We start from the raw sequence: 113,586 nt of genomic DNA on the forward strand, positions 1-113,586 counted from the left end.
AGTTGCATGTATGTGAATCCTGTCGTTGCGGTCGCGCTCGGCGCGCTGCTGCTCGGTGAGCCGGTCACGGGCGGCACTGTCGTCGCGACCGTGCTGATTCTCGGCAGCGTGGGTTTGTCCTTTATCTTCGACGACCGCCGCCGTACGTCCTGAATCCTCGCGTCCCGTTAGACACATGCACGCGGCCGCTGCGCATCCGAAGATGCGCAGCGGCCGCGTTTTCTTCGTTCCCCGGCGATCAACTGATCAACTGTTACTTCGCCTTTTCCGCGGAGTTCGTGAGGGCGTGGCCGCCTGCGGAAACGTCTTCGCCGGCACCCGCCATCGTGTTGCAGGCGGAAAGTCCTGCCAGCGAAGCGGTAACGAGAAACAGGGCAATCAGGCGTTTCATGAGGAAGTCCTCCACGGTGTCTAGGAATCCCCTCTACAGCACGTGGCGTGCCCGGTCATTTATGCCGCTTGCGGGGGCTGCGAACAGGCGCCGGGTCCGCTGCTTGCGCAAGCACTGACGCAGGCGCGACGTAGCGCAGCACATTCGCCGAAAAGACGACCGCAGGAGGACTACGCCATGCTTCACTACGCCATCGTGTTTTTTATCATCGCGATTATCGCCGCGGTGTTCGGCTTCACCGGCATCGCTGCGGGCGCGGCCGAGATCGCCAAGATCCTGTTCTACATCTTCCTCGTGGTCTTCGTGGTCACGCTGCTGCTTGGCGTGATGCGCGGATGACGCTCGCGACGCAAAACCGACGCCGCTCAACCCCACTCATGCATGCCCTATTCGAAGGAGAGTCAGATGTCGAAGACATACGCTACGTTTGAGTTCGACCTCAAGCGCGTGCGCGATGAAGCGCGCCGCAATCTCGATCAGGGATCGGTCACCCCCGATTACCCTGCGAATCGCGAAACGGTCATCAAGCTGCTCAACGATTCGCTTGCCACGGAACTCGTGTGCGTGCTGCGCTACAAGCGGCACCATTACATGGCGAAGGGCATCGAATCCGAGTCCGTGGCTGCCGAGTTCCTCCAGCACGCGAACGAGGAGCAGCAGCACGCCGACATGCTCGCGGCGCGCATCGTGCAACTGGGCGGCGAGCCCGATTTTTCGCCGGCGACGCTGGTCCAGCGCTCGCACTCGGAATACAAGGAAGGGGCCGACCTGAAGGACATGATCCGGGAGAACCTGATCGCCGAGCGCATTGCAATCGAAAGCTATCGCGCGATCATCAATTATCTCGGCCACGACGACACGACCACGCGGCGCATCTTCGAGCAGATCCTCGCGACGGAGGAGGAGCACGCCGACGATATGACCGACCTGCTCGCGCGCGGCTAGCGCTGCCAGCCGCTCAGGCCGGGCTGGTCAGGCCAACTTGAGCCGTCAGGAAGAAGCCTCTGCGCCCGCGCCCACGCGCGGGCGCGTTGCGTGGTGAATCCAGCCTGCGAGCGCCGTGAACGCGAGGCCGGCCCCGCACACTCCCATCCAGCCGAACGCGTGCCAGGCAGTCACGCCCACGGCGGAGCCGGTGGCGCCGCCAATGAAATAGCAGACCATGAACACGGTATTCACGCGGCTGCGCGCCTCGGGGCGCAGCGCATAGATACGCGACTGATTCGAGATTTGCGCCGCCTGCACGCCGACGTCGAGCACGATCACGCCGATCACGAGGCCGATCAGGCTCTTTCCCGAGAACGCGAAGATCACGAACGCGAGCGCCATCAGCACGATCGACATGGTGATGACCGCGCGCGGCCCGCGCTTGTCCGCGGAGCGGCCTGCCATCGGCGCGGCGAGCGCGCCCGCGGCGCCGACGATGCCGAACAGGCCGGCCGCCTGCGGCCCGAGATGGAAGGGCTCACCCGCGAGCAGCAGCGTGAGCACGGGCCAGAAGAGGCTGAACGCGGCGAACAGACATGCGCCCGTCGCCGACGCCTCGCGCAGGCCGGGCAGTTCCAGCACGAGATGCCACATGGAGCCGAGCAGCTTGCCGTAGCCGAGCGACGAGGTGGGCTGGCTCTTTGGCAGCTTCTTCACGATCACGACCGCAAGCACGAGCAGTGCGACGATCGACGCCCCGAACACCGCGCGCCAGCCGAAGTACTGTCCGACGAAACCGGCCGCCGTGCGCGCGAGCAGGATGCCGAGCAGGAGCCCGCTCATCACGGTGCCGACCGCGTGGCCGCGCGCCTCGGGCGGCGCGAGTTCGGCGGAGAACGGCACGGCCTGCTGCGCGATGGTGGCGAGGATGCCGATCGCGAGGCTCGCGCCGACCAGCACGGCGAGCGACGGCGCGGTCGCCGCGACGAGCAGGGCGACGCACAGGCCGGCCGTTTGCAGCAGGATGATGCGGCGGCGGTCGTAGCGGTCGCCGAGCGGCGCGAGCAGCAGCATGCCGGCCGCGTAGCCGAGCTGGGTACCCGCCGGCACGGCGCCGATCCACGCGGCGCCCGCCGGAAAGCTCTGGCGGAAGTCGTCGAGCAGCGGCTGGTTGAAATAGATGTTCGCGACCGTGACGCCCGCGATGGTCGCGAGCAGGAGCAGCAGGCCGCGCAGCGACTGGCTTTCGCCAGCGGTTGCGGAATCGGGTGTGGACATGTGCGAATGCGGGCGGCGCCCGGTGATACGGAAGGCAGGCTTCGAGCGTGCCGATCATACCGGAGCGCGCGCAAACGCGCTGGCGGCGCGGGAGAGCGCCGCCGGTCGCGCATTCAGCCGCGCATTCAGCCGCGCATTCAGCCGCGCCTTTAGCCGATTAGCTCGCCCGAGGGCTCGTGAAACGGATATGGGCCGTCGAATGTCTCGACATAACCGTGGTGCGTCACGATCCCGCCGTGTGGCTCGTAACGATGCAGCGCAAAGGCGGCCGGTTCGAGCGTGAAGGTGGAAGGCGCATCGGGCGCGAGGTCGAGCGTGACCTGATGCGCGGGCGCGGGCACGGCCGAGGCGATCGTGCCGCCGAAGCGCACGAACATGGGCCGGTGCACGTGACCGCACAGCACGCGCTCGACATTCGGGTGCTGCGCCACGAGCGCTTCGAGCGCGCGCGCGGCGCCGCGCTCGAGCCCGATCGCATCCATATGGCCGATGCCGCAGTCGAACGGCGGGTGATGCAGCGCGACGACCACGGGGTTGCCGCGCGCCGCGTCGAGTTGCTGCGCGAGCCACGCGAGGCGCGCTTCGCAGAGCGTGCCCGCGCTTTGCCCCGGCTGCATGGAGTCGAGCGCGATCACGCGCAGCGCACCGAGGTCTGCGGCGTACTGGATGAACTCGCCGCCCTCGCGCAGTTCGGGCCGCTCGGCAAACACTTCGCGCAGCGGCTCGCGCGCGTCGTGGTTGCCGATCAGGAGCCAGTACGGAATCTCGAGCGTCGCGAGCAGCGTCTTGAGGTGCCGGTATTCCTCGACGGACCCCTGATCGACGAGATCGCCCGTCATGAGCACGGCGTCGGGGCGCGGCGTGAGCGCTTTCAGCCGCGCGATGGTGCGTGCGAGGCTCGCGGCCGTATCGACGCGGCGATAGGCGAGCGCGCCCGGCGGCTTGATGTGCAGATCGCTGATCTGGGCGAGCAGCATGGTTGTCCTCGTTTTGTAAGAATTACGCGAGCGCGATGAGCGCTTCAGGGGCGATCGAGATGCCGACTGGCGTGCCGCGCGCCAGCTCGATGCGGCCCGCCACGTCGACGAGCAGGGCATCGGGCGCGGCGCCGCCGATCGTGAGACGCGTGCGCTCGCCGAGAAACGTCGCCAGTTCGATCACGCCGCGCAATTGTGCGCCGGCGGGGTCGGCGAGCGTGGCGTCTTCGGGGCGAAAGTAGAGTTCGGCGGCACCGCCCGTGTGGGGCGCGCTCGCGGGCACTGCGCCCCCGCTGGTGCGCAGCATGCCGCCGTGCCATTCTCCGGCGATGCGGTTGAGCGTGCCGACGAATTGCGCGACCGCGCGGCTCGCCGGCTGGAAGTAGACCTCACGCGGCGTGCCGATCTGCTCGATGCGGCCCGCGCTCATCACGACGATGCGGTCGCCCAGTTCCATCGCCTCGGCCTGATCGTGCGTGACGTAGACCGTCGTCACGCCCAGTTCGCGCAAGAGCGTGTTCATCTCGCCGCGCAGCGTGTCGCGCAGACGCGCATCGAGCGCCGTGAGCGGCTCGTCCAGCAGCAACACACGCGGGCGCGGCGCGAGCGCGCGTGCGAGCGCCACGCGCTGGCGCTGGCCGCCCGAAAGCTGGTTGACGGGCCTGGCCGCGTGCGCTTCGAGACGCATCATCGCGAGCAGTTCGTCCACGCGCGTGCGCGCGTCGGAGGCGGGAACGCGCTGGATCTTCAGGCCATAACCGATGTTGCCGCGCACGTCGAGATTCGGAAAAAGCGCGTAGTTCTGGAACACCATGCCGACCCGGCGCCGCTCGATGGGCAGCGCGGTCACATTCTCGTCGCCGAAGACCACGTGACCGCCCGCATCGGGCGTTTCCAGACCCGCGATCATGCGCAGCGTGGTGGTCTTGCCGCAGCCGGAAGGGCCGAGCAGCACGAGCGTTTCGCCCGCTCCGATAGCGAGGTCGAGCGGTTCGAGCACGCGCGTACCGCGAAACGTCTTCGCGCAGCGCGTGAGGGTAATCGGGACCGGTTCGAGTTTCATTCGGAATCCTTGCTGTTCGTTTGCCGGCCGGCGAGTCCTGACAGGCGCCGCTTGCCGGACGGTTTTTCTGAGGCGCCCGGTCCATCCACGCCGAGCCACTGCATCGCGACGAGCAGCGGCATCGTCATGAGGAAAAACAGGATCGTGTAGGCGCTTCCCACTTCGATGCGCAGCGACGCGTAGGTGTCCGCGAGGCCCACTGGCAGCGTTTTGGTATCGGGCGTGTGCAGCATCCACGTGAGGTTGAATTCGCCGATCGAGAGCGTGAGCACCGCGAGCGCGCCCGCCACGATGCCGGGCCGCGCGTTGGGTAGCACGATGGTCGTGAAGCGCTGCCAGAAGCTCGCGCCGAGGCTCGCGGCGCCTTCTTCGAGCGTGCGCAGGTCCGCCTGTGCGCAAACGGCCGCCACGGGCCGCACCATGAACGGCAGCGTGAATACCACGTGGCCGACCACGATGAACGCCGCGCTCATGCGAAACGTGCTGAAGCCGCCGTACACCACGAGCAGCGCGAGCGCCGAAGCGAGGCCGGGCAGGGCGACGGGCAGCACGAGAAACTCTTCGATCACACGCGAGGCACGCGTGCGGCTGCGCGCGAGCGCATAGCCCGCGGGCACGCCGGTCACGAGCGTGACGACGAGCGTGGCGGCCGCGACTTCGAGCGAGAGGAAGACGCTCGCGTGATACTGCGTCCAGACCTGATCGAGCCAGCGCAGCGTGAGGCCGCTCGCCACGCCGCGAAAGTAGTTGACGGTAAGCCCGGCGAGGATGGACATCACCACGGGCACGACGAGAAACGCACAGGTGGCGAGTGTGACGAGCCATTGCGCGCACGCAATCCACGTGCGCGTTGAGGGCAGCGCGAAGCGCCGCCGCGCGGCGGGCGGCCGCTCGGGCGCATCGTGCATCTCCTGCGCAGCCGTTGCGGCGTTGATTGCCGAATTCATTCTGGAGTCCTCCAAAACCAGGGCCTGCTCATGCAGTGGCCGCGACGGCCGCGCCCGTCACGCTGCGCGCGAGCGTGAGCACCGCCCACGTGACGAGACCGAGCACGATCGAGAGACCCGCCGCCGTCGCCATGTTGGCGTTGAGCGTGAACTCGGTATAGATCGTCATCGGCAGGACGTCGATATCGGTGGCGAGCGTGAACGCCGTGCCGAACGCGCCCATCGCGGTCGCGAAGCAGATCGCGCCTGCGGCGACGAGGCCGGGCGCGAGCGCGGGCAGGATGACGTCGCAGAGTACGCGCCACGACGACGCGCCAAGCGATCGTGCGGCCTCTTCGAGCGAGCCGTCGAGCTGGCCGGCGCAGGCCATCACGGTCACGATCACGCGCGGGATCGAGAAGTACAGGTAGCCCGCGAAGAGTCCCGCCATCGAGTACGCGAACACCCAGCGCTCGCCGGCGAGCCGCATGGAAAGCGCGCCGATGAGGCCCTGGCGGCCCGCGAGCATGATGACCATGAAGCCGACCACGACGCCCGGAAACGCCAGCGGAAAGGTGAGCAGCGCGACGAGCGTGCGGCGCCCGGCGAACGCACGCCGCGCGAGCAGCAGACCGCAGATCGTCGAGATCGCGAGCGTAGCCGCGGTCACGGCGGCCGAGAGCGCGATGGTCGCGCCCAGACTGCGCATGTAGCGGCCATTCGTTAGGAGTGCGCGATAAGTGTCGATGAGGTGGCCGTCGGCGCTCACCTGGACGAGCGCGATCATCGGCAGCAGCCAGAATGCGAGGAACACCGCGAGCGCGGGCGCGATGAGCGCCACGCGCCAGCGCAGCGGGAAAGTGAGGTCATGCATGGAAGTGATCGACAGGGATATCAGTGCATGATCTGCAGATAGCGCTCGCCGAAGGCTTGCTGCTGTGCAGCCATCTTCGCGAAGTCCACCGGTTTTGCGCGTGCGTAGTCGCTCGCGGGCAGGAACTTCGCAGCCGCTTGCGGGGAGAGCGCGCTCGCGCGCACCGGTCGCAGGTACGCATTGGCCCAGAGCTTCTGGCCTTCGTCGGAGAGCACGAAATCCAGCACCTTCTTGCCGTTCGCTTCGTGCGGCCCGTTTTTTACGAGGCTCATCACATAGGGCACCGAAATCGTGCCTTCCCTGGGAATCACGAACTCGACGTTCGCGTGGTCCTTGTATTTGGCGCGGTAGGCGTCGAAGTCGTAGTCGAGCAGGATGGGAATTTCGCCCGACAGCACGCGCGCGTAGGCGGTCTGCTTCGGCACGATCGGCTGGTTGGCCCTGAGCTTGCCGAACCATTCGAATGCGGGCTGGAAGTTGTCGAGCGTGCCGCCCAGCGCGAGATTCACAGCCACCGCGCCCGCATAGCCCACGAAGGCGCTCGACGGATCGAGGTAGCCGACCATGCCCTTGTACTCGGGCTTGAGGAGATCGGCCCACGAACGCGGCACCGGCTTGCCTTCGAGCGCGTCCTTGTTGACAAAGAAGCCGAGCGTGCCCGAGTGAATGGCGAACCAGTAGCCTTGCGGGTCTTTCAGGTCGGCGGGAATGTCGTTCCAGCGCGCGGGCTTGTACGGCGTGATCACGCCCTTGTCCTTCGCCTGGAATGCCGAAGAAACGCCGAGATAGACAACATCGGCAACGGGACTCTTCTGCTCGGCCATCAGTTGTGCGATCGATTGGCCGGAGTTCTTGTTGTCGAACGGCACCCGAATGCCGGTTTCTTTCTGGATCGCCTGGATCTGGCTTTCCCAATCGGCCCACTCGGGCGGACAGTTGTAGCAGATCGCGGTTTGATCGGCGTGTGCCGCGAGCGGCGCGGCGAGACCGGCAACGAGTGCAGCGGCGGCGAACGGCAGGGCGCGGGACCAAGGCGCCAGGCACCGCGCGGGCGCGGCGAGCGCGCGCAGGGCGGCGCGTACGGACACAAGCGAAAGCGGGCCGGCAAAGGCGAGTCGGCGGATCACGGCGGGTCTCCAGGTAGGTTGCGAGAGCGTTCTGGTGGATGAAGGCCGCATGCGTGCACGGCCCCGATTGTCTGGCTTGTTCGTTCGATTCGTAAGCGATGCTAACTACATAGGAAAGCTGTTCACGAAAGCGCGCGACCGAATGCGCTTGCGCGCGCGCCGAGCGGCGCGTGGGCGATCGCCGTGATGGTGCCGCCTGCGCGCACCGTATGCGGCAGCGTATTGGCGAGCGGTCCCGCATAGTGGCCGCCGATGCGCGCCATCAGGCACTGCCACGCTTCGCGGCCGATGTCGCCATTCGGCGTGCCGATGCTCGCGAGCGGGGGCGCGAGCAGTTCGCCCATCGCGAGGCCGTCGAAACCGAGAATCGACATGTCCTGCGGCACGCGCATGCGCGCGCGGCGCAGCCCGCGCATCACGACCATGGCGAGCAGGTCGTTGCTGCAGAACAGCGCCGTGGGGCGCGCGGGCCCGCTCGTCAGATGCGCGAGTACCGAGGGCGCGAGGTCTTGCGCGTTGAAATCGATTTCAAGGGCCGGCGCCGGCGTCAGGCCCGCCTGCTGCATCGCGAGGGCATAGCCGGCATGGCGTTGGCGCGCACGATCGGAAGCGGCGAGCGTGCCGGCCAGCATGAGGATGCGGCGATGGCCGTGCGCGATGAGCATGCGCGCGCCGTCACAGGCGGCCTGGTGATTGTCCACCGACACCGAAGGACGGCGCTTCGTGTCGTTGTGCATCAGCACATAGAGCGGGCCGTTCGCGTCGAGTTCGTCGAGCAGGGGGTGCGTATCGGCGTCGGCGACGGTCAGGATCAGGCCCTCGACACGTTGTGCGCGCAACGTTTCGATCGCGTGACGTTCGCGATCGGCGTCGTATTGCGTGGTCATCAGCATGAGGCGCAAGCCCTGCGCGGCCGCGAGTTCGTCGATGCCTTGCAGGCACTCCGCGAACACCGGATTGGCGAGCGTGGGCAGCACCACGCCGATGAGACGCGTGCGCTCGCCGCGCAACTGGCGGCCGAGCGGGCTCGGGCGGAACTTCAGCGCGTCGATCGCCTCGCGCACCCGCGCGAGCGTGACGGGATTGACGGTGTGAGGCGCATTGATCGCGCGCGACACCGTGGCGATCGAGAATCCGGCGTGTGCGGCGACATCCTTGATGGTTGGCGTCATGCGAGCGGCCCCGGCGTCGTTGTAAACGTTTTCGATGGGGCCGATTATGAAAAACGCGTATGACCGTGAGATGACGGATGCGGGCCGAAGTTGCGCCTTGGGACGCGCGCCGCGCAATGGTAGAATCGCGTCCGCCCTGCCGGGGTGATGAAATTGGTAAACATAGCGGACTTAAGAAACGATTGAGTGCCCGACCGGAAACGGCCGGTGCAGAACCCCTCAAATTCGGCGAACCCCCTGGGCCTTGAAGCGCGTTGCGCGCGAGGCGCCGAGGCAACGCCGAGCCAAGCCGGCTGCCGCCACGCGGCGGCCAGGAAGGTGTAGAGACTAGACGGGGGGCGCCTAAGGCATGGTGCGGCGTGAGATACGCGGCGCTCGGCGACGGCGAAGGCATAGTCCAGCGCACGAACGCGCGTCCCTGCGAGGGCGTGCGGCGTCGAAAGACGTGGTGTGACGAAAATCCGCCGCCTAACGGCTTGCCGGTTCGAGTCCGGTCCCCGGCACCAGATGTTGTTCCAGTGAATCCCGCTGGAATCCGGAAACCCGCGAATGCTTAAGGCTTCGCGGGTTTTTTAATTCCCCACACGTTACCTCCGTGCGGACGCACGAACGGGATTAGTGGCGGCGAGGAGAAAAACGAAAAAGGCGGGGAGAAAGCTCAAGGCAGCCGCGCAAAAATAGCGGCGCGAGAATGATCGGTGAAGCACTGCGCCGCAACGAGGCGCTTGTGCACTCAACGACTCCCGATCTTCCCGGTTACCGGATTGATCAGCCTTGCGAATCCGAACAATGCCGCGATGCCGAACGGGCAGGCGATGAAGAATGCGGTCAACATGACTCCGCCTAAACGTAACAAAATGTATCGTCAGTTTAGCGCGGCGATGCGATTTGGGTATCAGGGTGAACGACAACAAACTATTGCGCCATCGCGAGCAATCTGAACTGAAACGCCCGTCTGGCGCGGCTCAACCGGAAGACGGTGCGCAGCGCATTAGATGCAGTCGAAGATTACCTCTACTGTTTGCGACGTCATGCCGCGTACGCCCTCTGAGTGGACTTCGACGGTGTGTAACCGCTTCTTCCGCTTTTCGCAGTAGTCCTCGGCTTCGCTGAGCCCGGCTGCGCGCACGTGGTTCCACGAAACCAGATCCCAGCGCGCGCGGCTCGTGACGGTGAGATGGCCATCCTGTCTCGAATTAACGGCAGTTACCGACGTGCACGCCGTCAGCACGCTGGCTCCAAACAACAGGACGTAACCTTTCATAGATTCTCCGTGGTCCGCGAGCATTCTCGCCGCCAGCCCGGGCATTGGCAACCGGAAGCGGTGCGCTCCGTCGCGCTAGGGTTGCTTGACGCAGTGGAACGCGGCCGTGCCGTAAGGCACTGTCACGAGGGTTTTCCCGCGCAGTTGGGGCTCCGAATCGATGAGTGCGCGCAGTTCGGCCTCGATACGGGCCTGCTCCCCGGAAGGTAAGGCCGCAATAAAGCTCGTGGATTTCACGCGCGCGATGATGACGTCCTCGGGCGAGCCGGTGTGGCCTTGCATGAAACGTTGTTCGTGCAGCGGCCCGAATCCTGCAAACGGGAAGGCGTTGCGCCATTGGCCCGTGTAATAACGGGGCGTGTCGCCTTCGGCGCGGTTGACAATGGCGTCGAGCCGCGCGACCCACTCGACGCTCGCGTCGCGCAGATTCCAGATCAGGCCGAGACGGCCGCCGGGTTTGAGCACACGCAGAATTTCGGCGAGTGAGGCCGCATTGGCGAACCAGTGGAACGCCTGCGCGCAGACGACTGCCTCGACGCTCGCATCGTCGAGCGGGAGCGCCTCCGCCGTGCCTGCGCGGGTATCGACTTCGGGTAGCGCGGCGGCGAGCTTCGCCCGCATGGCGGCCACGGGTTCGACGGCGATCACGTGCGCGCCGGTCTCCAGCAGGCGGCGCGTGAATTTACCTGTGCCGGCGCCCAGGTCGACGACTGTCGCACCGGCGGCAAGGCCGAGCGTCTCGCGCAGCCAGGCGTTCACTTCGGGCGGGTAATCGGGACGGCCGCGGACATAGAGGTCCGCTGCGGCGGGCGTGTAGCCCTGTTCAGCCGAGTGATGGACGGCGTTAGGCGGGTTGGTCATGAGCGCGCTCCGGCGTTGGGTCCGCGAGCGAGCATAGCACCGCGCCCCGCGCCGGCCAAAGGCGCGCGCGTCGCGCAACGCGCCCGGATGGGCGCGGTGCGCCGGGGTCAGTCGTGGGCGATCTGGTCGCCGACTTGACCCTGGCCTGAAACGAGGCACGAAGAGAGGAAGTTTTCGCTCTGACTGTTCGCGCCGCGTTCGCCGAATCCGTGCAGGAGTGCTTCGGCCTTCACGAGTGCGGAACCCTGGGCGCAGGTCAGCGAGCCAGCCTCGTGAGCCTGCACACGTGTCATGGCCCGGTTCGCGAGGAGGAGTGCGAGGACGATGACAACACCAACATTGAATGCTTGTCTCATGATTTCGTCTCCTTGTGCATTCAGACTATCTCAGCCGTTCGGCGTCCGAATCCAGGAGTTTCCCGGCGATGCACTGCAGCACATGTGCCCCGCAAAAATGCGCTTTCATGCGGGTTGCGTAATGCTTCGGCATCCTTCGCTTGCCCCTTGCGCGCCGTTGCGCCTTTGGCGGCGCGGCGCCGGAAAAACGCGCCGGTGTGCAGGCTGAAGCGCTGCGCCGCAACAATGGCGCGACGCGTCAGATTCGACGTCTGCTAACAAATGTAGCGCCCCCGCGCCGCGAGCGCCGCGTGGCACATCGACACGGTGTGTTTTTGCACAACGGACACGTGCCAGCCCCCATGCGGCACCTTTTTCGCGGACGCCGGCTTCTCCTTGAAATACGCCGGAGCTTCCTGCAAGATCGACGCCCGCTCTCTTTTTTCCGTGCGAGGTAAATCCATGCAGTTGATCGGCATGATGGACTCCCCCTATGTGCGTCGCGTCGCGATTTCGCTTCATGTGCTGGGGCTGGCGTTCGAGCATCGCAGCGTTTCGGTATTCCGGCAGTACGACGAATTTGCCCGGATCAATCCCGTCGTGAAGGCGCCCACCTTCGTTGACGACGACGGCACGCAACTAATCGATTCGACGCTGATCCTCGACTATCTCGACCGCAAGGTGCCCGCCGCGCAGCGGCTCATGCCGGAGGAGACGCAGGAGCGCACCTTCGCGCTGCGCGTGAACGGCTTCGCGCTCGCGGCCATGGAAAAGACGGTGCAGCAGGTCTACGAACGCGAATTGCGCCCGGCCGAGCGCCAGCATGAGCCGTGGTTCGAACGCGTGAACACCCAGATGCACGCGGCGTGGGCCGTGCTCGACCAGCTCGTTGCGGGCCGCGACGGCTGGCTGTGCGCGGGCCGCATCACGCAAGCCGACATTACCGCTGCCGTTGCGTGGCGTTTCAACCAGTACATCTTGCCCGGTTCCGCCGACTCCGCGCGATATCCCGCGATCGCCGCGCTTTCCGCACGCGCCGAAACGCTGCCGGCATTCGTCGCCACGCCGCTCGACTGAATCGCGCTTCGGCGAGCCTGGTGGCGCGGCTAAGTGCGACGCCGCGCCCAAGGCTGCCGCGTGCGTTTCGATTGTTTGCGATTTTCGACAAGTGACTTCGCGGACTGCCCATTTATCCGCACTCGCTGCATTCCTAGAATGACAACATCGAATGACCCTGCGTCAGGAGGACGCGGGGCATGCAGCGGGAGCGGTCATGAAAACCTTTATCGAACGGCAGTTGTATCAGCCAGCGTTGGTTCTGCCGATGGTGGACCTGATGCAACTGATGGTGTCGCTCGACTTCAACATGGGGCAAGTCGGGCTGATGGTGGCGACGCGCGGCGCGCGCGCCGCATTCCAGCGCTCGCGTGAACTCTGGAACGCGGGCCACGGCGAATGTGCGCCCGGCGATTGTGTACATTGATTGTGTGCATTGGTTGCGCGCGCACCGAATTTTCCCCATTCAGGCACAGGGTCTCTAACCCCCCATTCACCGAACGCCTGACGCAAGCGCATTGAGCGTTCGCCAATCCCCCTGACGCGCAGCGGCTTCGCCCGTTTGCTGTTGTGACGTCACCCTGTGAGCCGCCTCGACGTGCGAGGCGGCTCTTTTTTTCGCCGTCGATGCGTACCCGATTCGGAGAAACACGCTGCGGGCAGCGGCGGTTCGTCGCGCGTAAGATGGCGCGATGCGCCGCTTTTCGCGAATCGCGGCTCAACTCCCGTGAACGGCAAAGGAGGGCGGCATGGCACAACGTTTCGATGCGATTGTGATCGGCACGGGGCAGAGCGGGCCGCCTCTCGCGGTGCGCCTCGGAGAGAGCGGCCGCAAGACGGCGGTGATCGAGCGCGCGTTGTTCGGCGGGACCTGCGTGAATGTGGGCTGCACGCCGACGAAAGCGTATGTCGCCTGCGCGCGAGCCGCCCACGTCGTGCGCCATGCTGCGGACTTCGGCGTGCATATAGCCGGCAAGGACGCGCAACCCGGCGACGTACACGTCGATCTCGCGTTCGTGAAGGCGCGCAAGGAGCGCATCATCGAGGCGTCGCGCGATGGCGTCGAGAACTGGCTGCGCGAGGCGCCGAACGTGGCCGTGTTCAAGGGCCACGCGCGATTTACGGGTGCGCATGCGGTGCGCGTCGCGGCGCACGAAGGTACGCAGATCGATCTGGAAGCGCCCGAGATTTTCATCAACACGGGCACGCGCGCGCACATTCCTTCCATTCCCGGTCTCGAAACGATCCGCTACGAAACCAATTCGACGCTGCTCGCGCTGGAGCAACTGCCCGAGCATCTGGCGATCTGCGGCGGCAGCTACGTGGCGCTCGAGTTCGCGCAGATGTTCCGCCGCTTCGGCAGCCGCGTGACGGTGCTCGTGCGCGGGCAACGCATACTCGCGCGCGAGGACGACGATTTTTCGCGCGCGGTGCAAGACGTGCTCGCGCGCGAAGGCGTGGCCTTTCGCTTCGGCGTAGCGCCGCGCAGCGTCGCGCCGCTTACAGGCAACGGAGGCCAGGCAGGCGTGCGCATCGCGCTCGACGATGGTCCGCTCGATGCTTCGCATCTGCTCTTCGCCACGGGGCGCCTCCCGAACACCGACGATCTGGGGATCGACGCCGCGGGCATCGAGCGCGACGCCCACGGTCTCATCGCTGTCGACGGTCAATTGCGCACGCAAGTTCAGGGCATCTGGGCGCTGGGCGACATCAATGGCCGCGGGGCGTTCACGCACACTTCGTACGACGACTTCCAGATTGTCGCGGCGAATCTGCTCGACGGCCAATCGCGCAGCGCCGACACGCGCATTCCCGCCTACGCGGTGTACGTCGATCCGCCGCTCGCGCGCGTTGGTATGAGCGAGCGCGAAGTGCGCGAGCGCGGCAAACCCGCGCTCATCGCCACCATGCCCATGTCGCGCGTGGGCCGCGCGCGCGAACGCGGCGAGACGGATGGCTTCATGAAGGCGCTCGTGGACCCGCAGACGCAGCGTATTCTCGGCGCGGCGATCTTCGGCATCGAGGGCGACGAGGCGATCCACACGTTCATCGACACGATGACGGCCGATGCGCCCTACACGACGCTGCAATACGCGATGCACGTCCACCCGACCGTGAGCGAGCTGGTGCCAACCTTGCTCGACGGCCTCAAACCGCTTGAATGAGCGCTATTTCATGAACGAATCGAACACCGCCGCATTCGGCAATCTCTTCGGCAATCTCTTCGCGGGCATCGATCACAAGGCTGATGAAGAGCGCATCGACACGCTCGTTTCGCGCGACGGCGTGCTGATCGAGCGCATCGTCTCCACGGGCCAGACGAGCCCGCCGGGCTTCTGGTACGACGACGCGCGCGAAGAGTGGGTAGCGCTTCTGGCCGGCGCGGCGACGCTGGAGTTCGAGGATACGGCGCAGCCGCCGCGCCGCCTGCTGCCCGGCGACTACGTGCATATTCCGGCGCACTGCCGTCATCGCGTGTCGTGGACCGATCCGACCGTGCCGAGCGTGTGGCTGGCGATTTACATCGGCGCGGCGCAAGAGGCGGCCGACGGGCAGGCGTGAGCGCGGCGATAATCGGCGCTATTCAACCGAAACGAAACGTCATGTCCGCGAAATATCCCCTGCGAGTCGCTTTGGTGTCCGACACGCACAATCTGCTGCGTCCCGAACTGCTGGCCTTCGTTGAGGGCGCGGACGCCGTCGTGCATGCGGGCGACATCTGCGAGCAACGCGTGCTCGACACGCTCGCGGCCATCGCGCCGCTCACCGCGGTACGCGGCAACAACGACCACGGCGCGTGGGCACAGGCGTTGCCCGTGCAGACTACCGTCGTACTGGGCGGCGTGAGTCTGGCGGTGGTCCACGAACTGCGTGACCTCGAAGGCGATCTCGCCGCCTTGGGCATTGGCGTGGTCGTGAGCGGACATTCGCACAAGCCTGCGCTGGAAACGCGCGACGGCGTCCTGTACGTGAACCCCGGCAGTGCGGGGCCGCGCCGCTTCAAGCTGCCCATTTCGGCGGCCGTGCTGACGATCGGGAAGGACGGAACGGTGCACGTCGAACACGTCAATCTCATCGAATAGAGCGAAGCGGGCGCGCAAGAAAAAAGGCCAGCGCGAAGCTGGCCTTTGTGCATTTCAGCGGCGCGGTATTACGCGCGCACCTATTACGCTCACACCTGTTACGCGCGCACCGCGTTGGCGACGGCGTACTCTTCGTCGAGTTCGCGCGCGAGACGCACGCCGCGCAGCACCGCATGCGCTTCCGCCTTGGTGCTCACGCTCGGCGCCGAGCCCGGCAGCGGGCGGCGCGCCGTTTCATGCAGCGCCAGCACCGAGACGATGCCGACCACGGCCGCGCCCATCAGGTAGTACGCGGGCATCATGAGGTTCTGCGTGTGCTCGACGAGCCATGCCGCCACGAGCGGCGTCGTGCCGCCGAACAGCGACACCGACACGTTGAAGCCGATGGCGAGCGCGCCGTAGCGGATCGCGGTCGGGAACAGCGCCGGCAGCGCGGACGGCATCACACCCGTGAAGCACGAGAGCAGCGCGCCGAGAATCAGGAGACCGAAGAACACCGGCACGAGCGCGCCCGTCTGGATCAGCGTGAGCGACGGGATCGACAGCAGGATCAGGCCCACGCAGCCCGCGAGCATCACCGGCTTGCGGCCGACGGCGTCGGAAAGACGGCCGAACGCGAGCGTCATCGGCATCATGAGCACCATCACGATCAGCACGAGAAAGAGGCCGTGCGTCTCGTTGAAGTGCAGCGTCGCCGAAAGGTAGCTCGGCAGATACGAGAGCGCCATGTAGTCCGTCACGTTAAAGATCAGCACGAGGCCCACGCACAGCAGGAAGGGGCGCAGATGCTGCGTGAGCAGCGAGTTCAGCGTGAGCTTCGGGCGCGCGTGCTCTTCGGCTTCGCGCAGTTCGGCTTCGCGCTTGAACGCGGGCGTTTCTTCGAGCTTCATGCGGATATACAAACCCACGAGGCCGAGCGGACCCGCGATCATGAACGGCACGCGCCAGCCCCAGTCGAGCAGTTGCTGGTGCGAGAGCACGGCGGTCAGCACGGCCACCGTGCCCGCGCCGAACACGTAGCCGATCAGCGTGCCGAATTCGAGGAAGCTGCCCATGAAGCCGCGGCGCTTGTCGGTGGCGAATTCGGCGATGAAGGTCGCGGCGCCCCCGTATTCGCCGCCGGTCGAGAAGCCCTGGACGAGGCGCGCCACGAGCAGCAGCGCGGGCGCGGCAATGCCAATCGACTTGTACGACGGAATCAGGCCGATGGCGAAGGTGCCGCAGGCCATCATGATCATCGTCATCGCGAGCACGCGCTGGCGGCCGATCTTGTCGCCGAGCGGCCCGAACACCATGCCGCCGATCGGGCGCACGAGGAACGCGGCCGCGAACGTGCCGAACGTGGCGATGAGCTGCGCCGAGGGGCTGCTCGAGGGGAAGAACACCTGGCCGAGCGTGACGGCGATGTAGCTGTACACGCCGAAGTCGAACCATTCCATGGCGTTGCCGAGCGCCATGGCGGCGACGGCGCGTTTGAGGAGGCTTTTGTCGACGATCGTGATGTCGTCGAGCGTAAGGTCGGTTTGGGCCGACGAGCCGGAGGTGGAAGCGGTCAAGGTCTGCATCTCCAATGACTGCGACGAACCCATAAGGGCCCGCCACGGTTGCCGGAGAGTGCCGTTTCGCGATAGCGGCGACATTTCGCGCCCGGCGCGTCACATGAGGGGACGCGGGCGGGCCGGTGGCGCATCGCGGAAGGCGAGCGGCGCACGAAAGCATTGCTGAAGTGTCGCGAAACGACACTCGGACGAATTGTGTTTAACGTTGCGCCTGCGTGGCCGTGGAAGGGGGGCAGGACGCATGAGGACGCTGGACCGGCACGAAGTGCATCAGTGAAGCGCCGCTGAAACGAAAAAGAAGCCCGCGTGGCGGAGCGTTCCTTTTGTCATATGCGCATTCGGGTTGACGGCATTTTTGGGTGCCGCTTTGACTAACTACCCGTATGCAATTGATGGCTAATGCCTGTTGAACGAGGCCACATGATAGCACGATAACGGAAGATCGTGCAAACCCAGGCATCTACGGGGAAGCGGGGAGCGGGCCGCAGGCCCCATCTGGCGGGGGATTGCGCCGATTCGACGGAACCGTTTCTGAAGCCTTGAGAGCGCATGAAGCGCATAAAAAAACCGCGCCGGAGGCGCGGTTTTTGCAGGGGCGTTGGCTACGTTTGTGCGTGCCCGGCTATGCCTTAGCCTTCGGTCGGCGGCACGAAACCCGAAGCCTGGTCGGCGCCCTCGCCAAAGAAGTACTTTTCCGTCTGCTTCATCAGGTACTGACGCGCGCGCGGATCGGCCATGTTCAGGCGGTTTTCGTTGATCAGCATGGTCTGCTGCTTGAGCCAGCCCTGCCACGCTTCCTTCGAAACGCTCTCATAGATGCGCTTGCCGAGTTCGCCCGGCAGCGGCGGAAAGTCGAGTCCCTCGGCTTCCTTGCCGAGCTTCGCGCATTGGATCGTACGGGCCATGCTGTGCTTCTCCTGTAGTCGTATGTGGGGTGGGCCGCGCCGCTCAGAGCTGTTTCATCAGCACGAGCGATTTGCGCTGCCAGTTGTAGAGGCGGCGGCGGTCTTCGGGCAGGTCGTCCACCGTTGCCTTGACGAAGCCGCGCTTGAGGAACCAGTGTTCGGTGCGCGTGGTGAGCACGAAAATGCGCGTGAGCCCGCGCGCCCGCGCGCGCTGTTCGATACGGCGCAAGAGGCGTTCGCCGTCGCCCGAACCCTGCGCCTCGGGCGAGACCGTGAGGCATGCCATCTCGCCGATACGCTCCTGCGAATACGCGTAAAGCGCCGCGCAGCCGAAGAGCACGCCATCGTGCTCGATCACCGAGAAGTGGTCGATGTCGCGCTCGATCTGGTGACGGCCGCGCCGCACGAGCGTGCCGTCGCTTTCGAGCGGCTCGATCAGCGTGAGAATGCCGCCGACGTCGTCGGGCGTGGCCTCGCGCAGGCTTTCCAGGTTCTCGTACGAGATCATGGTGCCCACGCCGTCGTGCAGGAACAGTTCGAGCAGCAAGCCGCCGTCGAGCGCGTAGGGGATGATGTGCGCGCGGCCCACGCCGCCGCGGCAGGCGCGAATGGAGTGCTTCAGATAGAAACCCTCGTCGCCGAGCACGGTGCCGCCTTCCTGCAGCTTGTACGCGTCGTCGAGCGACATTTCGCGGATCAGCTCGCCTTCCTCGTCGATCAGGCCACGCGTTTCCGTGAGGAAAACGATCTTGTCAGCGCGCAGCGCGATGGCCGCCGCCGAGGCGACGTCTTCCATCGACAGGTTGAACGCCTCGCCCGTGGGCGAAAAACCGAGCGGCGAGAGCAGCACGAGCTTGCGGCTCGCGAGCGAATGGCGGATCGAATCGGCGTCGACCTTGCGCACGACACCCGTGTGCTGGAAGTCCACGCCGTCGAGAATGCCGACCGGGCGCGCCGTCACGAAGTTGCCCGACACGACGCTGATGTGCGCGTGCGCCATGGGCGTGTTCGGCAGACCCTGGCTGATCGCGGCCTCGATGTCGAGACGCACTTCACCGGCCGCTTCCTTCGCCGATTCGAGCGCGCGGGCATTCGTGATGCGCATGCCGTGAGAGAACTCGGACTCGACGCCGTGCAGGCTCATCTGCTCTTCGACCTGCGGGCGCGAACCATGCACGAGCACGATCTGGATGCCCATGGCCTGCAGGAGGGCGATGTCGGCGACGAGCGCGTTGAGCAGGTTCTGGTGCACGACCTCGCCGCCGAAACCGACGACGAAAGTCTTGCCCTGGAACGCGTGGATGTAGGGCGCGACCGATCGCATCCAGTCCACGAATTGCGCGTGCTGCGCAACGAGCTGCGAGTCGGAATCCGCGGCGGCGGCGGAGGCCGGCGCGCTGGCGGTGGCGGGGACGAGGTCGGTTTGGGAATTCATGCCCGGGATTATAATGCGCCCCCATGTCGAATGTACCCAAAAGACCTGCCTCGGCGCAGGGCAGCAACACCCCGGCCGGGACGGAAACGGCGCCGGACGGCGCGAAAGCGAAAAGCGCGTCGCAGAAGTATGGCGACGGGCAAAAGAGCGCGTCGTCGGACAAGCTTGCCGCGCTCATGGGCGGCGGCGCGCTGGGCGCCGCGCGCGTGCAGGACAAGCGGGCGGCGCAGGCGCAGCAGGTAGCCAGGCCGGAAGACGTGCCTCGCGATACACGCAAGCCTGAGCCACCTCGCGAGGCGGGAAAATCTTCCCAGCCGGCGGGCGGCGAAACAAATCGCGTGCCGCAAAGCCAGCAACGCGCGCAGCAAGGCGAGGCGCGTGCCCCGCGCAAGCCGGACGCACCGCGCGACGCGCGAGCGCCGCAGTCAAAGGCTGCGCAGCACGCGCCATCCGGAGACGCGGCGCGCGAGCGCACGCAACGCGCGCCGCGCGATGCGTTGGGCAGCGCACCGCAGAAGCCGCCGCGCAATCCTTCGCCGCAGCAAAAGCCTGCGCAGCAGAACCCACAACGCGCGCCGCGATCCGAAGCAGTGCGCGAACGCGACCAGTCTGCGCAACGCGCCGCCCGCCCCGGCAACGAACGCAGCGAAGCCGCCGAAGCCGCCGAAGCGGCCGCGCGCAAGCCGCGCGGCGACCGTCCGCCGCGCGCCGCGCGCGCCAACGTCGAGCCGAACAAAATCCCGCCCATCGCGTTCTCCGAAGCGCTGCCCGTTTCGGGCCGCCGCGAGGAAATCGCGCGCGCGATTGCGCGGAATCAGGTCGTGATCGTGAGCGGCGAAACGGGCTCGGGCAAGACCACGCAGTTGCCGAAAATCGCGCTCGCTCTGGGCCGCGGCCTCGGCGCGGGCGGCACGGGGTTGATCGGCCATACGCAGCCGCGCCGGATCGCGGCTTCGGCCACGGCGCGCCGCATTGCCGACGAACTCAACACGCCGTTCGGCGAGGTGGTCGGCTACAAGGTGCGCTTCACCGACAATCTCTCGCCAGGCGCTTCGGTCAAGCTCATGACCGACGGCATCTTGCTCGCGGAGACGCAAACCGATCCGCTGCTCAAGGCCTACGACACGATCATCATCGACGAGGCGCACGAGCGCAGCCTGAACATCGACTTCCTGCTCGGCTATCTGAAGGAGATCCTGCCGCGCCGGCCCGACCTCAAGCTGATCGTGACCTCCGCGACCATCGACGCCGATCGCTTCGCGCGCCACTTCGGCAGCGACGAAAAGCCCGCGCCCGTGATCGAGGTGAGCGGGCGGCTGTATCCCGTCGAGGTGCGCTACCGGCCGGTGCAGGAGGACAGCCCGGCGGTCAGGAACGCGCAGGGCGCCGCGCCTCGCGAAAGCAAAAAGTCGCAACGCGATACAGATCGCGACCTGATGGAAGCGATCGTCGATGCCGTGGACGAACTTTGCCGCGAAGGCTCCGGCGACGTGCTCGTGTTCCTGCCCGGCGAGCGCGAGATTCGCGACGCCGCCGAAGCGCTGCGCAAGCACCATCCGCCGCACACGGAAATTCTGCCGCTGTTCGCGCGGCTTTCCGCGCAGGAGCAGGAGCGCGTATTCAAGCCGTCGAACGCGCGCCGCATCGTGCTCGCAACCAACGTGGCGGAAACGTCGCTCACGGTGCCGGGCATACGCTATGTGGTCGATACGGGCCTCGCGCGCGTGAAGCGCTATTCGTATCGCAACAAGGTCGAGCAGTTGCAGATCGAGTCGATTGCGCAGGCCGCCGCGAACCAGCGCGCGGGCCGATGCGGGCGTGTTGCCGACGGCATCTGCATTCGTCTTTACGAAGAGTCGGATTTCATCGCGCGGCCGCGTTTTTCCGATCCGGAAATCCTGCGTTCGTCGCTCGCCGCCGTGATTCTGCGCATGAAGTCGCTGCATCTCACGGCAATCGAGACGTTCCCGTTCATCGAGCCGCCGCCGGGCCGCGCGATCGCCGACGGCTATCAGTTGCTGGGCGAACTCGGCGCCGTGGACGACGACAACGCGCTCACGCCGCTTGGCCGCGAACTCGCGCGTTTGCCGCTCGATCCGCGCGTGGGCCGCATGATTCTCGGCGCGCGCGACGAGCAGGCGTTGCGCGAAATGCTGATCATCGCGAGCGCGCTTTCGGTGCAGGACCCGCGCGAGCGGCCCATCGAGGCGCAGGAGCAGGCCGACCAGGCGCATCGCCGGTTTGCCGACGAGCGCTCCGAGTTTCTCCAGTGGCTCAAGATCTGGGCATGGTTCGAGGAAGCCGTCGCGCACAAAAAGTCCAACCGGCAATTGCTCGATTCGTGCCGTGCGAATTTCCTCTCGCATTTGCGTCTGCGTGAATGGCGCGACGTGCACTCGCAACTGCTGACGGTGGTGCGCGAACACGGCTGGCGCATCAATGAAGCCGACGCGACCTACGAGCAGATTCATCACGCGCTGCTCACGGGTTTGCTCGGCAACATCGGTCTCAAAGCCGACGACGAGCCCCATTATCTCGGCGCGCGCGGCATCAAGTTCCACTTGTGGCCCGGTTCGGCGCTCGTGAAGAAAGCGGGCCGTTGGGTCGTGGCGGCGGAACTCGTCGAAACGAGCCGCCTCTACGCGCGCTGCATCGCGAAGATCGAGCCCGAATGGCTGGAGAAAGTGGGCGCGCATTTGCTGAAGAAGTCGCTTTCCGAGCCGCATTGGGAAAAGCGCGCGGCGCAGGTGAGCGCGTTCGAGCGCGGCGTGCTTTATGGCTTGCCCGTGTATCAGCGCAGGCGCGTGGCGTTCGGCAGGCAGGACCCCGCGCGTGCGCGCGAACTCTTTATTCGCGGTGCGCTCGTCGAAGGCGAGTTCGACACGAAGCTCGCGTTCTTCGCGCACAACCGCAAGTTGCTCGCCGACATCGAGCAACTGGAACACAAGTCGCGCCGCCAGGACGTGCTGGTGGACGACGAACTGATCTACGGCTTCTACGATCAGGCGATTCCCGAAGGCATTTACTCGGGCGCGTCGTTTGAGCGCTGGTATCGCGACGAGGTGAAAAAGAGCGGTCAGCCCGAGGACAAGCTGCGTCTCCTGTATCTCTCCCGCGACGACCTCATGCGCCACGAAGCGGCGGGCGTGACGACCGACTTGTTTCCGAAGCGCATGACGATGTCGGGCGTGGCGATGGCGCTCACCTATCACTTCGAGCCGGGCTCGCCGCGCGACGGCGTGACGCTCGCGGTGCCGCTCTACGCCCTCAACCAGGTCGATGCGCGCCGCTGCGAATGGCTCGTGCCGGGCATGCTCAAGGAAAAGGCGCAACTGCTGCTGAAGTCGCTGCCGCAGAAGCTGCGCCGTCATTGCGTGCCGCTGCCCGAGTACGCGGCCGGTTTCGCGGAGCGCACGGGGGGCGAGCGCTTCGGCGCGGGTGGCTTGCTGGAGGCGTTGATCGCCGACGTGCGTGAGCAGAAGCAGGTTCAGCTAAAGACTGCCGATTTCAAGCTCGAGACGCTGCCCGCGCACCTTTTCATGAACTTCAAGGTGATCGACGAGCACGGTCGCCAGCTTGCGATGGGCCGCAATCTCGCGCAGTTGCGCGCCGAACTCGGTGCGCAGGCGCAGCAGCAATTCCAGAAGCTTGCCAGCGCGACAGCGCTCGCCGCGCTGGAAACGCACGCGCAGGGCGGCGATGCCGGCCAGAACGCTCAAGCCGGGCCCGGCGCAGGCGCGAACGCGCCGCAAAAGAGCCTTGCGCCACACACGCCCGCCGCGGGCGACGCCACGCCTGCTACGGCGCTCTACGAAAACCTCACGACGTGGAATTTCGGCAAGCTGCCCGAGTTGCTGGAAATCCGCCGTGGTGGGCAGACGCTGTTCGGCTATCCCGCGCTCGTCGATCGCGGCACGCATTGCGACGTCGAAGTGTTCGATTCGCCGGAGGAGGCTGCGCGCATCCATCGCGCGGGTTTGCGCCGACTGTTCGCGCTGCAGTTGCGCGAGCCGATCCGCTATCTGGAGAAGAATCTGCCGGGCCTGCGCGAGATGGCGATGCAGTTCATGGCGCGCGCCACGCAGGAGGAACTGCGCGACCAGCTTGTCGAACTCGCGCTCGACCGCGCCTGCCTGCAAGACCCGCTGCCCGACGACGACGCGAGTTTCCACGCGCGCAAGGACGAAGGGCGCGGGCGGCTCTCGCTGCTCGCGCAGGAAATCGCGCGGCTCGTGGGGCAGATCCTCGCCGAATATGCGTCGCTTGCGAAGAAGCTCGTGCAGGCCAGGGCGTTCGGCGCGCCCGCTGCGGACATGCAGGCGCAGGTCGATGCGCTCATCAGCAAGCGCTTCATTCTGGAGACGCCCTATGCGCAGCTCGTGCATTTCCCGCGCTATTTGAAGGGCGTGGCGCTGCGTATCGACAAGCTGCGCGCCGACCCCGCGCGCGACGCGCGTCAGGCCGCCGAATTCCAGCCGCTCGCGCAGCAGTACCAGCGCGCGCTTTCGCAGCGTGGCGGCGTGTTCGATCCGCGCCTTTCGGAATTCCGCTGGCTGCTCGAGGAGCTACGCATCTCGCTCTTCGCGCAGGAGTTGCGCACGCCGATGCCGGTTTCGGTCAAGCGTCTCTACAAGGTCTGGGAGTCGATGCAGCGATAGGCCGCATCTGTCACCGCATCTTCGGCATTACGGGACATAACACTTGTTCGAAAGGGACGCTAAATTGCGTCCCTTTCACATTTCAAGGGCCCTACGTCAACCTTGCACGCAAGCAGACGTTCTACAATCACGAATCTGCCCGGGAACGATTCTTCATGCCGAACAACAACACATTTCGCCGCGTCGCCAGCCAGGCCGCCGCTGTCGCGCTCGCCTGCGCCGCGCTCGTTTCAACTGCCGCTCACGCGAACAACATCATCGTCCTCAATTCGGGGGAAGCCACGCTGAGCCTCATCGACGACAAAACGCACGAAGTCGTCGGCACGGTGCCCACGGGCAAGGAACCGCATCACCTCTTTCCCACGCCGGACAACACCTCGCTCATCGTCGCGAATTCGGTGTCGAACAACCTGTTGTTCGTCGATCCGAAAACCGGCAAGCCGCAGCGCTGGGTCGAAAACGTCGAAGACCCGTATCAGCTCGGCTTTTCGCCCGACCGAAAATGGTTCGTGACGACGGGCCTGCGCCTCGACCGCCTCGACATCTACAACTACGCGGGCGGCAGCAACATCACGCTGGCGAAGCGCCTGCCGCTCTCGGCCATGCCGAGCCACCTGGCATTCACCAACGACAGCCGCACGGTGTTCGTGTCGCTGCAGGTGTCGGGCGAAATCGCAGCGGTCGATCTGCCGACGCAGAAGGTGCTCTGGAAGATGAAGGTCGGTGCCGCACCGGCCGGCCTGTGGCTCACGCCCGGCGACAAATACCTGCTCGTCGGCATGACGGGCGCCGACTATGTGGCGGTCGTGGACTGGCGCAACCAGAAGGTCGTCAAGACGATCCAGGTGGGCAAGGCCGCGCACAACTTCCGCTCGCTCGCGGACGGGCGCCACGTGCTGGTGTCGAGCCGCGTGGCGAACGTCATCAGCATCATCGACGAGGAAACGCTCGAAAAGACCGGCGAGATCAGCGGTCTGATGCCCGGCCCCGACGACATGGAACTGACCGCGGACAAGCGCTACCTCTGGGTGACGTTCCGCTTCGCGAAGCACATCGGCCTCATCGACATGCAGACGAAAAAGCTCATCAAGACCATCGCCGTGGGCCGCTCGCCGCACGGCATCTACTTCTACGATCGCGCGCCCGTCACGGCGCCGAACGGGGCGTAAGAGACCATAGGATCATGGGACCGGAGGGCGCGTGGACATGGTGGCGTCGGTGCTGGCAGTGATTGCGCATGCGGGGCAGGCCGTCGTTTCGGGTGCGGACGACCTCGTGTCGTGGCTCCAGACGCTCCTCTACGTCAATGCGATCCAGCCCATGCTTTTTCACGCCGGCATGATGGACGTGGACGAGGACACCTACGACGCGCTCTACTGGGTGATCGTGGGTGTGCTCGAAGTGGGCCTGATGTACGCGCTGCTGCGCCCGCTCGAAGCGCTCGTGCCGGCGGAAAAATGGCGCGACCGCAAGGGCGTGGGCGTGGATGCGCTCTACACGTGGGTCACGCGCCTCGGCATTCTGAACCTGCTGTTCTTCTTCACGATGCAGCCGTTCTTCGACCGCGCGCAGAGCGCGCTGCGGCTCATGGGCGTGAAGACCGTGGACCTCGACAATCTCTGGCCGGGCGTGACCACGCAGCCGCTTGTGGCGTTCGCGATCTACCTCGTGGTGCTCGACTTCTTCAGCTACTGGTATCACCGGCTTTCGCATCGCTACGGCATCTGGTGGGAACTGCACGCCGTGCATCACAGCCAGCGCAAGATGTCGCTCTGGTGTGACGACCGCAACCATCTGCTCGACGTGATCGGCCAGTCGTGCATGTTCGCCGCCGTGGCGCTCGTGATCGGCGTGCCGCCCGCGCAGTTCGTGGTGCTCGTGGCGCTCACGAACTTCGTGCAGAGCGTGCAGCACGCCAATATTCGCGTGCATTTCGGCTGGCTCGGCGAGCGGCTCGTGGTGAGCCCGAGTTTTCACCGCCGCCATCACGCCATTGGCTACGGCCACGAAGGCACGCACTACGGCTGCAACTTCGGCGTGCTGTTCCCCTGGTGGGACATGATGTTCGGTAGCGCATCGTTCAATCGCGAAATCGAGCCCACGGGCATTCGCGACCAGCTCGAAGGCGCGCGCTATGGCGAGGGCTTCTGGGCGCAGCAGGGTTATGCGCTCGGCCGCATCGCGCGGCGCCTGCGTTCGCGCTCCCGGCCGGCCACCGTCGCGAAGGCCGAGGCGCGCGACGACGCCACCGTGACCTGAGCGCCGGCGCGGCGCCATATCCCCGTCATCTCACCCGTCTTACCCGCCGTGCGCGCGGTGGTTTATGCTGTCGGCTTGGTCGCCCCGATTTCGTCGACACCGTGCTCTCCACTCATCCCTTTCACCGTATTCCGCTCGCATGAATGATCTGTTGCGCTCGTTCGGACGCGCGCTCGCGAGCGTGTTCCATCCCGCCATGCTGCTCCTCACGTTCGTGCCATTTCTCGCGGCTGCGGCGGTGTGGGGCGCGGTGCTTTACGTGTTCTGGCAGCCGCTGCTCGACCTCATGCGCGGCGCGCTCGCGAACTGGTCGTCCACGGCCTCGCTCTATCATCTTTTCGACGCGCTCGGCTTCGGCTGGCTGCGCGCCACGATCGCGCCGTTTCTGGTCGTCATCCTGACGATTCCGCTCATCGTGATCACGGTCCTGTTGCTGATCGTCGCGATCTCGATGCCGCGCGTGATCAGCCATCTTTCGAAGCGCCAATATTCGATGCTCGAAATGCGGCGCGGCGGCAGTTGGTACGGCAGCCTGTTCTATTCGCTCGTGACGACCCTCGTGTGCCTCGTCGTGATGATTCTGACGCTGCCGCTCTGGCTCATTCCGCCGTTCTTCGCGCTCATTCCCCCGCTGCTCTGGGGTTGGCTCACGTATCGGGTCATGACCTACGACGCGCTCGCGCTGCATGCGAGCGTCGAGGAACGCCGCGCGCTCGTGCGCAGCCACCGCCTGCCGTTGCTCGTGATCGGCGTGGTGAGCGGGCTGCTCGGCTCGTTGCCCACGGCGATCTGGGCCGTCTCTGCGTGGCTGCTGCTGTTTTTCCCGGTGCTGGCGGCGGTAACTATCTGGATCTACGCGTTCATTCTGGTGTTCACGGCGCTCTGGTTCGGACACTACTGCCTGCGCGCGCTGCAGCGCATGCGCGCGCACGAAGTGCAGCGGGCCGCCGGCGACATGACGATCGCGCACTAACCCAGCACAATCCAGCGAGGCGACACATGGCATTTGGCGTCATCATCATCGGCGACGAGATTCTCTCGGGGCGCCGCTCCGACAAGCATCTGCCGAAGGTCATCGAACTGCTCGGCGCGCGCGGGCTTTCGCTCGAGTGGGCGCAGTACGTGGGCGACGATCCCGGGCGCATCACCGAGACGCTGCGACGCTCGTTTGCTTCGGGCGACATCGTGTTTTCGACGGGCGGCATCGGGGCGACGCCGGACGACCATACGCGCCAGTGCGCGGCGGCGGCGCTGGGCGTGCCGCTCGCGTTGCATCCGGACGCCGAGGCGGCGATCCGCGAGCGCATTCGCGACATGCATACGGGCGCCGATCCCGTGAACTTCCAGTCGCCCGAGAATCTGCATCGCTTCCAGATGGGCACGTTCCCGCAAGGCTGCGAGATCATCCCGAACGGCTACAACAAGATTCCGGGCTTTTCGATTCGCGAGCACTACTTCGTGCCGGGCTTTCCCGTCATGGCCTGGCCGATGATCGAGTGGGTGCTCGACACCAGGTACGCGCACCTGCATCACCAGACGCCGCATGCCGAGAAGTCGCTGCTCGTGTTCGAGCTGCCGGAGTCGACGCTCACGCCACTCATGGAGCGCATCGAGCGCGATTTTCCGGGCGTGCGCGTGTTCAGCCTGCCGAGCGTGGGCGATACGGAGCGCGGCGGTATCTACGCGCGCCGGCATATCGATCTGGGTGTGAAAGGCGAGCCCGAGGCCGTGGCGGCCGCCTTCGTGAAGCTGCGCGAGGGCGTGCACGAACTCGGCGGCGATGTAGTCGAGCCGGCTGCGGCCGGGTAAGGGGCGTCCTCCGATCGCTAGCGTCGCGGCGGCCCGCGCGGGCTTTTGAGTCAACGAAGGAAGATGCGCCGTCTACGGCAGGCGGCGCATCATCTGTGTGTCACACGGCGGGCTCAGAGTGGCCCGTCGGGTCGGCGCGGGGTCAGGAGGCTTAGGCGCCGATCCACGGCAGGCCGCGGAAGCACCAGCCGGTGACGGTCTTGCGGTGCCCCTGGCCGTCCTTGTCGCCTTCGAAGCCTTCGAGCAGGTCGTAGGCTTTCGTAAAGCCGGCCTTGGCGGCCTCGATGGCGGCGAGCTTGGAGCGCGCGGCGCTGCGGCACAGGAATAGCACGGGCGCGTCGGCTTCCACGGCGCTCTTGAGCTGGGTCAGGAACTCGGCGTTGGGCACGCCGCCCGGATAGCGGGTCCATTCGACGTGCGAATACTGGCCGTCGCCCACCACGGGACGGCCGACCCAGTCGAGTTCGGCGCGCGTGCGCACGTCGACGAGGCGCGCGCGCGGGTCGAGCTGCAGAAGCTCGAATGCCTCTGCGGGCGACACCGCGCCCGCGTAGGGCAACTGGTTCTCGACGCGGCGCTTCTCGGCCTGGGCGTACAACTGTTCGAGCGTACTCATGACAACGGATCTCCTGTTTCGCGTTGGGCCAAAAAACCATTCTAGCGCGTGGGGACGGAGCCGGTGGCCCGCTCGGGACAAGGCAGAATCACCGGACGTGTCTTGACCGTCATGCATTGAATTGGTGCGTAGAAAGTGTTTTGCACCATAATGGAGAAAGTTTCGCGCGCCAAATTCGGGATTGCACGAACTTGGTGCCGATGAGCCGCGAGGGTCGCGGCTCCGCCAAGGCGCAGCGCACGATTTTCGAGTGCAAGTGCGCGTCGCCAAAGGGTTTTGCGCCACGTTGGCGCATGCATGGCACGGATGCTGCTTTATACGTCGCGATCGATTCGCAGCCGGCCAGCCGGGGTCAGCGGGACAGACCTGGAAGGAGGCGGCCGGCGGGGATCAACAAGATTGGGACGGCGGCAGCGTTCGCCGAAATCGTTAATCAGGAGAATAGGTTATGAGTAAATCCGTGGCCGACGTCATGCAGCTCGTCAAGGACGAAGACGTCAAGTTTGTCGACTTCCGCTTCACGGACACGCGCGGCAAGGAGCAACACGTCTCGGTTCCGCTGTCGGCTTTCGAAGAAGACAAGTTCGAGTCGGGTCATGCGTTCGACGGTTCGTCGATCGCCGGCTGGAAGGGCATCGAAGCTTCGGACATGCTGCTCGTGCCGGATCCGAACACGGCGTTCATCGACCCGTTCTACGAAGAATCGACGCTCGTGCTGACCTGCGACGTGGTCGAGCCGGCCGACGGCAAGGGCTACGAGCGCGACCCGCGCTCGCTCGCCAAGCGCGCGGAAGCCTATCTGAAGAGCACGGGCCTCGGCGACACCGCCTTCTTCGGTCCGGAGCCGGAATTCTTCATTTTCGATTCGGTCCAGTGGAACACGGACCAGTCGGGCTGCTTCGTGAAGATCGGTTCGGATGAAGCACCGTGGTCGTCGGGCCGCGAAATCGAAGGCGGCAATACGGGTCACCGTCCGGGCACGAAGGGCGGCTACTTCCCGGTTGCGCCGGTCGACACGTTCCAGGACATCCGCTCGGAAATGTGTCTGCTGCTCGAACAGATCGGCATTCCGGTCGAAGTGCACCACCACGAAGTGGCGGGCCAGGGCCAGAACGAAATCGGCACGAAGTTCTCGACGCTGGTGCAGCGCGCGGACTGGACGCAGCAACTGAAGTACATCGTCCACAACGTGGCGCACACGTACGGCAAGACGGCGACGTTCATGCCGAAGCCGGTCGTCGGCGACAACGGTTCGGGCATGCACGTTCACCAGTCGATCTGGAAGGACGGCCAGAACCTGTTCGCGGGTAACGGCTACGCAGGTCTCTCGGAATTCGCGTTGTTCTACATCGGCGGCATCATCAAGCACGCTCGCGCGCTGAACGCCATCACGAACCCGGGCACGAACTCGTACAAGCGTCTCGTTCCGCACTTCGAAGCACCGGTCAAGCTCGCTTACTCGGCACGCAACCGCTCGGCGTCGATCCGTATTCCGCACGTGTCGAACCCGAAGGGCCGCCGTATCGAAACGCGTTTCCCGGATCCGCTCGCCAATCCGTACCTGTGCTTCTCGGCACTGATGATGGCGGGTCTGGACGGCGTGCAGAACAAGATCCACCCGGGCGAAGCCGCCGACAAGAACCTGTACGACCTGCCGCCGGAAGAGGATGCAAAGATCCCGACCGTGTGCGCCGGCCTCGACCAGGCGCTCGAAGCGCTCGACCAGGATCGCGAGTTCCTGACGCGCGGCGGTGTGTTCACCGACGGCATGATCGACGCGTACCTCGCGCTGAAGGAAAGCGAACTGCAACGCGTGCGTATGACCACGCACCCGGTCGAGTTCGAACTGTACTACTCGCTGTAACCGGCGATGGCGCTTCGCTGGATTGACCGCAGCGAAGCGCCGGTACTGACGATTCGCAGGATGTCTGGCGAAGATCTCGAAGGGACGGCGGTGCCGTCCCTTTTTCGTTGCGCCGCTTTGTCGATTAACGACCAGGACTGCTGCTGGCGCGCCGCATGGCGGCCGGCCTGAAACATGGTGCTCAAGAATCTGATCAAGGCAAGAAAGGGCCACGCCGAACCGCTCTCCGACGACGCGCCGCTCGTCGAGTCGGGCCTCTTGCCCGGCTTCGAGGCGCTGCCCACTGTCGTGCTCGTGCTCGACAAGCGCACGCTGCGCGTCGCTTTCGCGAATCCTTCGGCGGAGGCGATGCTCGATCTTTCGCGCCGTCAACTCGCGCAGATGGCGTGGTCCGATCTTTTCTCGAACGCGGCCGAGTTGCTGTCGACGATCGCATCGATCGCCGAGCATCGCTTTCATGCGACGCGGCTCGACGCTTCGCTGGAACGCCCCGGCCGCGAGCCGCTGAACGTGCACGTGGTCGTGGGCTTTCTCGAAAGCGCACCCGACTACGTCCTGCTCGAACTCTTCGAGAACGAGCGGCACCTGCGCAGCGACCGCGAGGAGCGCATTCACGACCTCACGGCCGTGAACAAGCATCTGATCCGCAATCTCGCGCACGAGATCAAGAACCCGCTCGGCGGCATTCGCGGCGCCGCGCAACTGCTCGAATTCGAACTCGGCGCGCTGGAGCGCGACGAACTGCGCGAATACACGCAGGTGATCATCAAGGAGTCGGACCGGCTGCAGACGCTCGTGGACCGGCTGCTGGAGCCGCACCGACATCCGCATATTGTCGGCGACGTGAATATTCACGAGGTGTGCGAGCGCGTGCGCGCCGTGATTCTCGCGGAATTCCCGCGCGGCCTCACGATCGAGCGCGACTACGACGTGAGCGTGCCCGACCTGCGCGGCGACAAGGAGCAACTGATCCAGGCACTCCTGAATATCGTGCGCAACGCGGCGCAGGCGCTGCGCGAACGCATTTCGCAGGGCGATGCGCGCATCGAATTACGCACGCGCGTTGCGCGCAAGGTCACGATTTCCAAACGTTTGTGCAAGCTGGCATTGGACTTGCATATCACCGACAACGGACCCGGCATTCCCGAGGATATTCGCGACCGCATCTTTTATCCGCTCGTCTCCGGGCGCGAGGATGGCAGCGGTCTCGGCCTCACGCTCGCGCAGACGTTCGTCCAGCAGCACGACGGACTCATCGAAGTGGACAGCCGGCGGGGTCACACCGAGTTTCAGATTCTGTTGCCGCTAGATAACTGAAGCTGTTTATAGATTCACCGATACCGCACGCCACCAGGACTTCTGACCGATCTTATGAAGCCGATCTGGATAGTAGACGACGACCAATCGATACGCTGGGTGCTCGAAAAGGCCCTTGCCCGCGAAAACTTCGCGACCCGCAGCTTTGCGAACGTGCGCGAGGCCGCGAGCGCGCTCGATCACGACAGCCCTCAGGTGCTCGTCTCCGACATCCGCATGCCGGGCGGCTCGGGGCTCGAGCTGCTGCAGACCGTGCGCGAGCGCGTGCCGGGCTTGCCCGTCATCATCATGACGGCGTTCTCGGACCTCGACAGCGCCGTCGCCGCCTTTCAGGGCGGGGCATTCGAGTATCTCGCCAAGCCCTTCGACGTCGACAAGGCCGTCGAACTGATTCGCCGCGCCGTGGACGAAAGCATGCGCGGCGAGCAGCAGTGGGACGAGCGTCCCGCCGAAGCGCCCGAGATGCTCGGCCAGGCGCCGGCCATGCAGGACATGTTCCGCGCCATCGGGCGGCTGTCGCATTCGGCGGCGACCGTGCTCATCACGGGCGAGTCCGGCACCGGAAAGGAGCTTGTCGCGCGCGCCTTGCACCGGCATAGCCCACGCGCGAACGGTCCGTTCATCGCACTGAACACCGCGGCCATTCCGAAGGATCTTCTGGAATCCGAACTGTTCGGCCACGAGCGCGGCGCGTTCACGGGCGCGCAGGCGATGCGCCAGGGGCGTTTCGAACAGGCCGAGAACGGCACGCTGTTCCTCGACGAAATCGGCGACATGCCATTCGATCTGCAAACGCGTCTCTTGCGCGTGCTGTCGGATGGGCAGTTCTACCGCGTGGGCGGACACAATCCGCTGCGTGCGAACGTGCGCGTGATCGCGGCGACGCACCAGAACCTCGAAACGCGCGTGCGCCAGGGGCTCTTTCGCGAGGACCTGTATCACCGGCTCAACGTGATTCGTCTGCGTCTGCCGGCGCTGCGCGAGCGCAGCGAGGACATTCCGTTGCTCACGCGTCACTTCCTCCAGAAAAGCGCGCGCGAACTAGGCGTGGAGCCCAAGCGCGTTTCGGACGAGGCGCTTGCCTGGATGTCCGCGCTGCCGTTTCCTGGTAACGTGCGCCAGCTCGAGAATCTCGCGAACTGGCTCACGGTGATGGCGCCCGCGCAGACCATCGAGATCAAGGATCTGCCGCCTGATCTCGTGCCCGCGCATGGCTCGTCGGGCGCGGCGGTGCATCTCGCCGATGTTTCGGTTGGGGCCGAAGCGGGCGCCGTGACGCATGGCGCGGGCGGCGTGTCGCATGGCGGCGGGGGCGTGGCGGGCGCGGTCTTGCCCGGGGCGCCCGGCGGTGTCGCGGGCGGCGTGGTGTTCGGGACACCGGCGTTCGGCGCGGCCAACGGCGTCGCCACTGCCGCCGTCTCGCCGCTGAGCGTGTGGGAGAGCGGTCTGCGCACGGAAGTCGCGCGTTTGCTGCGCGAGAACAGCGCCGACGTCATGGACGAACTCTCGCGGCGCTTCGAAGCCGCCGTGATCCGCGAGGCGCTCGACTTCACGCGCGGGCGCAAGGTCGAAGCCGCCGAGCGTCTTGGCATCGGCCGCAACACCATCACGCGCAAGATCCAGGAACTCAATCTGGAATGAGCGTTTGAGGGCGAAGCGCATCGGGTCGCCGGCCCGATGTGCGGTGCGCCTGCGCGCGCACAGGGCATAATCGACGCTGTTTTCCTGTCGACGACCGATCATGCCCGTGACTTCTCCCTGGCCCGCCGAGGCCGACCCGTTCCTTTCGCTCGAATCGCTCGACGATCCCGCCGTGATGGCGTGGGTCGAGTCGCAGAACGCGCGCACGCGCGCCGCGTGGCAAGGCGGCGCGCGTTTCGAGGCGCTCGAAAAGCGCCTCGCGCAGGCTTACTTGCCGCGCGAGCGGCCCGTGATCCCGAGCCGCTGGCAGGAGTGGGCCTACGATCTCTGGGAGGACGAGGACAATCCCAAGGGCTTGTGGCGCCGCGCGCTGTGGGCCGACTGGCGCGCTCACAAGCCGCAGTGGCAAACGCTTGTCGACTTCGACGCGCTCGGCGCGAAAGAGGGCATGCCCTGGGTGTGCGCGGGCATCGACATTCTCTATCCGGACGGCGACCGCGCGCTGATCCAGCTTTCCGATGGTGGCTCCGATGCGGTGATCGTGCGCGAGTTCGACATCGAGAAGCGCGAATTCCTCGCCGATGGTTTCGCCATTGCGAAGGAAGGCAAGCACATCATTTCGTGGATCGACCGCGATACCGTGTATCTCGGGTGGGACGCGGGCGGCAGGAGCGGCAAGAAGATGCTCACGCGCTCGGGTTATCCGCGCGAGGTGCGCCGCTGGACGCGCGGCACGGCGCTCGCCGACGCGCCCGTGGTGTTCAGCGGCGAGTTCGACGACATCAGCGTGGAGGGCGATTACGACCCGGTCGAGAAGCGCCACGACGTGGTGCGCAGCGTCGACTTCTTCGATTCATATACTTATCGTCTGGATGCGCACGGCGACTGGCAGGTGTACGACGTGCCGACGCATGTGTCGGTCGGGGCCTGGCATGGCTGGCTGCTGCTCGAGCCGCGCCTCGACTGGACCATTGCGGGCGTGACGTATGAGGGCGGCGCGTTGCTCGCCATCCGCGAAGAGGCTTTTCTAGCGGGCGATCGCGCGTTCACGGCGCTGTTCACGCCCACGCCGGTCACGTCGGCGTGCGACTGGACCAATACGCTGAACGTCTTGATCGTCTCCTGGCTCGACGATGTCGAGAGCCGCACGATGCTCTGGCTGCCGCAGCAGGAAGAGGGCGCATGGCGCTGGGAATCGCGCGTGTTTCCCACGCGTGCGAGTTCGCAGGTGGATGTCTCGCCGATCGAAGACACGCTCAACGACGAGGTATTCGTCGACGTGGACGATTACCTGCAGCCGCCCGAATACTGGCTCGCCGATCTCGCGCAAACCGATCTCCAGCAGTGGGAATTGCTCGACCGCTGGCCCACGCAGTTCGATTCCGGGCCGCTCACGGTGATCCGTGCTCATGCGCGCTCGGCCGACGGCACGAGCGTACCGTTTACCGTCATCGGCCCGAAGGCCGTGCTCGAAGGCGAATCGCGCAAGGCGTCGCCGTGCCTGCTCACGGGCTACGGCGGTTTTGCCATCGCGCTCACGCCGCAATATCTCGTGGGCTCGGGCATCGGCTGGCTGGAGCAGGGCGGCGTGGTGGCGATCGCGCACATTCGCGGCGGCGGCGAGTATGGCACGGCCTGGCACGTCGAGGCGCAGCGCGAGCATCGTCAGCGCTCGTTCGACGACTTCATCGCCGTGGCCGAACAACTGATCGCAGATGGCTATACGAGCGCGAGGCAACTGGGCATCAAGGGCGGCAGCAACGGCGGACTGCTCGTGGGCGCGTGCATGGTGCAGCGTCCCGAACTGTTCGGTGCGGTGGTGTGCGAAGTGCCGTTACTCGACATGCAGCGTTATCCGCTGTTGCATGCGGGCGCGTCGTGGATCGACGAGTACGGCGATCCTGAGGATACCGAAGAATCGCGCGCGCTTGCCGCTTATTCGCCTTACCATCGTGTGAAGCCGGGCGTTGCGTATCCGCCGTCGCTGTTCACGACTTCGACGAGCGACGACCGCGTGCACCCCTCGCACGCGCGCAAGATGGTCGCGCGCATGGAGAAGCAGGGGCACGCGAACGTCTGGTATCTGGAGAACACCGAAGGCGGACATGGCCCGGGCAGCGATTCGCTCGAACGCGCCGAGTACGACGCGCTCGTCTATCGCTTTTTGTGGACCACGCTCGCGGGGAACTGGTAAGGCGCGCGTTCAGCCCACGATATCGAGCGTGGCGATCACCGGCGTGTGATCGGACGGCTGCTCCCACTTGCGCGGCACCTTGTCCACTTCGCATGCGGTGAGGTGCCCGGCAAGCGCGGGCGAGAGCAGGATGTGATCGATGCGCAGGCCCGCGTTGCGGCGGAAAGCGAACATGCGGTAATCCCACCACGTGAAGAGTTTGTCGGGTTGCTCGAACTGGCGGAACGCATCGACGAAACCCAGTTCGATCAGTCGGCGAAACTGCGCGCGTTCTTCGGGCGAGACGAGATTCTGGCCTTCCCAGGCCTTCGGATCGTGCACGTCGCGGTCTTCGGGCGCGATGTTGTAATCGCCGAGCAGCGCGAGCCTGGGGTAGCGCTGCATCTCCTGCGCGAGCCAGTCGTGCATGGCGTCGAGCCATTGCAGCTTGTACGCGAACTTTTCGGTGCCGGGCGCCTGGCCGTTCGGGAAGTACGCGCTTACCACGCGCACGTCGCCTATGGTCGCGGCGATCACGCGCTGCTGCGGATCTTCGAAACCGGGAATGTTGCGCACGATCGTGGCTTCATCGACGAAGAGTCCTTCGCGCACGAGAATGCCCACGCCGTTATAGGTCTTCTGGCCCGCGAACCAACTGCGATAGCCGTGCGCCGCGAGATCGGCGCGGGGGAATTTGTCGTCGGTGAGCTTCAGTTCCTGGAGACAGAGCACGTCGGTCTTGCTCTCGTTGAGCCAGTCGATGACGTGCTGCAAACGGACCTTGAGGGAATTGACGTTCCAGGTAGCGATTTTCATGTGAGGCTCGATAGGATGACGGTGTGCTTTCCGGGCACTTCGGCGCCATTATCGCCTGCTTCGCGAAACGGGCGGCAGTGGCCTTGCCTCGAAGTCGCTAGTGGACGCCCGGTTTCAGGTATCGTGGACCTCGCCGCGCGTGAGCCAGGCCGCGCGAATTCACATAAAGGAGACATGATGGGCGACGTCAAGGTGCAATTCCTGTTCGACTTCGGCAGTCCTAACGCATACCTGTGCCATCGGGTGATCGGCGGCATCGAAGCGCGCCAGCAAGTGCGTTTCGAGTACGTGCCGATCCTGCTTGGCGGACTGTTCAAGCTGAGCGGCAATCGCTCGCCCGGCGAGGCGTTCGCGGGTATCGAGAACAAGCAGAAGTTCATGATGCTGGAGATGCGGCGCTTCATCGAGCGGCATGGGCTCACGGCGTATCGGCGCAATCCGCATTTTCCGGTGAGTACGCTGCAGATCATGCGCGGCGCGATTGCGGCGCAGCGCAATGGCACGTTCGAGCGCTACGTCGACCGCATGTTCGCGCACATGTGGGAAGAGGGCCTCAAGATGGACGATGCCGCCGTGATCCGCGCGGCGCTGGAGGCGGACGGTCTCGACGCCGCGGCATTCGAAACGGCGATCCAGGACGCCGATGTGAAAGCCGCGCTGCTGGCGAACACGCAGTCGGCGTTCGAGCGCGGCGCGTTCGGCTCGCCCACGTTTTTCGTCGGCGAGGAAATGTACTTCGGCAAGGACCAGTTGCGCGATGTCGAAGAGGAAATCGCGCGGGTGAAGTCGCGCGCGTAGGGCGCGCTTCATAACGAGGCGAGGCGGGCGCGACGTCGTCGCTCCTGCCTCGCGCTACGCATCAAAGCGCGGCCTGCTCCTCGGCTTGCGGTGCGGCGACCACGGCCAGACGCACGCGCGCCGCCTCGTATTCGCGCTTCAAACGCGCAATGAGTTCGGCGGCCGGCAGAACGCTTTTCACCGCGCCGATGCCTTGGCCCGAGCCCCAGATGTCCTTCCACGGCTTCACGCGCGTCGAGCCGAAATTCATCGCCGACGGGTCCGATTGCGGCAGCGCTTCCGGGTCGAGGCCGCTCGCGACGATGCTCTGGCGCAGATAGTTTCCGTGCACGCCCGTGAAAAGATTCGAGTAGACGATGTCGCCCGCGCCGCCTTCGACGATCATCTGCTTGTACGCGTCGACGGCATTCGCTTCGTGCGTGGCGATGAACGCCGAGCCGATATACGCGAGATCGGCGCCTGCCGCCTGCGCGGCGAGAATCGCATTGCCGTTGCCGATCGCGCCCGAAAGCAGCAGCGGGCCGTCGAACCATTCGCGAATCTCGTGGATGAGCGCGAACGGCGAGAGCGTGCCCGCATGGCCGCCCGCACCGGCGGCGACGGCGATCAGCCCGTCGGCGCCTTTTTCGATGGCCTTCTTCGCGAACGTGTTGTTGATGACGTCGTGCAGCACGATGCCGCCCCATGCGTGGATCGCATGGTTGACCTCTTCGCGCGCGCCGAGCGACGTGATGACGATCGGCACCTTGTATTGCGCGCACACGCCGAGGTCGTGCTCGAGGCGGTCGTTCGACTTGTGCACGATCTGGTTCACGGCGAAGGGCGCAGCCGGCGCGTCGGGATGCTTCGCGTTGTATTCGGCGAGCTCGGTGGTAATGCGGTCCAGCCACTCGCCAAGCACGTGCTCGGGCCGCGCATTGAGCGCCGGGAACGAGCCGACGACGCCTGCCTTACACTGGGCAATCACGAGATCGGGATTCGAAATGATGAAGAGGGGCGAGCCGACGACCGGGATCGACAGGCCGCGGCGCAGCACGGCGGGCAGGGACATCCATATCTCCTTGACTGGAGCGGCGGCCAGGAGCGGCGGCCGCTGCGTGTTTTGTTGCGTGATTCGTTGCGCCGGCGTGAGCGCCGGCTGGCAGGCCTAAACATAGCAAAGCCATCCAAACTATGCAACCAGTTGCATAGGGGGATAATTCGGTCCGCAACGCTTCCGGGGGCGGGCGGGGCGTGGTTTAGAATCGCCGCATGTCGACGCCGCACGCCATCCTCATCGCCTTGCTGGAAAAGCCTTCGTCGGGCTACGACCTCGCGCGCCGCTTCGACCGCGCCATCGGCTACTTCTGGCACGCCACGCATCAGCAGATCTATCGCGAACTGGGCCGCATGGTCGAGGCAGGGTGGGTGTCGGTCATCGAGGACGAGACGGCGGCCGTGTCGCGCAAGAAGGTGTATTGCGTGTTGCCGGTGGGACGCGAGGAGGTGTCGCGCTGGGTGCGCGAAACGGCGCTCGACCTCGACTCGCGGAACGTGTTCCTGCTCAAACTGCGCGCCGATGCCGTGATCGGGCCGCTCGGCCTCGCGCAGGAGCTTGCGCGGCTCATCGAAGAAAATCGCGCGCGGCTCGCGACGTATCGCGAGATCGAACAGCGCGATTTTGGAGCGGCTTCGCTCACGCGCGGGCAGCAGTTGCAGTATGCGATTCTCCAGGCGGGCATCCGCACGCAGGAGATGTGGCTTGCCTGGGCGCAGGAGCTGCAGCCGCTCGTGGAATCCTCGCTGACGTAGGGAGATTCGACGGGATGTTTCAATCGCGTGAAAAAGATGTTTGACGGAATGGTCCTGGTCCCTTATAATTCTTTTCTCTGACGGACGCGGGGTGGAGCAGTCTGGCAGCTCGTCGGGCTCATAACCCGAAGGTCGTAGGTTCAAATCCTACCCCCGCAACCAGTAGCAGATAGCAGCAAGGCATTCGTGCCAAACATAAACCCGCTCCGAGCGGGTTTTTTGTTGTCCGTCGATCCGGGACGCCCCCCACGCTGGGCTCATCTCCCATCTTCCACGCTCAATCGAGCACTTCGAATTCGCTCGCCGTTGGCGGCGAATCGTCGTATCTCCCGGTCTTTTCCCATCCACAGCGTTTTCAGACGCGTCCGATGTTTCGCCAGGTGAGCGCGCGCAACCATTCCGAAAAGTGAAGAGCTAACAAGAATGGAAAAACCGGCTTCCCCTCCTTCCGACGCTTTAGCGTCCGTCGTGAAATCACTGCAATCTGAAGGCATTTCGTCGGCACAACGTCTGGCCGCCGCATTCGATCAGGCGGGCCACACGGCGTTCCTTGAAGCGGACCTCCTGTCTGGCGTGGGTATCACCGTGGTTGCAACAGGCGAAGCCAGTCGGGAAGCCGGCTGCGGCAACGCGGGCGAAAGGCTCATCCGCCGCGCGATATTTTCCTTTGCGAATGGGCGTCACGGCGCCTCGTTCGATCTCTTCGCACGGGCGATACAAGCCGTCGCACCCGAGGTAGCACTGGGCTGGGCGCAGTGGCTGGCAACGGAGCTTCAGAGCCGCGCGGCCGCAATAGCGCTGCTCAACGCGCTTGCGACAGGCCTACCGAACGACGCGAGGACGCAATGGCAAATCGCGTGCATCGTGGCCGAATGGCCCGACGAGTTTTCGCGCAAGCTGCGCCAGACGACATTGTCGCGTGCATGGCAGGTCAATCCGGCGGTTGACCCGGCGTTGCCCGTTCAGTTCGTGCTCGACAGGCGGTTCGCCGGCGATTGGGACACGGTGGAGAAAGTATGCGCTGCGCAACTTGCCATCGATCCCGGGCATACCGAATTTGCGTGGCAATTGGCCTGCGCACAATGGCGACGCTACGATCCGGTCGCGGCGGAGAAGACCATGCGTCGGGTCGATGCTGTGCTGCCGCGAAATTCTGCCGTCCTGACCGCAATCGCGCAGTTTGTCGCGGAGCAGGCGCGCTACGGGGCCGCGCAACGCTTGTACCAACGCGCGCTGGAACTCGATCCCTCGTCGGTAACGCCGGCTGTGGACCTCGCCGAACTGGAGTTGCGCGAGGGTGACTGGCGGCGCGGGTGGGCCCGCTACGAAGCGCGGCTTCGGCGAACGGATCGCGCCGACAGAAGCGTTGTGGTCGTAATGGCGCGCGTTGCTCCGCTCTGGACCGGCCAACCGTTGGCAGGCCGCACGTTGCTTATCTATAGCGAACAAGGCAACGGCGACGATATCCAGATGATGCGGTTTATTCCGGCGCTCGCGGCGCGCGTGAGCAAGGAAGGCGGTCAACTGGTTCTGGTGTGCAGGCGCGGACTGTACCCCTTATTTGCGCGCCACTATCAGCCGTGCATCGAGCTTGAGTCTGGCGCGTTTGCGCAGTACGGCGGCCCCGACTACTGCCTGCCCATCATGAGCGTGCCCTTTGTTCTTCGGCTCACGCCAGACCAGGTGCGCGGCGCTCCCTACCTGAAGGCAGACGCGGCGGGCATCGCGGCGTGGCGTTCTCATGTGAGAGAGCGAACGCCACGACCCGAAGCGCGGCAAATCGGTCTCGTGTGGCGCGGAAGTCCGACTCACCGACGCGACGCGCAGCGCTCCATACCGCTTGAACAGCTTGCCCCTCTGTTCGCCGTTCCCGGCATCGTCTTCCATCCGTTGACGCCGGGAGGCGTCGCGCTCCCCGAGAACGTCCCGCACTGCGATTTGACGGGTGATTACCGGCGCGGTTTCGAGGACGTCGCCTCTCATGTCAGCGCTCTCGATGCCGTCGTTACGATAGACAGTGCGCCGCTGCATCTGGGCGGCGCGCTTGGCGCGCCGGTGTACGCCATGCTCGATCATGTTTCCCATTGGGCGTGGGGGACTGCCGAGACACAACGGTGGTACGAGAGCGTTACGTTGTTCCGGCAGCCTCGGCCGGGCGACTGGGAACCGGTAGTCAAGCGCGTCGCGGCGGTGCTGGCGCGTTTAAACGCGCCGGCCGTGCCGCTCTGACTGCCGGCCCGGCGAGCGCATTACCGGAGTTCGCCGATCGCCCAATCCACCGCGGCCTGCGCATGCAGCGCGGTGGTATCGAACACGGGCAATGCCGAGTCCTTCTGGCCGATCAGCAGCGTAATTTCCGTGCAACCGAGAATCACCGCCTGCGCGCCGCGCGCAGCGAGGTCGTCGATCACGCGCTGATACACGCGACGCGACTGCGCGTCCACATTGCCGTGACACAGTTCGTCGTAGATGATGCGATGGACGTCCGCGCGATCGCGCTCGTTCGGCACGATCGCTTCGATCCCATGCGCCTCGCGCAAGCGCCCCACGTAGAAGTCCTGTTCCATCGTGTAGCGCGTGCCCAGCAGTCCCGCCCGCGTGTAGCCCGCGGCGCGCAACGCCTGGCCGGTCGGGTCCGCGATATGGAGAAAGGGGATCGCGATCGTCGCCTCGATCGCCGCGCACACGCGATGCATCGTGTTCGTGGCGAGCAGCACGATGTCGGCGCCCCCGCGTTCGAGCTGTTGCGCGGCCTCGGCCATCTGCGCGCCTAGCGCGTCCCAGTCGCCGGCGCGCTGGAGCGCTTCGACCTGCGCGAAGTCTACGGTCGCCATCAGGCTGCGCGCGTTGTGATGACCGCCCAGGCGCGCCTTTGCGTGGCGGTTCAGCAGCCGGTAGTACTCGGCCGACGATTCCCAGCTCATCCCTCCAATCACGCCGATCGTTTTCATCGATTCGTTCCTCATGCTCGTGGACTATTGGCCACACGAGTATAGGCCCGCGCCGCTAGCCGTCCAGAGACGGTGTGGCCGATCCCGAGCGGTACGGCAGGCAGATAAAGGCCACGGACGCCAGGCGCATGGAGAAGACGCGGGCCACGCCGCTGGCGGCGTCATTCTGACGCCGATAGAATCGACGCGAGTCGAAACGAAAGCGCCACGCCACCAGGCCAGAACAAGGAGCCGCAGATGGACCTGATCATTCGCCGCGCGGTGCTCGCGCAAGCGCATCCCGCCGGGTATCCCACGGTGGATATCGGCATCGAGGCGGGGCGCATTGCCGCCGTGGAGCCGCAACTCGCCACGCAGGCACGCGAGGAGATCGATGCCGCGGGCTCGCTCGTGAGCGCGCCGTTCGTCGATGCGCATTTCCACATGGACGCCACGCTCTCGTATGGCCTGCCGCGCGTGAACGCGTCGGGCACGCTGCTGGAAGGCATTGCGCTGTGGGGCGAACTCAAGCCGCATCTCACGCAGGAGGCGCTCGTCGAGCGCGCGCTTCAGTACTGCGACTGGGCCGTCGCGCGCGGACTGCTCGCGATCCGCTCGCACGTCGATGTGTGCGACGCGCGGCTGCTCGCGGTCGAAGCGCTGCTCGAAGTGAAGCGCCGCGTCGCGCCGTATCTCGATCTTCAGCTCGTGGCGTTTCCGCAGGACGGCGTATTGCGCAGCCCCGGCGCGTTCGACAATCTCAAGCGCGCGATCGGCATGGGCGTGGACGTGGTGGGCGGCATTCCCCATTTCGAGCGCACGATGGCGGAAGGCGCCGAATCGGTGCGCCTGCTCTGCGAGTTCGCCGCCGAAAAGGGCCTGCGCGTGGACATGCATTGCGACGAATCCGACGACCCGCTTTCGCGCCACATCGAAACCCTCGCGGCGCAAACGCATCGGCTAGGCATGCACGGGCGCGTGGCTGGCTCGCATCTCACGTCGATGCATTCGATGGACAACTACTACGTGAGCAAGCTGATTCCGCTCATGCGCGAGTCGGGCGTCGCGGCGATTGCGAATCCGCTCATCAACATCACGCTGCAAGGGCGCGCCGATACCTACCCGAAGCGCCGCGGCATGACGCGGGTGCCCGAGTTGATGGCTGCGGGCGTGACCGTCGCGTTCGGCCACGATTGCGTGATGGACCCGTGGTACAGCTTCGGCTCCGGCGATATGCTCGAAGTGGCGCATATGGGCCTGCACGTCGCGCAGATGACGGGCACCGACGCCTCGCGCGCCTGCTTCGACGCGGTGACCGTGAATGCCGCCGCGATCCTCGGACTCGAAGGTTATGGCCTCGCGCCCGGTTGCGCGGCGAACCTCGTGGTGCTCGACGCGCGTGACCCCATCGAGGCGATCCGCCTGCGCGCGGCGCGCCTCGCGGTCGTGAGCCGGGGCAGGGTGGTGAGCCGGCAACCTGCGCAGCGCGCGGCGCTCTCGCTCGATGGGCGTCCGGAAAGCGTCGATTTCAAGCTGCATCGATAAAACGCCGGGCAATAAAAAACCGCGCATGGGTTGCACACCCATGCGCGGCTTTGGTTCGGACCGCTTACGAACGGATCACGCTTGTTGCTGTGCCGGCGGCTGTTCCATGCCGTTGTGGCGCAGCAGCGCATCGATGTTCGGCTCGCGGCCGCGGAAGGCCTTGAACGACTCCATCGCCGGGCGGCTGCCGCCCACTTCCAGAATTTCCTTGCGGTAGCGCGTGCCGGTCGCTTCGTCGAGCACGCTCGACTTCGCGGCTTGCGCGGCTTCCTCGAAGGCGGCGTAGGCGTCGGCGGAAAGCACTTCGGCCCACTTGTAGCTGTAGTAGCCGGCCGCGTAGCCGCCCGCGAAGATGTGGCTGAACGTGTTCGGCCAACGCGAGAACGGGGCCTGCGGAATGACGTGGTAGCGTTCGTTGATCTCGCGCGCCAGGTCGTTCGCACTCTTGCCCTTCGAAGCGTCGAAATCGACGTGCAGCGCCATGTCGAACATCGAGAACACGATCTGGCGCAGCGTGCCCAGACCGCTCTGGAAGTTCTTCGCGGCGAGCATCTTGTCGAAGAGTTCACGCGGCAGCGGCTTGGCGGTCTCGACGTGCGAACTCATTTCGCGTACGACGTCCCATTCCCAGCAGAAGTTTTCCATGAACTGCGAGGGCAGCTCAACGGCGTCCCACTCCACGCCGTTGATGCCCGACACGCCTAGCTCGTCTACACGCGTGAGCATGTGGTGCAGGCCGTGGCCGAACTCGTGGAAGAGCGTGATGACTTCGTCGTGCGTGAAGCATGCCGGGCGCCCGCCGACGGGTGCCGAGAAGTTGCACGTGAGATACGCGACAGGCGTTTGCACGCCGTTGCCTTCGAGCTTGCGGCGCGAGCGCGCGTCATCCATCCATGCGCCGCCGCGCTTGCCCTCGCGTGCGTACAGGTCGAGATAGAACTGCGCGACGAGCGTGCCATCCGCGTTTTCCACGCGGAAGAAGCGCACGTCGGGATTCCACACCGGTGCGCTGTCGGGGCGGATGCGCACGCCGAACAGCGTTTCCGTGACCTTGAAGAGACCCTGCAGCACGAAGTCTTCCGGGAAGTACTGCTTCACCTCGTTCTCCGAGAACGAGTAGCGCTTCTGGCGCAGGCGCTCGGCGGCGAACGCCATGTCCCAGGGCTCGATCTGCGCGAGGCCCAGTTCGCTTGCGGCGAATTCGCGCAGTTCTTCCCAATCCTTTTCGGCGTGCGGGCGGGCGCGCGTGGCGAGGTCTTCGAGGAAGCTCATCACCTGCGCCGGCGTTTCGGCCATCTTCGGCGTGAGCGAGACTTCGGCGAAGTTGTTGTAGCCGAGCATCTTCGCTTCTTCGGCGCGCAGTTTCAGTTGCTCCTCGACGATCGCCGTATTGTCCCATTCGGCCTTGCCGCTACCGTAGACGGGGCCAAGTTCGGACGCGCGCGTGACGTAGGCGCGATACATCGTCTCGCGCATCGCGCGGTTTTCCGAATACTGCAGCACCGGGAAATACGAGGGGAAGTGCAGCGTGAACTTCCAGCCTTCCTTGCTCTCACGCTCGGCGGCTTCGCGCGCGGCGGCGACGACGTCCTCGGGCAGGCCAGTGAGTTCCGCTTCGCTCGTGGCGTAAAACGCGTAACCGTTGGTCGCGTCGAGCACGTGGTCGGAGAACGCCTTGGCGAGCGCGGCCTGGCGCTCCTGCAGCTCGGCGAAGCGCGGCTTCTGGTCTTCGGGCAGTTCCGCGCCCGAGAGGCGGAAGTCGCGCAGCGAGTTGTCGAGAATCTTCTTGCGCTCGCCCGAAAGCAGCTCGAACGAGTTGTGATTCGTGATGGCCTTGTACTTCTTGAACAGTTCGAGATTCTGGCCAACGCTCGACCAGAACTCGGTCACGCGCGGCAGGTTCTCGCCGTGGGCGGCGCGCAGTTCGGGTGTGTCGGCGACCGCGTTGAGGTGACCGACCACGCCCCAGGCGCGCGAAAGCGGCTCGCTCGCGCGCTCGACCGGTTCGACCACGTCGCTCCATTGGGAGGGCGTCATGGGTTGCGCGGCGCGTTCCACAGCGGCCTTCGCGTTCGCGAGCAGGACGTCGAGCGCGGGCGTCACGTGTTCGGGGCGGATTTCGCCAAAGCGCGGCAGTCCGGTGAAGTCGAGGAGCGGATTGTCGGAGGGGGTAGTGGCCATGATGCTTCCTGTTCCTGTCTGTCGCGGGTTAGGGGACCGGGGTGCGGCATGCGCGCGCCCGATAGCCAGAGTATTGGGGCGCAAGGCGCGCTTTCCAACCGGGTTATCCGAGCAAATTAACAGATGTGGCGCGGTGGCGGCAAAATCCCGGCCCGCGTTGCCCGCGCCGCAAAAAGAAAGCGGCCCGGATGGGCCGCTTCGGGGAACGTCATGCGGGTAGCGCGTGCTCGCGCCGGGCTTATGCCGCGGCGGCACGCTCCGCCGCTTCGATCGTGTTCACGAGCAGCATGGTGATGGTCATCGGGCCGACGCCGCCAGGCACCGGCGTAATGAAGCCGGCGACCTCCTTCAGGCCCGCGAAATCGACGTCGCCGCAGAGCTTGCCGTTGTCGTCGCGGTTCATGCCCACGTCGATGACGGTCGCGCCGGGCTTGATCATGTCGGCGGTCAGCACGTTGCGCTTGCCCACCGCGGCGACCACGATATCGGCGTCGCGCGTGTGCTTCGCGAGGTCGCGCGTCTTGCTGTGGCAGATCGTGACCGTCGCGCCTTTTTCGAGCAGCAGGAGCGCCATCGGCTTGCCGACGATGTTCGAACGGCCGATCACCACGGCGTTCGCGCCTTCGAGCGGGATCTGGTACTCCTCGAACATCTTCATCACGCCGTAGGGCGTGCAGGGGCGAAAGAGCGGCTGGCCCGTCATTAGCGCGCCCGCGTTGGCGACGTGAAAGCCGTCCACGTCCTTCTCGGGCGCGATCGCCTCGATCACCTTGTGGCTGTCGATGTGCTTCGGCAGCGGCAGTTGCACGAGGATGCCGTTGATCTTCGGGTCGCGGTTCAGCTCGTCGATGCGCTTGAGCAGATCGGCTTCGGAAAGCGATGCGGGATAGCGGTCGTACGACGAGTGGAGGCCGTTGTCTTCGCAAGCCTTGATCTTGTTGCGCACGTAGACTTCGCTCGCCGGATTGTCGCCGACCAGCACGACGGCGAGTCCCGGCTGATGGCCGCGGGCGGTGAGGGCGGCGGCGCGGGTGGCGACTTCGGCGCGCAGTTTCCTGGAGAGGGCGTTGCCGTCGATGAGGGTGGCAGTCATGGTCGGTCGGGCTCGAGAGTGGGCAATGCGGGCTAGTGTATGGCGCGAGCGTCGACGCGCGTGGAGCGCGGACGGGCGGCAAAGGCGGGCGCCATTCGAAGGCCGATATTATACCCGCGCGGCGGGCGCGTTCAGGCCTGAACGGTCGATCAGAGAGGGGGAGGGTTCGCGGCCGGGTGTCGCGAGAGGCCACGATAGGTCACGGGCTGTATTCGTGCGCCGTGGCGCGCGCGAATGCAGCCCGGGAATGCGCGTTTACTGCTGCGCTTGTTGCGGCTTGTTGGAGAGCGCGAGACGCAGCAGGTCGGCGACCGTGTTCACGTTGAGCTTCTCCATGATGTTGGCGCGGTGCGCCTCCACCGTCTTGATGCTGATGCCGAGGTCGTCGGCGATCTGCTTGTTCAGGCGCCCCGCGATGATGCGCTCGAGCACCTGGTGCTCGCGCGCGGTGAGCTTGCCGAGGCGTTCGGCGGCGGCGCGCTGCTGCTGGACGTTGCTGCTTTCGTTGCGCGCCTTGTCGAGCATACGCTCCACGAGCTTGCGCAGTTCCGCTTCGTCGAAAGGCTTTTCGATGAAGTCCATCGCGCCCTTCTTCATGGTCGAGACGGCCATGGGCACGTCGCCGTGGCCCGTCACGAAGATGATCGGCAGCGAGGCGTTATCGGCGATCAGGCGCTCCTGCAGCTCGAGGCCGCTCATGCCCGACATACGCACGTCGAGAATCAGGCAAGCGATCTGGCCGGCCTGTTGCGCGGGCTGGTATCCCTCGAGGAACTCCTCCGCGCTATTGAAGCACTGAACGCGGTAGCCGTTCGCTTCGAGGAGCCAACGCAGGGAATCTCGTACGGCCTCGTCGTCATCGACAACAAAGACAGTTTCCTGGGTGGTGACTGGGCTGTTCATGGCTCTCCCGTAACGGTTTGTGGAGTCGGTTCGTCGGTGTTCCGCGAGGGGGTGTCCGATTCGCCGATAGGCAGACTGCAATGGAACGTTGCGCCGCTGATGTGGCCGTCGGGTTCGACGTTATTGACCACCCAGAGACGCCCGCGGTGCGATTCGATGATGGAGCGGCAGATGTTCAGGCCCATGCCCATGCCGTCCGACTTGGTGCTGTAGAAAGGCTCGAAGAGGCGCTCGGCCGTGGCTTCGTCCACGCCCGGGCCCTGATCGACCACGCTGATGCACACGTTGCCGCCTTCGCGCTTCACGATCACGCGGATCACCGGGTCGGTCGCCGCATCGGGCAAAGTCGGGCGCGCTTCGGCCATGGCTTCCGCGGCGTTCTTCAGCAGATTGACGAGCACCTGTTCGATCAGCACCGGATCGACGTAGATCACGGGCATGCGCGAGCGCATGTCGGTCACGATGCGGATGCGCCGCTTGCGCGCCTCGATCTCGGCGAGGCCAACGGCGTCGGCGACGATATCGGCCACGCGCGTGGCCTGGCGCTTGGGCTCGCTGCGCTTCACGAATTCGCGGATGCGCTTGATGATCATGCCCGCGCGCACGGCTTGCTGGGCTGTTTTCTCGAGCACGGGCAGCAGGTTGTCGGGCGCGGCGCGGCCCGACTTAACGAGCGCGACGGTGCCCGAGGCATAGTTGTTGATGGCGGCGAGCGGCTGGTTCAGTTCGTGCGCGAGCGACGAGGCCATTTCGCCCATCGTCATCAGGCGGCTCGTGAACTGAAGCTTTTCGTCCTGCTGGCGGGCCAGTTCCTGCGCCTGCTTGCGCGTGGTGATGTCGGTCGCGATCTGCATTTGCGCGAGATGGCCGTCCACCCACTGAATGTACTGGCGGCGCACCTCGAACCACTTCTGGATGCTCTCGACGTAGACTTCCTGCGCGTCCGCCGTGCTCTCGGTGAGCGCGGTGGCGGGCAGGCCCGCGAAAGCGTCGACCATGTCGATCGAGTCCGAGGAGGCGCTGGCCGAATCGAAGCCGCCGCCGCCCGCGAGTTCCAGGTGGCCGTCCGGGCGGATGCCGAACAGGTGCCGGTAGTAGCGGTTCGCAAACAACAGTTCGGCTTCGTCGGCGGCGAGCACCGAAACGGCGGCGTCGAGGCTTTCCAGCACCGTGGTGAAGCGCTCGTGCGCGGCGGCGAGTTCTTCGCGCGCGCGCTTGGGCTCGGTGATGTCCGTCATCGACGACATCCAGCCGGTCTGGCGGCCCGAACTGTCGATGAGCGGCGAGACGTAGAGCCGCGCGTGGAACTGCGAGCCATCCTTGCGGCGCACGCGCAATTCGAAGCCCGACGAGGGCGCCTTGCCGCGCAGCGTCATGTCGAGCTGGCGCTGCATTTCGGGGTAGGCGTCGCGCGGCCAGTAGGGGAACGGCGCGTTCTTGCCCACCAGATCGCTTTCATCCCACCCGGTCATGCGGCAGAACGCCGGGTTCACGTGCGTGATGCGCCCATGCATGTCGAGCACGCGCATGCCGATCAGCACCGAATTTTCCATCGCGCGCCGGAAGAAGGCTTCGGCATACAACGCCTGCTGCGCCTCGAAGCGCTGGCGCGTGTGTTTCCAGAGGCTCCAGAGGCTCCACAGCACGAAGCACGACAAACCGGCGACCAGCCACACGAGCGTGTTGTTCGTGAAGTTGGTCATCTGCGGATACGAGTACACGCGCACGGAAACGCCCTGGCCCGGCGGATCGAGCGGCAGGTCGTAGTACACGTCGCGCGGCAGGCGCGGACGCGTCGAGGTCGTGGCGAGTTCGCGGTTGTTCGCGTCGAGAATCGAGATCTTGTACTTGGCAGACAACTCGGGCGGGATGTCGTGCTTCAGGATGCCTTCGACCGAGAACACGGCCGCGATCGAACCAAGGAACTCCCGATCGCGGTATACCGGCGTTTGAAGCGTGATGTAACCGTTACCGACGTCGTCGTAAATAAGCGGCGAATACACCTGGCGGCGTGTGGCGCGCGCCTCGGCGAAGGCGGCCTTCACGGCCTCGTCCATTTGCGCGTCGTTGGGCTTGGCGAGCCGCTGGCCGAATACCGGCATCGCCGTGTTGGGCCAGCGCGGTTCCTCCTGGCTCGTGTACCAGTTGAGATAGAGGATCTCGGGATGGCCCTGCATGATGTCCGTGGTGGACGTCTGGAAGTACTGCGGATCGCCGTGGCCCGCGGCGAGGTCGCGAGCGAGCGCCTGCAACTGCTCCTGCGCGCCTGTCATGGAAAGCCGGATCTGCTGCTGGGCCCACGCCACGTTGCGGTAGAGCGTGTCTTCCTGCTGCTGTTGCTCGCGGCGGTTCAGGCTCCACAAGATCAGGCTCATGACGATCAGGAACACGAGGATCGACAGGAGCGGCGTCAGCAAATAGGAATTCGACCACCAGGGTCCGTGGTGCCAGCGGGATGGCGACGACTCGCCGGGCGTTCCGGGCGGCCGCGCCGAGCGTGCGAAAAGCCGTTCGGTCAACATGGCAAGGATTGTAGCTCAGCGTAAGACACGGAAATGCCGCGAAAAAAGCTGTAAATCGCCGATAAACGTGCGCAAACTGGCCGTTATGAGCCCAGGGGCGCGAACGATTAAGCGTGCGCTGCAGCAATTTTTCGCATTATAAAATCGCATCTCGCAATTCGAAAATTTTGTTGCGCGAAGGTCAGGGGGGTTATTACAATCGCCCCGAAGCTGCTGCGGTTGGCCCGGTCACGTCGCAAGCGTCGCCGCCCGCATGGTCCGATCAACAGCGTTCCCCTACATCCAGGAGACGAGCATGTCCGCTGTACCCGACGAAGTCCTCAAGTACGTTGCCGCCGACAAGGACGAGGATCCCCAGGAAACCGCCGAATGGCTCGAAGCGCTGGACGGCGTCATTTCGACTATCGGTCCTGATCGCGCCCACTACCTGATCGAAAAGCAGATCGAATTCGCCCGCGTACACGGCGAGCATCTGCCGTTCTCGGCGAACACGCCGTACATCAACACGATCCCCGTCGCCAATCAGGCCAGGAACCCGGGCGACCAGGACATCGAGCACCGCATCCGCTCGTACACGCGCTGGAACGCCATGGCCATGGTGCTGCGCGCGGGCAAGCACACGAACGTGGGCGGCCATATCGCCTCGTTCGCATCGGCGGCCACGCTTTACGACGTCGGCTACAACCACTTCTGGCACGCACCCTCCGCCGAGCATGGCGGCGACCTCGTGTTCGTGCAGGGCCACTCGTCGCCGGGCGTCTACGCGCGCGCGTTCCTGCTCGGCCGCCTGACCGAAAAGCAGCTCGACAACTTCCGCCAGGAAGTGGGCGGCGAGGGCATCTCGTCGTATCCGCACCCGTGGCTGATGCCGGACTTCTGGCAATTCCCGACCGTCTCGATGGGCCTCGGCCCGATCATGGCGATCTATCAGGCGCGCTTCATGAAGTACCTGCAGGCGCGCGGCATCGCCAAGACCGACGGCCGCAAGGTCTGGGCCTTCCTCGGCGACGGCGAAACGGACGAGCCGGAATCGCTCGGCGCGATCGGCATGGCCGGCCGCGAGCGTCTGGACAACCTCGTGTTCGTCATCAACTGCAACCTGCAGCGTCTCGACGGCCCGGTGCGCGGCAACGGCAAGATCATCCAGGAACTCGAAAGCGAATTCCGCGGCGCCGGCTGGAACGTCATCAAGGTCATCTGGGGCAGCCGCTGGGACGCGCTGTTCGCGCGCGACAAATCGGGCGCGCTCATGCGCCGCATGATGGAAGTGGTCGACGGCGAGTACCAGACGTACAAGTCGGAGTCGGGCGCGTTCGTGCGCGAGCACTTCTTCAACACGCCCGAACTGAAGGCGCTCGTCGCCGACTGGTCCGATGACGACATCTGGAACCTGAACCGCGGCGGCCATGACCCGCACAAGATCTACGCGGCGTTCCAGGAGGCATCGAACTCGAAGGGCCAGCCGACCGTCATTCTCGCGAAGACGATCAAGGGCTATGGCATGGGCGAAGCCGGCCAGGCCATGAACATCACCCACCAGCAGAAGAAGATGCAGGTGGATCAGCTCAAGAAGTTCCGCGACCAGTTCCGCCTGCCGATCACGGACGAGCAGATCGTGGACGTGCCGTACCTCACGTTCGAGGAAGGCTCGAAGGAACTCGAATACATGCGCCAGAAGCGCATGGACCTGGGCGGCTACCTGCCCGCGCGCCGCCAGAAGGCGGAGTCGCTGCCGGTGCCGGCGCTCGACGTGTTCGAGCCGCTGCTCAAGGGCACGGGCGAAGGCCGCGAGATTTCGACGACGATGGCGTTCGTGCGTATCCTCAACATCCTGTTGAAGGACAAGGCGCTCGGCAAGCGCGTCGTGCCGATCGTGCCGGACGAGTCGCGTACGTTCGGCATGGAAGGTCTGTTCCGCCAGATCGGTATCTGGAATCAGCAAGGCCAGAAGTACGTGCCGGAAGATTCGGATCAACTGATGTTCTACAAGGAATCGGAAACCGGTCAGATCCTCCAGGAAGGCATCAACGAAGCCGGCGGCATGTCGGACTGGATCGCGGCCGCGACGTCGTACTCGACGCACGGCGAAATCACGATTCCGTTCTACATCTTCTATTCGATGTTCGGCATGCAGCGCATCGGCGACCTCGTGTGGGCCGCGGGTGACATGCGTTCGCGCGGCTTCCTGCTGGGCGGCACGGCGGGCCGTACGACCCTTAACGGCGAAGGCCTGCAGCACGAAGACGGCCACTCGCTGCTGTGGGCGGCTTCGGTGCCGAACTGCGTGAGCTACGACCCGACGTTCGGTTACGAACTCGCCGTCATCATGCAGGACGGTCTGCGCCGCATGGTGCAGGACCAGGAAGACGTGTTCTATTACATCACGGTGATGAACGAGAACTACGAGCATCCGGCGATTCCGCAGGGTGACGAAGTCGCGAAGGACATCATCAAGGGTATGTACGCGTTCCGTAAGGGCGACGCCAAGGCCAAGGGCCCGCGCGTTCAGCTCATGGGCGCGGGCACGATCTTCAATGAAGTGATCGCCGCCGCCGACCTGCTCAAGAACGACTGGGGCGTCGAAGCCGACCTCTGGAGCGTGCCGAGCTTCACGGAACTCGCGCGCGAAGGTCACGAAGTCGAGCGCTACAACCTGCTGCATCCGACCGAGCCGCGCCGCGAATCGCACGTCGAAAAGCTGCTCAAGGGCACGGAAGGCCCGATCATCGCGTCGACCGACTACGTTCGCGCGCTGGTCGACCAGATTCGTGGCCTCGTGCCGCGCAAGTTCGTGGTGCTGGGCACCGACGGTTTCGGCCGCTCGGACACGCGTGAAAAGCTGCGTCACTTCTTCGAAGTCGATCGTTACTGGACGACGGTTGCCGCGCTCAACGCGCTCGCGGACGAAGGCAAGATCGAGCGCAAGGTGGTTGGCGAGGCAATCGCCAAGTACAACCTTGATCCGTCCAAACCCAACCCGATGACCGTCTAACCCATCACCCCCTGTGCATGGCATGCGCGCCTCCCCGAAGCGGGGAGGCGCGTCGTATGCGGCCCCGGAGACAAAACAATGAGTCAAGCGATCGAAGTCAAGGTGCCGGACATCGGCGATTACAAGGACATTCCTGTGATCGAGGTGCTGGTGAAGGCGGGCGATACCGTCGAAAAAGAACAGTCCCTCATCACGCTGGAATCCGATAAGGCGACGATGGACGTGCCGAGCCCCGCTTCGGGCACGGTCAAGGAAGTGAAGGTCAAGGTCGGCGACAACGTGTCGGAAGGCGTGCTCGTTCTCGTGCTGGAAGGCGAAGGCGCGGCTGCGCCCGCTGCCGCGCCGGCCGCGAAGGAAGAGAAGCCCGCCGCGCAGCCCGAAAAGGCCGCCGCGCCCGCGCAAGCCGCCGCGCCGGCTCCCGCGCAGCAGCAGGCCGCGGGCGGCGGCGTGCAGAGCGTGAAGGTTCCCGATATCGGCGACTACAAGGGCGTGCCCGTCATCGAGATCGGCGTGAAGGTCGGCGACCGCGTCGAGAAGGAGCAGTCGCTCGTCACGCTCGAATCGGACAAGGCCACGATGGACGTGCCGAGTCCGGTCGCGGGCGTCGTCAAGGAAATCAAGGTCAAGGTCGGCGACGAAGTGTCGGAAGGCACCGAGATCGTCGTAGTGGAAGCGGAAGGCGCCGCGGCTCCTGCCGCCGCACCCGCGCAGAAAGCGCCGGTCGAGCAGCCGTCCGACTCGCCGCAGGCCGCACCGGTCAAACCCGCGCCGGCCGCGCCGTCGGCACTTGCGCAGGCGCCGATCATTCCGGCAGGCGAAGGCGGCACGCGCCGTCCGAGTCATGCCTCGCCGTCCGTGCGCAAGTTCGCGCGCGAACTCGGCGTGGACGTTGCCCGCGTGTCGGGCACGGGTCCGAAGGGCCGCATCACGCAGGACGACGTCACTGCGTTCGTGAAGGGCGTGATGACGGGCCAGCTCGCGGCGCCGGCTGGCGCTGCCGCCGCACCTGCCGGTGGCGGCGCGGGCCTGAATCTGCTGCCGTGGCCGAAGGTCGATTTCACGAAGTTCGGTCCGATCGACACGCAACCGCTCTCGCGCATCAAGAAGATCTCGGGCGCGAACCTGCACCGCAACTGGGTCATGATCCCGCACGTCACGAACAACGACGAAGCGGACATCACCGACCTCGAAGCGCTGCGCGTGCAACTGAACAAGGAAAACGAGAAGGCAGGCGTGAAGTTCACGATGCTCGCGTTCGTCATCAAGGCTTGCGTCGCCGCGCTGAAGAAATTCCCGGCTTTCAATGCCAGCCTCGACGGCGACAACCTCGTCTACAAGCAGTACTACCACATCGGTTTCGCCGCAGACACGCCGAACGGCCTCGTCGTGCCGGTGATCCGCGACGCGGACAAGAAGGGTCTCGTCGACATAGCGAAGGAAATGGCCGAGCTGTCGAAGCTCGCCCGCGAAGGCAAGCTCAAGCCGGACCAGATGCAGGGCGGCTGCTTCTCGATCTCGTCGCTCGGCGGCATCGGCGGCACGCACTTCACGCCGATCATCAACGCACCGGAAGTGGCGATCCTCGGCCTTTCGAAGAGCGCGATGAAGCCGGTGTGGGACGGCAAGCAGTTCGTGCCGCGCCTCACGCTGCCGCTGTCGCTCTCGTACGATCACCGCGTGATCGACGGTGCGGCTGCCGCGCGCTTCAACGCGTACCTCGCTTCGATCCTCGGCGATTTCCGCCGCGTGATTCTGTAAAACCGATCTGACCGGCTCTCGCCGCCGCGCCGCACGTTCATCGCGTGTGCGTGGCGGCCGGCGCGGCCGGCCATCCTTTAGGGGTAGGGGACACCATGAGTCTCGTCGAAGTGAAAGTGCCGGATATCGGCGACTTCAAGGACATCGACGTCATCGAAGTCAACATCAAGGCGGGCGACGTCATCGAGAAAGAGCAAACCTTGCTCTCGCTCGAATCGGACAAGGCCACGATGGAAGTGCCCAGCGACGTCGCGGGTACCGTCAAGGAAGTGAAGATCAAGGCCGGCGACAAGGCGTCGCAAGGCACGGTGATCGCGCTGGTCGAAGCGTCCGAAGGCGCGGCCGCGCCCGCCCAGGCACCGAAGCAAGCCGAGGCGCCCAAGGCCGATGCGCCGAAAGCCGCCGAAGCACCGAAGCCAGCCGAAGCACCGAAGGCAGCCACGCCCGCGCCGCAAGCGGGCAGCTTCAGCGGCAACGCCGACGTCGAATGCGACATGCTCGTGCTCGGCGCGGGTCCCGGCGGTTATTCGGCGGCGTTCCGCTCCGCCGACCTGGGCATGAAGACCGTGCTCGTCGAGCGTTATTCGACGCTCGGCGGCGTGTGCCTGAACGTGGGCTGCATTCCGTCGAAGGCGCTGCTGCACACGGCGCTCGTGATCGACGAAGCCGAAGCGCTCGGCTCGCACGGCATCACGTTCGGCAAGCCGCAGATCGATCTCGACAAACTGCGCGACTTCAAGTCGGGCGTGGTCAAGAAGCTCACGGGCGGTCTCGCCGGCATGGCGAAGGCGCGCAAGGTCGAAGTCGTGACGGGCGTGGGCGCGTTCCTCGATCCGAATCATATGGAAGTGACGGGCGAGAGCGGCAAGAAGATCGTCAAGTTCAAGCAGGCGATCATCGCTGCGGGCTCGCAGGCCGTGAAGCTGCCGTTCATGCCGGAAGATCCGCGCGTGGTCGATTCGACCGGCGCGCTGGAGCTGCGTCAGATTCCGCAGAAGATGCTCGTGATCGGCGGCGGCATCATCGGTCTGGAAATGGCCACTGTCTACGCAACGCTCGGCGCGCAGATCGACGTGGTCGAAATGCTCGACGGTCTGATGGCCGGCGCCGACCGCGATCTCGTGAAGGTCTGGGAGAAGTTCAACGCGAAGCGCTTCGCGAACGTCATGCTCAAGACCAAAACGACGAAGGCCGAGGCGAAGGACGACGGCATCTACGTGTCGTTCGAAGGCGAAAAGGCGCCGGCCGAGCCGCAGCGCTACGACCTCGTGCTGGTCGCCGTGGGCCGCTCGCCCAACGGCAAGAAGATCGGCGCGGACAAGGCCGGTGTGGCGGTGACGGATCGCGGCTTCATCGAAGTCGATAAGCAGATGCGCACCAACGTGCCGCACATCTTCGCGATCGGCGACGTGGTGGGCCAGCCCATGCTCGCACACAAGGCCGTGCACGAGGGCCATGTGGCGGCGGAAGCGGCGCACGGCGAGAAGGCGTACTTCGACGCGTTGCAGATTCCGTCGGTGGCTTACACCGATCCGGAAGTGGCGTGGGCCGGCAAGACCGAAGACCAGTGCAAGGCTGAAGGCATCAAGTACGGCAAGGCCGTGTTCCCGTGGGCCGCTTCGGGCCGCGCGATCGCCAATGGCCGCGACGAGGGCTTCACGAAGCTGATCTTCGACGAAGAAACGCATCGCGTGATCGGCGGCGGCATCGTCGGCCTGAATGCGGGCGACCTCATCAGCGAAGTCTGCCTCGCCGTGGAAATGGGCGCGGATGCGACCGACATCGGCAAGACGATTCACCCGCACCCGACGCTGGGCGAATCGATCGGCATGGCCGCCGAGCTGTACGAAGGCGTCTGTACCGACCTGCCGCCGCAGAAGAAGAAGTAAGCTCGTGCCGCGCCGCTCGTTGCGGCGCGCATGAAGAAACGGCGCACTCCGCGAGGGGTGCGCCGTTTGCATTTGGGGTGACGCTCGGTGCTGCGGGTGTTGCGAGAGGCGCCGGAGCGTAAAAAAGATTCCCGGTCGGTGACCGGGCAAGGCATGCCGGGCGGCATGCCGGAGCGTTCAGGACCGGCGCCCGGTGCGCTGCTGCATCGGCGCGCACCGGTTCAGCCTAAAACGTTCAGACCGTCTTCTTGACCGAAGCGGCAGCCGAGCGCGATGCCTGGGTGGCGGCCTTGCTCGCGGCAGCGGTGGCGGCGTTGAAGTTGCTTTCCGCCATTTCCACGGCCTGCTTCGTCGCCTTGTGGACCGTTTCGTAGGTCGTGTTCGCGGCGTTGATCGCCGACTTGATCACGGCGACTGCGGTTTCCGAGCCAGCCGGGGCGTTCTTCGCGACGTTGTCGACGAGCGATTGAACCTTGCGATTCTGCTCTTCGTAATGCGCTTCGGCGACCTTGGCAAACTCAGCCTGGGTGGCCGAGGCGATTTCGTACACGTGACGGCCATACGACAGCACTTTTTCGGTCAGCGGCTGGGCATAGCTCGATTGCAGGGCCAGGAATTCCTGCGCGTCCTTCACCGACAGTACGCGCTGGGCGTGTTCCTGCGATTCCGCCAGATTCGAGCGGACGGCCTGAAGGTTCAACTCGACGAGCTTTTCCACGCCTTCGAATGCCTTGCCGGTAAGGCCGAACAGGGTTTCGAGGTTGGCTTTCTGGGCAGCGGCGAATTGCTCAGGGGTCAGCAGACTCATGTTTACGCTCCTGGATGTCGGCGGCCTTCGTGGGTCGCCTGAAGTAAATGGCACGGCGAGGGTGCTCTGTCGCTCGCTTTGTGCGTCGCAACATTGACTCGATTTTAGGATGATGAACAAGAAAGTCAAGATTTTTTGGTGCGTCGCACAATGTCGATAATTTATTATTAAACAGACACTTATGCTTCGCGCATGGGCGCAGGTGCGACAACCGCGCCGATGCCCCGGCGCGCGGGGGTTCGCGCCGTCGGTGGGGCGCTGCGCGCAGGCTGGCGCGAGCACGGAAATGCGCCTTCTGGCAAGATGCGGCATGGATTGCATGAATGCGCCTATAGGACTTTACCTAGGTGCGTACACCGAATTCCTACATGGAACGTTAAGGATCCATTGCAGTCGAACGCGGGTCGCGCGGCACGGCGGCACGGGTGGTCAGACAATCTCAGCCGTATTTCCTCAGTTCAAGTTTCGTACGCCGAACGCCGTTAACGCAGCAAGCGCACTGTGCGTGCGCCGCAAACGTTGTCAGCGAAGCGGCGTCGTGCGAGAGGAGCGGCTTGGCAATTGTCTGACTTCATCGAATGCGGGAAGTGCATTGGCTTGCTCAATCGACGGTCATACTTCGGTTTAATGAGCGCCGATAAGTGCTTCAATTTGCGAAATTTTCGTGGTTTTACTACACTTGGCGAACGATCCCGCCGCTCCATCAAGAACACCAATGAAATCCGACAAGCTCCTGTCGTTCTCACTGATGCCGTCGTCGGTTCTCAGCACCGCGTTGTCGGTCGCTGTTTCCGTTGCGATCAGTGCGACGCTCGTGGCGCCTGAGGGCGCTTTTGCTGCGTCGCAAGACGCCGCACCGGCCAAAACGGTCAAGGCGAAAAGAGTCGCCAAAAAGGTTGCGAAGGCCGAGCCGGAAACGGCAAAGGCCAAAAAGGCGGGCGCAACCCGCACCGTCGCCGCGAAGGACGACGATGCGCGTCCTGCGGCGAGAAAGCGCCGCGTCACTTATACGATGAACGGCCGCCATCATTCGGCGGTGCGCCGCGTCGCGTTCGAACCGCGCCAGCCGACGGTCGGTCAGGCGTTCGGTCTGCACGAGACGCCCGACTCGTTGATGCTGCGCTCGGGCGTGGGCTACGTGGTCGACCAGAACACGCTCGAACCGCTCTTCGACAAGAACTCGCACGCCGTCGTGCCGATCGCCTCGATCTCGAAGCTCATGACCGCGATGGTCGTGCTCGACTCGAAGGAATCGCTCTCGGAGCCGATCGAAGTCACGGACGAAGATCGCGATTACGAGAAGAACACGGGCTCGCGTCTTTCGGTGGGCTCGGTGCTTTCGCGCGAAGACATGCTGCACATCGCGTTGATGGCCTCGGAAAACCGCGCGGCGGCGGCGCTCTCGCGCTATTACCCGGGCGGGCGCCCGGCGTTCATCGCGGCGATGAACGCGAAGGCTAAGCAGCTCGGCATGACCGATACGCACTTCGAGAATTCCACGGGGCTCACGAGCCACAACGTCTCGACCGCGCGCGACCTCGTGAAGATGGTGAACGCGGCTTACCAGTACCCGATGATTCGCCAGTTCTCGACCGACCGCAGCTACGACGTGTTCACGGGCAAGCGCAATCTCGCCTACAACAGCACGAATGCGCTGGTGCGCAATGCGTCGTGGGACATCGGCCTGCAGAAAACAGGCTTCATCAACGAAGCGGGCGAGTGCCTCGTCATGCAGACGACGATCCACAATCGTCCGGTGATCATGGTTCTGCTCGATTCGAGCGGCAAGTACTCGCGCTTCGCGGATGCGACGCGCGTGCGCACGTGGCTCGACAATGGCGGCGCCGATCAGCAGCCGCGTATTACTAGCGCCGACGCGGGCGGCCCAGGCACCTGATGCCGCCTTTACGGATCGACCCTGCAAACGCCCCGCAACTGCGGGGCGTTTTGTTTTCTGATGCGTGCCGGCCGCCCTATGACGATCGGCTGACTGTCTCGTCGTTTGGTTCATTGGCAACATGGTTCAGTGAACGGTGGCCTGGCGCCCAATCCCGCTTGACTGCAGCGCGCGGCGACGCCGGACCTTGATAGTTGTCAATTGACAACCGATCTAACGATGCATACACTGAGCTTGTCGATGAGACGATCGCACCCGAAGAAAGAGATCGAAGCCGTACTTGCTTATGCCGAGAAACAGGGTTGGTTAGTTCAACCAGGTAAAGGCCACGGGCATGCATGGGGACGAATGTACTGCCCATACAACGACGCTGCCTGTCGCTGCGGGGAATTCTGCATCACGAGCATCTGGGGCACGCCGCGTAATGCGGGCAATCATGCCTATGTGCTCAAACGGGTCGTCGACAATTGCACGACACATCGTATCAACGCGGCATCCGCATGTGCGGCGGCCGAAGCGCCGGAGTAGCACATGAATTATCTGTTCACGCTCAAGTACCAACTGGCGGTGGAAGACAACGATCACGAGGAACTCGTGGAGCGCCTGGCCGCGGCAGGCTGCGACGATGCGACTATCGGTGTGGGAGTGCCTGGCCGAATCGCGCTGACGTTCACGCGCGAGGGTGCCAATGCATGTTCGGCAATCTACACGGCGCTGCAGGACGTGAAGCGGGCGGTGCCTGCCGCGCGCCTCGTGGAAGCCGCGCCAGATTTCGTCGGCCTGACCGACGCCGCCGATCTGACCGGCATGTCGCGCCAGAACATGCGCAAGCTGATGCTGGGGCACGCCGCGGAATTCCCTCAGCCCGTGCACGAGGGCAATCCGTCGCTATGGCATCTTGGCGACATCCTGGCGTGGCTTAAGGAACGCGACGGTTACAGCATCGACCTCGCGCTGCTGGAAACGGCGCGAATGGCAAAGCAGGTGAATCTGGCAAAAGAAGCGCGCCATCTCGACACGAAGCTGAATCGGCAGCTCGATGAACTGGTAGCCTGATGCAGGCGAAGAAGCAAAAAAAAGCGGAGGGGCATGCCTCCGCGTTTCTTGATTCCGCTTCGCCCGGATTTCAGGCGGGCTGCACGTTGCCTTCAGCGGGCTCTGGATGATAGCCGAGCGATTCCGAAATCGTGAGCGCCGTCTTGCTCAATTGGCCAAGCCACGAATCCTGCAAGCGGTCCGCCGGTGCGGAAAGCGAAAGGCCCGCCACGAGTTTGCCGGTGTCGTCGTAGATACCGGCGGCGATGCAGCGTACGCCCAGTTCAAGCTCTTCGTTGTCACGTGCGCAGAATTGCTGGCGGACATGGGCGAGTTCGCGCTCGAGGCGTCCGAGGTCGGTGATGCTGTTGCGCGTGTGACCCGAAAGACCCGTGCGTGTGGCGTAGGCGCGCACGCGGTTCGCTTCGTCGGCGGCGAGAAAGAGCTTGCCCACCGAAGTTAGGTGCAACGGGGCACGGCCGCCAATGGCGCGCACCACCTGCATGCCCGAGCGCTCCGAATAGGCGCGTTCGATGTAGACGATCTCGTCGCCCTGGCGCACGGAGAGGTTCACGGTCTGGCCCGTGAGGCGGTGCAGTTCGCGCATGGGCGTGAGCGCCGCGTCGCGTACGGAAAGCCGCGCTTTGACGAGGTTGCCGAGTTCGAGCAGCCGCATGCCAAGCCGGTAGGTGCCAGGATCGGAGCGGTCGACGAGACGGCAACTGACCATATCGTTCAGGATGCGGTGCGCAGTCGAAGGGTGCAGTTCGGTGCGGTGCGCAAGTTCCTTCAGGCTGACAGGGTCGCTGTGCGCGGCCAGCGCGTCCAGCAGGCGCATCATGCGCTCGATCACCTGAATCGAGGTCTTCGGATCTGGATGGGTGTCGCTCATGAGTTCAGATTCGTTTGACACGTGAGGCGGAAAGGGCATTGTATCTCGTATTGTGAAAAAAGTAAGCGGTAGGGCGGCCCTCCGCGCTGCACCGCGGCATCGCGCGCGCCTCGCACGGGGATGCAGACCTGCGTTGGTAGCGGCCGCGAAACAGCGGATAATCGGGGACGGTTTTAACGAGGAGTTCCCATGCGAGTCGGTCTGTTCGTCACCTGCCTTATCGACACGATGCGTCCGGAAATTGGCTTTTCCACGCTCAAGTTGCTCGAAGAGGCGGGCTATGAAGTTGTAGTGCCGCCCGCGCAAACCTGCTGCGGCCAGCCGGCCTACAACTCGGGCGAGCGAGCGCTCGCGCGCGATCTCGCGGAAAAGACGCTGCGCGAATTCGAGCAGTTCGACTATGTCGTCGTCCCTTCGGGTTCTTGCGGCGGCATGATCCGCGTGCACTATGGCGATCTGTTTCGCGACGATCCGGAATTGATGGCGCGTTACGGCAAGTTGCGCGAGCGCGTCTACGAACTCACGGATTTCCTCGTGAATGTCGCAAAGGTCATGCTGCCGCAAGGGGAATTCAGCGGGCCGGTTACTTATCACGACTCGTGCTCCGGGCTGCGCGAACTTGGCGTCAAGGCGCAGCCGCGCACGCTGCTCGCCCAGCGCGGCGTTGAAGTGTGTGAGATGAAGGACTGCGAGCATTGCTGCGGCTTCGGGGGCACCTTTGCTGTGAAGTACGGCGACATCTCGACGGCCATTGCGGACGAGAAGTGCGTCAATGTGCAGGCGAGCGGTACTGGCACGGTGGTGTTAGGCGACCTCGGCTGCATGTTGAATATCGAAGGTCGCCTGCGCCGCACCGGCGACACCACCACGCGCGTGCTGCACATTGCGCAGGTGCTGGCCGGCGACGTGTGACGCGCCGCCGGTTGCTGTCGCATCTCTTGCGCGGAACGTACGAATACCCCCACAGACCTCGCCGAACACCGCACAACCTCGCCCTCACGCCATGCAAGTCCAATCGATGCAGTTCAAGGCGCGCGCCGGTCAGAAGCTGGCCGACCAGCGTCTGCAGCACAATCTCAAGAAACTTTCGACCAAGTTCGTCTCGGCGCGCGCCGAGGCGATTACGGCGATCGATTTCCCTGCCACGCGCGCGGCGCTCAAGGCGCGCCGCAACCGTGCGCTCGAGAATCTCGACGTCTGGCTGGAGCAGTTCGAAACAGAGGCTTCGCGGCGCGGGGTGACCGTGCTCTATGCGCAAACGGCGCAAGATGCGGCGAAGCTGGTCGCGGACATCGCGCGGCGCCACGACGTGCGCAAGGTCATCAAGACCAAGTCGATGGTGTCGGAGGAAATGCGCCTCAATACGGTGCTTGCGGAAATGGGCGTGCAGTCCATCGAGACCGATCTTGGCGAGTACATCCTGCAAATCAACGACAACGAGCCGCCCAGTCACATCATTGCGCCCGTCGTCCATAAGGACAAGGACGAGATCGCCGATCTTTTCGCGAAGACGCACGACAAGCCGCGCCTGACGGAAATCCCCGATATGACGCGGGAGGCGCGCGAAGTCCTGCGGCCGCACTTTCTCTCCGCCGATATGGGCGTGACGGGCGGTAACTTCCTGATCGCGGAAACGGGCTCGGTCGTGCTGGTGACCAACGAGGGCAACGAGGGCATGTGCACCGTCATGCCGCGCGTCCATGTGGCGGTAACGGGCATCGAGAAGGTGCTGCCTACGCTCGAAGATCTCGCGACCGCCATGCGTTTGTTGCCGCGTTCGGCAACGGGGCAGGCCACGTCGAACTACTTTTCCGTTCTCACCGGCCCGCGCGGGCCCGAGGAGCTGGACGGCCCGGAGCACATGTACGTCGTGCTGGTGGACGGCGGCCGCACTGGCCTGATTGGCGGCGAGTTTCAGGAGATGCTGCGCTGCATTCGTTGCGGCGCGTGTATGAACCACTGTCCGGTGTATCAGAAGGTGGGCGGCCATGCTTACGGGTGGGTCTATCCCGGCCCTATGGGCTCGGTGCTCACGCCGAGCTACGTCGGCATCGAAAAATCGCTCGATCTTCCGCAGGCCGCGACGCTCTGCGGGGAATGCAACAGTGTCTGCCCGGTGGGCATTCCGTTGTCGGACTTGCTGCGCAAACTGCGCGAGAAGCAGACCGAGCGGCATCTGCGGCCGTGGCGTGAGCGCGCGGCGTTGGCCGCGTGGGGCTGGCTCGCGCTGCACCCAACGGCCTACGCGCTGCTCACCAAACTGGGCGTGCGGATACTCGAGCGCATGGGCGGCCGGGCCAGGCTCATTCGCAAGCTGCCATTCGCGCGGGGCTGGACCAATGGGCGCGACATGCCCGCGCCGGTCGGCCGCACCTTCCGCGAGTTGTACGCGGCGCGGCACACGCATCTCGACACGACAAAGCGCTCCCAACAGGCCTGATGCGCGCCCGGCGGTCAAGCTCAGGTCGCCGACTATTTAAGCTGGCGCAACAGTGTGTTCGTCCGGACCGGGTTTTTCCTGATTGCGACTCTCTATATCATCTCGACTGGCGATAGTGCGTCCGCAGCTATCGCTTCACAGTCGATAGAGAGTCGCATCATGAGAAAGAAAATAACGGTGTACTGGCCGCTGGCGCTGATCGTGCCGCTCGCGGTAATTGCATGGATCCATGCATGGAAAACTGCCGAGCAGCAAATGCCGCTCGCCGCCGATCAGGTCACAGCAGAACTCGCCCGCGCGGTGTCTTACGGGCTCGTGGGCAGCGAAGGCAAGACGCCGGTGAAGGCGATGAGTGGTCTCGCGCCGCTGCCGCGATCGAACGCGATCTGATGATTGCCCCCGCGCGCCAACGCGCGGCGCAGCGCGCGCTTCGTGCGCTTTGTATAATTTGAGATTCGCCGCCGCGCGCTAAACGTTGACCGTTGCACCCGTTCCCACGAATGAAAAAGGTTTCCGTCTGCTTCGTTTGTCTTGGCAACATCTGCCGCTCGCCCACGGCCGAGGCCGTGATGTCGCGCCTCGTGGACGAAGCGGGGTTGGCGGGACGCATCGAGATCGATTCGGCGGGAACCGGCGACTGGCACATCGGCCAGGCGCCCGACGAGCGCGCCCAGCGGGCCGGTGTCCAGCGCGGCTATGATCTTGCGCCGTTGCGCGCCCGGCAGATCGCGGCGGAGGATTTCCGCCGTTTCGACGTAATCGTGGCGATGGACGATGCCAACGTCACCGCGCTCCGGGATGTGTGCCCGGCGAGCGAGCGCGACAAGATTCGCCTGCTGATGGAATTCGCCCCTCAGGCTGACGGGCGGATTGTAGTTGACCCCTATTTCGGCGGCGATGCGGGCTTCGAAACGGTGCTCGATCAATGCGAGGCCGGTTGCGCGGGTCTGCTCGCGGCTTTGCGGCCGCAGCTCGTGGATTGCCGGATGCAGAAATCGGCTCATTTTTGCGATTCGCTGCGCACGTAATAACCCAAATCGCGACGGTGATACTTGACTAAACTAGTCATGTATTTATACTTGACGAAAATTGTCGAGAATTGCGGTTCCCCCTACATCATGAGACTCACCACCAAAGGTCGTTTCGCCGTCACGGCGATGATTGACCTGGCGCTGCGCCAGGAGCAAGGCCCGGTGACGCTTGCGGGTATCAGCCAGCGCCAGCACATCTCGCTGTCGTACCTCGAACAACTGTTCGGCAAGCTGCGCCGTCATGAAATCGTCGAATCGGTCCGCGGGCCGGGCGGCGGGTACAACCTTGCGCGCCGCGCCGAGGACGTCACGGTCGCGGACATCATCATTGCCGTGGACGAGCCGCTCGACGCCACCCAGTGCGGCGGCAAGGGCGCCTGCGAGGGCACCAAGCAGCACGACGGCCACTGCATGACGCACGAACTCTGGTCGACGCTGAACCAGAAAATGGTCGAGTACCTCGATTCGGTATCGCTGAAGGATCTGGTGGACAAGCAGCGCGCCCGCGAAGGCGCAGCGCCCGCCGTTCTGCGCGATCGCCGCGCGCAGGCGCCGGCGGTGGAGCCGGTCAGGACTGTGCCGCTGGGTCCGAACTCGATCTTCAACATGGCGGGTTCGTAGGGCTTTCGAGCGCCGCCAGACCGCCGCAGTCGGCAAAACAGACAATACAGCGCAGCACACAAGATTCCCCGGAGCGATAGATGAATAACGACATTCCCCACCTGCCCATTTACATGGACTACAGCGCGACGACGCCCGTCGACCCGCGCGTGGTGGACAAGATGATTCCGTATCTGCGCGAGCAGTTCGGCAATCCCGCGTCGCGCAGCCACGCCTACGGCTGGGACGCGGAGCGCGCCGTCGAGGAAGCGCGCGAGAACGTCGCGGCGCTCGTCAACGCGGATCCGCGTGAAATCATCTGGACCTCCGGCGCGACCGAATCGGACAACCTCGCGATCAAGGGCGCGGCGCACTTCTACAAGAGCCGTGGCAAGCACATCATCACGGTGAAGACCGAGCACAAGGCCGTGCTCGACACCTGCCGCGAGCTTGAGCGCGAAGGCTACGAAGTCACGTATCTGGACGTCAAGGACGATGGTTTGATCGACCTCGAAGCGTTCAAGGCCGCGCTGCGTCCCGACACGATCCTCGTTTCCGTCATGCACGTGAACAACGAGATCGGCGTGATCCAGGACATCGAGACGATCGGCGAAATCTGCCGCGAAAAGGGCATCATTTTTCACGTCGACGCCGCGCAATCGACGGGCAAGGCGCCCATCGACCTGCAAAAGCTCAAGGTCGACCTGATGTCGTTCTCGGCGCACAAGACTTACGGCCCGAAGGGCATCGGCGCGCTGTACGTGCGTCGCAAGCCGCGCGTGCGCATCGAAGCACAGATGCACGGCGGCGGTCACGAGCGTGGCATGCGCTCGGGCACGCTGGCCACGCACCAGATCGTCGGCATGGGCGAGGCGTTCCGCATCGCGCGTGAAGAAATGGCGACGGAAAACGAGCGCGTGCGCATGCTGCGCGACCGTCTGCTCAAGGGCCTCTCGGAAATCGAAGAGACCTACGTGAACGGCGACATGGAAAAGCGCGTCCCGCACAACCTGAACATCAGCTTCAACTTCGTCGAAGGTGAGTCGCTGATCATGGCGGTGAAGGATGTGGCGGTGTCGTCGGGTTCGGCGTGTACGTCGGCATCGCTCGAGCCGTCGTATGTGCTGCGCGCGCTCGGCCGCAACGACGAACTGGCGCACAGCTCGATCCGCTTCACGGTGGGCCGTTTCACGACGGAGCAGGACGTCGACTACGTGATCAACCTGCTGAAGACGAAGATCGCCAAGCTGCGCGAACTCTCGCCGCTGTGGGAAATGCACCAGGACGGCATCGATCTGTCGACCATTCAGTGGGCCGCGCACTAAGGTGCGCAGGGCAGTTCCCGGCGCGCAGTTGTCAACGAATAACGAACCGGCCGCAGCGCAATACAAATGCAGCGCGGCCAACGAATTGAAGGAGTGTGATCATGGCATATAGCGACAAGGTTCTGGACCACTACGAAAACCCGCGCAACGTTGGCTCGTTCTCGAAGGACGACGACGCGGTGGGCACCGGCATGGTCGGCGCGCCGGCGTGCGGCGACGTGATGAAGCTGCAGATCCGCGTGGGCGCGGACGGCGTGATCGAAGACGCGAAGTTCAAGACGTACGGCTGCGGCTCGGCCATCGCTTCGAGTTCGCTCGTGACCGAATGGGTGAAGGGCAAGACGCTCGACCAGGCGCTCGACATCAAGAACACGCAGATCGCCGAAGAGCTGGCGCTGCCGCCGGTGAAGATCCACTGCTCGATTCTCGCGGAAGACGCGATCAAGGCAGCGGTTGCGGACTATCGCCAGCGTCACACGAGCGAAGCGAAGGCCGACGCGGCGTAATCAAGCGCAGCGCAGACGCAGGACGGCGCCGGACCAGTTGGTGCGGCGCTCCGGGACTAACGATTTTGGATGCAGCAGGGTTGCGTCGCGACGCAAGGGAAGGGCAAGCCCCACCCGGCGGCGCGAGGCGCGGCGAAGATGCTATGGCAATTACGTTGACTGAAAAAGCGGCACAGCACGTGCAAAAGTACCTGACCCGTCGCGGCAAGGGCGTGGGTCTGCGTCTTGGCGTGCGCACGACGGGCTGCTCGGGCCTCGCGTACAAGCTCGAGTACGTCGACGAACTCGCGCCCGAGGACAACGTCTTCGAGAGTCACGGCGTGAAGGTCATCGTCGACCCGAAGAGCCTCGCGTATATCGACGGCACGCAACTCGATTTCGTGCGCGAAGGCCTGAACGAAGGCTTCCGGTTCAACAACCCGAACGTGAAGGACGAGTGCGGCTGCGGCGAGTCCTTCCGCGTTTGAGCCCGCGTCGAGCGGTGAAAAGGCGGCCTGTGCCGCCTTTTTGATTTTGATGGCCGCCGGCATCTCTTAGAGCCCTTCATAGCCCCACAAGAACGTTCCCGCCGATGAGCACGCCTTCCACGCCCGCCCGCTCGCTTTCCGATAGCCACTTCGTGCTGTTCGGCCTGCCCGAGCAGTTCGCAATCGACGCGAACGCGCTCGACCATGCCTACCGCACGGTGCAGGCGCAGGTGCATCCCGACCGCTTCGCCGCGGCCGGAGAGGCGCAAAAGCGCGTCGCAATGCAATGGGCCACGCGCACGAACGAGGCGTACCAGACGCTGCGCGATCCGCTCAAGCGCGCGAAGTATCTGCTGCATCTGCGCGGCATCGACGTTGGCGCGGAGAACAACACCGCGATGGAGCCCGCGTTCCTCATGCAGCAGATGGAGTGGCGCGAGGCGATCGAAGACGCGGTCGGCGCGAAGAACGTCGAGGCGCTCGATGCACTCGCGGGCGAACTGCGCGACGACGAACGCGTGCGCTTCACGAAGCTCGCGGCGCTGCTCGACAGCGGCTCGAACCAGGCAGCGGCAGAAGCGGTGCGCCAGCTCATGTTCATCGAGCGCGTGGCGGACGAGATCGACTCGCAGATCGAGCGGCTCGAAGGCTGATACGGATATCGGGCGCTCGCGCCCACCAGGTTAAAAAGCAGATCACACAGATGGCCTTACTGCAAATCTCCGAACCCGGCATGGCGCCGGCGCCGCATCAGCGGCGACTCGCCGTCGGCATCGACCTCGGCACGACGAACTCGCTGGTCGCCGCGGTGCGCAGCGGCGTGCCCGACGTGTTGCCCGACGAAGACGGCCACGCGCTGCTGCCTTCGGTCGTGCGCTATCTGGCGAACGGCGGCCGCCGCATCGGCCGCACGGCGAAGGCGCAAGCCGCCACCGATCCGCGCAATACGATCGTCTCGGTCAAGCGCTTCATGGGCCGCGGCAAGTCCGACGTCGAAGGCGCCGCCAACGCGCCCTATGACTTCGTCGACGCGCCGGGCATGGTGCAGATCCGGACCGTGGACGGCGTGAAGAGCCCCGTCGAAGTCTCGGCGGAAATCCTTGCGACGCTGCGCCAGCGCGCCGAAGACACGCTCGGCGACGAACTCGTCGGCGCGGTCATCACGGTGCCGGCGTATTTCGACGAAGCGCAGCGCCAGGCGACGAAGGACGCCGCACGTCTCGCGGGGCTGAACGTGCTGCGTCTGCTCAACGAGCCGACCGCGGCCGCGATCGCGTACGGACTCGATAACGGCGCCGAAGGCCTCTACGCGGTCTACGACCTCGGCGGCGGCACGTTCGACCTGTCGATTCTCAAGCTCACGAAGGGCGTATTCGAAGTGCTGGCGGCCGGCGGCGACTCGGCGCTCGGCGGCGACGATTTCGACCATGCGCTCTTTGCGTATGCGCTGGAACAATCCGGGATCGAGCGCGCGACGCTCGCCCCTGAAGACGTGCGCCTGTTGCTCGACCGCGTGCGCGATGCGAAGGAAGCGCTCTCGTTCGCGCCCGAGGCGCGCATCGAGGCGACGCTGTCGACCGGCAGGGCAATCGCGCTGACGATCGACGAGCCGCGCTTCGAAGCGCTCACGCAAGCGCTCGTGCAGCGCACGCTCACGCCGACGCGCAAGGCGCTGCGCGACGCGAAGGTGGCGGCGAAAGACGTGAAAGGCGTGGTGCTGGTGGGCGGCGCGACGCGCATGCCCGTGATCCGCCGCGCCGTGGAGCAGTACTTCGGCCAGGCGCCGCTCACGAATCTGGACCCGGATCAGGTCGTCGCGCTCGGCGCGGCGATCCAGGCCGACCTGCTCGCGGGCAACCGCGGCGGCGAGGACGACTGGCTGCTGCTCGACGTCATTCCGCTCTCGCTCGGTGTGGAAACGATGGGCGGACTCGTCGAGAAGATCATCCCGCGCAACTCGACCATTCCGGTCGCGCGCGCGCAGGACTTCACGACCTTCAAGGACGGCCAGACGGCCATGGCGATCCATGTGGTGCAGGGCGAGCGCGAACTCGTCGCCGACTGCCGCTCGCTTGCGCGCTTCGAGCTGCGCGGCATTCCGCCGATGGCGGCGGGCGCGGCGCGCATTCGCGTGACTTATCAGGTGGATGCGGACGGCCTCTTGTCCGTGTTCGCGCGCGAGCAGCTTTCGGGCGTGGAAGCGTCGGTGGTGGTGAAGCCGTCCTACGGTCTCGCCGACGACGACGTGGCCCGAATGCTCGAAGACAGCTTCAAGACCGCCGAAGTCGACATGCGCGCCCGCGCGCTGCGCGAGGCGCAGGTCGAGGCGCAGCGCATCATCGAGGCGACGAACGCCGCTTTGGGCGCCGATGGCGAGTTGCTCGACGAAGCCGAGCGCGCCCAGGTCGATGCGTTGATCGCCGCGCTCGCGCAAGTCGCGCAGGGCGAGGACGCCGGCGCGATCGAGGCGGCCACGAAGTCGCTTTCCGAAGGCACCGACGAGTTTGCGGCGCGGCGGATGGACAAGGGCATCAAGCGCGCGCTGGCGGGCAAGAAGCTCGACGAGATCGGCTGAAACCGCGGCTGGATTCGCGGCTGAAGCCTCAACAGCTTAAAGGCGAACGCGTCATTAGCAAACGGCGCGGGCGTGCGTGCTTTCCCGATGTGGCAGAGCGCGCACCGACAGTAGAATGGGCACATGCCGCCGTCGGAGGCGGGGCATGCGCCCGATATGAAAGTTATTGGATACGGAAATCACAATGCCTCAAATCGTGGTGCTGCCCCATGTCGAACTGTGTCCTGAGGGCGCGGTCATCGACGCCAAGCCGGGCGAGAGCGTGTGCGACGCGCTGCTCGAACACGGCATCGAAATCGAGCACGCATGCGAGAAGTCGTGCGCCTGCACGACCTGTCACGTGATTGTGCGCGAAGGTTTCGATGCGCTCGTGCCGTCCGAGGAAGACGAAGACGATCTTCTCGACAAGGCGTGGGGACTTGAGCCGACGTCGCGGCTGTCGTGCCAGGCCATAGTGCCGGAGAACGACGACCTGGTGGTCGAGATTCCGCGTTACTCGATCAACCACGCGAAAGAAAACCACTGAGCCACTGAACACGAGGAGGAGCGCACAGCCATGAAATGGACCGATACGCAGGACATCGCGGTGGCCTTGACGGACACCCATCCAGAAGTGGATCCGCAGTACGTGCGCTTCACCGATCTGCACCGCTGGATCACGCAGCTCGACGGTTTCGACGACGACCCGGAGCGCTCGAACGAGAAAATTCTCGAAGCGATCCAGGCCGCGTGGATCGAAGACGCGGGCTACTGATTCCGGCTACGCCCGGCAAACGGGCGAGAAAAAAGGCGATTTGCCCATACGGCAAATCGCCTTTTTGTTGCGCGGCGAGGTTCGGTGAATCAGCCCGCGACCAGCGCGCCGTTTTCCACACGCACGCGTTCACCCTGCTGGAACGGCGGCGCTTGGTGATACGTGAAGTAGCGCATCTTCCCGTTCTCCATCCGTACGCGTACGGAATAGCTCGTCGAGCTGCGCAGATGCTTTTCGACCGAGTTGCCGGCGACGCCACCACCCAGCGCGCCCAGCAGCGTCATGGCCGTGCGGCCGTTACCGGAACCGAACTGGTTGCCCACCACGCCGCCCGCCACCGCGCCGCCGACCGCGCCGATACCGGTGCCATGGCCCTCATGCTTGACCTCCGAAATCGCGACGACCGTGCCGCACGTCGAACACGCGGGCTGGGCGGGCGGCGCTTCCTGTGCGTACTGCTGCTGCGGCGGTGCGGCCGCCGGGGCGACGGGTGCCGGCGCTTGCTGTTGGGCCTGCGGCGCAACCGGCTGCGGCTGCGCCGGCGCGCTCTGCGCATATTGCGAGGCCTGGGCGGGCTTCGTCGAATCGACGACCGGCGGCTGGGAAGCCGTCGTGGCCGTCTGGCCCATCTGGCCCGTCTGAACCTGGGCGCTCTGTTCTGCGGTGCTGGAAGCCCGCGGGAAAACGCCGGTGATAGCCGCAGTGGCCGCAAGGCTCGCGATGATCACGGCAGCCGCGGCGGCGGCGATAAGCGGGTGAAGGCGGCGTTTCGGTGTGGTCGGATCGGTTGTGTTCATGACAGGCTCCGTCTTTGGCAGAGTTGGCTCTCTGTGTTTCTCTCGTGGAACCCAGTGTGAGCCAATCCCATTCACTGCGCGTTTCAATTTGTAACCCTGCGCGTTGGGAGCGCCGCGCCGAAAAGGGCGCAATCGTCGCGAAGCATTGCACAGGGCGGTTTTCCACGCGAAGGCAATTCGCGTACCTGGTGGGGGTCGCCGCACCCCGGAGCAGGTTTTACCGATGGTTACAACCACGAGCGGGCCGCCGCCAAAAGAAAACGGGGCGCACGCGGTACGAACCGCATGCGCCCCGTCATGGCAGGCCAATGCCCTTGCTTAGTCTTCGCGGCGCAGGTGCGGGAAGAGGATCACGTCGCGGATGCTGGCGCTGTCAGTGAGCAGCATGATCAGGCGGTCGATGCCGATGCCGCAGCCGCCCGTCGGGGGCATGCCGTACTCGAGTGCGCGGATGTAGTCGGCGTCGTAGAACATCGCTTCTTCGTCGCCCGCGTCCTTCTGCTCGACCTGCTTCTTGAAGCGGGCGGCCTGGTCTTCCGGATCGTTCAGCTCCGAGAAGCCGTTGGCGATCTCGCGGCCCGTGATGAACAGCTCGAAGCGCTCGGTGATGCCCGGCAGCGTGTCCGAGGCGCGCGCGAGCGGCGAGACTTCGACCGGGTAGTCGATGATGTAGGTCGGCTCCCAAAGCTGGGACTCGGCGGTCTCTTCGAACAGCGCCAGTTGCAGCGAGCCCACGCCAGCATTGAGGAACTGCGGCTGGTTCGCGTCCACGCCGAACTTCTTCAGTTCCGCGCGCAGGAAGGCGGCGTCGGCGAGCTGTTCGTTCGTGTACTGCGGCGCGTATTTCTGGATCGCCTGCACGATCGTCAAGCGATGGAACGGCTTCGACAGATCGAGTTCGCGGCCCTGATACGTGAGCACGGCGGTGCCGCTCGCGTCGATGGCGGCCTGGCGGATCAGTTGCTCGGTGAAGTCCATGAGCCAGGCGTAGTCGGTGTACGCGGCGTAGAACTCCATCATCGTGAATTCCGGATTGTGACGCGGCGAAACGCCTTCGTTACGGAAATTCCGGTTGATTTCGAATACGCGCTCGAAGCCGCCGACGATCAGGCGCTTGAGATACAGCTCGGGCGCGATGCGCATGAACATCTGCATGTCGAGCGCGTTGTGGTGCGTGACGAACGGCTTCGCGGCCGCGCCGCCCGGGATCGGGTGGAGCATCGGCGTTTCGACTTCCATGAAGCCCGCGTCGGCCATGAAGCGGCGCACCGACGAAATGGCCTTCGTGCGCGCCTGGAACGTCTGACGCGCTTCCGGCGTGACGATCAGGTCGACATAGCGCTGGCGATAGCGCATTTCCTGATCCGAAAGGCCATGGAACTTGTCCGGCAGCGGGCGCAGCGCCTTCGAGAGCAGACGCAGTTCGGTGACGCGCACCGAAAGCTCGCCCTTGTTGGTGCGAAACAGCACGCCTTTCGCCGCGACGATGTCGCCCAGATCCCACTTCTTGAACGCGTCGTAGGTCGTCTCGCCCACGTCGGCGGGCGTGATGAAGAACTGGATCTGGCCCGAGCCGTCGCGCACCGTGGCGAAGCTCGCCTTGCCCATCACGCGCTTGAGCATCATGCGGCCGGCAATCGCGACTTCGAGCGGCGCGGCTTCGAGCGCGTCCTTGTCGGTGTCGGCGTAGTCGCGCTGGAGGTCGGCCGCGTGATGAGTGGGGCGGAAGTCGTTCGGATAGGCGACGCCTGCTTCGCGCAGCGCGCGCAGTTTCTCGCGGCGCTCGGCGATGATCTGGTTGTCGTCGAGTTCGGGCGCGGCGCTGGGCGCGTTCTGCTGGGTCGGTTCGGTCATGATGGCTCGGAGTTCTTTGATTCGCAGGTGTTTCGGCGAGTTTTCGGGGCCGCGGCCCCGGCGTGATCCTTCGCGGGACACGGCGCGCATCGCGCGCAAATAAGCGGACTTCGGTTCCTGCTGCGCGTCGCTCGCCTCGCGGTCGTTGCGGGCGGCGCAGCAGGAGAGGGCGGCATGCGGTGTTCTGCAGCGCCCGCGGCGTGCGGGAAGCTTACACGCCCTGTTTCAGGCTCGCGCTGATGAAGGCGTCGAGATCGCCGTCGAGCACGGCCTTGGTGTTGCTGATTTCGACGTTGGTGCGCAGATCCTTGATGCGGCTGTTGTCGAGCACGTAGGAGCGAATCTGGTGGCCCCAGCCCACGTCCGACTTGCCCGCCTCGAGCTTGTCCTGTTCCGACTGGCGTTTGCGCATTTCGGCTTCGTACAGGCGCGACTTCAGCATGGCCATGGCTTCGGCGCGGTTGCGGTGCTGCGAGCGGTCGTTCTGGCACTGCACGACGATGCCCGACGGCACGTGCGTGATACGCACGGCGGAGTCGGTCTTGTTGATGTGCTGACCGCCCGCGCCCGAAGCGCGGTACGTGTCGATGCGCAGATCGGCCGGATTGACTTCGATCTCGAACGAGTCGTCGATTTCCGGATACACGAATACCGACGAGAACGACGTGTGACGGCCGCCGGAAGAATCGAACGGCGACTTGCGCACGAGGCGGTGAATGCCGGTTTCGGTGCGCAAAAAGCCGTAGGCGTATTCGCCTTCGACCTTGATCGTCGCGCTCTTGATGCCGGCCACGTCGCCTTCGGACTCTTCGAGCACTTCGGTCTTGAAGCCCTTGCGCTCGCAGTAGCGCACGTATTGGCGCAGCAGCATGGAAGCCCAGTCGCAGGCCTCGGTGCCGCCGGCGCCGGCCTGGATGTCGATGAACGCGTTGTTGGGGTCGGCCGGATTCGCGAACATGCGGCGGAACTCGACGTCGGCCACGCGCGCTTCGATTGCCTGAGCGTCGGTTTCGATGGCGACGAGCGTGTCCTCATCGCCTTCCTCGCGGGCCATCTCGAAGAGATCCTGCGTGTCGCGCGTGTCGTTCTCGATGCCGTCGAGCACGTGCACGACGCCTTCGAGCAGCTTCTTTTCCTTGCCGAGACCCTGGGCGTGTTTGGAGTCGTTCCAGACGTTGGGGTCTTCGAGTTCGCTGTTGACTTCGACGAGCCGTCGGGCTTTTACGTCGTAGTCAAAGATACCCCCGTAGCTCGCCCGCGCGCGTGCGCAGGTCCGCCAAAAGGGCTTCGATCGCGTTGAGACGTTCCGCTTCCATTTGTATCGTGATCCGGCGTGTAAAACATTGAATTATAGCTGATTGGACCCGGATCAAGGGCGGCACGGGCTGATCGGGCGGCCCGCGCCCGCGAGTTCGAATCGCGCTTAAAGCGCCGCGTGCTCCACGACTAGCTGCACGCGCGAGACGCCGTTCCAGGTGTCGCGCACGAGCCGGTAAGCGACGGTCGTGTGCTGCGGCAGCGATTCGGTATGGTTGAACCAGATCGCGTTGAAGCGCTGGCGACCGCGCAGCAGTTGCAGCTTGAGGTGCTTGTCTTTGACGAGCGCCTGCGAAGCCACCTCGAATTCGCCCGAGAACACGGGCGCCGGGAAGCCCTGGCCCCATACAGCGGCGTCGAGCATTGCCACGAAATCGGGCGTGAAATACGCGTCTTCGAGATCGCCATCGGTTTCGACGATCCGCGCGAGCGCGTCTTCCGTGAGCCACTCGCGGCCCACGCGTTCGAACGCGGCGGCGAAGCGCGGCACGTCGGCGGCGGCGATCGTCATGCCCGCGGCCATCGCGTGGCCGCCGAACTTGTGGATGAGGCCCGGCTCGCGCTTGCTGATGAGATCGATGGCGTCGCGCAGATGGAAACCGGGGATCGAACGGCCCGAGCCCTTCACGAGTTCGCCGCCATCGTCGGCAGGCGCGAAGGTGAAGGAAGGGCGATGGAAGCGCTCCTTGAGCCGCCCCGCGACGATGCCGATCACGCCCTGGTGCCAGCCTTCGTTGAACAGCGTGAGCGTGGCTTTGCCATGCGGATCGACATCGGCCAGATCGGCAAGCGCCTGTTGCTGCATGCCGGCCTCGATCTCGCGTCGCTCGCGGTTCATCGAGTCGAGCTGCTGGGCCAGTTCCCACGCGCGGCCCACGTCGTCGGTGGTCAGGCATTCGATGCCGAGCGACATGTCCGAGAGGCGGCCTGCCGCATTCAGGCGCGGCCCAAGCGCGAAGCCGAAGTCGAAGCCCGATGCGCTTTTCGCGTCGCGGCCCGCTGCGCGAAAGAGCGCCGCGATGCCCGGCTGCATGCGGCCGTTGCGCACGCGTTGCAAACCCTGCGCGACGAGCACGCGGTTGTTGCAGTCGAGCTTCACGACGTCGGCGACGGTGCCGAGCGCGACGAGATCGAGCAGGCCGTCGAGACGCGGCTCGGGCTTGCCGTCGCTGAACGCGCCGCGCTTGCGCAATTCCGCGCGCAGCGCGAGCAGCGTGTAGAACATCACACCCACGCCCGCGATGCATTTGCTCGGAAACTCGCAGCCGGGCTGGTTCGGATTGACGATGGCGCGCGCGTTGGGGAGCGTGTCGCCGGGCAGATGGTGGTCGGTCACGAGCACTTCGATGCCTAGCTCGTTCGCGGCTTCGACGCCTTCCACGCTGGCGATGCCGTTATCCACCGTGATCAGCACGTCGGGCGGCCCGCCCTTGCGTTGCGCGGCGAGCGCCACGATTTCGGGCGTGAGGCCGTAGCCATACTCGAAACGGTTCGGCACGAGATAGTCGATCTGCGCGCCGAACATGCGCAGGCCGCGCACGGCTACGGCGCAGGCGGTCGCGCCGTCGCAGTCGTAATCGGCGACCACGAGCATGCGGCAGTCGGCTTCGAGCGCGTCGGCGAGCAATTCGGCGGCCTCGTCGAGGCCCTTCATGCCCGCGGGCGGAATGAGGCGCGCGAGGCCGGTTTCGATCTCGTCGGGCTGGCAAACGCCGCGCGAGGCGTAGAGGCGCGCGAGCACCGGATGCAGGCCGTGGCGCACGAGCGCTTCGGTGTCGGCGGGCGAGCAGGCGCGGGTGACGATTCGGGTCATGCGTGAGCGCGGAAAAGAGAGGTCATTCGGAAATCATTCGATAAAGAGCGACGCGAACAGGCGGCGCCGCCAGAACTTGCGCAAATCGCCGCGCGTGATGGAGAGCGTGACCGAGCCGGTGTCGCCGCACAGCGTGAGGTCGAGCGCGGCGAGCGCGCCCGTTTGCAGCGCCGCGAGCGCGGGTGCGAACCAGTCGCGCTCCAGTTGCGCGAACGCGGCGTTCCAGCGGCCCCAATCCTGCTGGATAAAGGCGGCCGAGAAAGGATCGAGTTCGACGAGCGTTGTACCGGCTGCCGAACCATTGTTGAGCGACGCGAAGGTTGCAGGCGCCGCGCCGACTTCGACCTTCGCGGCGAGCGCGAGGCCGCGCGTGGCGGCCGCATCGGAGTGCACGCGCGCATACGGGCTCGTGACGGGGCGCAGCGCGCCTTGCGCGTGGAACCAGATCGAATTGACCGCGGGCAGGCCGCGCGCCTCGCGCGCCTCGTTCACGGGATGCTCGAACCACGCCATCTGCACTTCGTTCTGCACCTTCATCCAGGCGCGCGAGCGCTGACCCGAGTGCGCCTCGTGCGGCAGCCAGATTTCGATGTTGCGGCCGCTCGCGCGCAAGGGCGAGGCCCCCGCGAGCGTCCCAAACGCTTGCGAGGAGAGATACCAGCGCTGCGGTGTGGGAGCCTCGACGCGCAAGCCCAGTTCTTCTATCAGCGGACGGGCGACGGCGTAGAGCGTGGCGGCGTCGGCGTCGGCGAGTTCCAGCGAGGCGGGGTCGATCAGCACCAGATGGTCGTGAGCGATGCGCACATGCACGGGCTGCACGCACGCCCACGTGGCGTCGCCGGGCGCGCCGCCGTCGGCGAGCAGCATGTAGGGCGCAAGCGGCGCTTCGTCGTCGGCGGCCGGCGCGGGTTTTGCGGCGTTCGTGTTCGCACTCGCAGCGCCGAGCGCGCCGAACTGGCGCGCCACCCAGCGCTCGTGCGGCAGCGTGCGCTGAAAGTCCTCGCCGATCACCTGCTCGCCGAGCGTCGCGCGCGCAACCAGTTTCGCAAGCGCCGGATATTCGAGGCCCGCGAGCGCGGTGGAGGCGGCCGCCGCTGAGGGCAGGGCAAAAGGAACGAGGAGATGGAGGCGGTCGGCGGGCATGATGGTGCGCATTGTACTTCGGCGCCTGGCGCGCCGGGCGGCCTTCGGGCGTGTCGCTTCGGCCTCGCAATGGGCCCGCGACGCTCGCTGTGCGGCACTTGTGGACGAAATGCGGCTCGAAGGAGAGGGCAGGCGGGCGCCTCGCGCGGCGCGGTTCCCATACGCGAAAGTCCGTGGAGGCTCGCCAGTGTGGCAAACTTCGCGGTTGATCGCCGCCCGAACCGGCACGATATTCTCCGGATGTCCGGCGCAGCGGCCTCAGGGTCAACTGAGGGTCAACTGAGGGTCAACTCAGGTTAATACGGCGCCGGAGCGCAACGAAGACGCAAAAAGGACTCGCTTGAAACTTCCCTACGAATGGCAGATAGGCTGGCGCTACACCCGCGCCGGCAAACGCACGACCGGCAACGGGTTCATCTCGTTCATCGCGCTCATTTCGATGTCGGGCATCGCGCTCGGCGTCGCGGCGCTGATCGTCGTGCTCTCGGTGATGAACGGCTTCCAGCGCGACGTGCGCGACCGCATGCTTTCCGTGCTTGCGCACATCGAGATCTTTTCGCCCACGGGCACGATGCCCGACTGGCAGCTCACGGCGAAGGAAGCGAAGACCAATCCCGAGGTCATCGGCGCGGCGCCCTACGTGGACGCCCAGGCGCTCCTGACTCGCGGCGACAGCGTCAACGGCGTCGCGCTGCGCGGCATCGAGCCTTCCGAAGAGCCGCAGGTTTCCGACATCGGCAAGGAGATGAAGGCGGGCAGCCTGAACGACCTCACTCCCGGCAGCTTCGGCATCGTGCTCGGCGCGGACCTCGCCGTGAACCTGGGCGTGACGGTGGGCGACAAGGTCACGCTCGTCGCGCCCGAGGGTTCGGTCACGCCGGCCGGCATGCTGCCGCGGCTGAAACAGTTCACGGTGATGGGCGTGTTCGAGTCGGGCCACTACGAGTACGACAGCACACTCGCGCTCACCAACATCCGCGACGCCGAAGTGCTTTATCGCCTCGGCGCGCCGAGCGGCGTGCGCTTGCGCCTGAAGGACATGCAGCGCGCGCCGGCGGTGGCGCGCCAGCTCGTGCATACGCTTTCGGGCGACCTCTATATCCGCGACTGGACGCAGCAGAACAAGACCTGGTTCTCGGCCGTGCAGATCGAAAAGCGCATGATGTTCATCATCCTCACGCTCATCATCGCGGTCGCGGCGTTCAATCTCGTTTCGTCTCTCGTCATGACCGTCACCAACAAGCAGGCCGATATCGCGATCCTGCGCACGCTCGGCGCGCAGCCGGGCTCCATCATGAAGATCTTCGTCGTGCAGGGCGTGACGATCGGCTTCGTGGGTACCGGCATCGGCATTGCGCTAGGCTGCCTGATCGCGTGGAGCATTCCCTGGAGCGTGCCGGCGATCGAGCATCTGCTCGGCATCCAGTTCCTGCCGCCTTCGGTGTACTTCATCAGCGAGCTGCCTTCGGAACTTGTGCCCTCCGACGTGATGCGCATCGGCGCGATTGCGTTCGTGCTCTCCGCGCTCGCCACGCTCTACCCGAGCTGGCGCGCGGCCAAGGTTCGTCCCGCGGAGGCGCTGCGCTATGAATGACCGTCAATCGCTCGTCGCCGCGGCTGGCGACTACCCGTACGTGCTCGAAGCGCACGGCGTCTCGAAGGTGTTCGGTCAGGGCTCGCTTGCCGTGCAGGTGCTGCACGACACCGATCTGAAAGTGAAGCGTGGCGAGAAGCTCGCCGTGGTGGGCGCATCGGGCTCGGGCAAGAGCACGCTGCTGCACGTGCTCGGCGGCCTCGACGAGCCGGGCGCCGGCAAGGTCTCGGTGCTCGGCAAGCCGTTCACCGAGCTTTCCGAGCGCGAGCGCAACGAACTGCGCAATCGCGCGCTAGGTTTCGTGTACCAGTTTCACCATCTGCTGCCGGAGTTTTCTGCCCTCGACAACGTGGCGATGCCGCTGCGCATTCGCCGCGTGACGCAAGAAGACGCGCGCGCCGAGGCGATGCAGATTCTGGAGCGCGTGGGCCTCTCGCATCGCGCGCGCAACCGGCCGGGCGAGCTTTCGGGCGGCGAGCGTCAGCGCGTGGCGATTGCGCGCGCGCTCGTGACGAAGCCCGCATGCGTGCTCGCCGACGAACCCACGGGCAACCTGGACGGCGCGACGGCGGACACCGTCTTCAACCTGATGCTCGAACTCTCCGACCAGTTCGATACGAGCTTCGTGATCGTCACGCACGACCCCGATCTCGCGGCGCGCTGCGACCGCATCGTGCGCCTGCGCGACGGCATGCTGCACGAGGAACCGGTCGTGCCGGTCTGAGCTTCCCGCGAGCACACGCCATGTGGATCGACACGCACTGTCACCTCGACGCCGCCGAGTTCGATGCTGACCGCGATGCGGTCGCGACGGCGGCGCGCGCGGCGGGCGTGTCGCGCATCGTGATCCCGGCGGTGGCGCGCGAGAACTTCGCAGTGGTGCGCGCGCTTGCGCACCGAACCGAGGGCGCGGTCTACGCACTCGGCATCCATCCGCTCTTTACGCCACGCTCGCGCGACGAAGACCTCGAAGCGTTGCGCGGCGAGATCGAGGCGAGTCTCGACGATCCACGCTTCGTCGGCATCGGCGAGATCGGGCTCGATTACTTCGTGCCGGGCCTCGACGAGGCGCGTCAGCAGCACTTCTACGATGCCCAGTTGCGCCTTGCGCGCGAGTTCGATTTGCCGGCGATCTGCCATGTGCGCAAGTCGCAGGATCAGGTGCTCAAGGGGCTGCGCCGCAACGGTGTGAAACGCGGCATCGCGCATGCGTTCAACGGCAGCTTTCAGCAGGCGCGTGCGTTCATCGATCAGGGGATGCATCTGGGCTTTGGCGGCAACGTGACGTTCGAGCGCGCGCTGCAAATCCGCAGGCTCGCGGAGCAGTTGCCGCTCGAGGCCATCGTCATGGAAACCGATGCGCCCGATATCTCGCCGGCCTGGCTTTATCGCGAACGCAACACGCCCGGCCAGGTGCCGCGCATCGGCGCCGTGCTCGCGGGCTTGCGTGGCTTGAGTCCCGAGGAAGTCGCCCTTGGCACGACGGCTAACGCGGCGGCTGCGCTGCCGCGGCTCGCGCTTTCGTCTGCATAATCGTTAGCAGGGTGGCGTGCACGCCGTGCATTCTGCGCGGCGCGATCGACGCGGTTCGCGCCTTCGGCCCCCTCGTTGCGAGGAGGCAGGATGTGGGCGACAGGATGCGGTTTCGCGCTGGGCGTGATTGCCTTGCAGCGGCAGGCTGCATTACCGGGATGGGGCGGGTGGGCCGGGCTCGTACTCGCGACCTTGCTTGCGGCCGGGTGGGCGGCGTGGGCGCTCAACGCAGATGAATCTGCCCGTTTTTCCGGGCGGCGCTGGCGCACCGCGAGCGGTTGGGCGGCGCTGTGGCTCGCGGCCGGATGCGCGGGCTTCGGCTACGCGGCCTGGCGCGCCGAACTGCGGCTCGCACAGACGCTTCCTGCTGCCTGGCAGGCGCGCGATCTGAACATCGCCGGCTATATCTCCAGCTTGCCTTCTTACGGCGCAAACGGCGCGAGCTTCCTCTTTCGTGTTGAATCGTGGGAGACGCACAAGGCCGCCGCGCCGCTGCCGCGATTGATCCAGTTGTCCTGGGTGGCGCGCGAAATGCCGCTGCCGCCGCTCGTGCCTGGCGCGCGTTGGCGCCTGGCCGTCCGGCTAAAGCGCCCGCATGGCAATGGCAACTTCGGTCTGCGCGACACGGAGGCTGCGCTGCTTGCGCGCGGCGTGCGAGCAACGGGCTACGTGAGCGATCCGGCGCATGCCGTGCGTCTGGGCGTTGATGCTTCCGGCGTCGGTGTGCGCATCGAGCGGGCGCGCGCCGCGCTGCGTGCGCGCATCGACGCGGTGCTCGGCGATGCGCCGCATCGCGGCATTGTCATCGCGCTCGCGACCGGCGCGCAGGATGCGGTGAGCGATGCCGACTGGCGTCTCATGCGCAATACGGGCACGAGCCATCTGGTGGCGATTTCCGGGCTGCATCTCGCGTTCGTCGCGGGGCTAGCGGGGTGGGTCGCGGGGGCGCTGTGGCGGCGCGCCCGCTGGCGCGGAGTCGAGGCGCCGCTTATCGTGCCCGCGCAGAAGATTGCCGTGGCGGGCGCGTTGCTCGCGGCGGCCATCTATGCCGCGCTCGCGGGCTTCAATGTGCCCGTGCAACGCGCGCTCTGGATGCTGGCGGTCGTCGCGCTCGCGCTATTCACCGGGCGCGAGATCGCACGCTCGCACGTGCTGGCATGGGCGCTCGGGCTCGTGCTGTTGCGCGATCCGTGGGCCGTGACGGCCGCCGGCTTCTGGCTCTCGTTTTGCGCAGTCGGCGCGATTCTGTTCGCGGCGAGCGGCGTGCCGCGCCTGCGCCGGGAAGCGCCACAAGAGGCTTGCGCGGCTGACGCCGATCCGATGCGCGACCGAACTGAGCCTGTACCGACGCAAACGGTGCGCGACGGCTGGTTTCAACGTCTCGCGTCGACGACTCTGCCGCTCGGCGGCTGGCGCGCGCGCATTGCCGCGCGCCTGGGCGATAGCGCTCGCGTGCAATGGGCCGTGACGGTTGCGCTCGCGCCGCTCACGGCCTACTGGTTCGCGCAAATACCGCTGATCGGACCGTTCGCCAACGCGTTTGCGATTCCGTGGGTGAGCATGCTCGTCACGCCGCTGGTCATCGGGAGTGCAGCGCTGCCCGCGCCCATCGACGCGCTTGCGCTGCGCGCGGCGCACACCTGCCTCGACTGGCTTTGCGTGGCGCTGGGCGCCCTTCAAGGCTTGCCGTGGGCGGTTTTGCGACTGCCGCAACCCGGCGCGTGGCCGCTTGCCTGCGCGGCGGTGGGCGTCGCGTGGTGTCTCGCGCCGCGCGGCTGGCCGCTGCGCTGGCTCGCGCCGTTCACGTGGCTGCCGTTACTCGTGCCCGCGCCCTCGGGGCCGCCGCCGGGCGCGTTCCGGCTTACGGCGCTCGACATCGGGCAGGGCACGTCGGTGCTCGTCGAAACGACCGGGCACCGTCTGCTTTTCGACGCCGGCCCGGGCCCCGAATCGACGCAGGCGGGCGAACGCATCGTCGTGCCGTATCTGCAGGCGCACGGCATCGGGCGCCTCGACGCCGTGATGATCAGCCACGACGATTCCGATCATTCGGGCGGCGCTCAAGCCGTGCTCGATGCCGTTGACGTAGGGACATTCGTGGCCGGCATTCTGCCCGCGCATCCGCTGTGGGCGAGCGCGCGGGCAACGGGCGCGCAGACCGTGCAGTGCGCCGCCGGACAGCGCTGGCGGTGGGACGGCGTCGACTTCGAGGTGCTATGGCCCGACCCCGGGCCGCTCGCCGGCAAACCCAACGCGCATTGCTGCGTCCTTCGGGTGACGACTTCGGCAAGCGCGGCAAGCGGTGCGCGAGCGGGTCCGGTTTCCGCGCTGATCGCCGCCGACATCGAAGCGGGCGTCGAGCGTACGCTGATCGCGCGCGATCCCGGGCGGCTGCGCGCGCAGGTGCTGGTCGTGCCGCACCACGGCAGCCGGACCTCGTCGACTGAACCGTTCCTCGATTCTGTCTGGCCGCTCGTCGCATTATTTCAGGTAGGCTATCTCAACCGCTTTCATCACCCGAATCCGGGCGTCTACGCGCGCTATGCGGCCCGTCATATCGTGCTCGCGCGCAGCGACGCAGACGGCGCCGTTCGCGTCGAGGCGCGACCCGGCGCGCTCGCCGTCGAGCGCTTTCGCGATACGCAGCGGCGCTACTGGATGGACGCGCCCACGCCGGACTGAAAGCGCGGGGCAGATAGAAACGCGAACGAAAACGATCAACAAAATAGAGAGACAAGCCGCCTTTGAAAAACGTCATCCATTTCTCGCACGCAAACGGCTTTCCCGCTTCGACGTATCGCACGTTCTTCGCCGAACTGGGCGACAACTACGAACTGCGCTACATCGAGCGCATCGGCCATGACGCCCGCTTTCCGGTTACGCGCGACTGGCCGCACCTCGTCGAACAACTGCTCGACGACATTGGCCGCACCTACGAGGAGCCCGTATGGCTCGTCGGCCATTCGCTCGGCGGCTATCTCTCGCTGATGGCGGCGCTGAAGAAGCCGCAGTGGGTCAAGGGCGTCGTGATGCTCGATTCGCCGGTGATCGCGGGCTGGCGCAGCAGCATGCTGCGGATCTCGCAGTGGACGGGCCTCGACGAGCGCATCTCGCCTGCCGCCGCCACGCGCACGCGCCGCACGAACTGGGCGAGCCGCGACGAAGCCTGGCGGCATTTCCATTCGAAAACCGCATTCGCGCGCTGGGACGAGCGCGTGCTGTCCGACTATGTCGACTTCGGCATTCCTCAGACCTCGGTCGACGGCGCACGCACGCTCGCCTTCGACCGTCACACCGAATACATGATCTACCGCACGTTGCCGCATACGCTCGGCGCGCGACTCGTGCATGGCTCACCCGTGCCCGTGAGTTTTCTGGCGGGCACGCAGTCGCGCGAAGTGCGCCAGGTCGGACTCGCGGCGACACGACGCATCGCGGGTGAGCGTTTCGAGTGGATCGAAGGCAGTCATCTGTACCCGATGGAGCGTCCGATCGAGACCGCGCGCGCGGTGCAGCGCATGCTCTACGCCATGGAAAACGGAGCCTGAGCGGCGGCTTTCCGGCGCGGTTGCCTGCAGGGCCGCGCAGAGCGCGGGGCAACGCGTTGCGCGTCGTTTCGGCTCGCTCAAAATTCAGGGTTAGCCCTTGGTTTCAGGTATAATCCGTTTTTCCCGCGAGCATCCAGCGATGACCAAATATGTTTTCGTCACCGGCGGCGTAGTTTCCTCCCTTGGCAAGGGTATTGCCGCCGCCTCCCTCGCCGCGATCCTCGAATCGCGCGGTCTCAAAGTCACCCTCCTCAAGCTCGATCCCTACATCAACGTCGACCCCGGCACGATGAGCCCGTTTCAGCACGGCGAAGTGTTCGTGACGGAAGACGGAGCGGAAACCGACCTCGACCTCGGCCACTATGAGCGCTTCATCTCCACGAAGATGCGCAAGGCCAACAACTTCACCACGGGCCAGATTTACGAATCGGTGATCCGCAAGGAACGCCGCGGCGACTATCTGGGCAAGACCGTGCAGGTCATTCCGCACATCACGAACGAAATCCAGGCATTCATCGAACGCGGCGCCGCATCGGCCACGTGCGGCGAGCCGGACGTGGCGATCGTCGAAGTGGGCGGCACGGTGGGCGACATCGAGTCGCTGCCGTTCCTCGAAGCCGCGCGTCAGATGAGCCTGCGCCTTGGCCGCAACAGCGCGTGCTTCGTGCACCTCACGCTCGTGCCGTTCATCGCCACGGCGGGTGAACTCAAGACCAAACCCACGCAGCACAGCGTGCAGAAGCTGCGCGAAATCGGCATCTATCCGAACGTGCTGCTGTGCCGCGCCGACCGTCGCATTCCCGACGACGAGCGCGCCAAGATTTCGATGTTCTCGAACGTGCCCGAAGACGCCGTGATCTCGGTGTGGGACGCCGACAGCATCTACAAGATTCCGCAGATGCTGCACGACCAGGGTCTCGACTCGATCGTCTGCGACGAACTCAAGCTCTCCGCCAGGCCCGCCGATCTGTCGATGTGGGCGGAAATGGTCGAAAAGCTCGAGAATCCGCAGCACGAAGTCACGATCGGCATGGTCGGCAAGTACGTCGATCTGACCGAGTCGTACAAGTCGCTCATCGAAGCGCTGCGCCATGCGTCGATCAAGACCTCGACGAAGGTGAACATCGAGTACATCGACTCCGAGCAGATCGACGAAGAGGGTGTCGAGAGCCTCAAGCATCTCGACGCGATTCTCGTGCCGGGCGGTTTCGGCCGTCGCGGCACCGAAGGCAAGATCAAGGCCATCCAGTACGCTCGCGAAGCGAAGGTGCCGTACCTCGGCATCTGCCTCGGCATGCAGCTCGCCGTGATCGAATTCGCACGCGACGTGGTGGGTCTGAAGCACGCGAACAGCACCGAATTCGATCCGGACACGCCCGACCGCGTCGTCGCGCTCATCACCGAATGGGCCGACCGCGAAGGCAAGGTCGAAAAGCGCACGGAAGACTCGGACCTCGGCGGCACGATGCGGCTCGGTTCGCAGCGTTGCCCGATCAAGCCCGGCACGCTCGCGTCGGAAATCTACGGCAAGGACGTGAACGAGCGTCACCGTCACCGTTATGAAGTCAATAACGGCTACGTGCCCAAGCTCGAAGCCGGCGGCCTTATCATCAGCGCCCGTACGCCGACCGAAGATCTGCCGGAAATGATGGAACTGCCGCGCGACATGCACCCGTGGTTCGTCGGCGTCCAGTTCCACCCGGAATTCACGTCCACGCCGCGTGACGGCCATCCGCTTTTCAAGGCTTTCGTCGAAGCGGCAGTCGTGCACCACGAGGCGCACGCCGAGGAGAAAGCATGAACCTGTGCGGTTTCGAGGTCGGTCTCGACAAGCCGTTCTTCCTGATCGCGGGCACCTGTGTCGTCGAATCTGAACAGATGACGATCGACACGGCGGGCCGCCTGAAGGAAATCACGTCGAAGCTCGGCATTCCGTTCATCTACAAGTCGTCCTACGACAAGGCCAATCGTTCGAGCGGCAAGTCGTTTCGCGGCCTCGGGATGGACGAAGGCCTGCGCATCCTTTCCGAAGTGAAGCGCCAGCTCGGTCTGCCCGTGCTGACCGACGTGCACTCGGAAGAAGAAATCGGGCCCGTGGCTTCGGTCGTGGACGTGCTGCAAACGCCCGCGTTCCTGTGCCGCCAGACCGACTTCATCCACGCGTGCGCGCGCTCGGGCAAGCCGGTCAACATCAAGAAAGGCCAGTTCCTCGCGCCGCACGACATGAAGAACGTGATCGACAAGGCACGCGAAGCCGCGCGTGAGGCGGGTCTGTCCGAAGACCGCTTTTTCGCCTGCGAGCGCGGTGTTTCGTTCGGTTACAACAACCTCGTCTCGGACATGCGCTCGCTCGCTATCATGCGCGAGACGGGCGCGCCGGTCGTGATGGACGTGACCCACTCGGTGCAGTTGCCGGGCGGTCAGGGCACGAGTTCGGGCGGCCAGCGCGAATTCGTGCCGGTGCTCGCGCGCGCGGCCGTGGCCACGGGCGTGGCGGGTCTCTTCATGGAGACGCACCCGAATCCCGCCGAGGCGAAGTCCGACGGCCCCAACGCCGTGCCGCTGAACCGCATGGCGGATCTGCTCGAAACGCTCGTGACGCTCGACCAGGCGGTCAAGCGCACGCCGTTCCTCGAGAACGACTTCAGTTAAGCAGGAAAGTAGGTAGTACGGCGCGCCGCTTCGATTGCATGAGCGGCGCGATGGAGGAGCAGCGCGGCGCAGGACCGCGCGGATAGCAGTGTCATGTAACGACATCATGCTGTGCGCAACGGAGCCAACGCACCGCGTTCGAAGTACAAGGCAGCGTGGCAGCGTATCGGTCACTGGAACGTGACCGTCGCGCTGCGGCAAGTTGAACCCGGCGAGCACGCAGCCTGTCCCATGTGACGGTGTGCCCCGAGCGAGCATAGAAACTGTGCCTCGCGGGCCGATGCAGCAGACGGCGCAGCTCGCGCAAGAATTACTGTCATTTCCTGAGGAAACCATGAGTGCAATCGTAGATATCATCGGTCGCGAGATCCTGGATTCGCGCGGCAATCCCACCGTCGAATGCGACGTGCTGCTCGAATCGGGCACGATGGGCCGCGCGGCGGTGCCGTCGGGCGCGTCGACCGGTTCGCGCGAAGCGATCGAACTGCGCGACGGCGAAGCCGGCCGCTACAACGGCAAGGGTGTGCTCAAGGCCGTCGAGCACATCAACACCGAAATCTCCGAGGCGATCATGGGCCTCGACGCGTCGGAACAAGCCTTCCTCGACAAGACCCTGCTCGAACTCGACGGCACCGACAACAAGTCGCGCCTTGGCGCGAACGCGATGCTGGCCGTTTCGATGGCCGTCGCGAAGGCCGCCGCTGAAGAAGCCGGCCTGCCGCTGTACCGCTACTTCGGCGGCTCGGGCGCGATGCAACTGCCGGTGCCGATGATGAACATCGTCAACGGCGGCGCGCACGCGAACAACAGCCTCGACATTCAAGAATTCATGATCGTGCCGGTGAGCCAGCCGACCTTCCGCGAAGCGCTGCGTTGCGGCGCGGAAGTGTTCCACGCGCTCAAGAAGATTCTCTCGGATCGCGGCATGAGCACGGCAGTCGGCGACGAAGGCGGTTTTGCGCCGAACTTCGGCAGCAACGACGAGTGCCTTTCGACCATTCTGCAAGCCATCGAAAAGGCTGGCTACCGCGCCGGTGAAGACGTGCTGCTCGCGCTCGACTGCGCAGCGAGCGAGTTCTACCACGACGGCAAGTACCAGCTCGCGGGCGAAGGCCTGCAACTGTCGTCGACGGAGTTCGCGGACTATCTGGCGAACCTCGCCGACAAGTTCCCGATCGTGTCGATCGAAGACGGCATGCACGAAAGCGACTGGGCAGGCTGGAAGACGCTGACCGACAAGCTCGGCAAGAAGGTCCAGCTCGTCGGCGACGACCTGTTCGTCACCAACACGCGCATCCTGAAGGAAGGCATCGAGAAGGGTATCGCCAACTCGATCCTCATCAAGATCAACCAGATCGGCACGCTGACGGAAACCTTCGCGGCGATCGAAATGGCCAAGCGCGCGGGCTACACGGCCGTGATCTCGCACCGCTCGGGCGAAACCGAAGACTCGACGATCGCCGATATTGCCGTGGGTTTGAACGCGGGTCAGATCAAGACCGGCTCGCTCTCGCGCAGCGACCGTATTTCGAAGTACAACCAGTTGCTGCGCATCGAGGAAGATCTCGGTGATATCGCCAGCTATCCGGGCAAGTCGGCGTTCTATAACCTGCGTTAAGCGGAACCAGCGCCGGCAGCGGCCTTGCTGTCACCTTTCGTCCTCTCTCCGCCGCCCTGCGTATAGCGCAGGGCGGCGTGTATTTATCCGGCACCTTTCATGCGGCTTGTCACTGCAGTTCTGATCATCCTGCTCGTGTTGATCCAGTATCCGCTCTGGTGGGGCCATGGTGGCTGGCTGCGCGTGCATGAGCTGCAGCAGCAGCTCGCGCAGCAGCAGAAGCAGAACGACGACGAGAAACTGCGCAACGAACGCATTGCGGGCGAAGTGCAGGATCTGCAGAACGGCACGGCGGCCGTCGAGGAGCGTGCGCGCTACGAGATGGGCATGGTGAAGGACAGCGAGGTGTTCGTGCAGTTCGTCTCGCCGAACCAGACGCCGCCGGCCACGCCGAGCGGTTCGTCGAATACCTCCACGCGCGGCCAGATGTCGGCGGCGCCGGTGAGGGTGGTGCCGAACCCCGTTTCGCGCGTGCCCGAGAAGAAGCACGGGCACGGGAAGGAAGCGAAGAAGGCGGGTTAAGCGCGCCGCTCGAGTAAAGCAGTGCGCGGCCAAACAAAAGGCGCGACATCGAGCCGCGCCTTTTTTCGTTGTGCGCGTTTGCGCCGGTAAGCCGCGCGATTACCAGCCCCAACCGGGATACCCGTAGCCGATACCCGTACCCCACCCGCGCCCCCAGCCGCCGCTGTAATAGCTGCCGTAGACGGTAACGGGCGGCGCATAGGCGCGCGACCAGGCTTGTGCGGCCGCTTCGGCGGCCATGGCGTTGTCTTGCTCGGCGAGCACCTGATGGTCGATCGCGTCGTAGCGCGCCTGTTCGTCGGGCGTGAGCACCGGCGCGGCGGCGGGAAGGCCCGACTGCGTCGCGGGCAGCCGGCTGTAGATCGGCGACGGCCCCGGCGGGTCCAGCGTGCAGCCGCTTGTCATCCCGATAGCCGCGCCGAGCGCCGCGAGTACGAGTAGCCCGCTCGCGCGCGGCATGCGGTCGCGCAACCGAAGTCCGAAGCGTTTGTTCTTGATCATGCTTCTCTCCATCTGTCGGACGCCTAACTAATTTTGAGATGGCGGCAGGTCCGCATTTCGATCCGGTTCCCGCGCCTGACTATTCGCCGTTGTAGAAAGCGGCGCAACACGCGTCGCGCCGCATAGACGTTATCGCCTCAGTTTGCCTTAATGGCGTCGCTCAGCGGCGGGGCTCACGCTTTCTGAGAGCCCCGTCACGGCAAAAAGTTGCGCGACGTCCACCGGGTCGAACTCGTAGCGTTGATTGCAGTAGTCGCAATGAATTTCGACATGCCCGCGTTCCTCGATCACGCCGTCGACTTCCTCGCGGCCCAGCATCTTGAGCATCGCGCCCACTTTCTCGCGCGAGCACGAGCACTGGAAGCGGGGCGCCAGCGGTTCGAAGTGACGCACGTTCTCTTGCCAGAAAAGGCGGCGGAACAAGGTTTCGCCGTCCTCCTTGAGCATTTCGTCGTGCGTGAGCGTGCCGCCGAGCGTGCAGACGCGCTCCCACGTATCGAGGTCGTGCTCGCCCTGATGCGGCACGATGCCGCCGTCGCCCGGCAGCTTCTGCAGCAGCATGCCGACCGCGCGGTCGTCGTTCGCGGCGAGCCAAAGGCGCGAGTCGAGCTGTTCCGAGTGATGCATGTAATGTTCGAGCACGGCCGCGATCGACTTGAGCGGACCGTCTTCGCCGTTCAGCGGCACGATGCCCTGGTAGGGCTGCTGACCCGGCTGCTTTTTGGCGGGATCGAGCGTGATCACGCAGCGGCCCTGGCCGTCCGGATTCACGAGGTCGGCGAACGTAAGTTCTTCGCCAAGCGGCAGGGCGTTTTCGCCCGTGAAGTCTTCGCCCAGGCGCGCGGTGGCGCGCATCGTCAGATCCGAGCCGCACTGCACGACCAGCATCTTCACAGGGCCGTCGCCGAAGATCTGCATGATCAGCGTGCCGTCGAACTTGAGATTCGCCGAGAGCAACGCGCACGCCGCCATCATCTCGCCGAGCACGGTGCGCACCGGCGTCGGGTACTGGCGGCGCTTGAGCACTTCCTGCCACGTGTTGCCCAGCGAGACGATCTCGCCGCGCACCGGGGCGGCGCTGAACATGAATTTTTGCAACTGGTCGTTCACAATCTTTTCCTTCGTTTGAATCGGGGCGGCGCGGCCCGTGCTTGCGACTCCCACCCGTGGCTCTCAGCCGATGCGGACGAGCTGCGCCTTGAAATATTCGCGGCGCTGCGCGTAGACATCCGCGTTGCGCTTGAGGCCCGCGATATCGGCCTCCGTGAGTTCGCGCACGACTTTGGCGGGCGCGCCGAGAATGAGCGAGTTATCGGGGAACACCTTGCCTTCCGTGACCACCGCACCCGCGCCAACCAGACAGTTGCGGCCGATCACCGCGCCATTCAAGACCACGGCCTGAATGCCGATCAGCGCGCCTTCCTTCACGGTGCAGCCGTGCAGCATGGCCTGGTGGCCGACCGTCACATTCGCTTCGAGCGTGAGCGGGTAGCCCGGGTCCGTGTGGAGCACCGCGCCTTCCTGAACGTTGCTGCGCGCGCCGACGGTGATCGGCTCGTTGTCGCCGCGCAGCGTCGCGCCGAACCAGACGCTCGAATCTTCGGCCAGTTCGACCTTGCCGATGACGGTCGCGTTGTCCGCGACGAACACGCTTTCGTGAATGGTCGGTGCGGCTTCGCCAAGCTTGTAGATGGCCACGGTGGGGGGTCTCCTGATATTGGGGGATGCTGCCGGTCTGCTGGCGCCGCGCAATGGGTGTGAGCGACACGAGGCAGGTGAATCGCGTATTGTAAACGGTTGCGTGCACGGTTCGCTCGGGGCAGGTTTGGGCGGCTTCGCGCAAAGGCTTTGGGTTCCCCGCTTTTCAGTCCCTGTTTCTTCTGCCGATGAATTCCGTTTTCTCCGCCTCCTCCTGGCGCGTCGCCGCGCTCGATGCGCTGCGCGAGTGCGACCCGTTCGCGAAGGCCGACGCGGTGCGCGCGCTGCACGCGCAAAGTCAGGCTCAGGCCGCGGAGCCCCGCTGGGAGCCGCAACTCGCCATTCCCGCGCCGTCGGGCTTGCCGGGCCGCCCCGCCGAGCCGCCGCTCGTCGAGCCGCGCGAACTGCAGCGCCGCAGCATGAGCACGCCGCAGGGCCGCGTGGTGTTGCTGCACGCGCTGGCCCACATCGAATTCAATGCGATCAATCTTGCGCTCGACGCGGTGTGGCGCTTCCCTGCCATGCCCGACGCTTTCTACGCCGACTGGCTCAAGGTCGCGGCAGAGGAGGCGTATCACTTCTCGCTGCTGCGCGCGCGGCTCGCCGATTATGGTCACGCGTACGGCGACTTTCCCGCGCACAACGGCCTGTGGGAAATGTGCGAGCGCACGAGTGCCGACGTGCTCGCGCGCATGGCGCTCGTGCCGCGCGTGCTGGAGGCGCGCGGCCTCGACGCCTCGCCGCCCATTCGCGCGCGCCTGAAGCAGGCCGGCGACGACGAATCGGCCGCGATCCTCGACATCATCCTGCGCGACGAAGTGGGGCACGTGCGCATCGGCAACCATTGGTTCCGCTACCTGTGCGAATCGCGCGGTCTCGACCCGCACGCGGCGTGGCTCGCGCTCGCGCAGCAGTACCACGCGCCGCGCATGCGCGGGCCGTTCAACTTCGAAGCGCGCCGCTCCGCGGGCTTCGACGAAGCCGAACTGGACGCACTCGCGGCCCAGGATGCCGCGGAACAGGCCGCTACGAGAAAGTCAACCTAGCGTCAATTCGACGAATGATCTTTCGCAATCGCCGGGCGCCTATATAATCGAACGATCATTCTTTTTTGCGGCAGCGCAAATGAACCAATCCCGTTCCGAATACGTCGACGTCAATGGAATCCGGCTGCATGTGCGCCGCTGGGGCGCGGAGGGCGCGCGTGTGCTCTTCATGTTGCATGGCTGGATGGACGTGGCAGCGTCGTTTCAGTTCGTCGTCGATGCGCTCGATGCGCGCGGCGGCCCAGGTGCCGATTGGCAGGTAATCGCGCCCGACCTGCGCGGCTTCGGCCTCTCCGACTGGCCAGTCGCGCAGGGGCAGGGCAGCAACTACTGGTTCCCCGACTATCTCGCCGATCTCGACGCCCTGCTCGCGCACTACGCGCCCGAGGGCCAGGTGGATCTCGTCGGGCACAGCCTCGGCGCGAACATCGTGTGCCTCTATGCGGGCGTGCGGCCCGAGCGCGTGCGGCGCGTGGTCGACCTCGAAGGCTTCGGGCTGCCGGCACCGGCGCCCCGACAGGCGCCGGGTCGCATGCGCGAATGGCTCGACGAAATCCGCACGCCGCCGCAACTGCGCACGTACGCGTCGCTCGACGAGGTGGCCGCGCGGCTCGTGAAGACGAATCCGCGTCTGATTGCGCCGCGCGCCCGCTTTCTCGCGCAACACTGGTCGAAGCCGGACGGCGAGGGCGGCTACGTGCTGCTCGGCGATCCGGCGCACAAGATGCGCGGCCCGCTGCTTTACCAACTGGACGAGGTGATGGCGATCTGGTCGCAGGTGAGCGCGCCGGTGCTGCACGTCGAAGCGGCCGGCTCCGAAACGCTCGCGCGGCTCGCGGGCGCCGTGCCCATCGACGAATTCAAGAAGCGCTTCGAGGCGTTCCCGGACTGGCGCGAACGGATCGTCGAAGGGGCGGGGCACATGGTGCATCACGACCAGCCCGAAGAGGTCGCGCGCCTGATCGAGGCGTTTTGCGCCTGAGCGCCGCGCGGCGCACATTGAGCGCTTGTTGGCGGGGCGCGCACGCTTCGGGTGCCCCCGACGACTTCACTGCGTTGCAGTAAAATGAGCGTTCATCTTTCCCGTGCCTCCAATGAACGCCGATCTTCACTGTCACTCCACGGTTTCCGATGGCCAACTGGCCCCCGCTGCGGTCGCGCAGTTGGCGAAAGCGGGTGGCGTGAACCTGTGGGCGCTCACCGATCATGACGTGCTCGGCGGCCAGCGCGAGGCGCGCGAGGCGGCCGAAGCGCTGGGCATGCGCTATTTGAGCGGCGTGGAGATTTCGGTGACCTGGGCCTCGCGCACGGTGCATATCGTTGGCTTGCACGTGGATACGGAGTGCGCCGCGCTCGTCGAGGGGCTCGCGCGCACGCGCGACGGCCGCGCGGCCCGCGCCGAGGCGATCGGCGAGCGGCTTGGCGAACTTGGCATTCCCGATGCGTACGAAGGCGCGCTCCAGTATGTCTCGAATCCCGATCTGATCTCGCGTACCCACTTCGCGCGCTTTCTCGTGGAAAGCGGCCGCGCCCAGAACACCCAGGACGCGTTTTCGCGCTGGCTCGGCGACGGCAAGCCCGGTTATGTCGCGCACCGCTGGGCGAAGCTCGCCGACGCCATCTCGTGGATCAAGGCCGCCGGCGGCGAGGCGATCATCGCGCATCCGGGCCGCTACGCTTACACCCAGCTCGAATTCGACACGCTCTTCGGCGAATTCATCGATATGGGCGGCAAGGCCATCGAAGTCGTCACGGGCAGCCATACTCCCGACCAGTACGCCGAATACGCGGCCGTCGCGCGACGCTTTGGTTTCGAGGCGTCGCGCGGTTCGGACTTCCATGCGCCGGGCCCGGACGTAATCGAGCCTGGCACGCTGCCGCCGTTGCCTTCCGATCTCAAGCCTGTCTGGGAGCGATGGCTGTAGGCTGCGCCCGGCGCGCGACCCGCTGACTCCGCCCCCTTGCTGCACGGCGTTTCGCGCCGGTCGACCGTTCTCGCACCATCCCGCTGTTTTTCATTGACGCTGTTTTTCATTGACTCGTCGGCTGATTACTGCCATGTCCCAGTTCTTCCGGCTTCATCCAGAAAATCCGCAGCCACGCCTCGTCAAACAGGCGGTGGAGATCATCCGCGACGGCGGTGTGATCGCCTTGCCGACCGATTCGAGCTATGCGCTCGCCGCGCGCATCGACGACAAGCACGCGGCCGAGCGCCTGCGCCGCATTCGCGGGCTCGACGAAAAGGCGCTGCTTTCGTTGATGGTGCGCGACCTGTCCGAACTCGCGAACTTCGCCATGGTGGACAACCGCCAGTACCGGCTCATCAAGTCGGTGACGCCGGGGCCGTACGTATTCGTGCTGGTCGCGACGAAGGAAGTGCCGCGGCGGCTCTCGCATCCGTCGCGCAAGACGATCGGCCTGCGCGTGCCCGGGCATCCGATTCCGCTTGCGATTCTCGAAGAACTGGGCGAGCCGCTGCTCGCCTCCACGCTGATCCTGCCGCCCGACACCGAGCCGCTCAACGACCCGGAAGAGATTCGCGAACGCCTCGAAAAACAGCTCGATCTCGTGATCGACGGCGGCGCGTGTCCGTGCGAACCGTCCACCGTGATCGATCTTACGGGCGAAGAGCCGGTGCTCGTGCGGCCGGGGCGGGGCGCGCTGGCGCCGTTCGGCATCGCAGAAGAAGAAGCGTGAAGGACCCTGCGCGGCATGAACGAGGCCTGAGCGCATCGACGCATTGATACAATAGCCCGCCATGGAAGCCAATCTGATTCAGACGATCGTCGTCTACGCGTTGCCCGTGATCTTCGCGATCACGCTGCACGAAGCCGCGCACGGCTACGTCGCGCGCATGCTCGGCGACAACACCGCGTACGTGCTCGGCCGCGTCTCGTTCAACCCGATGCGCCACATCGACCCGATCGGCACGATCGCGATGCCGCTCGTGCTGTATTTCCTGACGAACGGCGCCTTCGTGTTCGGTTACGCGAAGCCCGTGCCGATCGCCTTCAGCAATCTGCGCAATCCGCGCTGGGGCACGCTGTGGGTCGCGGCGGCCGGCCCGCTGTGCAACTTCGTGCAGGCCATCGTATGGGGCGTGTTCGGCGTGGGTCTCGCGGTGTTCGGCGTGGATGAACCGTTTTTCACGCGCATGGCCGCCGCCGGCGTGGGTGTGAATCTCGTGCTCGGCGTGCTGAACCTCTTTCCGCTGCCGCCGCTCGACGGCGGCCGCGTGCTCGGGGCGCTTTTGCCCACGCGCGCGAGCATTGCGCTCGCCCGTATCGAGCCCTATGGTTTCATCATCGTGATGGGGTTGCTCGTGAGTGGCATCTTCACGCGATTCTGGCTGCGCCCGCTTGTAAGTCTAGGTTACGACGCGGTCACCGCCATCCTTACCCCACTTGTATCGCTCCTTTCATAACATCATGTTCCCAGACCGTATCTTCTCCGGCATGCGGCCCACCGGGTCGCTGCACCTCGGCCACTATCACGGCGTGCTGAAAAACTGGGTGCGCCTGCAGTCCGAGTATCCGTGCTTCTTCTGCGTGGTCGACTGGCATGCGCTCACCACGCACTACGAAACGCCGGATGTCATCGAGAAGAACGTGTGGGACGTGCTGATCGACTGGCTCGCCTCGGGCATCGATCCGAACCAGGCCACGCTGTTCATCCAGAGCCGCGTGCCCGAGCACGCCGAACTCGCGCTGCTGCTCGGCATGAGCACGCCGCTGTCCTGGCTCGAACGCGTGCCGACCTACAAGGAGCAGATCGAGAAGCTGCGCGACAAGGACCTCGGCACGTACGGCTTCCTCGGCTACCCGGTCCTGATGGCCGCCGACATTCTGCTGTACCGCGCCTCGCTCGTGCCGGTCGGCGAAGACCAGGTGCCGCACGTGGAAATGGCGCGCGAAATGGCGCGGCGCTTTAACTACATGTACGGCCGCGAGCCGGGCTTCGAAGAGAAGGCCAACGAAGCGGCGAAGAAGCTGGGCGGCAAGCGCTCGAAGCTCTATCACGAGCTGCGCAGCGCCTATCAGCAGGAGGGCAACGAAGAGGCGCTCGAACAGGCCCGCGCGATGCTCTCGGAGTCGCAAAGCCTGTCGATGAGCGATCGCGAGCGTCTGTTCGGCTACCTCGAAGGCTCCCGCAAGATCATCCTGCCGGAGCCGCAGGTGCTGCTCACCGAAGCCTCGCGCATGCCGGGCCTCGACGGCCAGAAGATGTCCAAGTCGTACGGCAACACCATTGGCCTGCGCGAAGACGCCGAGTCGATCACGAAGAAGGTCCGCACCATGCCGACTGATCCCGCACGCGTGCGCCGCACCGATCCGGGCGACCCGGACAAGTGCCCGGTGTGGCAGCTCCACCAGGTCTATACCGACGAGCAGACGCACGACTGGGTCCAGAAGGGCTGCCGTTCGGCGGGCATCGGTTGCCTGGAATGCAAGCAGCCGGTGATCGAAGGCATTCTGCGCGAGCAGCAGCCGATGCTCGAGCGCGCGCAGAAGTACATGGACGACCCGTCGCTGTTGCGTGCAATCGTCGCGGACGGTTGCGACAAGGCGCGCAAGTTCGCCAACGAAACCATGCGCGACGTGCGCGAGGCCATGGGCCTCTCGTACAACTGACCCGGCCGATGACGTCGACGTCTGCCGCCGGTTCGCTGGCCCACGGGCTTTCCGAACCTTCGCGCTGGGTGCGCCGCTGGGCGCACCTCATCGCGGCCGGCGGCACCGTGCTCGACGTGGCCTGCGGCGCGGGACGGCACGCGCGATGGCTCGCGGCGCGAGGTCATCCGGTCGCGGCGCTCGATCGCGACGCGGCGGCGCTTGCCACACTGAAGGATGTGGCGGGCGTCGCAACCGTGGAGTGCGACCTCGAAGGCGCGCCCTGGCCGCTCGCGGCGCACGCCTGCTTTGCGGCCGTGGTCGTCGCGAACTACCTGCATCGACCACTCATGCCCCGTCTCATCGAGGCGCTCGCGCCGGGCGGCGTCCTGATCTACGAGACGTTCGCGCAGGGCAACGAGACTGTCGGAAAGCCATCGAATCCGGCTTTCCTGCTCGCGCCGGGCGAATTGCTGGCGGTCTGTACGCCCGCGCTGCGGGTTATCGCCTATCAGGACGGATTTCTTTCGCAGCCGCGTGAGGCGTATATTCAGCGCATCTGCGCCGTACGGGAAAAAACGCCCTCAGCGTCCTCCGAAAGAGCCGGTAATCTACCGGAGAACCAGGTCCTACCCGTAGCGCGTTACGATCTGACCGGCTAATCCGCTACAATCGCGGTTTAACCGACTCATTTTTCTGGCGTTTCATGGCTAACGGCACTCAGGACGGCATTACGCTGCAAGGCAGCATTCCCGCGATCGTCACCCCCATGCACGAGGACGGCAGTCTCGATCTGCCGGCGTTCCGCAAACTGATCGACTGGCACGTGCAAGAGGGGACGGATGCTCTCGTGGTCGTCGGAACGAGCGGGGAGTCCGCCACGCTTGACGTCGAGGAACACATCCTGATGATCCAGACGGCGGTCGAGCATGCCGCCGGCCGCATGCCGATCATCGCCGGTGCGGGCGGCAATTCCACCGCCGAAGCCGTCGAACTCACGAAGCACGCAAAGGAAGTGGGCGCGCACGCGTCGCTTCAGGTCGTACCCTATTACAACAAGCCGACCCAGGAAGGCATGTACCGTCACTTCGCGAAGATCGCGGAGGATGTGGATCTGCCGGTCATCCTCTACAACGTCCCGGGCCGTACGGTCGCGGACATGGCGAACGAGACCATCCTGCGTCTGGCCGAAGTGCCGGGCATCATCGCGGTGAAGGAAGCGACGGGCAATATCGACCGCGCCGCGCACCTCATCAAGCATGCGCCGGACGGCTTCAGGATTTTCAGCGGCGACGATCCCACGGCGATCGCGCTGATGCTGCTCGGCGGCCACGGCAACATTTCGGTGACCGCGAACGTCGCGCCTCGCCAGATGAGCGACCTGTGCAAGGCCGCGCTGGCCGGCGACGCAAAGGCGGCGCGCGCGATCCACATGAAGCTGTTGTCGCTTCACAAGAACCTGTTCATCGAATCGAATCCGATTCCGGTGAAGTGGGCGCTGCAGGAACTCGGCCGCATCGAAGGCGGCATCCGACTGCCGCTCACGCCGCTCGACGCGCGCTACCACGACGTGGTGCGCACCGCGCTGCGCGAAGCCGGCCTGGCTGGCTGATTCGATCAGCCAGCCGCCGATTTTTCAACCGACGCCGCCACGGCCCAACCGCCCAATCACTGAAAGACCTCGGACCGAACCCGGACCCAACGTCTCGCAGAGCAAGGCTTAGCGTTCCCGTATCACGAAGGCCCACATGAAACGTTCCGCTTTTTCCCTCCACGCAACCCGCATGGCGGTGCTGGCGCTTGCACTCGGCTCGCTCGCAGGCTGCGAGTCGCTGAACGACATGTTCGCGTCCGATCGCGTCAACTACAAGGACACGCCGAGCGCGCCGCCGCTGAATGTGCCGCAGGACCTGTCGTCGGCGCCGAACGACCAGAAGTATGTCGCGCCGCCGCCCACGGTCACGCTTGGCGGCGCCGCGCAGCGCACGGTCACGCCGGCCGGCAACGCCACGCTCGGCGTGCCGGATGCGCAGGATCCGTTCGGCATGCACGTGGAGCGCGACGGCGACCGCCGCTGGCTCGTGGTCGACGGCCGCTCGCCTGACGACGTCTGGCCGCAGTTGCAGGAATTCTGGACGGAAAACGGCTTCACGCTGACGACCGACTCGCCGTCCACCGGCATCATGACGACCGACTGGGCCGAGAACCGCGCCAACATTCCGGACGACTGGTTCCGCCGCACGATCGGCCGCGTGATCGACTTCGCGTACTCGTCGGGTACGCGCGACCGCTTCCGCGTACTGGTTTCGCGCGGTCCGGACGGTCAAACCGATATCTCCGTCACGCATAACGCGATGGAAGAAGTGCTGACGGGCCAGGACAAGACGGGCTCGAAGTGGGTGGAGCGCCCGCGCGACCCGGCGCTCGAAGCCGCGTTCCTCGCGAAGATCATGCAGAAGTTCGGCCTGACCGACGCGCAGTCCAAGCAACTGCTGACCGATGCGCGCCCGTCGACGGCCGGCGTCAAGGTCGCCGCCGGTCCTGACGGCACGACGCTCGACCTGCCCGAAGCGTTCGACACCGCGTGGCTGCGCGTGGGCCTCGCGCTCGACCGCACGAACTTCACGGTCGACAACCGCGACCGCGAGAAGGGCCTCTACTACGTGCGTTACGCCGACTCGATGCAGGAACTGAAGGGCGACGGCCTGCTCGGCAAGCTTTTCTACAATCCGAAGAAGGCCGCGAAGGATCAGGGTCCGGAATACGTCGTGGCGGTTCGCTCGACGGGCAATTCGACCCAGGTTGCCGTGGTGGACCCGAACGGCCGTATCGACACCTCGTCGGACGCGCAGCGTATCGTCTCCGCGCTCCACGCGCAGTTGAACTGACGTGCGCTGACATGCGATTTGCGAGCCTCGGCAGCGGCAGCGAGGGCAACGCACTGGTCGTAGAAGCAGGCAGCGGCACGACGCCCACGCGCGTGCTGCTCGACTGCGGATTCTCAGCGAAGGAAGTCGAGCGCCGCCTCGCCCGCGCGGGGCTGGCCGCCGACTCGCTCACCGCGATTCTCATCACCCACGAACACAGCGATCACGTCGGCAGCGCGCTTACGCTGGCGCGCCGCTGGTCGATTCCGCTTTACATGAGCTGGGGCACGGCGCAGGCCGTGGGCGCCGACGATGCTGCGGGCGTCGAGCTTAACGTGCTGTGGGGCGACGAGACGGTCGAAATCGGCGAACTCGGCGTGTTGCCCTACACGGTGCCGCACGACGCGCGCGAACCGTTGCAATTCGTGTTCAGCGACGGTGCGAGCCGGCTCGGCGTGCTCACCGACGTCGGCGAATCGACGCCGCATATCGGCGCCGTGCTGAGCGGTTGCGACGCACTGGTGCTCGAATGCAACCACGACCTCGCGATGCTTGCGGCGAGCCGCTACCCGGCGTCGCTCAAGGCGCGTATTGGCGGGTCGCATGGTCACCTGAACAACGAGGCGGCCGGAGGGATTCTCGCGGCGCTCGATCGTGCGAAGCTGCGGCACTTGATTGCCGCGCACCTGAGCCAGCAGAACAATACGCCGGAGCTTGCGCGCGCGGCGATGGCCGCGGTTCTCGGAAACGCAGCGACGGAAATCGGGGTGGCTTCGCAAGCTGAAGGCTTCGCCTGGATTGCACTCTAGGTTCCAGCGTTCAGACGAAAAAAAGCCCATGACGAAAGTCATGGGCTTTTTGCTTGGCGGGGCGAGAATCTCTTCATCCGGCCCCGTGAGGGTTTGATTACAACTTAGTTCCGGTTGCCGCCGAAGATGCCGAGGATGGCGAGCAGGTTGGTGAACACGTTGTACAGGTCCAGATAGATCGCGAGAGTGGCCGAGATGTAGTTCGTCTCGCCGCCGTTCACGACGCGCTGGACGTCGAACAGCATGTAGGCCGAGAAGATCGCGATGGCGAGCACCGAAACCGTGAGCATCAGCGCGGGCAGTTGCAGGAACATGTTCGCGACGCCGGCGAGCAGGATCACGATCACGCCCATGAAGAGCCACTTGCCGAGGCCCGAGAAGTCGCGCTTGCTGACGGTGGCGATGGTGGCCATGGCGGTGAAAATGATGCCGGTGCCGCCGAATGCGAGCATGATGAGCTGCGGGCCGTTCGAAAAGCCGAGGATGAACGAGAGCAGGCGCGAGAGCATCAGGCCCATGAAGAACGTGAAGCCGAGCAGCACGAACACGCCGACCGAGCTGTTCTTGGTGCGCTCGATGGCGAACATGAAACCGAACGCGATCGCGAAGAACGCTAGCAGGCTCATGGCCGGGCTGGTGGCGGCAAAAAGCGAGAAGCCGGTCGCGACGCCCACCCACGCGCCGAGCACCGTCGGCACCATCGACAGCGCGAGCAGCCAGTAGGTGTTGCGCAGTACGCGGTTGCGGGTCTCCGCCGAGGTGACGGTGCCGCCGCGGCCGAAGTTATAGGGATACTCGTTCATGCTTTCTCCTTGCGTGAGACGCGTGGGTGAGGGTGCGCAGGTGCGCGGTCCGCTCCCCCATAAGATAAGTGTGCCGACCCAGAGTTTCAACGGGTTGCCACACAGTTTCCGTTATGTTTGCACCGCGGTTCGCACAGCGGGTTACCCAGATTATGCCGCCAATCTTAAACCTCTCTGAAAGGTACGCCAACGCGGCGCCCGATGCCCGGTTTGAGCGCGCGTGCCCCGGATTGATGGCTTATGAGGGTTCAATCGCAATCATACATGGGAACATGCTACAATTGCGGATTCATTTAAATCTGTAACCTCTTAATTTTCTGGAGTTTTTATGGCGATCGAACGCACCCTGTCGATTATCAAGCCGGACGCAGTGGCGAAGAATGTGATCGGCCAGATCTACAGCCGCTTCGAAAACGCTGGTCTGAAGATCATTGCCTCGCGCATGGTTCACCTCTCGCGCGCCGACGCCGAGAAGTTCTATGCTGTTCACGCAGCGCGCCCGTTCTTCAAGGACCTCGTCGATTTCATGATCTCGGGTCCGGTCGTGATCCAGGTTCTGGAAGGCGAGAACGCTATCCTGAAGCACCGCGATCTGATGGGCGCAACCGATCCGAAGAAGGCTGAGAAGGGCACGATCCGCGCCGATTTCGCCGACAGCATCGACGCGAACGCCGTGCACGGTTCGGACGCCGCTGAAACGGCTGCCGTGGAAGTCGCGTTCTTCTTCCCGCAAGTCAACGTCTACTCGCGCTAAGCACGCGCGAGCAGGCTGCAGTAGTAGCATAGGGTCGCGAACGGCGATGACGCTCACCGTCCAGCCCCCGCTTCCGCGTAATTGCGCAGGCAGCAGGGCACCGCGGGCGGTGAGCGCGCTCTCGCACTGAAATGGCAGGATTCGACATGACGAGCAGTTCCACCGTCAACCTTCTCGATCTCGACGCCCAAGGGCTCGTCGCCTATTGCGAGAGCCTGGGCGAGAAGCCGTTTCGCGCCAAACAGCTTCAGCGCTGGATCCATCAGTACAACGCCGCCGATTTCGACGGCATGACGGATCTCGCCAAATCGCTGCGCGAGAAGCTCAAGGGGCGCGCCACCATCGGCATGCCCGGCATCATCAGCGACAACGTTTCCTCCGACGGCACGCGCAAATGGCTTGTGGACGTCGGCAACGGCAACGCGGTCGAAACCGTGTTCATCCCCGAAGACAACCGCGGCACGCTGTGCGTGTCGTCGCAGGCGGGATGCGCGGTCAATTGCCGGTTTTGCTCCACCGGCAAGCAAGGTTTTTCACGCAATCTCACCACCGCCGAGATCATCGGCCAGCTACGCATGGCGGAGTTCGCCCTGCGTGCCTCGCTTCTGGGCGCGGCAGGCGGGCGCGCGACCGGCGGTGACGGCAAGGGCGAGCGCGTCATCACGAACGTCGTGATGATGGGCATGGGCGAGCCGCTTCTGAACTACGACGCGGTCGTGCCCGCCATGCGCCTGATGCTCGACGACAACGCCTACGGCTTGTCGCGCCGGCGCGTCACGCTCTCCACGTCGGGCGTCGTGCCGATGATGGACCGTCTCGGGGCCGAATTGCCCGTGGCGCTGGCCGTCTCCCTGCATGCGCCGAACGACGCGCTGCGCGACGAACTCGTGCCGCTCAACCGCAAGTACCCGTTGCGCGAGTTGATGGCGGCGTGCCAGCGTTACCTGGAAGTCGCGCCGCGCGACTTCATCACGTTCGAGTACTGCATGCTCGACGGCGTCAACGACACCGAAAAGCACGCGCGCGAATTGCTCGCCGTGACGCGGGACGTGCCGTGCAAGTTCAATCTGATCCCGTTCAATCCGTTCCCCGAGTCGGGCTTGCTGCGCTCGAAATCGGACCAGATCAAGCGCTTCGCGCAGATTCTGATGGATGCGGGCGTGGTCACGACCGTGCGCAAGACGCGCGGCGACGACATCGACGCGGCCTGCGGGCAGCTCGCCGGCGAGGTGCGGGACCGCACGCGCCTGGCCGAGCGTATGGGCCGCAGCGCGGCCAAGGTCATCGAAGTACGGCCGGTTCAGCACTGAACCGGCATGAGGAGGGCCCACGGCGGCGCGCGGGGGAAACGCGCGGCCGTGGGCAGTAGCACAAGAAACGTTGCAGAAGCGATCGGATGCGGCCAAAGGTCTCACGGCTGGCCGCGCATTTTGTTATAAACGGTCTGCGAATCGGATAGAGGCGAGGCGGGACGCGCCCCACCGGTTCCAGTATTGAAAAGAATCGACGCAAGGACTTTGGGATGAGCGAGCCGCAGCACCCTTTCGGGACAGACGGAACCGACAGCAGCGCAGGTCGTTCGGCGCCGGGCGCGACGCCTTCGCCGGTGCAGGCATTGCCCGACACGCTGGCCGCCGCCGGCGCGCGTCTCGCGCAGTTGCGCGAGGCGAGGGGTTGGGCGATCGAAGATGTCTCGGCGCGCCTGAAAGTGGCGGTGTCGAAGCTGCGCGAACTCGAAGCGGGCGATACCAGCCATCTGCCGGACACGACGTTCGCGCTCGGCGTGGTGCGCGCCTACGCGAAGTTGCTCGGCGCCGATCCCGCGCCGTTCACGCAGGCGCTGCGCCGCGAGCGCGGCATTGCGCAGCCGGATCTGTCGATGCCCGCTTCGGCTGGCTCCGATCTGCCGCGTGGCCGCGTCTCGCTCTCGCTCGGCGGCGGTGGCGCGCGTGCTCCGCGCCGTCGCGCCTCCTGGCTGTGGGGTGTGGCGCTCATCGTGATCGCGGTGCTGGCTATTTCCATGTGGCACACGAATAGCGGCGAATCGTCGGTGTGGTTTGCCCGCCTGAAGGCGATGGCGAACGGCGCGAGCGCGCAGCCGGGCGCGTCGTCGCCCACGGTGACGCAGGGCGTGGCGACCGGTAGCGGTGGCGCGTCGGCTGTCGAAGGCGCCGATCAATCCGCGGCGCCCCAAGGCGACGCAAACGATGCGGGCGAGAACGCCAATGCCGCGCCCGATCAGGGTGCCGGGGCGAGCGCGCCGCAGGCTGCGCAACCGGCGCCGCAAGCCGCACAACCGGCGCCGCAAGCCACGAAGCCCAACGCTGCGAGCGCAGCGCAGGCTGCGGCCGTTGCCAACGCGGCAAGCGCCGCGCACGCGCAGGCGGCGAGCGCGGCGGCTGCCCAGAACGCGGCGGCCGACAGCGGCGCGGATACCTCGACGTTCGCGATCCGCGTGACGCAGGACACCTGGGTCAGCGTGCGCCAGAAGGATGGCAAGGAAGTTTTCTCGGGCATGATCCATGGCAGCGACGCACGTGAGATCACCGGCACCGAGCCGCTCAAGATCACTGTGGGCAACAAGGCCGGCATCGAGTCGATGACCATCGACGGCCAGCCGGTCGACACGTCGAAGTACGCGTCGGCGCGCGGCAATGTCGCGCGCTTCGTGCTGCCCTGATCAAGACATGGCATGCGTCGCGGCCAGGCAAGTCTCGTTGCCGGCCGCGACGCTTTTTCAACGCTTATTCAATTCACGCGGTGCCGCCGCCTATCCGTTCGCGAAAAGCAGTTCGCGAAAAGCGGTTGGCGAAAAGCACGCGTGAGGCGTAAATGGGTTTTTCGATGCAAAGCGAAACGCAATCCTCGACAAGCAACAGTCAGATCTGCTCGACCGAACCGGTCCTCGGCGGCCACGCGCCGCGCCGCAAGTCGCACGCCGTGCATGTGCGCTGGGGCGGCCAACTGGTGACGATCGGCGGCGACGCGCCGGTGCGCGTGCAGTCGATGACCAACACCGACACGGCGGACCCCATCGGCACCGCCATCCAGATCAAGGAACTCGCGCAGGCGGGCTCGGAACTGGTGCGTATCACGGTCAATACGCCGGAAGCGGCGGCGGCCGTCCCGCACATCCGCGAGCAGCTCGACCGCATGGGCGTGATGGTGCCGCTCGTCGGCGACTTCCATTACAACGGCCACCTGCTGCTGCGCGACTATCCCGCCTGCGCGGAGTCGCTCTCGAAGTACCGCATCAACCCGGGCAACGTGGGTCAGGGCGCGAAGCGCGATACGCAGTACGCGCAGATGATCGAAGCGGCCATCAAGTACGACAAGCCCGTGCGTATCGGCGTGAACTGGGGCAGCCTCGACCAGGACCTGCTCGCGCGCATGATGGACGAGAACGGCGCGCGCAAGACGCCGTGGGAAGCGCAAAGCGTGATGTACGAAGCGCTCATCCAGTCGGCCATCGGCTCGGCGGAACGCGCGGTCGAACTGGGCCTTGGCCGCGACAAGATCATCCTGTCGTGCAAGGTGAGCGGCGTGCAGGACCTGATCGCCGTGTATCAGGAACTCGCGAAGCGCTGCGATTTCGCGCTGCATCTGGGCCTCACGGAAGCGGGCATGGGCTCGAAGGGCATCGTCGCTTCGACGGCGGCGCTTTCCGTGCTGCTCCAGCAGGGCATCGGCGACACGATCCGCATCTCGCTCACGCCGGAACCCGGCGGCGCGCGCACGGGCGAAGTCGTGGTCGGCCAGGAAATCCTGCAGACCATGGGCCTGCGCTCGTTCACGCCGATGGTCATCGCGTGCCCGGGCTGCGGACGCACGACCAGCACGCTGTTCCAGGAACTGGCTTCGCAGATCCAGGGTTATCTGCGCGCGCAAATGCCGGTTTGGCGCGACGAATATCCGGGCGTCGAGACGATGAACGTTGCCGTGATGGGCTGCATCGTGAACGGCCCGGGCGAATCGAAGCACGCGAACATCGGCATCAGCCTGCCCGGTTCGGGCGAGAACCCGGCGGCGCCGGTGTTCATCGACGGCGAGAAGGTGAAGACGCTGCGTGGCGAGCGTATCGCCGAAGAGTTCCAGCAGATCGTGAGCGACTACGTCGCGCGCAAGTACGGCAACGCCGAAGCGACGAACTGAGCCACGCGCTCGATCCGCTCGCAGCTACAACCGAATAAAGCCAATACGCAACGCAATGACTGAACAAAAACGCAAGCCCGAAAAGCTCACGGGCGTGAAGGGCATGAACGACATCCTGCCGCAGGAGGCAGGGCTGTGGGAATTCTTCGAAACCACGGTGAAGTCCATGCTTCGTTCGTACGGCTATCAAAACATCCGCACGCCGATCGTCGAGCATACGCAGCTCTTCACGCGCGGCATCGGCGAAGTGACCGACATCGTCGAGAAGGAGATGTACAGCTTCACCGACGCGCTCAACGGCGAGAACCTCACGCTGCGTCCCGAAGGTACGGCCGCTGCCGTGCGTGCGTCGATCGAGCACAACATGCTCTACGACGGTCCGAAGCGCCTGTGGTACATCGGCCCGATGTTCCGTCACGAGCGCCCGCAGCGCGGCCGCTATCGCCAGTTCCACCAGGTGGGCGTCGAGGCGCTCGGCTTCGCGGGTCCCGATGCGGACGCCGAAATCATCCTGATGTGCCAGCGCCTCTGGGACGATCTCGGTCTCACCGGCATCAAGCTCGAGATCAACTCGCTTGGCGTAGCTGAAGAGCGCGCTGCGCATCGCGTCGAACTCATCAAGTATCTCGAGCAGCACGTCGATCTGCTCGACGAGGACGGCAAGCGCCGCCTGTACACGAACCCGCTGCGCGTGCTCGACACGAAGAATCCCGCGCTGCAGGAGATCGCGGACAAGGCGCCGAAGCTGATCGACTTCCTCGGCGAGGCCTCGCTCGCGCACTTCGAAGGGCTGCAGCGCATCCTCAAGTCGAACAACATTCCGTTCAAGATCAACCCGCGTCTCGTGCGCGGTCTCGATTACTACAATCTGACCGTGTTCGAATGGGTGACCGACAAGCTCGGCGCGCAGGGCACGGTCGCGGCGGGCGGCCGTTACGATCCGCTGATCGAGCAACTGGGCGGCAAACCCACGGCGGCGTGCGGCTGGGCCATGGGCATCGAGCGCATTCTCGAACTGCTCAAGGAAGAAAACCTCGTGCCGGAAGAAGATGGTTGCGACGTCTACGTCGTGCACCAGGGCGAGGCTGCGCGCGAGCGGGCGTTCATCGTCGCGGAGCGTCTGCGCGACACGGGCCTCGACGTTATTTTGCATTGCAGTGCCGATGGTCAGAGCGCGAGCTTCAAGTCGCAGATGAAGCGCGCGGATGCGAGCGGCGCGGCGTTTGCCGTGGTGCTGGGCGAGGACGAAGTAGCGCGGGGCGAGGCCGGTGTGAAGGCGCTGCGCGGCACGGCCGCCCAGACCCGCAGCGAGCAACAAACGGTAGCGCTTGAGGACTTGACCGAATATCTGATCAATGCGATGGTTGCATCCGCCGAAGACGGCGACGACTAAAAAGGGCCGCCTCGCCACGGCTGCCCGCGTTGCCACGCATTGGAAAACAGGCTTCAGAATAAACGAGGAATCGCTACGCGATGAGTTACCACGACGAACAGGAATCGATCGAGAGCTTCAAGGCATGGTGGGGGCAGTGGGGTAATGCCACTACGTGGGTCGTGCTGATCGTTCTGCTCGCGCTCGCTGCGTGGAACGGCTGGAACTTCTGGCAGCGCCGCCAGGCGGCGGAAGCCTCCGTGCTGTACGACCAGGTGCAGCAAGCCGCGAACAGCGGCGACAAGGCCATGCTCACGCGCGTGGCGTCCGACATGGAAGACCGCTTCGGCGGCACGGCATACGCGCAGATGACGGCGCTTGGCGTGGCCAAGGCGCTCTATATGACGGGCGATACGGCGGGCGCGAAGGCGCAGTTGCAATGGGCCGCCGATCACGCGAAGGACGACGAATTCCGTCAGATCGCAAAACTGCGTCTCGCTTCGCTGCTGCTCGACGAAAAGGCCTACGATCAGGGCCTCGCGCTGATCCCGCAGCCCGATTCGGGTCCGTTCAAAGGCATCGTCGCCGACGGCCGCGGCGATTTGCTGGCTGCGGCCGGCAAGCGCGACGACGCGCGCGCGGCCTACAAGGTGGCGCTGGATAGCCTGCCGAAGAGCGACGCCTCCGAGCGCCAGTTGATCCAGTTCAAGCTGGACGCGCTCGGCGGCTGAGTTGCCGCCCGGATTGCAGCCCAGATTGTGAAGCGTGCCGAGCGTGCGCGCAGCATTGCGAAACTATTCAAACCAACTTCATTCATGCGTCGTTCACCGATGAATCTGCTGAAACGAACCGTTGTGCCCGTCGCTATCGCGATGACCGTCCTGGCTCTCGCAGCCTGCTCATCGACGAAAGACGTGCGCCGCGTGCCGGTGCCGCTGACCGAATTCAAGCCGGCGCTGGACGTCCAGCAGGTATGGAAGGCGAGCGTCGGCAAGGCCGGTCGCTACCTGTTCTCGCCGGTCGCCGTGGGCGACGCCGTCTACGCGGCGGGCGAAAACGGTTCGGTCGCGAAGATCGACGCGGCTTCGGGCAAGGACATCTGGCGCACGAAGCTCAAGGACGACCTCTCGGCGGGCGTGGGTAGCGACGGCAATCTCACGGCTGTCGGCGGCCTGAAGGGCGATGTCTACGTGCTCGACTCGAACGGCAAGCTCTCGTGGCAGGCCAAGGCGCCGGGCGAAATCATCTCGCCGCCGCTCGTCGGCAACGGCCTCGTGATCGTGCGCACGATCGACGGGCAGATCGTCGCCTTCAACGCTCAGACGGGCGAGCAGAAGTGGATCTATCGCAACCGCGCGGTGCCGCTGAATCTGCGCGTGTCGTCGGGCATGACGTTCGCGGGCGATCAGGCCGTGCTGGCCGGTTTCCCCGGCGGCTCGTTCGCGGCGATCAACCTGCAAAGCGGCGACGCCTTCTGGGAAACGCCGGTTTCGTACCCGAAGGGCGTGACCGAGGTCGAGCGGATCAATGACGTGAGCGGTCCGCCCACGCTGGTCGGCGCCACGACCTGCGCGGTCACGTTCCAGGGCCAGCTTGGCTGCTTCGACGCAAACTCGGGCCGTCCGATGTGGCAAAAGGCGTTCTCGAGCACGAGCGGTATCGCGCAGGACGAAACGACGGTGGTGGGCGGCGACGACTGGTCGGTCGTGAAGGCCTTCAGCGTGTCGACGGGCGAGCCGGCCTGGACGAATGAAAAGCTCAAGAGCCGCGACGTGAGCGTGCCCGCATTGCTGGGCCACGCGGTCGTGCTCGGCGACTTTGAAGGCTACGTGCATTTCCTCTCGCTCGACGACGGCAGCTTCGTCTCGCGCGTGAAGACCGACGGCAGCCCGATCACGGCTGCGCCCGTGCTCGCCGGCAACACGCTGGTCGTGCAAACGAAGGACGGCGACCTGTACGGCCTGCGTCCGCATTAAGCGCATTCGTTGCGGCGGCACCTTCGGGGCGCGCCGCAGATGCGGCGCTCCGACGCATGCAGATGCGCGAGGCGCCGGAGCCGGCAGGTTCCGATGGCTCATTCGCTGGCCGGCTCAAGCCGGCCATGCGCATTCTGGAACGGCGGCGCGCACGACCCGCCGTTCACCCGCTGTTCACCCGCGGTTTATCGTTACCGCCGCCTGGCGGTTGCGCGGCGCCAGCCCCGGGCGCCTTGCGTTTTCGGCTCGGGGTCGCGGCCCCGCCCGTGAATTTCGTGATAATTTGCAACTGATGCAGCCCCGCAGGCGCAGGGCTTGCCGCGCAGCGCGCCGGACTCTCCGGCGCTGCGCCTTACTGTAGAAAAGATCAGATGAAACCCGTAATCGCCCTCGTCGGGCGCCCCAATGTGGGGAAATCCACGCTGTTCAACCGGCTCACGCGTTCGCGCGATGCGCTGGTGGCCGACCTGCCTGGCCTCACGCGCGACCGCCACTACGGTGAAGGGCGCACGGGCGACCGCGCGTATCTCGTGGTCGACACCGGCGGCTTCGAACCCGTCGCCAAGGACGGCATTCTTCATGAAATGGCGCGCCAGACGCGCCAGGCAGTGGAAGAGGCCGATATCGTCGTGTTCATTTGCGACGGCCGCAACGGCCTCGCGCCCCAGGACAAGCACATCGCCGATTACCTCCGCAAGACGGGCCGGCCGATCTTCCTCGTGGTGAACAAGGCCGAAGGCATGAAGTACAGCGCCGTGGCCGCCGACTTCTACGAACTCGGTCTCGGCGACCCGCGCGCGATTTCCGCCGCGCACGGCGACGGCGTGACGGAAATGATCAACGAGGCGCTCGAACAGGCGTATGCCGACCAGCCCGAGGAAAGCGAAGAGGACGCCGCGAAGCACGGCATCAAGATCGCGATCGTCGGACGCCCGAACGTGGGCAAGTCGACGCTCGTCAATACGCTGATCGGCGAAGACCGCGTGATCGCGTTCGACATGCCGGGCACGACGCGCGATTCGATCTATGTGGATTTCGAGCGCAACGGCAAGAAGTACACGCTGATCGACACGGCCGGCCTGCGCCGCCGCGGCAAGGTGTTCGAAGCGATCGAGAAGTTCTCGGTGGTGAAGACGCTGCAGTCGATCGCCGACGCCAACGTGGTGATTCTGCTGCTCGATGCGCAGCAGGAAATCTCGGACCAGGACGCGCACATCGCGGGCTTCGTGGTGGAGCAGGGCCGCGCGCTCGTGGTAGGCGTGAACAAGTGGGACGGCATGGACGACCACGCGCGCGAGCGCACCAAGCACCACCTGCAACGCAAGCTGAAGTTCCTTGACTTCGCGGAAATGCGCTTCATCTCGGCGACGGAGAAGTTCGGCATCGGCCCGCTGATGCGCTCGGTGGACGACGCCTATGCCGCCGCCATGGCGAAGCTGCCCACGCCGAAGCTCACGCGCGCGCTCATCGAAGCCGTGGAGTTCCAGCAGCCGCGCCGCCGCGGCCCTGTGCGCCCGAAGCTGCGCTACGCGCACCAGGGGGGACAGAACCCGCCGATTATCGTCATTCACGGCAATGCGCTCGACGCCGTGACGGAGACCTACAAGCGTTATCTGGAGAACCGTTTCCGGGAAACTTTCTCGCTCACCGGCACTCCATTGCGCATAGAGTTTCGCTCGTCGACGAATCCCTATACAGAGAAGTAACCAGGCTGTTGGCGACCAGCGTTCGCTACCCCGCAAAGGCCGCCTGGCCGAACCGCCAGGAACCGCGCGGGGGAACGAGAATCAGCTATAGTGTAGCGATTGGTGGTGGATTTCTTTTTCTTCATCCCAATATAAGTTAAACCTGCAAAAAAATACGGAGTTTGCTATGAGCAACAAAGGGCAATTGTTACAAGACCCGTTTCTAAACGCGCTGCGCAAGGAGCACGTGCCTGTTTCGATCTATCTGGTCAACGGCATCAAGCTTCAAGGGAACATCGAATCGTTCGACCAGTACGTCGTGTTGCTCCGTAATACGGTTACGCAAATGGTTTACAAGCACGCCATCTCCACGGTGGTTCCGGCCCGTCCGGTGAACTTCCACCCGGATACGGAAGCGTCCTGACCCATGACGCGGCCGGCCCGGGGCGCCTCGCAGGCAGCTCTGGTCCGGCCGCTTTCATTTTGACATCCTCTAATTTGATCAACGCCGCACTCGTCGGCATCGACTTCGGCAAGACCGACTTCGAAGCCAGTCTCGAAGAACTCAGCCTGCTCGCCAAAAGCGCGGGCGCCAGTCCCGTCGTCACGCTCACCGGTCGCCGCTCAAGCCCCGATGCCGCCATGTTCATCGGCAGCGGCAAGGCCGATGAACTGCGTCTCGCCTGTGAAGCGAACGACATCGAAATCGTCATCTTCAATCACGCGCTGTCGCCCGCCCAGCAACGTAATCTGGAGCGCGCGCTCAATCGCCGTGTGGTCGATCGCACGAGCCTCATTCTCGACATCTTCGCCCAGCGCGCCCGCAGCCACGAAGGCAAGCTGCAGGTGGAGCTCGCGCAACTGCAATACCTCGCCACGCGCCTCGTGCGCGCCTGGACTCACCTCGAGCGCCAGAAGGGCGGTATCGGCTTGCGCGGCCCCGGTGAAACGCAGCTCGAAACCGACCGTCGATTGATCGGCGAGCGAATCAAGATGCTTCAGGGCAAGCTTGCGAAGCTGCGTCGCCAGCACGGCACGCAACGGCGTCAGCGCGAGCGCACCCGCACGATGTCGGTGTCGCTCGTGGGCTATACGAACGCCGGCAAGTCCACGCTCTTCAACGCGCTCACGAAGGCGCAGGCCTACGCGGCCGACCAGTTGTTCGCGACGCTCGACACGACCTCGCGGCGCCTCTGGCTCGGCGACGAAGTGGGGCAGATCGTGCTGTCCGACACTGTCGGTTTTATCCGCGAGTTGCCTCACCAGCTCGTCGCCGCGTTTCGCGCGACGCTGCAGGAAACGGTTCAGGCCGACCTGCTGCTGCACGTGGTCGACGCGTCGAGCGCCGTGCGCCTCGACCAGATCGACCAGGTGAACGGGGTGCTGCACGATATCGGGGCGGACACGATCCGTCAGGTGCTGGTCTTCAACAAGATCGACGCCGTGCCCGAACTGGCGGCCCGCGGCGGAACGGTCGAGCGTGATGAATATGGTAATATTTCGCGCGTCTTTTTGAGCGCACGCACGGGTGTCGGACTTGACGCGCTGCGCTCCGCCATCGCCGAAATCGCGACTGCCGAGCCGCTTGCCAATGCGTCGCAGTCCCTGGCCGCAGACTGGAGCGCGGTGCAGGAAGAACCTCGCCGGGAACCCGAACACGAGCGCTGAAGCGCGCCCGGCGTTGTCTTGCACGCAAGGCCGGCCCGGCAGCTCAGATGGAATCCGCACGCAATTGACCCGCTGTCTACTCTGGTGAACGAACACAGGTGAACGATTACAACAAGCGGACTGGCTGGCAGCGCGC

The 113,586-nt window shown here is 65.2% G+C and carries 103 protein-coding genes and 1 tRNA gene (2 of these 104 running past the window's edge); 70 read left to right on the forward strand and 34 right to left on the reverse strand.

Going from position 1 to position 113,586, the window contains the following annotated elements:
* Positions 1-153, forward strand: partial view of an EamA family transporter gene (locus tag U5768_RS07095; protein ID WP_415913871.1) — the 3' portion only. The gene continues 753 nt to the left of window position 1, outside the view; the window shows 153 of its 906 coding nt (coding positions 754-906); the start codon falls outside the window, past its left edge; its stop codon occupies positions 151-153.
* A gap of 100 nt (positions 154-253) precedes the next feature.
* On the opposite strand, the gene U5768_RS07100 is transcribed toward U5768_RS07095, so the two are convergent.
* On the reverse strand, positions 254-391 hold the full coding sequence (locus U5768_RS07100) for an entericidin A/B family lipoprotein (protein ID WP_322029688.1): 138 nt from the start codon (positions 389-391) through the stop codon (positions 254-256).
* A gap of 177 nt (positions 392-568) precedes the next feature.
* Here U5768_RS07100 and U5768_RS07105 point away from each other — a divergent pair, with 177 nt between their 5' ends.
* Positions 569-730, forward strand: coding sequence for a DUF1328 family protein (locus tag U5768_RS07105; RefSeq protein WP_322029689.1), 162 nt, complete (start codon positions 569-571; stop codon positions 728-730).
* Between the two features lie 66 nt (positions 731-796).
* Complete coding sequence (locus U5768_RS07110) at positions 797-1,336, forward strand: ferritin-like domain-containing protein (protein WP_322029690.1); 540 nt, start codon at positions 797-799, stop codon at positions 1,334-1,336.
* Positions 1,337-1,381: 45 nt separating this feature from the next.
* On the opposite strand, the gene U5768_RS07115 is transcribed toward U5768_RS07110, so the two are convergent.
* The 11 genes from U5768_RS07115 to U5768_RS07165 form a co-directional block, all read right to left on the reverse strand.
* Entirely contained in the window at positions 1,382-2,596 is a 1,215-nt protein-coding gene (locus U5768_RS07115; RefSeq protein ID WP_322029691.1) for an MFS transporter, read from the reverse strand.
* Positions 2,597-2,745: 149 nt separating this feature from the next.
* Positions 2,746-3,573, reverse strand: coding sequence for a phosphodiesterase (locus tag U5768_RS07120; protein WP_322029692.1), 828 nt, complete (start codon positions 3,571-3,573; stop codon positions 2,746-2,748).
* A gap of 22 nt (positions 3,574-3,595) precedes the next feature.
* Entirely contained in the window at positions 3,596-4,636 is a 1,041-nt protein-coding gene (locus tag U5768_RS07125) for an ABC transporter ATP-binding protein (RefSeq protein ID WP_322029693.1), read from the reverse strand.
* Positions 4,633-5,544 carry an ABC transporter permease gene (locus tag U5768_RS07130; RefSeq protein WP_322030052.1) on the reverse strand — a complete coding sequence of 304 codons (912 nt, stop codon included), beginning with the start codon at positions 5,542-5,544 and terminating at the stop codon, positions 4,633-4,635. The genes U5768_RS07125 and U5768_RS07130 overlap by 4 nt, the downstream gene beginning before the upstream one ends.
* Positions 5,545-5,611: 67 nt before the next feature.
* Positions 5,612-6,436 carry an ABC transporter permease gene (locus tag U5768_RS07135; protein WP_322029694.1) on the reverse strand — a complete coding sequence of 275 codons (825 nt, stop codon included), beginning with the start codon at positions 6,434-6,436 and terminating at the stop codon, positions 5,612-5,614.
* 20 nt (positions 6,437-6,456) lie between these two features.
* Positions 6,457-7,563, reverse strand: coding sequence for an ABC transporter substrate-binding protein (locus tag U5768_RS07140; protein ID WP_415913864.1), 1,107 nt, complete (start codon positions 7,561-7,563; stop codon positions 6,457-6,459).
* Positions 7,564-7,685: 122 nt separating this feature from the next.
* Positions 7,686-8,735 carry a substrate-binding domain-containing protein gene (locus U5768_RS07145; protein ID WP_322029695.1) on the reverse strand — a complete coding sequence of 350 codons (1,050 nt, stop codon included), beginning with the start codon at positions 8,733-8,735 and terminating at the stop codon, positions 7,686-7,688.
* Between the two features lie 991 nt (positions 8,736-9,726).
* Positions 9,727-9,999, reverse strand: a complete 273-nt coding sequence (locus U5768_RS07150) for a hypothetical protein (protein ID WP_322029696.1) — start codon at positions 9,997-9,999, stop codon at positions 9,727-9,729.
* A gap of 75 nt (positions 10,000-10,074) precedes the next feature.
* On the reverse strand, positions 10,075-10,860 hold the full coding sequence (locus U5768_RS07155; protein ID WP_322029697.1) for a class I SAM-dependent methyltransferase: 786 nt from the start codon (positions 10,858-10,860) through the stop codon (positions 10,075-10,077).
* Between the two features lie 107 nt (positions 10,861-10,967).
* A complete protein-coding gene (locus U5768_RS07160) occupies positions 10,968-11,216 on the reverse strand; it encodes a hypothetical protein (RefSeq protein WP_322029698.1) in 249 nt (82 codons plus the stop codon).
* 254 nt (positions 11,217-11,470) lie between these two features.
* Entirely contained in the window at positions 11,471-11,674 is a 204-nt protein-coding gene (locus tag U5768_RS07165) for a hypothetical protein (RefSeq protein WP_322029699.1), read from the reverse strand.
* On the opposite strand from U5768_RS07165, the gene U5768_RS07170 reads away from it, so the two are divergent.
* The 5 genes from U5768_RS07170 (at position 11,658) to U5768_RS07190 (ending at position 15,334) form a co-directional block, all read left to right on the forward strand.
* The gene (locus U5768_RS07170; protein ID WP_322029700.1) at positions 11,658-12,272 is read left to right on the forward strand and encodes a glutathione S-transferase family protein; all 615 of its coding nucleotides are present in this window, start codon (positions 11,658-11,660) and stop codon (positions 12,270-12,272) included. The genes U5768_RS07165 and U5768_RS07170 overlap by 17 nt on opposite strands.
* Positions 12,273-12,468: 196 nt before the next feature.
* A complete protein-coding gene (locus U5768_RS07175; RefSeq protein ID WP_322029701.1) occupies positions 12,469-12,678 on the forward strand; it encodes a hypothetical protein in 210 nt (69 codons plus the stop codon).
* A 322-nt stretch (positions 12,679-13,000) separates the two neighbouring features.
* Positions 13,001-14,416, forward strand: coding sequence for an FAD-containing oxidoreductase (locus tag U5768_RS07180; protein WP_322029702.1), 1,416 nt, complete (start codon positions 13,001-13,003; stop codon positions 14,414-14,416).
* Positions 14,417-14,426: 10 nt separating this feature from the next.
* On the forward strand, positions 14,427-14,813 hold the full coding sequence (locus U5768_RS07185; protein ID WP_322029703.1) for a cupin domain-containing protein: 387 nt from the start codon (positions 14,427-14,429) through the stop codon (positions 14,811-14,813).
* A gap of 41 nt (positions 14,814-14,854) precedes the next feature.
* The gene (locus U5768_RS07190; protein ID WP_322029704.1) at positions 14,855-15,334 is read left to right on the forward strand and encodes a metallophosphoesterase family protein; all 480 of its coding nucleotides are present in this window, start codon (positions 14,855-14,857) and stop codon (positions 15,332-15,334) included.
* Positions 15,335-15,432: 98 nt separating this feature from the next.
* Here U5768_RS07190 and proP read toward each other — a convergent pair whose 3' ends face one another.
* The 3 genes from proP to argA form a co-directional block, all read right to left on the reverse strand.
* Positions 15,433-16,890, reverse strand: coding sequence for a glycine betaine/L-proline transporter ProP (gene proP / locus U5768_RS07195; protein ID WP_415913865.1), 1,458 nt, complete (start codon positions 16,888-16,890; stop codon positions 15,433-15,435).
* 632 nt (positions 16,891-17,522) lie between these two features.
* Positions 17,523-17,798 (reverse strand): oxidative damage protection protein, encoded by a 276-nt coding sequence (locus U5768_RS07200; RefSeq protein ID WP_322029706.1) that lies wholly within the window; start codon positions 17,796-17,798, stop codon positions 17,523-17,525.
* Positions 17,799-17,841: 43 nt separating this feature from the next.
* Complete coding sequence (argA, locus tag U5768_RS07205) at positions 17,842-19,233, reverse strand: amino-acid N-acetyltransferase (RefSeq protein WP_322029707.1); 1,392 nt, start codon at positions 19,231-19,233, stop codon at positions 17,842-17,844.
* 23 nt (positions 19,234-19,256) lie between these two features.
* On the opposite strand from argA, the gene hrpA reads away from it, so the two are divergent.
* The 5 genes from hrpA (at position 19,257) to U5768_RS07230 (ending at position 27,959) form a co-directional block, all read left to right on the forward strand.
* Positions 19,257-23,891: an ATP-dependent RNA helicase HrpA gene (gene hrpA, locus U5768_RS07210; RefSeq protein ID WP_322029708.1), complete on the forward strand. Its 4,635-nt coding sequence runs from the start codon at positions 19,257-19,259 to the stop codon at positions 23,889-23,891.
* A gap of 155 nt (positions 23,892-24,046) precedes the next feature.
* Entirely contained in the window at positions 24,047-25,060 is a 1,014-nt protein-coding gene (locus U5768_RS07215; protein WP_322029709.1) for a beta-propeller fold lactonase family protein, read from the forward strand.
* A 37-nt stretch (positions 25,061-25,097) separates the two neighbouring features.
* On the forward strand, positions 25,098-26,150 hold the full coding sequence (locus tag U5768_RS07220; RefSeq protein WP_322030054.1) for a sterol desaturase family protein: 1,053 nt from the start codon (positions 25,098-25,100) through the stop codon (positions 26,148-26,150).
* 139 nt (positions 26,151-26,289) lie between these two features.
* A complete protein-coding gene (locus U5768_RS07225; RefSeq protein WP_322029710.1) occupies positions 26,290-27,123 on the forward strand; it encodes an EI24 domain-containing protein in 834 nt (277 codons plus the stop codon).
* Positions 27,124-27,149: 26 nt separating this feature from the next.
* Positions 27,150-27,959, forward strand: a complete 810-nt coding sequence (locus U5768_RS07230) for a competence/damage-inducible protein A (RefSeq protein ID WP_322029711.1) — start codon at positions 27,150-27,152, stop codon at positions 27,957-27,959.
* 151 nt (positions 27,960-28,110) lie between these two features.
* Here the strand turns inward: U5768_RS07230 and U5768_RS07235 are convergent, their stop codons facing one another.
* On the reverse strand, positions 28,111-28,575 hold the full coding sequence (locus U5768_RS07235) for a rhodanese-like domain-containing protein (RefSeq protein WP_133181498.1): 465 nt from the start codon (positions 28,573-28,575) through the stop codon (positions 28,111-28,113).
* Positions 28,576-29,023: 448 nt separating this feature from the next.
* On the opposite strand from U5768_RS07235, the gene glnA reads away from it, so the two are divergent.
* The 4 genes from glnA (at position 29,024) to U5768_RS07255 (ending at position 35,591) form a co-directional block, all read left to right on the forward strand.
* On the forward strand, positions 29,024-30,439 hold the full coding sequence (gene glnA / locus U5768_RS07240; protein ID WP_322029712.1) for a type I glutamate--ammonia ligase: 1,416 nt from the start codon (positions 29,024-29,026) through the stop codon (positions 30,437-30,439).
* Positions 30,440-30,613: 174 nt separating this feature from the next.
* Positions 30,614-31,756, forward strand: coding sequence for a nitrogen regulation protein NR(II) (gene glnL / locus U5768_RS07245; RefSeq protein ID WP_322029713.1), 1,143 nt, complete (start codon positions 30,614-30,616; stop codon positions 31,754-31,756).
* Between the two features lie 54 nt (positions 31,757-31,810).
* Complete coding sequence (gene ntrC / locus U5768_RS07250) at positions 31,811-33,397, forward strand: nitrogen regulation protein NR(I) (RefSeq protein WP_322029714.1); 1,587 nt, start codon at positions 31,811-31,813, stop codon at positions 33,395-33,397.
* A gap of 100 nt (positions 33,398-33,497) precedes the next feature.
* The gene (locus U5768_RS07255; protein ID WP_322029715.1) at positions 33,498-35,591 is read left to right on the forward strand and encodes a prolyl oligopeptidase family serine peptidase; all 2,094 of its coding nucleotides are present in this window, start codon (positions 33,498-33,500) and stop codon (positions 35,589-35,591) included.
* A 9-nt stretch (positions 35,592-35,600) separates the two neighbouring features.
* On the opposite strand, the gene xth is transcribed toward U5768_RS07255, so the two are convergent.
* Positions 35,601-36,386, reverse strand: coding sequence for an exodeoxyribonuclease III (gene xth / locus U5768_RS07260; RefSeq protein WP_322029716.1), 786 nt, complete (start codon positions 36,384-36,386; stop codon positions 35,601-35,603).
* A 177-nt stretch (positions 36,387-36,563) separates the two neighbouring features.
* Between xth and U5768_RS07265 the strand changes: the two genes are divergently transcribed.
* Complete coding sequence (locus U5768_RS07265) at positions 36,564-37,184, forward strand: 2-hydroxychromene-2-carboxylate isomerase (RefSeq protein WP_322029717.1); 621 nt, start codon at positions 36,564-36,566, stop codon at positions 37,182-37,184.
* Between the two features lie 61 nt (positions 37,185-37,245).
* Here U5768_RS07265 and U5768_RS07270 read toward each other — a convergent pair whose 3' ends face one another.
* Positions 37,246-38,235, reverse strand: a complete 990-nt coding sequence (locus U5768_RS07270) for a nitronate monooxygenase family protein (protein ID WP_322029718.1) — start codon at positions 38,233-38,235, stop codon at positions 37,246-37,248.
* Between the two features lie 200 nt (positions 38,236-38,435).
* On the opposite strand from U5768_RS07270, the gene U5768_RS07275 reads away from it, so the two are divergent.
* From U5768_RS07275 to U5768_RS07285, 3 genes are all read left to right on the forward strand, one after another.
* Complete coding sequence (locus U5768_RS07275) at positions 38,436-38,975, forward strand: PadR family transcriptional regulator (protein ID WP_322029719.1); 540 nt, start codon at positions 38,436-38,438, stop codon at positions 38,973-38,975.
* An 85-nt stretch (positions 38,976-39,060) separates the two neighbouring features.
* Positions 39,061-39,137: transfer RNA gene (locus tag U5768_RS07280), tRNA-Met, on the forward strand.
* A 306-nt stretch (positions 39,138-39,443) separates the two neighbouring features.
* A complete protein-coding gene (locus U5768_RS07285) occupies positions 39,444-41,204 on the forward strand; it encodes a hypothetical protein (RefSeq protein ID WP_322029720.1) in 1,761 nt (586 codons plus the stop codon).
* Between the two features lie 20 nt (positions 41,205-41,224).
* Here the strand turns inward: U5768_RS07285 and U5768_RS07290 are convergent, their stop codons facing one another.
* Positions 41,225-41,926: an aspartate/glutamate racemase family protein gene (locus U5768_RS07290; protein ID WP_322029721.1), complete on the reverse strand. Its 702-nt coding sequence runs from the start codon at positions 41,924-41,926 to the stop codon at positions 41,225-41,227.
* A 237-nt stretch (positions 41,927-42,163) separates the two neighbouring features.
* Between U5768_RS07290 and U5768_RS07295 the strand changes: the two genes are divergently transcribed.
* Complete coding sequence (locus U5768_RS07295; protein WP_322029722.1) at positions 42,164-43,450, forward strand: amidohydrolase family protein; 1,287 nt, start codon at positions 42,164-42,166, stop codon at positions 43,448-43,450.
* A gap of 75 nt (positions 43,451-43,525) precedes the next feature.
* Here U5768_RS07295 and U5768_RS07300 read toward each other — a convergent pair whose 3' ends face one another.
* The 4 genes from U5768_RS07300 to fixL form a co-directional block, all read right to left on the reverse strand.
* Complete coding sequence (locus U5768_RS07300; RefSeq protein WP_322029723.1) at positions 43,526-45,631, reverse strand: M3 family metallopeptidase; 2,106 nt, start codon at positions 45,629-45,631, stop codon at positions 43,526-43,528.
* Positions 45,632-45,869: 238 nt separating this feature from the next.
* A complete protein-coding gene (gene folD / locus U5768_RS07305) occupies positions 45,870-46,724 on the reverse strand; it encodes a bifunctional methylenetetrahydrofolate dehydrogenase/methenyltetrahydrofolate cyclohydrolase FolD (RefSeq protein WP_322029724.1) in 855 nt (284 codons plus the stop codon).
* 255 nt (positions 46,725-46,979) lie between these two features.
* Positions 46,980-47,627 (reverse strand): oxygen response regulator transcription factor FixJ, encoded by a 648-nt coding sequence (gene fixJ / locus U5768_RS07310; protein WP_322029725.1) that lies wholly within the window; start codon positions 47,625-47,627, stop codon positions 46,980-46,982.
* Positions 47,624-50,149: an oxygen sensor histidine kinase FixL gene (gene fixL / locus U5768_RS07315; RefSeq protein WP_322029726.1), complete on the reverse strand. Its 2,526-nt coding sequence runs from the start codon at positions 50,147-50,149 to the stop codon at positions 47,624-47,626. Before fixL ends, fixJ begins: the two co-directional genes overlap by 4 nt.
* Before the next feature lie 295 nt (positions 50,150-50,444).
* Between fixL and aceE the strand changes: the two genes are divergently transcribed.
* From aceE to lpdA, 3 genes are all read left to right on the forward strand, one after another.
* The gene (gene aceE / locus U5768_RS07320) at positions 50,445-53,141 is read left to right on the forward strand and encodes a pyruvate dehydrogenase (acetyl-transferring), homodimeric type (RefSeq protein WP_322029727.1); all 2,697 of its coding nucleotides are present in this window, start codon (positions 50,445-50,447) and stop codon (positions 53,139-53,141) included.
* Between the two features lie 78 nt (positions 53,142-53,219).
* Positions 53,220-54,899: a dihydrolipoyllysine-residue acetyltransferase gene (gene aceF, locus U5768_RS07325; RefSeq protein ID WP_322029728.1), complete on the forward strand. Its 1,680-nt coding sequence runs from the start codon at positions 53,220-53,222 to the stop codon at positions 54,897-54,899.
* A gap of 95 nt (positions 54,900-54,994) precedes the next feature.
* Positions 54,995-56,788 carry a dihydrolipoyl dehydrogenase gene (lpdA, locus tag U5768_RS07330; RefSeq protein ID WP_322029729.1) on the forward strand — a complete coding sequence of 598 codons (1,794 nt, stop codon included), beginning with the start codon at positions 54,995-54,997 and terminating at the stop codon, positions 56,786-56,788.
* A 235-nt stretch (positions 56,789-57,023) separates the two neighbouring features.
* Here the strand turns inward: lpdA and U5768_RS07335 are convergent, their stop codons facing one another.
* The gene (locus U5768_RS07335; RefSeq protein WP_322029730.1) at positions 57,024-57,596 is read right to left on the reverse strand and encodes a phasin family protein; all 573 of its coding nucleotides are present in this window, start codon (positions 57,594-57,596) and stop codon (positions 57,024-57,026) included.
* A 715-nt stretch (positions 57,597-58,311) separates the two neighbouring features.
* On the opposite strand from U5768_RS07335, the gene pbpG reads away from it, so the two are divergent.
* The 3 genes from pbpG (at position 58,312) to U5768_RS07350 (ending at position 60,549) form a co-directional block, all read left to right on the forward strand.
* Entirely contained in the window at positions 58,312-59,493 is a 1,182-nt protein-coding gene (gene pbpG / locus U5768_RS07340) for a D-alanyl-D-alanine endopeptidase (RefSeq protein WP_322029731.1), read from the forward strand.
* A gap of 240 nt (positions 59,494-59,733) precedes the next feature.
* Entirely contained in the window at positions 59,734-60,021 is a 288-nt protein-coding gene (locus U5768_RS07345) for a hypothetical protein (protein ID WP_322029732.1), read from the forward strand.
* Between the two features lie 3 nt (positions 60,022-60,024).
* Positions 60,025-60,549 carry a DNA-binding protein gene (locus U5768_RS07350; RefSeq protein WP_322029733.1) on the forward strand — a complete coding sequence of 175 codons (525 nt, stop codon included), beginning with the start codon at positions 60,025-60,027 and terminating at the stop codon, positions 60,547-60,549.
* Between the two features lie 70 nt (positions 60,550-60,619).
* Here U5768_RS07350 and U5768_RS07355 read toward each other — a convergent pair whose 3' ends face one another.
* Entirely contained in the window at positions 60,620-61,420 is an 801-nt protein-coding gene (locus U5768_RS07355) for an IclR family transcriptional regulator (protein ID WP_322029734.1), read from the reverse strand.
* 189 nt (positions 61,421-61,609) lie between these two features.
* Here U5768_RS07355 and U5768_RS07360 point away from each other — a divergent pair, with 189 nt between their 5' ends.
* The 12 genes from U5768_RS07360 (at position 61,610) to iscX (ending at position 71,118) form a co-directional block, all read left to right on the forward strand.
* Positions 61,610-62,332 carry a (Fe-S)-binding protein gene (locus U5768_RS07360; RefSeq protein WP_322029735.1) on the forward strand — a complete coding sequence of 241 codons (723 nt, stop codon included), beginning with the start codon at positions 61,610-61,612 and terminating at the stop codon, positions 62,330-62,332.
* Between the two features lie 91 nt (positions 62,333-62,423).
* Positions 62,424-63,860 (forward strand): lactate utilization protein B, encoded by a 1,437-nt coding sequence (locus U5768_RS07365; protein ID WP_322029736.1) that lies wholly within the window; start codon positions 62,424-62,426, stop codon positions 63,858-63,860.
* Positions 63,861-64,019: 159 nt separating this feature from the next.
* Positions 64,020-64,250 (forward strand): hypothetical protein, encoded by a 231-nt coding sequence (locus U5768_RS07370; RefSeq protein WP_322029737.1) that lies wholly within the window; start codon positions 64,020-64,022, stop codon positions 64,248-64,250.
* Positions 64,251-64,360: 110 nt separating this feature from the next.
* Complete coding sequence (locus U5768_RS07375) at positions 64,361-64,888, forward strand: low molecular weight protein-tyrosine-phosphatase (protein WP_322029738.1); 528 nt, start codon at positions 64,361-64,363, stop codon at positions 64,886-64,888.
* 90 nt (positions 64,889-64,978) lie between these two features.
* Complete coding sequence (iscR, locus tag U5768_RS07380; RefSeq protein ID WP_322029739.1) at positions 64,979-65,512, forward strand: Fe-S cluster assembly transcriptional regulator IscR; 534 nt, start codon at positions 64,979-64,981, stop codon at positions 65,510-65,512.
* Positions 65,513-65,592: 80 nt separating this feature from the next.
* Positions 65,593-66,816: an IscS subfamily cysteine desulfurase gene (locus U5768_RS07385; RefSeq protein WP_322029740.1), complete on the forward strand. Its 1,224-nt coding sequence runs from the start codon at positions 65,593-65,595 to the stop codon at positions 66,814-66,816.
* 101 nt (positions 66,817-66,917) lie between these two features.
* Entirely contained in the window at positions 66,918-67,322 is a 405-nt protein-coding gene (gene iscU / locus U5768_RS07390; protein WP_322029741.1) for a Fe-S cluster assembly scaffold IscU, read from the forward strand.
* A 143-nt stretch (positions 67,323-67,465) separates the two neighbouring features.
* The gene (gene iscA, locus U5768_RS07395; RefSeq protein ID WP_028210067.1) at positions 67,466-67,789 is read left to right on the forward strand and encodes an iron-sulfur cluster assembly protein IscA; all 324 of its coding nucleotides are present in this window, start codon (positions 67,466-67,468) and stop codon (positions 67,787-67,789) included.
* Positions 67,790-67,893: 104 nt separating this feature from the next.
* Entirely contained in the window at positions 67,894-68,442 is a 549-nt protein-coding gene (gene hscB / locus U5768_RS07400; RefSeq protein WP_322029742.1) for a Fe-S protein assembly co-chaperone HscB, read from the forward strand.
* Between the two features lie 50 nt (positions 68,443-68,492).
* The gene (gene hscA, locus U5768_RS07405; RefSeq protein WP_322029743.1) at positions 68,493-70,364 is read left to right on the forward strand and encodes a Fe-S protein assembly chaperone HscA; all 1,872 of its coding nucleotides are present in this window, start codon (positions 68,493-68,495) and stop codon (positions 70,362-70,364) included.
* Between the two features lie 184 nt (positions 70,365-70,548).
* Positions 70,549-70,890 carry an ISC system 2Fe-2S type ferredoxin gene (fdx, locus tag U5768_RS07410; protein WP_069265529.1) on the forward strand — a complete coding sequence of 114 codons (342 nt, stop codon included), beginning with the start codon at positions 70,549-70,551 and terminating at the stop codon, positions 70,888-70,890.
* A gap of 30 nt (positions 70,891-70,920) precedes the next feature.
* Positions 70,921-71,118, forward strand: coding sequence for a Fe-S cluster assembly protein IscX (iscX, locus tag U5768_RS07415; protein WP_322029744.1), 198 nt, complete (start codon positions 70,921-70,923; stop codon positions 71,116-71,118).
* A gap of 89 nt (positions 71,119-71,207) precedes the next feature.
* On the opposite strand, the gene U5768_RS07420 is transcribed toward iscX, so the two are convergent.
* The 5 genes from U5768_RS07420 to U5768_RS07440 all read right to left on the reverse strand — a co-directional run bounded on the left by U5768_RS07420 (position 71,208) and on the right by U5768_RS07440 (position 78,054).
* Positions 71,208-71,915 (reverse strand): glycine zipper 2TM domain-containing protein, encoded by a 708-nt coding sequence (locus U5768_RS07420; protein ID WP_322029745.1) that lies wholly within the window; start codon positions 71,913-71,915, stop codon positions 71,208-71,210.
* Positions 71,916-72,233: 318 nt separating this feature from the next.
* Positions 72,234-73,769: a lysine--tRNA ligase gene (gene lysS, locus U5768_RS07425; RefSeq protein WP_322029746.1), complete on the reverse strand. Its 1,536-nt coding sequence runs from the start codon at positions 73,767-73,769 to the stop codon at positions 72,234-72,236.
* 211 nt (positions 73,770-73,980) lie between these two features.
* Positions 73,981-75,085, reverse strand: a protein-coding gene (prfB, locus tag U5768_RS07430; protein WP_201697250.1) for a peptide chain release factor 2 whose coding sequence is annotated in 2 segments (ribosomal slippage) — positions 73,981-75,003 and positions 75,005-75,085 — 1,104 coding nt in all. Because the reading frame shifts where the segments join, the coding sequence is not laid out codon by codon here.
* A 107-nt stretch (positions 75,086-75,192) separates the two neighbouring features.
* Positions 75,193-76,899: a single-stranded-DNA-specific exonuclease RecJ gene (gene recJ / locus U5768_RS07435; protein WP_322029747.1), complete on the reverse strand. Its 1,707-nt coding sequence runs from the start codon at positions 76,897-76,899 to the stop codon at positions 75,193-75,195.
* Positions 76,900-76,932: 33 nt separating this feature from the next.
* On the reverse strand, positions 76,933-78,054 hold the full coding sequence (locus U5768_RS07440; protein ID WP_322029748.1) for a regulator: 1,122 nt from the start codon (positions 78,052-78,054) through the stop codon (positions 76,933-76,935).
* A 328-nt stretch (positions 78,055-78,382) separates the two neighbouring features.
* Here U5768_RS07440 and U5768_RS07445 point away from each other — a divergent pair, with 328 nt between their 5' ends.
* The 9 genes from U5768_RS07445 (at position 78,383) to ftsB (ending at position 89,509) form a co-directional block, all read left to right on the forward strand.
* A complete protein-coding gene (locus U5768_RS07445) occupies positions 78,383-79,636 on the forward strand; it encodes a lipoprotein-releasing ABC transporter permease subunit (protein ID WP_322029749.1) in 1,254 nt (417 codons plus the stop codon).
* Positions 79,629-80,360: a lipoprotein-releasing ABC transporter ATP-binding protein LolD gene (gene lolD / locus U5768_RS07450; RefSeq protein WP_322029750.1), complete on the forward strand. Its 732-nt coding sequence runs from the start codon at positions 79,629-79,631 to the stop codon at positions 80,358-80,360. The genes U5768_RS07445 and lolD overlap by 8 nt, the downstream gene beginning before the upstream one ends.
* 20 nt (positions 80,361-80,380) lie before the next feature.
* The gene (locus tag U5768_RS07455; protein ID WP_322029751.1) at positions 80,381-81,169 is read left to right on the forward strand and encodes a TatD family hydrolase; all 789 of its coding nucleotides are present in this window, start codon (positions 80,381-80,383) and stop codon (positions 81,167-81,169) included.
* Between the two features lie 90 nt (positions 81,170-81,259).
* The gene (locus U5768_RS07460) at positions 81,260-83,851 is read left to right on the forward strand and encodes a ComEC/Rec2 family competence protein (protein WP_322029752.1); all 2,592 of its coding nucleotides are present in this window, start codon (positions 81,260-81,262) and stop codon (positions 83,849-83,851) included.
* Positions 83,852-83,913: 62 nt separating this feature from the next.
* The gene (locus tag U5768_RS07465) at positions 83,914-84,717 is read left to right on the forward strand and encodes an alpha/beta hydrolase (protein WP_322029753.1); all 804 of its coding nucleotides are present in this window, start codon (positions 83,914-83,916) and stop codon (positions 84,715-84,717) included.
* A 139-nt stretch (positions 84,718-84,856) separates the two neighbouring features.
* Entirely contained in the window at positions 84,857-86,518 is a 1,662-nt protein-coding gene (locus U5768_RS07470) for a CTP synthase (RefSeq protein ID WP_322029754.1), read from the forward strand.
* Positions 86,515-87,369: a 3-deoxy-8-phosphooctulonate synthase gene (kdsA, locus tag U5768_RS07475; protein WP_201697241.1), complete on the forward strand. Its 855-nt coding sequence runs from the start codon at positions 86,515-86,517 to the stop codon at positions 87,367-87,369. The genes U5768_RS07470 and kdsA overlap by 4 nt, the downstream gene beginning before the upstream one ends.
* A 334-nt stretch (positions 87,370-87,703) precedes the next feature.
* Positions 87,704-88,987 (forward strand): phosphopyruvate hydratase, encoded by a 1,284-nt coding sequence (gene eno, locus U5768_RS07480; protein WP_064268981.1) that lies wholly within the window; start codon positions 87,704-87,706, stop codon positions 88,985-88,987.
* Positions 88,988-89,086: 99 nt separating this feature from the next.
* Positions 89,087-89,509, forward strand: coding sequence for a cell division protein FtsB (gene ftsB, locus U5768_RS07485; protein ID WP_322029755.1), 423 nt, complete (start codon positions 89,087-89,089; stop codon positions 89,507-89,509).
* Between the two features lie 99 nt (positions 89,510-89,608).
* Here the strand turns inward: ftsB and U5768_RS07490 are convergent, their stop codons facing one another.
* The 3 genes from U5768_RS07490 to U5768_RS07500 form a co-directional block, all read right to left on the reverse strand.
* A complete protein-coding gene (locus U5768_RS07490) occupies positions 89,609-89,968 on the reverse strand; it encodes a hypothetical protein (protein WP_322030055.1) in 360 nt (119 codons plus the stop codon).
* 189 nt (positions 89,969-90,157) lie between these two features.
* Positions 90,158-91,120 carry an Hsp33 family molecular chaperone HslO gene (gene hslO / locus U5768_RS07495; RefSeq protein WP_322029756.1) on the reverse strand — a complete coding sequence of 321 codons (963 nt, stop codon included), beginning with the start codon at positions 91,118-91,120 and terminating at the stop codon, positions 90,158-90,160.
* Positions 91,121-91,183: 63 nt separating this feature from the next.
* A complete protein-coding gene (locus tag U5768_RS07500; protein WP_322029757.1) occupies positions 91,184-91,708 on the reverse strand; it encodes a gamma carbonic anhydrase family protein in 525 nt (174 codons plus the stop codon).
* A gap of 188 nt (positions 91,709-91,896) precedes the next feature.
* Here U5768_RS07500 and U5768_RS07505 point away from each other — a divergent pair, with 188 nt between their 5' ends.
* The 10 genes from U5768_RS07505 (at position 91,897) to U5768_RS07550 (ending at position 101,040) form a co-directional block, all read left to right on the forward strand.
* Positions 91,897-92,754, forward strand: coding sequence for a ferritin-like domain-containing protein (locus U5768_RS07505; protein WP_322029758.1), 858 nt, complete (start codon positions 91,897-91,899; stop codon positions 92,752-92,754).
* Between the two features lie 79 nt (positions 92,755-92,833).
* Positions 92,834-93,736: an alpha/beta hydrolase gene (locus tag U5768_RS07510; protein ID WP_322029759.1), complete on the forward strand. Its 903-nt coding sequence runs from the start codon at positions 92,834-92,836 to the stop codon at positions 93,734-93,736.
* Positions 93,737-93,848: 112 nt separating this feature from the next.
* On the forward strand, positions 93,849-94,679 hold the full coding sequence (locus U5768_RS07515; protein WP_322029760.1) for a 3',5'-nucleoside bisphosphate phosphatase: 831 nt from the start codon (positions 93,849-93,851) through the stop codon (positions 94,677-94,679).
* A gap of 133 nt (positions 94,680-94,812) precedes the next feature.
* Positions 94,813-95,451 carry an L-threonylcarbamoyladenylate synthase gene (locus tag U5768_RS07520; RefSeq protein ID WP_322029761.1) on the forward strand — a complete coding sequence of 213 codons (639 nt, stop codon included), beginning with the start codon at positions 94,813-94,815 and terminating at the stop codon, positions 95,449-95,451.
* 61 nt (positions 95,452-95,512) lie between these two features.
* The gene (locus U5768_RS07525; protein WP_322029762.1) at positions 95,513-96,178 is read left to right on the forward strand and encodes a site-2 protease family protein; all 666 of its coding nucleotides are present in this window, start codon (positions 95,513-95,515) and stop codon (positions 96,176-96,178) included.
* A 4-nt stretch (positions 96,179-96,182) separates the two neighbouring features.
* Entirely contained in the window at positions 96,183-97,385 is a 1,203-nt protein-coding gene (locus tag U5768_RS07530) for a tryptophan--tRNA ligase (RefSeq protein WP_322029763.1), read from the forward strand.
* Between the two features lie 8 nt (positions 97,386-97,393).
* Complete coding sequence (locus tag U5768_RS07535) at positions 97,394-98,026, forward strand: class I SAM-dependent methyltransferase (RefSeq protein WP_322029764.1); 633 nt, start codon at positions 97,394-97,396, stop codon at positions 98,024-98,026.
* Positions 98,027-98,070: 44 nt separating this feature from the next.
* Positions 98,071-98,976, forward strand: coding sequence for a 4-hydroxy-tetrahydrodipicolinate synthase (gene dapA, locus U5768_RS07540; RefSeq protein ID WP_322029765.1), 906 nt, complete (start codon positions 98,071-98,073; stop codon positions 98,974-98,976).
* A 136-nt stretch (positions 98,977-99,112) separates the two neighbouring features.
* The gene (gene bamC, locus U5768_RS07545; protein WP_322029766.1) at positions 99,113-100,252 is read left to right on the forward strand and encodes an outer membrane protein assembly factor BamC; all 1,140 of its coding nucleotides are present in this window, start codon (positions 99,113-99,115) and stop codon (positions 100,250-100,252) included.
* Between the two features lie 11 nt (positions 100,253-100,263).
* Positions 100,264-101,040, forward strand: a complete 777-nt coding sequence (locus U5768_RS07550; protein ID WP_322029767.1) for an MBL fold metallo-hydrolase — start codon at positions 100,264-100,266, stop codon at positions 101,038-101,040.
* A 104-nt stretch (positions 101,041-101,144) separates the two neighbouring features.
* Here U5768_RS07550 and U5768_RS07555 read toward each other — a convergent pair whose 3' ends face one another.
* A complete protein-coding gene (locus U5768_RS07555) occupies positions 101,145-101,843 on the reverse strand; it encodes a Bax inhibitor-1/YccA family protein (RefSeq protein WP_322029768.1) in 699 nt (232 codons plus the stop codon).
* 328 nt (positions 101,844-102,171) lie between these two features.
* On the opposite strand from U5768_RS07555, the gene ndk reads away from it, so the two are divergent.
* The 11 genes from ndk to hflK all read left to right on the forward strand — a co-directional run.
* Entirely contained in the window at positions 102,172-102,597 is a 426-nt protein-coding gene (gene ndk, locus U5768_RS07560) for a nucleoside-diphosphate kinase (protein ID WP_133181406.1), read from the forward strand.
* 146 nt (positions 102,598-102,743) lie between these two features.
* Positions 102,744-103,907, forward strand: coding sequence for a 23S rRNA (adenine(2503)-C(2))-methyltransferase RlmN (gene rlmN, locus U5768_RS07565; protein WP_322029769.1), 1,164 nt, complete (start codon positions 102,744-102,746; stop codon positions 103,905-103,907).
* Positions 103,908-104,119: 212 nt separating this feature from the next.
* Positions 104,120-105,277: a RodZ domain-containing protein gene (locus U5768_RS07570; protein WP_322029770.1), complete on the forward strand. Its 1,158-nt coding sequence runs from the start codon at positions 104,120-104,122 to the stop codon at positions 105,275-105,277.
* 164 nt (positions 105,278-105,441) lie between these two features.
* Positions 105,442-106,749, forward strand: a complete 1,308-nt coding sequence (gene ispG / locus U5768_RS07575; protein WP_322030056.1) for a flavodoxin-dependent (E)-4-hydroxy-3-methylbut-2-enyl-diphosphate synthase — start codon at positions 105,442-105,444, stop codon at positions 106,747-106,749.
* A gap of 55 nt (positions 106,750-106,804) precedes the next feature.
* A complete protein-coding gene (gene hisS / locus U5768_RS07580) occupies positions 106,805-108,142 on the forward strand; it encodes a histidine--tRNA ligase (protein WP_322029771.1) in 1,338 nt (445 codons plus the stop codon).
* 80 nt (positions 108,143-108,222) lie between these two features.
* Complete coding sequence (locus U5768_RS07585) at positions 108,223-108,852, forward strand: tetratricopeptide repeat protein (RefSeq protein WP_322029772.1); 630 nt, start codon at positions 108,223-108,225, stop codon at positions 108,850-108,852.
* A gap of 99 nt (positions 108,853-108,951) precedes the next feature.
* On the forward strand, positions 108,952-110,097 hold the full coding sequence (gene bamB, locus U5768_RS07590) for an outer membrane protein assembly factor BamB (protein WP_322029773.1): 1,146 nt from the start codon (positions 108,952-108,954) through the stop codon (positions 110,095-110,097).
* 371 nt (positions 110,098-110,468) lie between these two features.
* A complete protein-coding gene (gene der / locus U5768_RS07595) occupies positions 110,469-111,803 on the forward strand; it encodes a ribosome biogenesis GTPase Der (RefSeq protein WP_322029774.1) in 1,335 nt (444 codons plus the stop codon).
* 166 nt (positions 111,804-111,969) lie between these two features.
* On the forward strand, positions 111,970-112,206 hold the full coding sequence (hfq, locus tag U5768_RS07600) for an RNA chaperone Hfq (protein WP_027793540.1): 237 nt from the start codon (positions 111,970-111,972) through the stop codon (positions 112,204-112,206).
* Between the two features lie 74 nt (positions 112,207-112,280).
* Positions 112,281-113,450: a GTPase HflX gene (gene hflX, locus U5768_RS07605; protein ID WP_322029775.1), complete on the forward strand. Its 1,170-nt coding sequence runs from the start codon at positions 112,281-112,283 to the stop codon at positions 113,448-113,450.
* A 98-nt stretch (positions 113,451-113,548) separates the two neighbouring features.
* Positions 113,549-113,586, forward strand: partial view of an FtsH protease activity modulator HflK gene (gene hflK / locus U5768_RS07610; protein ID WP_322029776.1) — the 5' end (the start) only. Its footprint extends 1,450 nt past the window's final position; only the first 38 of its 1,488 coding nucleotides appear in the window; the start codon lies at positions 113,549-113,551; its stop codon lies beyond the right edge, outside the window.

The sequence above is a fragment of the Paraburkholderia sp. J76 genome (assembly GCF_905220295.1).
Classification (GTDB): Bacteria; Pseudomonadota; Gammaproteobacteria; order Burkholderiales; family Burkholderiaceae; genus Paraburkholderia.

What these genes read in the sequence shown, in the direction of transcription:
- U5768_RS07225 (WP_322029710.1), top strand. Translation starts at nt 26,290, where the DNA reads ATGAATGATCTGTTGCGCTCGTTCGGACGCGCGCTCGCGAGCGTGTTC.
- U5768_RS07490 (WP_322030055.1), bottom strand. Translation starts at nt 89,968, where the DNA reads ATGCCGCGCGCGAGCGGGCTACTCGTACTCGCGGCGCTCGGCGCGGCT.
- hfq (WP_027793540.1), top strand. Translation starts at nt 111,970, where the DNA reads ATGAGCAACAAAGGGCAATTGTTACAAGACCCGTTTCTAAACGCGCTG.
- glnA (WP_322029712.1), top strand. Translation starts at nt 29,024, where the DNA reads ATGAGTAAATCCGTGGCCGACGTCATGCAGCTCGTCAAGGACGAAGAC.
- U5768_RS07520 (WP_322029761.1), top strand. Translation starts at nt 94,813, where the DNA reads ATGTCCCAGTTCTTCCGGCTTCATCCAGAAAATCCGCAGCCACGCCTC.
- U5768_RS07145 (WP_322029695.1), bottom strand. Translation starts at nt 8,735, where the DNA reads ATGACGCCAACCATCAAGGATGTCGCCGCACACGCCGGATTCTCGATC.
- U5768_RS07270 (WP_322029718.1), bottom strand. Translation starts at nt 38,235, where the DNA reads ATGTCCCTGCCCGCCGTGCTGCGCCGCGGCCTGTCGATCCCGGTCGTC.
- ftsB (WP_322029755.1), top strand. Translation starts at nt 89,087, where the DNA reads ATGCGGCTTGTCACTGCAGTTCTGATCATCCTGCTCGTGTTGATCCAG.
- U5768_RS07155 (WP_322029697.1), bottom strand. Translation starts at nt 10,860, where the DNA reads ATGACCAACCCGCCTAACGCCGTCCATCACTCGGCTGAACAGGGCTAC.
- hisS (WP_322029771.1), top strand. Translation starts at nt 106,805, where the DNA reads ATGACTGAACAAAAACGCAAGCCCGAAAAGCTCACGGGCGTGAAGGGC.
- U5768_RS07275 (WP_322029719.1), top strand. Translation starts at nt 38,436, where the DNA reads ATGTCGACGCCGCACGCCATCCTCATCGCCTTGCTGGAAAAGCCTTCG.
- argA (WP_322029707.1), bottom strand. Translation starts at nt 19,233, where the DNA reads ATGAATTCCCAAACCGACCTCGTCCCCGCCACCGCCAGCGCGCCGGCC.
- kdsA (WP_201697241.1), top strand. Translation starts at nt 86,515, where the DNA reads ATGAACCTGTGCGGTTTCGAGGTCGGTCTCGACAAGCCGTTCTTCCTG.
- U5768_RS07505 (WP_322029758.1), top strand. Translation starts at nt 91,897, where the DNA reads ATGAATTCCGTTTTCTCCGCCTCCTCCTGGCGCGTCGCCGCGCTCGAT.
- U5768_RS07255 (WP_322029715.1), top strand. Translation starts at nt 33,498, where the DNA reads ATGCCCGTGACTTCTCCCTGGCCCGCCGAGGCCGACCCGTTCCTTTCG.
- iscR (WP_322029739.1), top strand. Translation starts at nt 64,979, where the DNA reads ATGAGACTCACCACCAAAGGTCGTTTCGCCGTCACGGCGATGATTGAC.
- U5768_RS07110 (WP_322029690.1), top strand. Translation starts at nt 797, where the DNA reads ATGTCGAAGACATACGCTACGTTTGAGTTCGACCTCAAGCGCGTGCGC.
- hrpA (WP_322029708.1), top strand. Translation starts at nt 19,257, where the DNA reads ATGTCGAATGTACCCAAAAGACCTGCCTCGGCGCAGGGCAGCAACACC.
- U5768_RS07100 (WP_322029688.1), bottom strand. Translation starts at nt 391, where the DNA reads ATGAAACGCCTGATTGCCCTGTTTCTCGTTACCGCTTCGCTGGCAGGA.
- U5768_RS07345 (WP_322029732.1), top strand. Translation starts at nt 59,734, where the DNA reads ATGAGACGATCGCACCCGAAGAAAGAGATCGAAGCCGTACTTGCTTAT.
- U5768_RS07460 (WP_322029752.1), top strand. Translation starts at nt 81,260, where the DNA reads ATGTGGGCGACAGGATGCGGTTTCGCGCTGGGCGTGATTGCCTTGCAG.
- aceF (WP_322029728.1), top strand. Translation starts at nt 53,220, where the DNA reads ATGAGTCAAGCGATCGAAGTCAAGGTGCCGGACATCGGCGATTACAAG.
- U5768_RS07265 (WP_322029717.1), top strand. Translation starts at nt 36,564, where the DNA reads ATGGGCGACGTCAAGGTGCAATTCCTGTTCGACTTCGGCAGTCCTAAC.
- fixL (WP_322029726.1), bottom strand. Translation starts at nt 50,149, where the DNA reads ATGTTGACCGAACGGCTTTTCGCACGCTCGGCGCGGCCGCCCGGAACG.
- dapA (WP_322029765.1), top strand. Translation starts at nt 98,071, where the DNA reads ATGGCTAACGGCACTCAGGACGGCATTACGCTGCAAGGCAGCATTCCC.
- U5768_RS07370 (WP_322029737.1), top strand. Translation starts at nt 64,020, where the DNA reads ATGAGAAAGAAAATAACGGTGTACTGGCCGCTGGCGCTGATCGTGCCG.
- bamC (WP_322029766.1), top strand. Translation starts at nt 99,113, where the DNA reads ATGAAACGTTCCGCTTTTTCCCTCCACGCAACCCGCATGGCGGTGCTG.
- U5768_RS07570 (WP_322029770.1), top strand. Translation starts at nt 104,120, where the DNA reads ATGAGCGAGCCGCAGCACCCTTTCGGGACAGACGGAACCGACAGCAGC.
- U5768_RS07215 (WP_322029709.1), top strand. Translation starts at nt 24,047, where the DNA reads ATGCCGAACAACAACACATTTCGCCGCGTCGCCAGCCAGGCCGCCGCT.
- hscA (WP_322029743.1), top strand. Translation starts at nt 68,493, where the DNA reads ATGGCCTTACTGCAAATCTCCGAACCCGGCATGGCGCCGGCGCCGCAT.
- U5768_RS07300 (WP_322029723.1), bottom strand. Translation starts at nt 45,631, where the DNA reads ATGGCCACTACCCCCTCCGACAATCCGCTCCTCGACTTCACCGGACTG.
- U5768_RS07530 (WP_322029763.1), top strand. Translation starts at nt 96,183, where the DNA reads ATGTTCCCAGACCGTATCTTCTCCGGCATGCGGCCCACCGGGTCGCTG.
- ntrC (WP_322029714.1), top strand. Translation starts at nt 31,811, where the DNA reads ATGAAGCCGATCTGGATAGTAGACGACGACCAATCGATACGCTGGGTG.
- U5768_RS07165 (WP_322029699.1), bottom strand. Translation starts at nt 11,674, where the DNA reads ATGCCGATCAACTGCATGGATTTACCTCGCACGGAAAAAAGAGAGCGG.
- U5768_RS07470 (WP_322029754.1), top strand. Translation starts at nt 84,857, where the DNA reads ATGACCAAATATGTTTTCGTCACCGGCGGCGTAGTTTCCTCCCTTGGC.
- U5768_RS07335 (WP_322029730.1), bottom strand. Translation starts at nt 57,596, where the DNA reads ATGAGTCTGCTGACCCCTGAGCAATTCGCCGCTGCCCAGAAAGCCAAC.
- U5768_RS07350 (WP_322029733.1), top strand. Translation starts at nt 60,025, where the DNA reads ATGAATTATCTGTTCACGCTCAAGTACCAACTGGCGGTGGAAGACAAC.
- U5768_RS07220 (WP_322030054.1), top strand. Translation starts at nt 25,098, where the DNA reads ATGGTGGCGTCGGTGCTGGCAGTGATTGCGCATGCGGGGCAGGCCGTC.
- U5768_RS07420 (WP_322029745.1), bottom strand. Translation starts at nt 71,915, where the DNA reads ATGAACACAACCGATCCGACCACACCGAAACGCCGCCTTCACCCGCTT.
- iscX (WP_322029744.1), top strand. Translation starts at nt 70,921, where the DNA reads ATGAAATGGACCGATACGCAGGACATCGCGGTGGCCTTGACGGACACC.
- U5768_RS07135 (WP_322029694.1), bottom strand. Translation starts at nt 6,436, where the DNA reads ATGCATGACCTCACTTTCCCGCTGCGCTGGCGCGTGGCGCTCATCGCG.
- iscU (WP_322029741.1), top strand. Translation starts at nt 66,918, where the DNA reads ATGGCATATAGCGACAAGGTTCTGGACCACTACGAAAACCCGCGCAAC.
- aceE (WP_322029727.1), top strand. Translation starts at nt 50,445, where the DNA reads ATGTCCGCTGTACCCGACGAAGTCCTCAAGTACGTTGCCGCCGACAAG.
- U5768_RS07120 (WP_322029692.1), bottom strand. Translation starts at nt 3,573, where the DNA reads ATGCTGCTCGCCCAGATCAGCGATCTGCACATCAAGCCGCCGGGCGCG.
- U5768_RS07550 (WP_322029767.1), top strand. Translation starts at nt 100,264, where the DNA reads ATGCGATTTGCGAGCCTCGGCAGCGGCAGCGAGGGCAACGCACTGGTC.
- U5768_RS07230 (WP_322029711.1), top strand. Translation starts at nt 27,150, where the DNA reads ATGGCATTTGGCGTCATCATCATCGGCGACGAGATTCTCTCGGGGCGC.
- ispG (WP_322030056.1), top strand. Translation starts at nt 105,442, where the DNA reads ATGCAAAGCGAAACGCAATCCTCGACAAGCAACAGTCAGATCTGCTCG.
- U5768_RS07585 (WP_322029772.1), top strand. Translation starts at nt 108,223, where the DNA reads ATGAGTTACCACGACGAACAGGAATCGATCGAGAGCTTCAAGGCATGG.
- U5768_RS07365 (WP_322029736.1), top strand. Translation starts at nt 62,424, where the DNA reads ATGCAAGTCCAATCGATGCAGTTCAAGGCGCGCGCCGGTCAGAAGCTG.
- U5768_RS07105 (WP_322029689.1), top strand. Translation starts at nt 569, where the DNA reads ATGCTTCACTACGCCATCGTGTTTTTTATCATCGCGATTATCGCCGCG.
- der (WP_322029774.1), top strand. Translation starts at nt 110,469, where the DNA reads ATGAAACCCGTAATCGCCCTCGTCGGGCGCCCCAATGTGGGGAAATCC.
- hscB (WP_322029742.1), top strand. Translation starts at nt 67,894, where the DNA reads ATGAGCACGCCTTCCACGCCCGCCCGCTCGCTTTCCGATAGCCACTTC.
- U5768_RS07440 (WP_322029748.1), bottom strand. Translation starts at nt 78,054, where the DNA reads ATGCGCACCATCATGCCCGCCGACCGCCTCCATCTCCTCGTTCCTTTT.
- U5768_RS07455 (WP_322029751.1), top strand. Translation starts at nt 80,381, where the DNA reads ATGTGGATCGACACGCACTGTCACCTCGACGCCGCCGAGTTCGATGCT.
- U5768_RS07160 (WP_322029698.1), bottom strand. Translation starts at nt 11,216, where the DNA reads ATGAGACAAGCATTCAATGTTGGTGTTGTCATCGTCCTCGCACTCCTC.
- pbpG (WP_322029731.1), top strand. Translation starts at nt 58,312, where the DNA reads ATGAAATCCGACAAGCTCCTGTCGTTCTCACTGATGCCGTCGTCGGTT.
- U5768_RS07385 (WP_322029740.1), top strand. Translation starts at nt 65,593, where the DNA reads ATGAATAACGACATTCCCCACCTGCCCATTTACATGGACTACAGCGCG.
- glnL (WP_322029713.1), top strand. Translation starts at nt 30,614, where the DNA reads ATGGTGCTCAAGAATCTGATCAAGGCAAGAAAGGGCCACGCCGAACCG.
- lolD (WP_322029750.1), top strand. Translation starts at nt 79,629, where the DNA reads ATGAATGACCGTCAATCGCTCGTCGCCGCGGCTGGCGACTACCCGTAC.
- U5768_RS07510 (WP_322029759.1), top strand. Translation starts at nt 92,834, where the DNA reads ATGAACCAATCCCGTTCCGAATACGTCGACGTCAATGGAATCCGGCTG.
- U5768_RS07170 (WP_322029700.1), top strand. Translation starts at nt 11,658, where the DNA reads ATGCAGTTGATCGGCATGATGGACTCCCCCTATGTGCGTCGCGTCGCG.
- fdx (WP_069265529.1), top strand. Translation starts at nt 70,549, where the DNA reads ATGCCTCAAATCGTGGTGCTGCCCCATGTCGAACTGTGTCCTGAGGGC.
- U5768_RS07180 (WP_322029702.1), top strand. Translation starts at nt 13,001, where the DNA reads ATGGCACAACGTTTCGATGCGATTGTGATCGGCACGGGGCAGAGCGGG.
- U5768_RS07125 (WP_322029693.1), bottom strand. Translation starts at nt 4,636, where the DNA reads ATGAAACTCGAACCGGTCCCGATTACCCTCACGCGCTGCGCGAAGACG.
- U5768_RS07185 (WP_322029703.1), top strand. Translation starts at nt 14,427, where the DNA reads ATGAACGAATCGAACACCGCCGCATTCGGCAATCTCTTCGGCAATCTC.
- folD (WP_322029724.1), bottom strand. Translation starts at nt 46,724, where the DNA reads ATGACTGCCACCCTCATCGACGGCAACGCCCTCTCCAGGAAACTGCGC.
- bamB (WP_322029773.1), top strand. Translation starts at nt 108,952, where the DNA reads ATGAATCTGCTGAAACGAACCGTTGTGCCCGTCGCTATCGCGATGACC.
- U5768_RS07190 (WP_322029704.1), top strand. Translation starts at nt 14,855, where the DNA reads ATGTCCGCGAAATATCCCCTGCGAGTCGCTTTGGTGTCCGACACGCAC.
- U5768_RS07175 (WP_322029701.1), top strand. Translation starts at nt 12,469, where the DNA reads ATGAAAACCTTTATCGAACGGCAGTTGTATCAGCCAGCGTTGGTTCTG.
- U5768_RS07355 (WP_322029734.1), bottom strand. Translation starts at nt 61,420, where the DNA reads ATGAGCGACACCCATCCAGATCCGAAGACCTCGATTCAGGTGATCGAG.
- U5768_RS07360 (WP_322029735.1), top strand. Translation starts at nt 61,610, where the DNA reads ATGCGAGTCGGTCTGTTCGTCACCTGCCTTATCGACACGATGCGTCCG.
- U5768_RS07535 (WP_322029764.1), top strand. Translation starts at nt 97,394, where the DNA reads ATGACGTCGACGTCTGCCGCCGGTTCGCTGGCCCACGGGCTTTCCGAA.
- rlmN (WP_322029769.1), top strand. Translation starts at nt 102,744, where the DNA reads ATGACGAGCAGTTCCACCGTCAACCTTCTCGATCTCGACGCCCAAGGG.
- U5768_RS07515 (WP_322029760.1), top strand. Translation starts at nt 93,849, where the DNA reads ATGAACGCCGATCTTCACTGTCACTCCACGGTTTCCGATGGCCAACTG.
- lysS (WP_322029746.1), bottom strand. Translation starts at nt 73,769, where the DNA reads ATGACCGAACCGACCCAGCAGAACGCGCCCAGCGCCGCGCCCGAACTC.
- eno (WP_064268981.1), top strand. Translation starts at nt 87,704, where the DNA reads ATGAGTGCAATCGTAGATATCATCGGTCGCGAGATCCTGGATTCGCGC.
- U5768_RS07115 (WP_322029691.1), bottom strand. Translation starts at nt 2,596, where the DNA reads ATGTCCACACCCGATTCCGCAACCGCTGGCGAAAGCCAGTCGCTGCGC.
- U5768_RS07235 (WP_133181498.1), bottom strand. Translation starts at nt 28,575, where the DNA reads ATGAGTACGCTCGAACAGTTGTACGCCCAGGCCGAGAAGCGCCGCGTC.
- ndk (WP_133181406.1), top strand. Translation starts at nt 102,172, where the DNA reads ATGGCGATCGAACGCACCCTGTCGATTATCAAGCCGGACGCAGTGGCG.
- U5768_RS07525 (WP_322029762.1), top strand. Translation starts at nt 95,513, where the DNA reads ATGGAAGCCAATCTGATTCAGACGATCGTCGTCTACGCGTTGCCCGTG.
- U5768_RS07375 (WP_322029738.1), top strand. Translation starts at nt 64,361, where the DNA reads ATGAAAAAGGTTTCCGTCTGCTTCGTTTGTCTTGGCAACATCTGCCGC.
- U5768_RS07290 (WP_322029721.1), bottom strand. Translation starts at nt 41,926, where the DNA reads ATGAAAACGATCGGCGTGATTGGAGGGATGAGCTGGGAATCGTCGGCC.
- U5768_RS07555 (WP_322029768.1), bottom strand. Translation starts at nt 101,843, where the DNA reads ATGAACGAGTATCCCTATAACTTCGGCCGCGGCGGCACCGTCACCTCG.
- U5768_RS07295 (WP_322029722.1), top strand. Translation starts at nt 42,164, where the DNA reads ATGGACCTGATCATTCGCCGCGCGGTGCTCGCGCAAGCGCATCCCGCC.
- U5768_RS07150 (WP_322029696.1), bottom strand. Translation starts at nt 9,999, where the DNA reads ATGAAAGGTTACGTCCTGTTGTTTGGAGCCAGCGTGCTGACGGCGTGC.
- xth (WP_322029716.1), bottom strand. Translation starts at nt 36,386, where the DNA reads ATGAAAATCGCTACCTGGAACGTCAATTCCCTCAAGGTCCGTTTGCAG.
- recJ (WP_322029747.1), bottom strand. Translation starts at nt 76,899, where the DNA reads ATGACCCGAATCGTCACCCGCGCCTGCTCGCCCGCCGACACCGAAGCG.
- U5768_RS07130 (WP_322030052.1), bottom strand. Translation starts at nt 5,544, where the DNA reads ATGCACGATGCGCCCGAGCGGCCGCCCGCCGCGCGGCGGCGCTTCGCG.
- fixJ (WP_322029725.1), bottom strand. Translation starts at nt 47,627, where the DNA reads ATGAACAGCCCAGTCACCACCCAGGAAACTGTCTTTGTTGTCGATGAC.
- U5768_RS07200 (WP_322029706.1), bottom strand. Translation starts at nt 17,798, where the DNA reads ATGGCCCGTACGATCCAATGCGCGAAGCTCGGCAAGGAAGCCGAGGGA.
- iscA (WP_028210067.1), top strand. Translation starts at nt 67,466, where the DNA reads ATGGCAATTACGTTGACTGAAAAAGCGGCACAGCACGTGCAAAAGTAC.
- lpdA (WP_322029729.1), top strand. Translation starts at nt 54,995, where the DNA reads ATGAGTCTCGTCGAAGTGAAAGTGCCGGATATCGGCGACTTCAAGGAC.